Origin of the sequence: Rossellomorea vietnamensis (genome assembly GCF_008180615.1) — a bacterium.
GTDB classification, from domain to species: Bacteria; Bacillota; Bacilli; order Bacillales; family Bacillaceae_B; genus Rossellomorea; species Rossellomorea vietnamensis_D.
In genome coordinates this window covers 285,201-400,543 of sequence record NZ_VTEH01000001.1, presented here as the reverse complement: position 1 = coordinate 400,543, position 115,343 = coordinate 285,201, and the positions used below count along the sequence as shown (strand labels likewise).

The 115,343-nt window shown below is 43.2% G+C and carries 110 protein-coding genes and 1 riboswitch (2 of these 111 cut by a window edge); of the genes, 108 read left to right on the top strand and 2 right to left on the bottom strand.

Annotation, left to right across the window (positions count from 1 at the left end; translation table 11 throughout):
- From ileS to pyrE, 15 genes are all read left to right on the top strand, one after another.
- Positions 1–1,892: the 3' portion of an isoleucine--tRNA ligase gene (gene ileS / locus FZC79_RS01930; RefSeq protein WP_148945198.1), read on the top strand. Its footprint begins 871 nt before the window's first position; the window shows 1,892 of its 2,763 coding nt (coding positions 872–2,763); its start codon lies beyond the left edge, outside the window; it ends in the stop codon at positions 1,890–1,892.
- 795 nt (positions 1,893–2,687) lie between these two features.
- A complete protein-coding gene (locus FZC79_RS01925) occupies positions 2,688–2,945 on the top strand; it encodes a hypothetical protein (RefSeq protein ID WP_148945197.1) in 258 nt (85 codons plus the stop codon).
- Positions 2,946–3,244: 299 nt separating this feature from the next.
- Complete coding sequence (lspA, locus tag FZC79_RS01920; protein WP_148945196.1) at positions 3,245–3,739, top strand: signal peptidase II; 495 nt, start codon at positions 3,245–3,247, stop codon at positions 3,737–3,739.
- Positions 3,720–4,622, top strand: coding sequence for an RluA family pseudouridine synthase (locus FZC79_RS01915; RefSeq protein ID WP_435873892.1), 903 nt, complete (start codon positions 3,720–3,722; stop codon positions 4,620–4,622). The genes lspA and FZC79_RS01915 overlap by 20 nt, the downstream gene beginning before the upstream one ends.
- A gap of 216 nt (positions 4,623–4,838) precedes the next feature.
- Positions 4,839–5,387, top strand: coding sequence for a bifunctional pyr operon transcriptional regulator/uracil phosphoribosyltransferase PyrR (gene pyrR, locus FZC79_RS01910; protein ID WP_148945460.1), 549 nt, complete (start codon positions 4,839–4,841; stop codon positions 5,385–5,387).
- Between the two features lie 148 nt (positions 5,388–5,535).
- The gene (locus FZC79_RS01905; protein ID WP_148945194.1) at positions 5,536–6,852 is read left to right on the top strand and encodes a solute carrier family 23 protein; all 1,317 of its coding nucleotides are present in this window, start codon (positions 5,536–5,538) and stop codon (positions 6,850–6,852) included.
- Positions 6,853–6,900: 48 nt separating this feature from the next.
- Positions 6,901–7,056 (top strand): hypothetical protein, encoded by a 156-nt coding sequence (locus tag FZC79_RS22920; RefSeq protein WP_187442609.1) that lies wholly within the window; start codon positions 6,901–6,903, stop codon positions 7,054–7,056.
- Positions 7,031–7,927, top strand: coding sequence for an aspartate carbamoyltransferase catalytic subunit (locus FZC79_RS01900; protein WP_148945193.1), 897 nt, complete (start codon positions 7,031–7,033; stop codon positions 7,925–7,927). The genes FZC79_RS22920 and FZC79_RS01900 overlap by 26 nt, the downstream gene beginning before the upstream one ends.
- 3 nt (positions 7,928–7,930) lie before the next feature.
- Complete coding sequence (locus tag FZC79_RS01895; protein ID WP_148945192.1) at positions 7,931–9,211, top strand: dihydroorotase; 1,281 nt, start codon at positions 7,931–7,933, stop codon at positions 9,209–9,211.
- Complete coding sequence (locus FZC79_RS01890) at positions 9,211–10,302, top strand: carbamoyl phosphate synthase small subunit (protein ID WP_148945459.1); 1,092 nt, start codon at positions 9,211–9,213, stop codon at positions 10,300–10,302. Before FZC79_RS01895 ends, FZC79_RS01890 begins: the two co-directional genes overlap by 1 nt.
- A complete protein-coding gene (carB, locus tag FZC79_RS01885; protein ID WP_148945191.1) occupies positions 10,295–13,507 on the top strand; it encodes a carbamoyl-phosphate synthase large subunit in 3,213 nt (1,070 codons plus the stop codon). Before FZC79_RS01890 ends, carB begins: the two co-directional genes overlap by 8 nt.
- Positions 13,504–14,283 carry a dihydroorotate dehydrogenase electron transfer subunit gene (locus FZC79_RS01880; protein WP_148945190.1) on the top strand — a complete coding sequence of 260 codons (780 nt, stop codon included), beginning with the start codon at positions 13,504–13,506 and terminating at the stop codon, positions 14,281–14,283. Before carB ends, FZC79_RS01880 begins: the two co-directional genes overlap by 4 nt.
- Entirely contained in the window at positions 14,280–15,221 is a 942-nt protein-coding gene (locus FZC79_RS01875) for a dihydroorotate dehydrogenase (RefSeq protein ID WP_148945189.1), read from the top strand. The genes FZC79_RS01880 and FZC79_RS01875 overlap by 4 nt, the downstream gene beginning before the upstream one ends.
- Positions 15,193–15,903 (top strand): orotidine-5'-phosphate decarboxylase, encoded by a 711-nt coding sequence (gene pyrF / locus FZC79_RS01870; RefSeq protein ID WP_148945188.1) that lies wholly within the window; start codon positions 15,193–15,195, stop codon positions 15,901–15,903. Before FZC79_RS01875 ends, pyrF begins: the two co-directional genes overlap by 29 nt.
- On the top strand, positions 15,900–16,529 hold the full coding sequence (pyrE, locus tag FZC79_RS01865) for an orotate phosphoribosyltransferase (protein WP_148945187.1): 630 nt from the start codon (positions 15,900–15,902) through the stop codon (positions 16,527–16,529). The genes pyrF and pyrE overlap by 4 nt, the downstream gene beginning before the upstream one ends.
- Before the next feature lie 325 nt (positions 16,530–16,854).
- On the opposite strand, the gene FZC79_RS01860 is transcribed toward pyrE, so the two are convergent.
- Entirely contained in the window at positions 16,855–18,561 is a 1,707-nt protein-coding gene (locus FZC79_RS01860) for an Rqc2 family fibronectin-binding protein (protein ID WP_148945186.1), read from the bottom strand.
- A 751-nt stretch (positions 18,562–19,312) separates the two neighbouring features.
- Here FZC79_RS01860 and FZC79_RS01850 point away from each other — a divergent pair.
- The 16 genes from FZC79_RS01850 (at position 19,313) to spoVM (ending at position 36,842) form a co-directional block, all read left to right on the top strand.
- On the top strand, positions 19,313–21,991 hold the full coding sequence (locus FZC79_RS01850; RefSeq protein ID WP_148945185.1) for a calcium-translocating P-type ATPase, SERCA-type: 2,679 nt from the start codon (positions 19,313–19,315) through the stop codon (positions 21,989–21,991).
- A gap of 359 nt (positions 21,992–22,350) precedes the next feature.
- Positions 22,351–23,226, top strand: coding sequence for a YicC/YloC family endoribonuclease (locus FZC79_RS01845; RefSeq protein WP_148945184.1), 876 nt, complete (start codon positions 22,351–22,353; stop codon positions 23,224–23,226).
- A 55-nt stretch (positions 23,227–23,281) separates the two neighbouring features.
- The gene (gene remA / locus FZC79_RS01840; RefSeq protein ID WP_113929843.1) at positions 23,282–23,554 is read left to right on the top strand and encodes an extracellular matrix/biofilm regulator RemA; all 273 of its coding nucleotides are present in this window, start codon (positions 23,282–23,284) and stop codon (positions 23,552–23,554) included.
- The gene (gmk, locus tag FZC79_RS01835) at positions 23,554–24,168 is read left to right on the top strand and encodes a guanylate kinase (RefSeq protein WP_148945183.1); all 615 of its coding nucleotides are present in this window, start codon (positions 23,554–23,556) and stop codon (positions 24,166–24,168) included. Before remA ends, gmk begins: the two co-directional genes overlap by 1 nt.
- Positions 24,169–24,390 carry a DNA-directed RNA polymerase subunit omega gene (gene rpoZ, locus FZC79_RS01830; RefSeq protein WP_148940250.1) on the top strand — a complete coding sequence of 74 codons (222 nt, stop codon included), beginning with the start codon at positions 24,169–24,171 and terminating at the stop codon, positions 24,388–24,390. It begins immediately after the preceding gene.
- Positions 24,391–24,798: 408 nt separating this feature from the next.
- Positions 24,799–25,998, top strand: a complete 1,200-nt coding sequence (coaBC, locus tag FZC79_RS01825) for a bifunctional phosphopantothenoylcysteine decarboxylase/phosphopantothenate--cysteine ligase CoaBC (protein WP_148945182.1) — start codon at positions 24,799–24,801, stop codon at positions 25,996–25,998.
- 5 nt (positions 25,999–26,003) lie between these two features.
- The gene (gene priA / locus FZC79_RS01820; protein ID WP_148945181.1) at positions 26,004–28,421 is read left to right on the top strand and encodes a primosomal protein N'; all 2,418 of its coding nucleotides are present in this window, start codon (positions 26,004–26,006) and stop codon (positions 28,419–28,421) included.
- A gap of 17 nt (positions 28,422–28,438) precedes the next feature.
- Positions 28,439–28,924, top strand: a complete 486-nt coding sequence (gene def, locus FZC79_RS01815) for a peptide deformylase (protein ID WP_148945180.1) — start codon at positions 28,439–28,441, stop codon at positions 28,922–28,924.
- The gene (gene fmt, locus FZC79_RS01810) at positions 28,921–29,871 is read left to right on the top strand and encodes a methionyl-tRNA formyltransferase (RefSeq protein WP_148945179.1); all 951 of its coding nucleotides are present in this window, start codon (positions 28,921–28,923) and stop codon (positions 29,869–29,871) included. The genes def and fmt overlap by 4 nt, the downstream gene beginning before the upstream one ends.
- Complete coding sequence (gene rsmB, locus FZC79_RS01805; protein ID WP_148945178.1) at positions 29,864–31,201, top strand: 16S rRNA (cytosine(967)-C(5))-methyltransferase RsmB; 1,338 nt, start codon at positions 29,864–29,866, stop codon at positions 31,199–31,201. Before fmt ends, rsmB begins: the two co-directional genes overlap by 8 nt.
- 173 nt (positions 31,202–31,374) lie before the next feature.
- Entirely contained in the window at positions 31,375–32,124 is a 750-nt protein-coding gene (locus FZC79_RS01800) for a Stp1/IreP family PP2C-type Ser/Thr phosphatase (RefSeq protein ID WP_148945177.1), read from the top strand.
- Positions 32,125–32,129: 5 nt separating this feature from the next.
- Entirely contained in the window at positions 32,130–34,115 is a 1,986-nt protein-coding gene (gene pknB / locus FZC79_RS01795) for a Stk1 family PASTA domain-containing Ser/Thr kinase (protein WP_148945176.1), read from the top strand.
- An 18-nt stretch (positions 34,116–34,133) separates the two neighbouring features.
- Complete coding sequence (rsgA, locus tag FZC79_RS01790; protein ID WP_148945175.1) at positions 34,134–35,015, top strand: ribosome small subunit-dependent GTPase A; 882 nt, start codon at positions 34,134–34,136, stop codon at positions 35,013–35,015.
- A 1-nt stretch (position 35,016) separates the two neighbouring features.
- Complete coding sequence (rpe, locus tag FZC79_RS01785) at positions 35,017–35,673, top strand: ribulose-phosphate 3-epimerase (RefSeq protein ID WP_148945174.1); 657 nt, start codon at positions 35,017–35,019, stop codon at positions 35,671–35,673.
- Positions 35,674–35,999: 326 nt separating this feature from the next.
- The gene (locus FZC79_RS01780) at positions 36,000–36,650 is read left to right on the top strand and encodes a thiamine diphosphokinase (protein ID WP_148945173.1); all 651 of its coding nucleotides are present in this window, start codon (positions 36,000–36,002) and stop codon (positions 36,648–36,650) included.
- 111 nt (positions 36,651–36,761) lie between these two features.
- Complete coding sequence (spoVM, locus tag FZC79_RS01775; RefSeq protein WP_006837352.1) at positions 36,762–36,842, top strand: stage V sporulation protein SpoVM; 81 nt, start codon at positions 36,762–36,764, stop codon at positions 36,840–36,842.
- Between the two features lie 596 nt (positions 36,843–37,438).
- On the opposite strand, the gene rpmB is transcribed toward spoVM, so the two are convergent.
- Entirely contained in the window at positions 37,439–37,627 is a 189-nt protein-coding gene (gene rpmB / locus FZC79_RS01770; protein WP_113929855.1) for a 50S ribosomal protein L28, read from the bottom strand.
- A 988-nt stretch (positions 37,628–38,615) separates the two neighbouring features.
- Between rpmB and FZC79_RS01765 the strand changes: the two genes are divergently transcribed.
- From FZC79_RS01765 to FZC79_RS01375, 77 genes are all read left to right on the top strand, one after another.
- Positions 38,616–38,978, top strand: a complete 363-nt coding sequence (locus FZC79_RS01765) for an Asp23/Gls24 family envelope stress response protein (protein ID WP_113929856.1) — start codon at positions 38,616–38,618, stop codon at positions 38,976–38,978.
- A gap of 15 nt (positions 38,979–38,993) precedes the next feature.
- On the top strand, positions 38,994–40,670 hold the full coding sequence (locus tag FZC79_RS01760) for a DAK2 domain-containing protein (RefSeq protein WP_148945172.1): 1,677 nt from the start codon (positions 38,994–38,996) through the stop codon (positions 40,668–40,670).
- A 1,376-nt stretch (positions 40,671–42,046) separates the two neighbouring features.
- Positions 42,047–42,712 (top strand): L-serine ammonia-lyase, iron-sulfur-dependent subunit beta, encoded by a 666-nt coding sequence (gene sdaAB, locus FZC79_RS01745; RefSeq protein WP_148945169.1) that lies wholly within the window; start codon positions 42,047–42,049, stop codon positions 42,710–42,712.
- A 51-nt stretch (positions 42,713–42,763) separates the two neighbouring features.
- Positions 42,764–43,651 (top strand): L-serine ammonia-lyase, iron-sulfur-dependent, subunit alpha, encoded by an 888-nt coding sequence (gene sdaAA / locus FZC79_RS01740; RefSeq protein WP_148945168.1) that lies wholly within the window; start codon positions 42,764–42,766, stop codon positions 43,649–43,651.
- Complete coding sequence (gene recG / locus FZC79_RS01735) at positions 43,644–45,692, top strand: ATP-dependent DNA helicase RecG (protein WP_148945167.1); 2,049 nt, start codon at positions 43,644–43,646, stop codon at positions 45,690–45,692. Before sdaAA ends, recG begins: the two co-directional genes overlap by 8 nt.
- An 85-nt stretch (positions 45,693–45,777) precedes the next feature.
- Positions 45,778–46,368 (top strand): transcription factor FapR, encoded by a 591-nt coding sequence (gene fapR / locus FZC79_RS01730; protein ID WP_148945166.1) that lies wholly within the window; start codon positions 45,778–45,780, stop codon positions 46,366–46,368.
- Complete coding sequence (gene plsX, locus FZC79_RS01725) at positions 46,352–47,353, top strand: phosphate acyltransferase PlsX (protein ID WP_148945165.1); 1,002 nt, start codon at positions 46,352–46,354, stop codon at positions 47,351–47,353. The genes fapR and plsX overlap by 17 nt, the downstream gene beginning before the upstream one ends.
- Positions 47,354–47,368: 15 nt before the next feature.
- Positions 47,369–48,316 carry an ACP S-malonyltransferase gene (fabD, locus tag FZC79_RS01720; RefSeq protein WP_148945164.1) on the top strand — a complete coding sequence of 316 codons (948 nt, stop codon included), beginning with the start codon at positions 47,369–47,371 and terminating at the stop codon, positions 48,314–48,316.
- The gene (fabG, locus tag FZC79_RS01715; RefSeq protein WP_148945163.1) at positions 48,313–49,056 is read left to right on the top strand and encodes a 3-oxoacyl-[acyl-carrier-protein] reductase; all 744 of its coding nucleotides are present in this window, start codon (positions 48,313–48,315) and stop codon (positions 49,054–49,056) included. The genes fabD and fabG overlap by 4 nt, the downstream gene beginning before the upstream one ends.
- A 101-nt stretch (positions 49,057–49,157) precedes the next feature.
- The gene (gene acpP / locus FZC79_RS01710; RefSeq protein WP_006838176.1) at positions 49,158–49,391 is read left to right on the top strand and encodes an acyl carrier protein; all 234 of its coding nucleotides are present in this window, start codon (positions 49,158–49,160) and stop codon (positions 49,389–49,391) included.
- Between the two features lie 436 nt (positions 49,392–49,827).
- Entirely contained in the window at positions 49,828–50,577 is a 750-nt protein-coding gene (rnc, locus tag FZC79_RS01705; RefSeq protein ID WP_148945162.1) for a ribonuclease III, read from the top strand.
- A gap of 11 nt (positions 50,578–50,588) precedes the next feature.
- Positions 50,589–54,158 (top strand): chromosome segregation protein SMC, encoded by a 3,570-nt coding sequence (gene smc / locus FZC79_RS01700; protein ID WP_148945161.1) that lies wholly within the window; start codon positions 50,589–50,591, stop codon positions 54,156–54,158.
- A gap of 14 nt (positions 54,159–54,172) precedes the next feature.
- Positions 54,173–55,168, top strand: coding sequence for a signal recognition particle-docking protein FtsY (ftsY, locus tag FZC79_RS01695; protein WP_148945160.1), 996 nt, complete (start codon positions 54,173–54,175; stop codon positions 55,166–55,168).
- 701 nt (positions 55,169–55,869) lie between these two features.
- Positions 55,870–56,202 carry a putative DNA-binding protein gene (locus tag FZC79_RS01690; protein ID WP_148945159.1) on the top strand — a complete coding sequence of 111 codons (333 nt, stop codon included), beginning with the start codon at positions 55,870–55,872 and terminating at the stop codon, positions 56,200–56,202.
- 11 nt (positions 56,203–56,213) lie between these two features.
- Positions 56,214–57,557, top strand: coding sequence for a signal recognition particle protein (gene ffh, locus FZC79_RS01685; RefSeq protein ID WP_148945158.1), 1,344 nt, complete (start codon positions 56,214–56,216; stop codon positions 57,555–57,557).
- Positions 57,558–57,674: 117 nt separating this feature from the next.
- On the top strand, positions 57,675–57,947 hold the full coding sequence (gene rpsP / locus FZC79_RS01680; protein ID WP_148940209.1) for a 30S ribosomal protein S16: 273 nt from the start codon (positions 57,675–57,677) through the stop codon (positions 57,945–57,947).
- Between the two features lie 11 nt (positions 57,948–57,958).
- Positions 57,959–58,192: a KH domain-containing protein gene (locus FZC79_RS01675; protein ID WP_148945157.1), complete on the top strand. Its 234-nt coding sequence runs from the start codon at positions 57,959–57,961 to the stop codon at positions 58,190–58,192.
- 305 nt (positions 58,193–58,497) lie between these two features.
- Positions 58,498–58,884: a YlqD family protein gene (locus tag FZC79_RS01670; RefSeq protein WP_148945156.1), complete on the top strand. Its 387-nt coding sequence runs from the start codon at positions 58,498–58,500 to the stop codon at positions 58,882–58,884.
- Between the two features lie 11 nt (positions 58,885–58,895).
- Positions 58,896–59,414: a ribosome maturation factor RimM gene (gene rimM / locus FZC79_RS01665; protein WP_148945155.1), complete on the top strand. Its 519-nt coding sequence runs from the start codon at positions 58,896–58,898 to the stop codon at positions 59,412–59,414.
- Positions 59,411–60,145, top strand: a complete 735-nt coding sequence (gene trmD, locus FZC79_RS01660; RefSeq protein WP_148945154.1) for a tRNA (guanosine(37)-N1)-methyltransferase TrmD — start codon at positions 59,411–59,413, stop codon at positions 60,143–60,145. Before rimM ends, trmD begins: the two co-directional genes overlap by 4 nt.
- Before the next feature lie 144 nt (positions 60,146–60,289).
- On the top strand, positions 60,290–60,634 hold the full coding sequence (gene rplS, locus FZC79_RS01655; protein ID WP_113929873.1) for a 50S ribosomal protein L19: 345 nt from the start codon (positions 60,290–60,292) through the stop codon (positions 60,632–60,634).
- Between the two features lie 281 nt (positions 60,635–60,915).
- Entirely contained in the window at positions 60,916–61,467 is a 552-nt protein-coding gene (lepB, locus tag FZC79_RS01650; protein ID WP_148945153.1) for a signal peptidase I, read from the top strand.
- 33 nt (positions 61,468–61,500) lie between these two features.
- Complete coding sequence (ylqF, locus tag FZC79_RS01645) at positions 61,501–62,370, top strand: ribosome biogenesis GTPase YlqF (RefSeq protein WP_148945152.1); 870 nt, start codon at positions 61,501–61,503, stop codon at positions 62,368–62,370.
- Positions 62,371–62,479: 109 nt separating this feature from the next.
- Complete coding sequence (locus tag FZC79_RS01640; protein WP_148945151.1) at positions 62,480–63,256, top strand: ribonuclease HII; 777 nt, start codon at positions 62,480–62,482, stop codon at positions 63,254–63,256.
- 13 nt (positions 63,257–63,269) lie between these two features.
- Positions 63,270–65,099 (top strand): hypothetical protein, encoded by a 1,830-nt coding sequence (locus FZC79_RS01635; protein ID WP_148945150.1) that lies wholly within the window; start codon positions 63,270–63,272, stop codon positions 65,097–65,099.
- On the top strand, positions 65,096–65,377 hold the full coding sequence (locus tag FZC79_RS01630) for an EscU/YscU/HrcU family type III secretion system export apparatus switch protein (RefSeq protein WP_148945149.1): 282 nt from the start codon (positions 65,096–65,098) through the stop codon (positions 65,375–65,377). Before FZC79_RS01635 ends, FZC79_RS01630 begins: the two co-directional genes overlap by 4 nt.
- Positions 65,378–67,087: 1,710 nt before the next feature.
- Entirely contained in the window at positions 67,088–68,248 is a 1,161-nt protein-coding gene (sucC, locus tag FZC79_RS01625) for an ADP-forming succinate--CoA ligase subunit beta (RefSeq protein ID WP_148945148.1), read from the top strand.
- Positions 68,249–68,264: 16 nt separating this feature from the next.
- Positions 68,265–69,167 carry a succinate--CoA ligase subunit alpha gene (sucD, locus tag FZC79_RS01620; protein ID WP_148945147.1) on the top strand — a complete coding sequence of 301 codons (903 nt, stop codon included), beginning with the start codon at positions 68,265–68,267 and terminating at the stop codon, positions 69,165–69,167.
- Between the two features lie 89 nt (positions 69,168–69,256).
- The gene (gene dprA, locus FZC79_RS01615; RefSeq protein ID WP_148945146.1) at positions 69,257–70,150 is read left to right on the top strand and encodes a DNA-processing protein DprA; all 894 of its coding nucleotides are present in this window, start codon (positions 69,257–69,259) and stop codon (positions 70,148–70,150) included.
- Between the two features lie 600 nt (positions 70,151–70,750).
- Positions 70,751–72,826, top strand: coding sequence for a type I DNA topoisomerase (gene topA, locus FZC79_RS01610; protein ID WP_148945145.1), 2,076 nt, complete (start codon positions 70,751–70,753; stop codon positions 72,824–72,826).
- A gap of 309 nt (positions 72,827–73,135) precedes the next feature.
- Positions 73,136–74,035, top strand: a complete 900-nt coding sequence (gene xerC, locus FZC79_RS01605; RefSeq protein ID WP_148945144.1) for a tyrosine recombinase XerC — start codon at positions 73,136–73,138, stop codon at positions 74,033–74,035.
- A 21-nt stretch (positions 74,036–74,056) separates the two neighbouring features.
- Positions 74,057–74,599 (top strand): ATP-dependent protease subunit HslV, encoded by a 543-nt coding sequence (gene hslV, locus FZC79_RS01600; protein WP_148945143.1) that lies wholly within the window; start codon positions 74,057–74,059, stop codon positions 74,597–74,599.
- Between the two features lie 182 nt (positions 74,600–74,781).
- The gene (gene hslU, locus FZC79_RS01595) at positions 74,782–76,197 is read left to right on the top strand and encodes an HslU--HslV peptidase ATPase subunit (RefSeq protein WP_148945142.1); all 1,416 of its coding nucleotides are present in this window, start codon (positions 74,782–74,784) and stop codon (positions 76,195–76,197) included.
- 160 nt (positions 76,198–76,357) lie between these two features.
- Positions 76,358–77,137, top strand: coding sequence for a GTP-sensing pleiotropic transcriptional regulator CodY (gene codY / locus FZC79_RS01590; RefSeq protein WP_148945141.1), 780 nt, complete (start codon positions 76,358–76,360; stop codon positions 77,135–77,137).
- Between the two features lie 187 nt (positions 77,138–77,324).
- Positions 77,325–77,412, top strand: a riboswitch (cyclic di-GMP riboswitch).
- 424 nt (positions 77,413–77,836) lie between these two features.
- Positions 77,837–78,226: a flagellar basal body rod protein FlgB gene (gene flgB / locus FZC79_RS01585; protein WP_148945140.1), complete on the top strand. Its 390-nt coding sequence runs from the start codon at positions 77,837–77,839 to the stop codon at positions 78,224–78,226.
- Positions 78,227–78,228: 2 nt separating this feature from the next.
- On the top strand, positions 78,229–78,690 hold the full coding sequence (flgC, locus tag FZC79_RS01580) for a flagellar basal body rod protein FlgC (protein WP_148945139.1): 462 nt from the start codon (positions 78,229–78,231) through the stop codon (positions 78,688–78,690).
- Positions 78,691–78,701: 11 nt separating this feature from the next.
- Positions 78,702–79,007, top strand: a complete 306-nt coding sequence (fliE, locus tag FZC79_RS01575; RefSeq protein WP_148945138.1) for a flagellar hook-basal body complex protein FliE — start codon at positions 78,702–78,704, stop codon at positions 79,005–79,007.
- 50 nt (positions 79,008–79,057) lie between these two features.
- Positions 79,058–80,647 (top strand): flagellar basal-body MS-ring/collar protein FliF, encoded by a 1,590-nt coding sequence (gene fliF / locus FZC79_RS01570; protein ID WP_148945137.1) that lies wholly within the window; start codon positions 79,058–79,060, stop codon positions 80,645–80,647.
- Positions 80,648–80,658: 11 nt separating this feature from the next.
- Complete coding sequence (gene fliG / locus FZC79_RS01565; protein WP_148945136.1) at positions 80,659–81,675, top strand: flagellar motor switch protein FliG; 1,017 nt, start codon at positions 80,659–80,661, stop codon at positions 81,673–81,675.
- The gene (gene fliH, locus FZC79_RS01560; protein WP_187442608.1) at positions 81,668–82,447 is read left to right on the top strand and encodes a flagellar assembly protein FliH; all 780 of its coding nucleotides are present in this window, start codon (positions 81,668–81,670) and stop codon (positions 82,445–82,447) included. The genes fliG and fliH overlap by 8 nt, the downstream gene beginning before the upstream one ends.
- On the top strand, positions 82,444–83,766 hold the full coding sequence (gene fliI, locus FZC79_RS01555; protein WP_148945134.1) for a flagellar protein export ATPase FliI: 1,323 nt from the start codon (positions 82,444–82,446) through the stop codon (positions 83,764–83,766). Before fliH ends, fliI begins: the two co-directional genes overlap by 4 nt.
- The gene (fliJ, locus tag FZC79_RS01550; protein WP_148945133.1) at positions 83,763–84,206 is read left to right on the top strand and encodes a flagellar export protein FliJ; all 444 of its coding nucleotides are present in this window, start codon (positions 83,763–83,765) and stop codon (positions 84,204–84,206) included. The genes fliI and fliJ overlap by 4 nt, the downstream gene beginning before the upstream one ends.
- A gap of 8 nt (positions 84,207–84,214) precedes the next feature.
- Positions 84,215–84,820, top strand: coding sequence for a MotE family protein (locus tag FZC79_RS01545; protein WP_148945132.1), 606 nt, complete (start codon positions 84,215–84,217; stop codon positions 84,818–84,820).
- A 30-nt stretch (positions 84,821–84,850) separates the two neighbouring features.
- Entirely contained in the window at positions 84,851–86,197 is a 1,347-nt protein-coding gene (locus FZC79_RS01540) for a flagellar hook-length control protein FliK (RefSeq protein WP_148945131.1), read from the top strand.
- Between the two features lie 9 nt (positions 86,198–86,206).
- Positions 86,207–86,851, top strand: coding sequence for a flagellar hook assembly protein FlgD (flgD, locus tag FZC79_RS01535; protein ID WP_148945130.1), 645 nt, complete (start codon positions 86,207–86,209; stop codon positions 86,849–86,851).
- 16 nt (positions 86,852–86,867) lie between these two features.
- A complete protein-coding gene (locus FZC79_RS01530) occupies positions 86,868–87,254 on the top strand; it encodes a TIGR02530 family flagellar biosynthesis protein (protein WP_148945129.1) in 387 nt (128 codons plus the stop codon).
- A 76-nt stretch (positions 87,255–87,330) separates the two neighbouring features.
- The gene (gene flgF, locus FZC79_RS01525) at positions 87,331–88,533 is read left to right on the top strand and encodes a flagellar basal-body rod protein FlgF (RefSeq protein ID WP_187442607.1); all 1,203 of its coding nucleotides are present in this window, start codon (positions 87,331–87,333) and stop codon (positions 88,531–88,533) included.
- 58 nt (positions 88,534–88,591) lie between these two features.
- Positions 88,592–88,813 (top strand): flagellar FlbD family protein, encoded by a 222-nt coding sequence (locus FZC79_RS01520; protein WP_148945128.1) that lies wholly within the window; start codon positions 88,592–88,594, stop codon positions 88,811–88,813.
- A complete protein-coding gene (gene fliL / locus FZC79_RS01515) occupies positions 88,803–89,225 on the top strand; it encodes a flagellar basal body-associated protein FliL (RefSeq protein ID WP_148945127.1) in 423 nt (140 codons plus the stop codon). Before FZC79_RS01520 ends, fliL begins: the two co-directional genes overlap by 11 nt.
- Positions 89,226–89,255: 30 nt before the next feature.
- Positions 89,256–90,254 carry a flagellar motor switch protein FliM gene (gene fliM / locus FZC79_RS01510; RefSeq protein ID WP_148945126.1) on the top strand — a complete coding sequence of 333 codons (999 nt, stop codon included), beginning with the start codon at positions 89,256–89,258 and terminating at the stop codon, positions 90,252–90,254.
- Positions 90,244–91,440 carry a flagellar motor switch phosphatase FliY gene (gene fliY / locus FZC79_RS01505; RefSeq protein ID WP_148945125.1) on the top strand — a complete coding sequence of 399 codons (1,197 nt, stop codon included), beginning with the start codon at positions 90,244–90,246 and terminating at the stop codon, positions 91,438–91,440. The genes fliM and fliY overlap by 11 nt, the downstream gene beginning before the upstream one ends.
- A 16-nt stretch (positions 91,441–91,456) precedes the next feature.
- Positions 91,457–91,819 carry a response regulator gene (locus tag FZC79_RS01500; RefSeq protein ID WP_148940153.1) on the top strand — a complete coding sequence of 121 codons (363 nt, stop codon included), beginning with the start codon at positions 91,457–91,459 and terminating at the stop codon, positions 91,817–91,819.
- 76 nt (positions 91,820–91,895) lie between these two features.
- Positions 91,896–92,564: a flagellar biosynthetic protein FliO gene (locus FZC79_RS01495; protein WP_148945124.1), complete on the top strand. Its 669-nt coding sequence runs from the start codon at positions 91,896–91,898 to the stop codon at positions 92,562–92,564.
- Complete coding sequence (fliP, locus tag FZC79_RS01490) at positions 92,557–93,222, top strand: flagellar type III secretion system pore protein FliP (RefSeq protein WP_148945123.1); 666 nt, start codon at positions 92,557–92,559, stop codon at positions 93,220–93,222. Before FZC79_RS01495 ends, fliP begins: the two co-directional genes overlap by 8 nt.
- A gap of 13 nt (positions 93,223–93,235) precedes the next feature.
- The gene (gene fliQ / locus FZC79_RS01485; RefSeq protein ID WP_148940150.1) at positions 93,236–93,505 is read left to right on the top strand and encodes a flagellar biosynthesis protein FliQ; all 270 of its coding nucleotides are present in this window, start codon (positions 93,236–93,238) and stop codon (positions 93,503–93,505) included.
- Positions 93,506–93,510: 5 nt separating this feature from the next.
- A complete protein-coding gene (fliR, locus tag FZC79_RS01480) occupies positions 93,511–94,287 on the top strand; it encodes a flagellar biosynthetic protein FliR (RefSeq protein WP_148945122.1) in 777 nt (258 codons plus the stop codon).
- Position 94,288: 1 nt separating this feature from the next.
- On the top strand, positions 94,289–95,371 hold the full coding sequence (gene flhB, locus FZC79_RS01475; RefSeq protein ID WP_148945121.1) for a flagellar biosynthesis protein FlhB: 1,083 nt from the start codon (positions 94,289–94,291) through the stop codon (positions 95,369–95,371).
- Between the two features lie 25 nt (positions 95,372–95,396).
- A complete protein-coding gene (gene flhA, locus FZC79_RS01470) occupies positions 95,397–97,433 on the top strand; it encodes a flagellar biosynthesis protein FlhA (RefSeq protein WP_148945120.1) in 2,037 nt (678 codons plus the stop codon).
- The gene (gene flhF / locus FZC79_RS01465) at positions 97,430–98,578 is read left to right on the top strand and encodes a flagellar biosynthesis protein FlhF (protein ID WP_148945119.1); all 1,149 of its coding nucleotides are present in this window, start codon (positions 97,430–97,432) and stop codon (positions 98,576–98,578) included. Before flhA ends, flhF begins: the two co-directional genes overlap by 4 nt.
- Entirely contained in the window at positions 98,575–99,444 is an 870-nt protein-coding gene (locus FZC79_RS01460; RefSeq protein ID WP_148945118.1) for a MinD/ParA family protein, read from the top strand. The genes flhF and FZC79_RS01460 overlap by 4 nt, the downstream gene beginning before the upstream one ends.
- Positions 99,444–100,520 carry a protein-glutamate methylesterase/protein-glutamine glutaminase gene (locus tag FZC79_RS01455; protein WP_148945117.1) on the top strand — a complete coding sequence of 359 codons (1,077 nt, stop codon included), beginning with the start codon at positions 99,444–99,446 and terminating at the stop codon, positions 100,518–100,520. Before FZC79_RS01460 ends, FZC79_RS01455 begins: the two co-directional genes overlap by 1 nt.
- 15 nt (positions 100,521–100,535) lie before the next feature.
- On the top strand, positions 100,536–102,605 hold the full coding sequence (locus tag FZC79_RS01450; protein WP_148945116.1) for a chemotaxis protein CheA: 2,070 nt from the start codon (positions 100,536–100,538) through the stop codon (positions 102,603–102,605).
- A 16-nt stretch (positions 102,606–102,621) separates the two neighbouring features.
- Positions 102,622–103,062: a chemotaxis protein CheW gene (locus FZC79_RS01445; protein WP_148945115.1), complete on the top strand. Its 441-nt coding sequence runs from the start codon at positions 102,622–102,624 to the stop codon at positions 103,060–103,062.
- A gap of 109 nt (positions 103,063–103,171) precedes the next feature.
- The gene (locus tag FZC79_RS01440) at positions 103,172–103,807 is read left to right on the top strand and encodes a chemotaxis protein CheC (RefSeq protein ID WP_148945114.1); all 636 of its coding nucleotides are present in this window, start codon (positions 103,172–103,174) and stop codon (positions 103,805–103,807) included.
- The gene (locus FZC79_RS01435) at positions 103,804–104,301 is read left to right on the top strand and encodes a chemotaxis protein CheD (protein ID WP_148945113.1); all 498 of its coding nucleotides are present in this window, start codon (positions 103,804–103,806) and stop codon (positions 104,299–104,301) included. The genes FZC79_RS01440 and FZC79_RS01435 overlap by 4 nt, the downstream gene beginning before the upstream one ends.
- The gene (locus FZC79_RS01430) at positions 104,298–104,615 is read left to right on the top strand and encodes a hypothetical protein (protein ID WP_148945112.1); all 318 of its coding nucleotides are present in this window, start codon (positions 104,298–104,300) and stop codon (positions 104,613–104,615) included. The genes FZC79_RS01435 and FZC79_RS01430 overlap by 4 nt, the downstream gene beginning before the upstream one ends.
- Before the next feature lie 86 nt (positions 104,616–104,701).
- A complete protein-coding gene (locus FZC79_RS01425) occupies positions 104,702–105,457 on the top strand; it encodes a FliA/WhiG family RNA polymerase sigma factor (RefSeq protein ID WP_148945111.1) in 756 nt (251 codons plus the stop codon).
- Positions 105,458–105,512: 55 nt separating this feature from the next.
- Positions 105,513–106,088: a hypothetical protein gene (locus FZC79_RS01420; RefSeq protein ID WP_148945110.1), complete on the top strand. Its 576-nt coding sequence runs from the start codon at positions 105,513–105,515 to the stop codon at positions 106,086–106,088.
- Between the two features lie 149 nt (positions 106,089–106,237).
- On the top strand, positions 106,238–106,948 hold the full coding sequence (gene rpsB / locus FZC79_RS01415) for a 30S ribosomal protein S2 (RefSeq protein ID WP_148940137.1): 711 nt from the start codon (positions 106,238–106,240) through the stop codon (positions 106,946–106,948).
- Positions 106,949–107,147: 199 nt separating this feature from the next.
- Positions 107,148–108,032 (top strand): translation elongation factor Ts, encoded by an 885-nt coding sequence (tsf, locus tag FZC79_RS01410; RefSeq protein WP_148945109.1) that lies wholly within the window; start codon positions 107,148–107,150, stop codon positions 108,030–108,032.
- A 120-nt stretch (positions 108,033–108,152) separates the two neighbouring features.
- A complete protein-coding gene (gene pyrH / locus FZC79_RS01405; RefSeq protein WP_148945108.1) occupies positions 108,153–108,878 on the top strand; it encodes a UMP kinase in 726 nt (241 codons plus the stop codon).
- Positions 108,878–109,435 carry a ribosome recycling factor gene (gene frr, locus FZC79_RS01400; RefSeq protein ID WP_148945107.1) on the top strand — a complete coding sequence of 186 codons (558 nt, stop codon included), beginning with the start codon at positions 108,878–108,880 and terminating at the stop codon, positions 109,433–109,435. Before pyrH ends, frr begins: the two co-directional genes overlap by 1 nt.
- Before the next feature lie 828 nt (positions 109,436–110,263).
- Positions 110,264–111,058, top strand: a complete 795-nt coding sequence (locus FZC79_RS01395) for an isoprenyl transferase (protein WP_148945106.1) — start codon at positions 110,264–110,266, stop codon at positions 111,056–111,058.
- Complete coding sequence (locus tag FZC79_RS01390) at positions 111,055–111,849, top strand: phosphatidate cytidylyltransferase (protein WP_148945105.1); 795 nt, start codon at positions 111,055–111,057, stop codon at positions 111,847–111,849. Before FZC79_RS01395 ends, FZC79_RS01390 begins: the two co-directional genes overlap by 4 nt.
- Positions 111,850–111,900: 51 nt before the next feature.
- Positions 111,901–113,052 (top strand): 1-deoxy-D-xylulose-5-phosphate reductoisomerase, encoded by a 1,152-nt coding sequence (gene dxr, locus FZC79_RS01385; RefSeq protein ID WP_148945104.1) that lies wholly within the window; start codon positions 111,901–111,903, stop codon positions 113,050–113,052.
- 253 nt (positions 113,053–113,305) lie between these two features.
- Entirely contained in the window at positions 113,306–114,562 is a 1,257-nt protein-coding gene (rseP, locus tag FZC79_RS01380) for an RIP metalloprotease RseP (RefSeq protein WP_148945103.1), read from the top strand.
- A 395-nt stretch (positions 114,563–114,957) separates the two neighbouring features.
- On the top strand, positions 114,958–115,343 hold the start of the coding sequence (locus FZC79_RS01375) for a proline--tRNA ligase (protein WP_148945102.1). Its footprint extends 1,321 nt past the window's final position; only the first 386 of its 1,707 coding nucleotides appear in the window; its start codon is at positions 114,958–114,960; the stop codon falls past the right edge of the window.

Genomic DNA, 115,343 nt, shown 5'->3' with positions numbered 1-115,343 from the left:
TGGAATTAGTGAAAGCCCAGCATCCACTTTATGACAGGGAATCCCTGGTTATTCTTGGTGAGCATGTCACAACAGATTCAGGTACAGGATGCGTACACACGGCCCCTGGCCATGGTGAAGATGATTACCTTGTAGGGAAAAAATATGGTCTGGATGTGCTTTGCCCTGTCAACGATAAAGGTGTAATGACAGAAGAAGCTCCTGGATTCGAAGGTTTGTTCTATGATGCGGCAAACAAACCGATCACTGAAAAACTGCAAGAAGCAGGCGCGCTGCTGAAACTTGATTTTATCAAGCATTCCTATCCGCATGACTGGCGTACAAAAAAACCTGTCATTTTCCGTGCGACTCCGCAATGGTTTGCTTCCATCGATGCTTTCAGGGAAGATCTGCTGCAAGCAGTCAAGGATACAAAGTGGGTCCCGGCTTGGGGTGAAACAAGACTGTTCAACATGGTCCGTGACAGAGGCGACTGGTGTATTTCCAGGCAGCGTGCGTGGGGCGTACCAATTCCTGTTTTCTATGCTGAAAACGGTGAAGAAATCATCACTGAGGAAACGATCGCACATGTTTCTGAGCTGTTCCGCCAGCATGGGTCGAATATCTGGTTCGAAAAGAGCGCCAAGGAACTTCTTCCTGAAGGGTTTACCCATGAAGGAAGCCCTAATGGGGAATTCTCTAAAGAACAGGATATCATGGATGTCTGGTTCGACTCCGGATCTTCTCATCAATCCGTGCTTCATCAAAGAGAAGACCTTCAGCGTCCAGCTGATCTATATTTAGAAGGATCTGACCAATATCGCGGCTGGTTCAACTCTTCTCTGACAACCGGAGTGGCTGTAACAGGGAAAGCACCTTATAAAGGAGTATTAAGCCACGGGTTCGTGAATGACGGCGAAGGCCGCAAAATGAGTAAATCCATTGGCAATATTGTTACTCCAGACAAAGTGATCAAGCAAAGCGGTGCGGATATCCTCCGCCTCTGGGTGGCTTCCGTGGATTACCAGGCTGATGTGCGTTTCTCTGATGCCATTTTGAAACAGGTTTCCGAAGTGTACCGCAAAATCAGAAACACATACCGATTCCTGTTAGGTAACCTTGCAGACTTTAATCCTGCAAAAGATGCCGTATCCTATGAGAACTTAAGGGAAGTAGACCAATTCATGCTTGTAAAGCTGAACGAATTGATCAAAAATGTCCGTTCAGCATACGAAAGCTATGACTTCTCAAGCATCTACACAAGTGTCAATAACTTCTGTACGCTTGATTTGAGCTCTTTTTATCTGGACTTTGCCAAAGACGTGCTTTACATCGAGGCAGAGGATAATTATGAAAGACGTGCGATGCAAACGGTTCTTCATGAAAGTCTTGTTGCTTTGACAAAATTGATGTCTCCGATTCTTTCTCATACAGCTGACGAGGTCTGGACTCACATGCCTTCACAACAGGAAGAAAGTGTTCAACTGACGGATATGCCTGAATACAAGGAGATCCCTGACAGCAAGGAACTTCTTTCTAAATGGGAAGCCTTTCTAAATCTCCGTGATAATGTATTGAAAGCTCTTGAGGAAGCAAGAAACGAAAAGATTATCGGTAAATCATTAACAGCTAAAGTGACTCTTTACGTTAATGAAGAAACGAAGAATCTCCTTCAGTCTGTAAAAGAAGACCTGAAGCAGCTGTTCATTGTTTCTGCATTTGAGATTGGCGGAAGTCTGGAAGAGGCTCCGGAAAATGCATTGAAGCTTGAGAACAATGCCCTTGTTGTTGAAAAGGCAGAAGGTGAGACTTGTGAACGCTGCTGGACGGTTTCAACTGAAATCGGCCGTGACGCTGATCACCCAGGTCTCTGCCCGCGCTGTACAGATGTTGTGAAGAAACATTACTCTTAAAATCTTCGGAGACCCTGTGAGTATATCTTGCGGGGTCTTCTGCTGATTTAAGAACAGTTATTTCACCGGTTGTGTTGATGGCTTTGATGGCTGTCTAGGTGGTAAGGGTACTTTTAGCGCAAATCGTACCAATAAGTGAGCATGGAAAAAAGATAGTGGTACGATAAGCTGGAAAACGTGCCATTAAGTGAGCGTGGAAAAAAGATAGTGGTAGGATAAGCCGGAAAACGCGCCATTAAGTGAGCGTGGAGAAAAGATAGTGGTACGATAAGCCGGAAAACGTGCCATTAAGTGAGCGTGGAAAAAAGATAATCGTACGATAAGCCGGGAAACGTACCATTAGGTGAGCGTGGAAAAAAGATAATGGTACGATTAGCCTGAAAACACACCATTAGGTGAGCGTGGAAAAAAGATAAGGGTACGATAAGCCGGGAAACGTACCATTAGGTGAGCGTGGAAAAAAGATAGTGGTACGATAAGCCGGAAAACATACCATTAAGTGAGCAGCAAAAAAAAATAATGGTACGAATAACCTGAAAATGTACATTAAACAAGAAAAAATCAAAGTTAGCGATTAGATAAAAGTTTTCCCCAATATCTCTGAGATAAAAAAAGTTTAAGTTACCTTTCCAAAGCATTTGCTTCCTATAAAATTTGTTTTACACCAAACCCTTTTATAATTCCATTAGGCCTGTTTTTTTATAAAGTAAACAAGCAGTACTCTCCACTATTACTAATACTTACATATCAACATTTTCCGCGTTTGTACCATACTAAAAACACGGAGGGATGTACATGGAAGAACAACTACAGCAAACGATTAAGGAATTGGAAGTTTCTTTACAAGAGCTCGAAAATGCCCGCTCGGAAAATGTTTTAGTTCAACATTACATTCAAGAAGAAAAACGGGAAATACAATTTCTTTTGGAACAATACTATGCAAGGCAGTTCACAGACCCAGCATTTTGCAATGAACTGATATCATATTTTTGGATTGGCAGCGGGACTGATCACCGAAAATGGAATCCATATTCAAAGAAGTCACTTTTTTAAGAGGCCTTAAAAAGTCAGTTTAACTTCTAATCTGCATTGAAAGGAAGAAGGAAGAGACTGCAGAATAATTATTAGGTGAACTATCTGGAATGCGAGACCTCTGTTTTTTTATGTTTCTAAACGTAAGCTCTTACTTAACAATTCAAGCTCGCCCCTCAGAATTGGGGAAATGGAGTGGAAATCATCTGCTTATTATAAAGCCGTTTTAAAAAAGCCCAATTGAATAAGTATGTCTTTCTGCCCGTTATTATGCTAAAATGCTAAAGTAATCAATTTGATTGGAGACGGAGGCTTCCCGTATGTTTTATTATCTGATTGCTTTGGTTGTAGTGGCATTGGATCAGCTTTCAAAGTGGCTGATCGTGCGGAACATGACAGAAGGGCAGAGCATAACAGTCATTGAAAACTTGTTCTACATCACTTCCCACAGGAACCAGGGAGCGGCCTGGGGCATACTGCAAGGCCAAATGTGGTTCTTTTATATAATCACAATCGGAGTCATCATTGGAATCGTTTACTATCTTGAGAAACAAGCTAAAGGAAATAAACTGTTCAGCTTGAGCCTTGCTTTGCTGCTTGGCGGGGCGATTGGTAATTTTATTGACAGGCTATTTAGGAAAGAAGTTGTTGATTTTCTGAATACATATATTTTTCAATATGATTTTCCAATCTTCAATATAGCTGATGCTGCTCTTACTATCGGTGTAGTGATGATGATCATAACCATGCTGCTGGAAGAGCGAAGAGAAAAGAAGGAGAAATTATATGGAAACAATGGAACATATCGTTCGTGAAGAAGAAAAAAGCCTAAGATTGGATAAGATGCTGACCCAGCTTGAAGAAGAGTGGTCAAGATCACAGGTTCAGCAATGGATTAAAGAAGGAAATGTTAAAGTGAACGGAGCAGAAGCAAAGACTAATTATAAATGTGCCGTTGATGATAAAATCAGTATTTCAATTCCTGAACCAGAGGAACTGGATGTGGTTGCTGAGGAACTTGATCTGGATATCCGATATGAAGATAGTGACGTCATAGTTGTCAATAAACCGAGAGGGATGGTCGTCCACCCTGCACCAGGACACCCTTCAGGAACTTTGGTGAATGGCCTGATGGCACACTGTAAAGACCTTTCAGGAATAAATGGTGTATTGAGACCAGGTATCGTCCACCGGATAGACAAAGATACTTCCGGGCTTTTGATGATTGCAAAGAACGACCTCGCTCACGAAAAACTCGTGGAGCAGCTTGTCAATAAGACGGTAACCAGGAAATACAAAGCAATTGTTCATGGTATGATACCCCATGAGCAAGGAACCATTGATGCTCCTATTGGAAGGGATCCTAAGGACCGCCAGAGAATGGCTGTTGTTGACTCAGGCAGAGATGCCGTTACTCATTTTAATGTGCTGGAAAAGTTCGGAGCATTTACCTATGTTGAATGTAAACTAGAGACGGGAAGAACTCACCAAATCCGTGTTCATATGAAATATATCGGCTATCCTCTTGCAGGAGATCCCAAGTATGGTCCAAGGAAAACACTAGATCTTGATGGACAAGCCTTGCATGCGGCTGTTCTTGGGTTCGAGCATCCAAGGACTGGAGAATATCTTGAATTTGAAGCAGAGCCGCCGGAGGTTTTTCGACAAACTCTGCAGAAATTGCAAAATACCCGTTGACAATCGGCCTTTAAGGTCTTATGATTGATTTAACCGAATAAGGAAACCTTTAATACAGTCCCGTGAGGCTGAGAAGGAACTTTTCATGAATTACACTACAAGAGCGCAGTGTAATGATTTCTAACGATAAGTATGCCCTCTCACCATAGCGGTGGGAGGGATTTTTTGTTGAGAAGTGTTAATGAAACGTTTCCTGGCAATATTAAGGACGAGGTGATGACAGTGGCTCAAAAAACAGTCGTTCTTGATCAGCCTGCTATCAGAAGGGCGCTGACAAGAATCGCTCACGAGATTATTGAACGAAACAAAGGGATTGAAGACTGTGTCCTGGTTGGGATCAAGACCCGGGGGATTCACTTGGCGGAAAGACTGGCAAACCGCATAGAAGAAATAGAAGGTGCCAAAATTCCGGTAGGAGAAATAGACATCACATTATACCGTGACGATTTGACCGTAAAAACTCAAAATGATGAACCAGAAGTAAAAGGTTCGGATCTTCCAGTTGATGTCACGGATAAGAAAGTGATTCTGATTGATGATGTCCTTTTCACAGGGCGGACGGTAAGAGCGGCACTGGATGCATTGATGGACCTGGGAAGACCGAGCACTATCCAGTTGGCAGTCCTCGTAGACAGAGGGCACAGAGAGCTTCCAATCCGTGCCGACTTTGTCGGAAAGAACATACCGACTTCAAGTTCGGAAAAGATTGTCGTGGAACTCACAGAAGTGGACGATGAAGACCAGGTAACAATACATGATAATTAGATAGCTTTCCTTTTAAAGACAGTCCAGAGAGGCTGGCAAAGGAATCTCAATCGATTCAGCTTCACCACAGGTGGAACATGATTGAAGAGACCTCTTTGCACACTCTGGCAGAGAGGTTTTTTTTATGGGGAATAGAGGAGGAAACAACATGGCAGATAACAACGATATAGTATTAGACGTAAGAGACGTACCTAAGGCAGGACAGTGGCTTACACTGAGCTTGCAGCATTTATTCGCAATGTTCGGGGCGACCGTATTGGTACCCTACCTTGTGGACCTCAGTCCGGCAGTCGCGCTTGTATCCAGTGGACTTGGAACGCTTGCTTACCTTTTAATCACCAGAGGCAGAATACCTGCTTATCTGGGCTCATCATTCGCATTCATAGCGCCGATCATCTCGGCCCAGACGGTCGGAGGACCTGAAGCAGCCATGATGGGGAGTTTCTTGGCAGGATTGGTGTATGGAGTGGTTGCGCTGCTGATTTCACAGCTTGGCATTAGGTGGCTTCTAAAAATCCTGCCGCCGATCGTCGTCGGTCCGGTCATTATGGTCATTGGTCTTGGATTGGCAGGAACGGCGGTCAATATGGCTATGTATGAAAATCCAGGAGCAACTGAACTGGTTTATAGCACCACGCACTTGATGGTCGCACTGGCTACTCTTTCCATCACCGTGATCGGATCAATGTTCTTCCGTGGTTTTCTTGGGCTGATTCCGATTCTTGCCGGCATTGTCGGCGGATACACTATTGCTTTTTTTGCAGGGATTGTAGACCTGTCCGGGGTCAAAACAGCACCTTGGTTTCAAGTGCCTGACTTTATCATACCTTTTGTAAACTACACACCTTCGTTCTCATGGGAAGTTGCCGCCATCATGGTACCGGTGGCAATCGTTACTCTTGCAGAACACACAGGAGACCAGATGGTCCTGAGTAAAGTCGCTGGAAAGAACTTCTTGAAACAGCCCGGGCTTCACCGTTCAATCATGGGAGACGGGGTAGCAACCATCATCGCGTCTTTCCTGGGAGGGCCTCCAAACACTACTTACGGTGAGAACATCGGAGTCCTGGCCATCACGAGAGTATTCAGCGTGTTTGTTATCGGAGGTGCCGCGGTGATCGCTATCGCTTTCGGTTTCATCGGAAAAATCACAGCACTGATCGAGTCGATTCCTACAGCTGTAATGGGAGGCGTATCCATCCTTCTGTTCGGTATCATCGCATCAAGCGGCCTGCGCATGCTAATCGATAATAACATCGACTTGGGCAAAAAGCGGAACCTGATTATCTCTTCTGTCATCCTGGTAATCGGTGTCGGTGGTGCGTTTGTTGAAATCACTGACAGACTGTCACTCTCCGGAATGGCATTGGCAGCGATCGTCGGAGTTGTGCTGAACCTTGTACTTCCGGGACAGGATCCCGTAGTTGAAGAAGAAATTTTCAGCGAGAATGCAGAGAATAAATAATGCAGTAAACACCTTTTAATAGAGGTCCAGAGAGGCTTAGAAGGGTGTTTGGATGAAGCATGGGAACTTGTTTTGCCTGACGGCGGGACAGGTATGCCTTATGCCGACTCGAAACACCCTGATAAAAAGGTCAGGGTGTTTTTTTATTGCCCTCAGCCGATCAATAGGAGGTTAGAAGATGAAGCATTTGCTGACAATGTCTGAACTAAGTATCCATGAAATTGAAGAAATCCTCTCCCAGGCTGGAGAGTTTAAAAATGGCGGAGTCTGGAGTCCTGGCTCACCCAAGTACATAGCAAATCTGTTTTTCGAAAACAGCACCAGGACCAAATGCAGTTTCGAAATGGCAGAACGGAAGCTCGGATTGGAAGTCATTCCTTTCGAAACCGGAACATCAAGCGTCTCCAAAGGGGAAACACTCTATGACACCGTCAAGACCCTTGAAGCGATCGGTGTCGATGCCGTAGTCATCAGGCATGAGGAAGACCGCTACTTCGATGCTCTGAAAGATCACCTGTCCATACCCATTCTTAACGGAGGAGACGGCTGCGGAAATCACCCGACACAATGCTTATTGGACCTCATGACAATCCAAGAAGAGTTTGGAAGCTTCCAAGACTTGAAGATTAGTATTATCGGAGATATCTTACACAGCAGGGTCGCCCGGTCAAATGCAGAAGCATTGACAAAACTTGGTGCGCAGGTCTTCTTCTCAGGACCGCCTGAGTGGTTTCCGCAGAACCTTATAGATAACGGCATGTACCTCCCGATGGACGAGGCAGTCAGCACAGGTGATGCCGTTATGCTGCTCAGAGTTCAGCATGAAAGGCACAAGGACACTGCATCATTGTCAAAGAAACAGTACCATCAGCAATTCGGCTTAACGGTGGAAAGGGCAGAGATGATGAAAGACCATAGCATCATTCTTCATCCTGCACCAGTCAACCGGGATGTTGAAATTGCGGATGTTCTAGTTGAAAGTGAGAAATCCAGGATTTTCAAACAGATGGAAAACGGTGTTTATGTAAGAATGGCTGTTTTAAAGAGAGCATTAGAAAACCAAGGAGGAGAATAAATCATGGTGACGATCATTCAAAACGCAATGTGGTTAGAAGAGAACGGAAATATCACTGCCAAAGATATAAAGATAGCAGGGAAGAAGATTTCTGAGATCGGTGAAAATCTTCACGATGACACAGCCGAAGTACTGGATGCACAAGGGCTTTTAATCCTGCCTGGTTTTGTAGATCTCCATGTCCATCTCCGCGAGCCGGGCGGTGAAAAGAAGGAAACAATTGAAACCGGAACAAAAGCAGCTGCAAAGGGAGGATATACAACAATCGCAGCAATGCCCAACACAAGGCCTGTACCGGACAATGCAGAAACCCTTCAGTGGCTTAATGAAAGAATCAGTGAAACCGCAAAAGTGCGGGTCCTTCCGTATGCTTCAATAACAGAAAGGCAGACAGGAAAGAATTTGACAGACTTTTCCGCTCTTAAAGAAAATGGGGCTTTTGCCTTTACAGATGACGGAGTCGGGGTGCAGGAGGCAGGAAAGATGTATGAGGCAATGAAAGCTGCCGCTGCCATAGACAAAGCGATTGTTGCTCACTGTGAAGATAACTCCCTAATTTATGGAGGGGCGGTCCATGAAGGGCGCTTTTCAAAAGAAAATGGATTCAAAGGGATTCCTTCAATTTGTGAGTCGGTCCAGATTGCCAGAGATGTGCTTCTTGCTGAAGCAGCTGACTGCCATTACCACGTCTGCCATATCAGTACAAAGGAATCTGTCCGGGTGGTGAGGGACGCCAAAAAAGCCGGGATCAAAGTGACTGCTGAAGTCACCCCTCATCACTTGCTTCTGTCAGAGGATGATATCCCGGGAGATGATGCCAACTTCAAAATGAATCCTCCACTTAGAAGCAAGGAGGATCGTGAAGCGCTGATCGAGGGACTGCTTGATGGAACCATTGACTTCATCGCAACCGATCATGCTCCTCATACGGCTGAAGAAAAATCAGAAGGCATAGCACTTGCGCCGTTTGGGATTGTCGGCTTGGAAACAGCTTTCCCGCTTCTTTACACCCATTTTGTCAAAACAGAAGTATTTACACTTAACCAGCTGGTGAACTGGATGACAGCCAAGCCGGCAGAGACGTTTAAGCTGCCTTATGGAACTTTGGAGGCTGGAAGTTTAGCAGACATCACACTGGTGAACCTTGAAGATTCACAGGCAATCAGCCCTGAAACCTTTTTATCAAAGGGGAGAAATACACCTTTTGCCGGCTGGGAGTGCCAAGGCTGGCCAAAAGCAACATTTTCAGAAGGAACTTTAGTTTGGAAGGAAGGCGAAGAATGATGAAAAGACAGTTGATCCTTGATGATGGTACGGTTTTCATAGGAGAAGGCTTCGGAGCAGACACAGGTTCTGTGGGAGAGGTTGTTTTTAATACAGGGATGACGGGGTATCAGGAGATTTTGTCTGACCCTTCGTATTGCGGACAAATCATCACACTGACTTACCCTCTGATCGGGAATTATGGAATCAACCGTGACGATTTCGAATCGATCTCGCCGGCAATCAAAGGCTTTATCGTAAGAGAAGCGGCTGACTTTCCTTCTAACTGGAGAAGTGAAAATACACTGCATGATCTCCTGGAAGCTAAGGGGATCCCGGGACTTTCCGGTATTGATACCAGGATGCTGACAAGAAAGATCAGGGAACGCGGAACCATGAAAGGCATAATTTGCGGTGTCGAGGTGGATAAAGAGGAAATGCTCCACAAGCTTATGGCAACGGAATTGCCGACAAATCAGGTCAAACAGGTTTCGACCAAAACAGCCTATCCGAGCCCGGGCCGTGGATTCCGTGTGGTATTGGTTGATTTCGGTATGAAGCATGGCATTTTGAGAGAGCTCAATAAAAGAAATTGTGATGTGATTGTGGTCCCATATAACACTACTGCACAGGAAATCAAGGCTTTGAATCCTGATGGAATCATGCTTTCAAATGGTCCTGGAGATCCGAAAGATGTACCGGAAGCCATAACGATGATCAATGAGATCCTTGGTGAGATTCCGTTATTCGGTATCTGTCTTGGACATCAGCTTTTTGCCCTCGCAGGGGGAGCGGACACGTTCAAGATGAAGTTCGGTCACCGCGGATCCAACCATCCTGTGAAAGATCTGGCCACCGGTAAAATTGCTATAACTTCACAGAATCATGGTTACTCTGTCGATGCCGATTCTTTAAGGGAAACTCGCCTTGAAGCGACACATATCGGGTTGAATGATGGTACCATCGAGGGATTGAAGCACCTTGATCTGCCGGCATTCACAGTACAGTATCATCCGGAAGCTTCACCAGGCCCGGAAGATGCAAATGGATTGTTCGATCAATTTATGACAATGATGGAAACGGAAAAGAGAAAGGAGATTTCACATGCCTAAACGTACAGATATCAAAACCATATTGGTGATCGGAAGCGGTCCGATCGTCATCGGCCAGGCTGCAGAATTTGACTATGCGGGGACACAAGCCTGTATCGCATTGAAAGAAGAAGGCTACAAAGTCATCCTCGTAAACTCTAATCCGGCGACAATCATGACAGACAGTGAAATCGCAGATAAGGTTTACATCGAGCCTTTGACTCTGGAATTTGTCAGCAGAATCATCCGCAAAGAACGGCCGGATGCCCTTCTTCCGACTCTTGGGGGACAAACAGGCTTGAATATGGCAGTTGAATTGGCCAATGCGGGTGTCCTGGAAGAGTGCCATGTGGAAATCCTCGGAACAAAATTATCAGCAATCGAACAGGCTGAGGATCGTGATCTTTTCCGAAAGTTGATGAACGAGCTTAACGAACCTGTACCGCAGAGCGAAATCATCCACAACGTTGAAGAGGCTTTCCAATTTGTTGAAGAGGTTGGATATCCAGTCATCGTCCGTCCTGCATATACCCTCGGAGGGACAGGCGGAGGAATCTGCCATCATCGTGATGAATTGATCGAAATCGTCAGCAGCGGCCTGAAATACAGCCCTGTCACACAGTGTTTGCTGGAAAAAAGCATCGCCGGCTTCAAAGAGATTGAATATGAGGTTATGCGGGACAGCAATGACAGTGCCATCGTAGTCTGCAATATGGAGAACTTTGACCCTGTCGGAATACACACAGGAGATTCCATTGTTGTCGCTCCAAGCCAGACACTGAGCGACCGTGAATATCAAATGCTGAGAAACTGCTCATTGAAAATTATCCGCGCCCTGGGAATAGAAGGAGGCTGTAACGTACAGCTCGCTCTGGATCCCAACAGCTTTCAGTACTACATCATAGAAGTGAATCCGCGTGTAAGCCGCTCATCCGCACTTGCTTCCAAAGCGACGGGCTATCCGATTGCAAAATTGGCTGCGAAAATAGCGGTTGGCTTGAACCTGGATGAAATGATGAACCCTGTTACAGGTAAAACCTATGCAAGCTTTGAACCGGCATTAGACTATATTGTATCGAAAATCCCGCGCTGGCCTTTCGATAAGTTTGAATCTGCGAAAAGAAACCTTGGAACACAGATGAAGGCAACTGGAGAAGTTATGGCGATCGGCCGGACATTCGAAGAGTCTATTCTGAAAGCTGTCCGATCCTTGGAAAGCAACGTGTATCATCTTGAACTTGAAGACGCTGACAGCTTCGATGATGCGCTGATTGAAAAACGCATAAGAAACGCCGGGGATGAAAGGCTTTTCTATATAGGAGAAGCACTGCGCCGCGGAGTGACAATCGAAACCATCCATGGATGGAGCAAAATCGACCTGTTCTTCCTTCATAAATTGAAGAAAATTGTCGACTTTGAATCTGAAATATCTGCCTCTCCTTTTAACTTGGATCTTGCAGAAAAAGCAAAGAGAATGGGCTTTGCCGACATTACCCTTGCAAAGTTGTGGAGTGTGACAGAAAGAGAAGTATATGACTGGAGAAAAGAGCAGGAACTGATTCCAGTTTATAAAATGGTGGATACATGTGCAGCTGAATTTGAATCTGAAACTCCATACTTTTATGGAACATATGAAAGAGAAAATGAATCAGTCGTTTCTGACAAGAAAAGTGTAGTGGTCCTTGGTTCCGGTCCTATCCGAATTGGGCAGGGAGTCGAGTTCGACTATGCTACGGTACACTCTGTCTGGGCTATCAAAGAAGCAGGCTATGAAGCTATCATCGTGAATAACAACCCGGAAACTGTTTCAACAGACTTCAGCATCTCTGACAAGCTTTACTTTGAACCGTTAACGATTGAGGATGTCATGCATATCATCGACCTCGAAAAGCCGGAAGGTGTTGTGGTGCAGTTCGGCGGTCAGACAGCGATCAATCTGGCTGCCCAGCTGGTAGAAAGAGGTGTGAAGATTCTCGGAACATCATTAGAGGATCTGGATCGTGCTGAAAACCGGGATAAATTTGAGTATACCTTGGGGACCCTCGGCATCCCTCAGCCTGAAGGAAAAACAGCCGTTACAGTTGAAGGGGCTGTAAAAATAGCTGACAACATCGGATACCCTGTCTTGGTCCGCCCATCCTATGTTCTCGGCGGAAGAGCAATGGAAATTGTTTATGGAAAAGAAGAACTTCTTCAGTACATGAAGAATGCTGTGAAAATCAACCCGGAACACCCTGTATTGATTGACCGCTATTTAATCGGAAAAGAAATAGAAGTCGACGCCATCTCGGACGGTACAGATGTCGTCATCCCAGGGATTATGGAGCATATTGAGAGAGCCGGTGTCCATTCAGGAGATTCCATCGCTGTCTATCCTCCTCAGCAGCTGACTCAGGAACAGAAAGATAGAATCATTGAATATACAACCAAGCTTGCAAAAGGATTGAATATTATCGGTCTGTTGAACATCCAGTATGTCATCAGCAAGAATGAAGTCTATGTCCTGGAGGTTAATCCGCGTTCAAGCCGCACCGTGCCATTCTTAAGCAAAATCACGAATGTACCGATGGCAAACCTTGCGACCAAGGTCATATTGGGAAGAACGCTGAAAGAAATGGGATATCAGTCCGGACTTGTGCCTGAGAAAAAGGGTGTCTATGTAAAGGTTCCAGTATTCTCTTTTGCCAAACTGAGAAGAGTGGACATTACATTAGGGCCTGAGATGAAATCCACAGGAGAAGTCATGGGAAAAGATTCAACACTGGAAAAAGCTTTGTATAAAGGAATTGTGGCGGCAGGAATGCAGATGAAGGAGTACGGTTCGGTTCTTCTGACAGTCGCTGATAAAGATAAAGAAGAAGCACTCGGACTGGCGAAGCGTTTTGTGAATATCGGTTATCAGATCCTGGCAACCAAAGGAACGGCGGATGTCCTGAGATCAGAAGGAATCCCTGTCAAAGAAGTCGATAAAATCGGTTCTGATGGGCCCACACTGCTGGATGTTATCCAAAGCGGTGAAACACAGCTTGTCATTAACACATTGACAAAAGGCAAGCAGCCGCAGAGGGACGGATTCAGGATCAGACGGGAATCAGTTGAGAATGGCATCCCTTGTCTTACTTCCCTTGATACGGCGGAAGCCATCCTCAAAGTGTTCGAATCTATGACATTCTCCGCAGAAGCCATGGAGGGTGCAGGCGAAAAGCAAGAGGCGGTACTTCTATGATCAAAAAAGATCTTATGAAAATACTATCTAATGAAGAAATCGCAGAAAATATCTTCAAAATGGTTGTATCAGGGGACCTTGTCTCCCAACTGAATGATCCGGGGCAGTTTCTCCATTTTAAAACAGGCACAGGGGCGGAACCGCTCCTGCGCCGTCCTATCAGTATTGCAGAGATAGATAAAGAGAATAACAGTCTGACAGTCATCTACCGCGCAGAAGGCAGGGGGACAAAATTACTCTCTGCGGAAAGCACGGGATCATTTGCAGATGTACTTGGACCTCTCGGTAATGGATTTCCTATCCATGAAGAAGATGAGGGGAAGACGGCCTTGCTTGTAGGAGGCGGAATCGGGGTACCGCCGCTCTATGAATTGTCAAAGCAGCTGGTGAAAAGAGACTTTAAGGTTCTGCATGTACTAGGATTTCAGAATCGCAATGCAGCCTTTTATGAAGAAGAGTTTGCCCGGCTGGGCCCAACTTATATCGCCACAGTGGACGGGTCACTTGGAACGAAAGGCTTCGTCACGGATGTTATTAAAGAGGAGGGGCTTCAATTTGACCTCTTCTATTCCTGCGGCCCCAAAGCCATGCTGGCAGCACTCAGCAGCACATATGGAGACAGCAAAGGGTATATTTCCTTAGAAGAACGGATGGGCTGCGGAATCGGTGCCTGTTTTGCATGCGTATGTGAGAAAGCTGTTAACGACGGTGATAAAAACTATGTCAAGATCTGTAGTGACGGCCCGGTATTTCCAGTAGGGATGGTGAAGTTATGAATAAGCTGAAGATAGAACTTCCAGGGTTGAACTTAAAGAATCCTGTCATGCCGGCTTCAGGATGTTTTGGGTTTGGCAAAGAATTTGCCGGACTTTATGATTTGAGCCAGCTTGGTGCCATCATGATCAAGGCAACCACCCTTGATACAAGGTTTGGAAACCCGACACCGCGTGTTGCTGAAACCTCTTCAGGAATGCTTAACGCTATCGGGCTGCAAAATCCAGGGCTGCAAAAGGTTATGACAGAGGAACTGCCTTGGCTGGAGAAGTATGATGTTCCGATTATTGCTAATGTAGCCGGTTCGCAGACAGAGGACTATGTGGAGGTTGCCGAGACGATTTCTACCGCACCTAACGTAAAGGCGCTGGAGCTCAACATCTCCTGCCCGAATGTCAAAACAGGGGGAATCGCCTTCGGAACCGTGCCTGAAATTGCAAAAGAACTGACTAAAAAAGTGAAGGCAGTTTCCTCTGTTCCTGTATATGTGAAACTTTCCCCAAATGTAGCGAATATCGTTGAAATGGCGAAAGCGGTAGAAGAAGGCGGAGCAGATGGTCTTACGATGATCAATACATTGATCGGCATGAGAATTGATACAAGAACAGGCAAGCCGGTCATCGCCAATGGAACAGGCGGATTATCAGGCCCTGCCATCAAACCTGTCAGCATCCGCATGGTGTATGAGGTCAGCCAGCAGGTCAGCATTCCGGTTATTGGGATGGGCGGCATCCAGACAGTTGACGATATTATTGAATTTTTTTATGCAGGAGCAAGTGCCGTGGCAGTCGGTACCGCCAATTTCGTCGATCCGTTCATCTGCCCAGAGTTGATTAATGGACTGGAAGTAAGGCTGGAAGAAATGGGTGTGGATCACATTTCTGAACTGATAGGAAGGAGCTGGAAAACCAATGGAACGGGAGCCTATAGTCGCGCTTGATTTTCCGACATGGGAAATCAGCAGAACATTTTTAGAGAAAATGGATACATCCCTTTTTGTTAAAGTCGGAATGGAGCTCTATTTACAAAATGGTCCGGCGGTCATAGAAGAGTTGAAAAAAATGAACCACCGGATATTCCTTGATCTCAAGCTTCATGATATCCCCAATACGGTTGGACGTACGATGAAGGGTCTTGCTCAATTGGAAATCGACCTGATTAATGTCCATGCAGCAGGCGGGGTGAAAATGATGGAGCATGCACTGAATGGATTAGTTCAGGGAACTCCTTCAGGAAAAGAGAGGCCAAAACTGATTTCTGTCACTCAGCTGACTTCCACCTCAGAAGAACAAATGATGAAGGAACAGCTGATTGAAAAGCCTTTGATCGAATCAGTCCTTCATTATGCGGAAATCTCCAGAGAAGCAGGCCTCGACGGAGTGGTTTGTTCTCCACATGAGGCAGCGGCTATCAGAGAGATCTGCGGTGAGGACTTCCTGCGTGTTACTCCGGGAATTCGCCTAAAGGGTGATGCCTCACAGGACCAGCAGCGGATAGCCTCACCATCACAAGCACGTGAGCTTGGGGCATCTGCCATTGTAGTCGGAAGAAGTATCACAGGGGCGGATGAACCAGCGAAAGCGTATCAACAAGTGAAATCAGAATGGGAGAGACGAGTATGAAAAAAGAAATCGCTCAGCAGTTACTGAATATAGAGGCTGTATTTTTAAAACCAAACGATCCATTTACATGGTCTTCCGGACTGAAGTCTCCAATCTATTGTGATAACCGGTTGACAATCTCTTATCCCGAAGTGCGAAGAATGATCGCCCAAGGAATCGCTGAAAATATCAAAAATCACTTTCCCGATGCTGACATGATCGCGGGTACGGCTACAGCGGGGATTCCCCATGCCGCCTGGGTCAGTGAAATTCTGGATCTTCCAATGTGTTATGTGCGCTCTAAACCGAAGGGGCACGGCAAAGGAAGCCAGATTGAAGGAAAAGTATCTAAGGGCCAGAAGGTTGTTGTGGTAGAAGACCTTATCTCAACAGGAGGAAGCTGCATCTCTGCAGTTAATGCTCTTAGAGAGGAAGGCTGTGAAGTGCTGGGGGTAGCCGCGATTTTTACATACGAACTTCAAAGCGGTATCTCCAAACTGGCAGAAGCTGATATTAAAGCAGTATCCCTCTCCGACTATACCTCTCTTCTGGAAGCTGCTCATGAAAATAACTATATTGAAGAGCGGGACCTGGAAGCGCTGATTAGCTGGAAAGAAAGCCCTGAGGAATGGGGAAAGAATTTATAGGTTTTAAGAAGAGTGCATTAAGTGATACCCGCTGCAGTTTGCAGACCAAATCCCAATTGGGTTCTGGTCTGCAAACTTTTTTTGTTGATAGCCTGGAAAATCCCTGGTAATGCCGGGGATCCAGAGAGCATATAACCTGTTATAACACCTTACCTCAAATCATGAGAGAGTAAAGTAGGTTTCGAGACCGCTTCATGGCATCTATAATCCAACCTCCTGCGCACAGCAGCTCCATTGAAATGAAAAAGGACGAAATCCCGGGAGATTTCGTCCTTTTCGTTAGGTTAGGGAATCCTCGTAAAGTAGAGGTGGTTCCGTAATCAAATTAATCTTTTTTCATAGATCGAACTGTGTCAAGACTAGGTGTTGTATAGACCGTTTGCTGGCCATCATATGTGACGAAACCAGGTTTAGCGCCATTCGGTTTCTTCACATTTCTTACAGCTGTGAAGTCAACAGGCACTGAACTGGATTCCCGGGCTTTGCTGAAGTAGGCTGCCAGTACGGCGGCTTCCTTGATTGTCTCTTCAGAAGGAGCCTTGCTTCTTATGACAACGTGGGATCCCGGGATATCCTTTGTATGCAGCCAGATTTCTTCTTTGCCTGCCAGTTTATTGGTGAGATAATCATTCTGTTTATTATTTTTGCCGACGAGTATGGTCGTCCCGTCGCTTGATAAATAAGATTCCAGCGACGGTTTTTCATTGGTTTTCTTTTTCTTCTTTTCTTTCTTGGCTTTGATATAGCCTTCTTCACCCAGTTCCTCTCGGATTTCCAGGATATCTTTGGGAGAAGCTGATTCAAGCTGCTGAAGCAGTTGATCTAAATATTGAATTTCTTCTTTCGCTTTTTCAATCTGCTCTTTTACAATCCTTATCGCTGTCTTTGCTTTCGAGTACCTGGAGAAGTAATGCTGTGCATTCTCGGAAGGAGATTTCCTCGTGTCCAATTGAATAACAACAGTTCCGCCTTCTTCGTCATAGTAATTCATTACTTCGATCTCACTCATGCCTCTTTCTACCGCGTACAGATTAGCTGTCAATAGTTCGCCATAAAGCTGATAGGTATCTGCATTTTCAGCGTCTTTTAGGGTCTTTTCGAGTTTCACGATTTTGCTTAGGTTTTTATCGCGTTCATTCTTGAGCAGTCTCTCCAGGTCGTTTCCCTGCTGTTTGACTCGATCTCTTTCAGCTTTTTGATGAAAATACCGGTCAAGCAGGCCGCTCAGCGTAGGAAAAGAAGTATGTTCACCTTCTAAATGCTGCAGGTCAAGGAAGTAAAAGGTTTCTTTATCTCCTCTGACAAGTGTTGGCTGATACATTCTCTCTTTGACAGGGTTCAGCAGTTGAAGCATCGCATTTGGCAGACTATTTCTGGTCGCAAGTCCTGCCCGGTGCAGCACCTCTTTGGCAAGCAAGGGGGATATGCCGGAAAAAGAACCGACGATTTGCTTGTCAAGTTTACCGCTGTTAAAGTCGATGCTTCTTAAAATATCCTCGGAATCTGCTTCGAGAGGATTTTTTTTATCCTGCGGCGGCGGGAAAATATACTCGTTCCCCGGCAGTACGGTTCTATAGCTATTTATGGAAGGGGGGATATGCTTAATAGAATCAAGAATCATGTTCCTGCTCTTGTCAACAACGACTATATTGCTGTGCCGGCCCATGATTTCGATAATCAACTGCTTATAGGAAATATCCCCGATTTCGCTTCGTCCTTTTATTTCAAAGATGATGATCCTGTCGACCTCTTTTTGATAAACATCTTCAATGATATAGCCTTCAAGGTGTTTTCTCAGCAGCATACAGAACATGGGAGGGGCTGCCGGGTTTTCATAGCTTTGAGAAGTCAGCTGCGCACGGGCATAGCTTGGGTGGGCGGACAACAGCAATTTATGATTTTTCCCTTGAGACCGCACTACTAAAATGATTTCGTTTTTATAAGGCTGGTGAATCTTGTTGATGCGCCCGCCTTTTAATGTATCGCCGAGCTCTTCGCTCATGGCCTTTGTAAATAATCCATCGAATGACATCTTCTACATCCTCTTCTATAGATAATTAGAATTAATAATTTTAGCTTTTGTACTTAGAGTCTTTTGCTTTAGTATAGTCACCGTTTTTCGAAGTATTGATAGTTACATACAACTTGAGCAGATTGGTTTTCTGAATTTTTAGTTGGGTTCCTTAAAGGATAACAATCCATACTTTAAAAGGTAGCAACATACAGAGGGAAGGAAAGCATTTTATAAAATCCTTGGATTCACATTTGCTAAGCTTAATAATATGGCAGAAAAAATTATATAGAAAGAAAAATCCTTTTTTTAAAATGTGACCTTGGTGAACTCTCTTTGTTATTCATCGTAGATTGTAGCGGAAGGTGTGCGACCTCCTGCGGGACTAGCGGACGTCTAGTTCTAGCACCTAGCCCCTCGGGGTCAAATAACCTCAAGAGAATAAAAGGAAAAATCGCCTTTTTTTCTCTTGAGAACATTTGCCTGTCGGGCCTGACCAGGGCGCATCCACTTTTTATAGAGGCGTAGCTGAGGAGGCTCATCGCCCGCCCCGCGGAGTCGTACACCTGTAGCGGAAATTAACTACACTTTGTGAAAAAGCATAACCTTATTTTTTTGCTTTTTTATCCATCATCTTTTTTATATTTTTGAAGTAAATCATCATTTATTCTTCCGTCTATAAGAATCATATCATTTTTTGGGACGAGTCTGAATAATAATGCAATGAGCAGGAGAACTTTTCGGAGAATAAATGGGAGAGTGAGTTGGTTGAATGAGATACCATGAGATGCGGCAGGAAGATATAGAAAAAACAATCAATACTGATTTTACTAACGGCCTTGGTGAAGAAGAAGTAGAGAAAAAACGAAAGCAGTTTGGTTTCAATGAATTGCAGGAAGCTGAGAAACAGTCAGCTTTATTATTGTTTTTTAATCAATTCAAAGATTTTATGGTCATCGTATTATTAGCTGCAACCCTTATCTCGGGACTGCTTGGAGAATATATAGATGCGATAGCCATTATAGCAATTATCCTGATCAACGGCTTTCTTGGTTTTTTTCAAGAGAGAAAAGCTGAAAAGTCATTGAATGCTTTGAAGGAACTCTCGGCTCCTCAAGTGAATGTACTGCGGAATGGAGGATGGACGAAAGTTCCTTCTAAAGAAATAGTACCAGGGGACATTATCAAATTCTCCAGTGGTGACCGGATCGGAGCAGATGTAAGGTTAATTACTGTAAACAATCTTGAGATAGAAGAGTCTGCTTTGACAGGTGAATCCGTTCCTGTTGCGAAAAGGACCGGGGAAATTCAAGGAGAGAATGTTAATCTCGGTGATTTAGAGAATATGGCTTTCATGGGCACGATGGTGACAAGAGGAAATGGAATTGGGGTTGTCACAGCCACCGGAATGGGAACGGCAATGGGGAAAATTGCAGATATGATCCAAACAGCTGAGACGATGGTGACTCCGCTTCAAAGAAGGCTGGAGCAGCTGGGAAAAATACTAATCACAGTGGCATTGGTGCTCACGGCTCTTGTCGTCGGAATTGGAGTCATTCAGGGACATGATATGTATACAATGTTCCTTGCCGGAGTTTCATTAGCTGTCGCGGCTATCCCGGAAGGACTTCCTGCAATCGTAACAGTGGCTTTGTCCCTGGGCGTACAACGGATGATCAGGAGAAATGCCATCGTCCGAAAACTTCCAGCAGTAGAAACACTGGGATGCGCTTCTGTCATATGCTCAGATAAAACAGGGACGCTGACGCAAAACAAGATGACTGTGACTCACCTGTGGAGCGGGGGAAACACTTGGACCGTCAGTGGAACAGGTTATGACCCTGAGGGAAGCTTCTATCATCGTGAAGAAAGAGTAAGTCCAGCCTCGGCAAAATCATTGAACCAGCTGCTGACATTCGGGCTGCTTTGCAATAATGCAAAGATTCGTGTGAAGGATGAAGAATATGTCCTGGATGGAGATCCGACTGAAGGCGCGCTGCTTGTTGCTGCTTTGAAAGCGGGTATGCAAAGAGAGGCGCTGCTTGGTAAGTTCACGATTGAGAAGGAGTTTCCGTTTGATTCGACTAGAAAGATGATGAGTATAGTGGTTAAAGACAGCGAAGGCAAACGGTTCATCGTTACAAAGGGAGCACCTGATGTTCTGGTGGATATCAGTGAATCGATTCTCTGGAATGAAAAGCTTCAATACCGGACTAAAGAATTCACCGAAAAAGTGCAGGAAGCCATTCATGATCTGGCGTCCAATGCCTTGAGGACAATTGCTATCGCTTATGCTCCCTGGACTTCGTCTGTACTTCCTAAGAATGAGGAGGAAGCGGAAAAGGGGCTGACTCTCATTGGGCTGCAGGGGATGATCGACCCGCCGAGGCCAGAGGTGAAGCAAGCTGTCAAAGAGTGCAGGCAGGCAGGCATCAAGACCGTAATGATAACAGGGGACCATGTTGTGACAGCGAAAGCCATCGCAAGGGACCTTGGCATTTTACGAACTCAAGATAAGGTACTTGAGGGGTCAGCCTTGAACAGCATGGAAGTTTCTGATTTGGAAGAAGTAGTTGAAAGTGTTTCGGTGTTTGCACGAGTATCTCCTGAACACAAGCTGAAAATTGTAAAAGCTCTTCAAAACCGCGGCCATGTTGTTGCGATGACAGGTGATGGTGTAAATGATGCTCCTGCCATCAAAGCTGCCGACATCGGGGTTGCTATGGGAATAACTGGAACAGATGTAGCGAAGGAGGCTTCCTCCCTTGTGCTATTGGATGATAACTTTGCCACTATAAAGTCGGCTATTAATGAAGGCAGAAATATCTATGAGAACATTCGCAAGTTCATTCGCTATCTGCTGGCGTCAAATGTCGGCGAGATATTGGTCATGCTTTTTGCGATGATCCTTGCACTGCCGCTGCCGCTTGTACCGATCCAGATTTTATGGGTCAACCTTGTCACAGACGGGTTGCCGGCAATGGCACTCGGACTCGACAAGCCTGAAGAAGATGTGATGAAGCGGAATCCGAGACATCCGAAAGAAGGGGTCTTTGCAAGAGGGCTGGGATGGAAAGTTGTTTCCAGGGGCTTTCTAATTGGCCTCTCGACTCTTGCTGCCTTTATTCTGGCTTATAAGCAGCATCCAGATCATTTGGCATATGCACAGACTGTGGCATTCGCTACGCTGGTCATGGCTCAATTGATTCACGTCTTTGACTGCAGAAGCGAGAAGTCGGTATTTGCGCGGAACCCTTTTGGGAATATGTACCTTGTCTGGGCGGTCATATCATCCCTGCTTTTGATGGTCCTCGTCATCTATCTGCCTGGACTGCAGCCTATATTCCATACCGTTCCAATCGAGCTTAAAGATTGGCTGTTGATTGCCGGAATGAGTTCAGTTCCAACGTTTTTACTTGCCGGATCATTTTTTGCAGGAAAAAAACGTTAAGATATGATATAATCCTTAAGGTAGTAGAGTGCATACTCTATTACCTTTTTTATTGATTCCTTTTATAATAGCTGACAGTTTTTACAGCGGGTAAACCCATCTGCCTTTCTCATCATATAAGGCAGTTGTCATTTTCACAGGCTATCGCAGGATTTCTTCCCGAAATGCTCATATAAAAGGCAGTTATTCTACACGCTATTTAACTCTGCTATTTCAATATAATGGGTGGAGCGGAGGTTGTTCCAGCTTCTGCGGGGCAGCGTGCAATCCGGTTCCAATCAAATGGATAAGCAGTATCATATATACAAAACAGCATAAATTAAAGGGTAAAACGACTGATGGATTGGATGTGACTGTTAATGGTTGTAAGCATGACCGGCTTTGGCAGTGCCAGAGTGGAGTCGGGACAACATGTGGTTACGGTCGAGATAAAATCGGTGAATCACCGTTTTTGTGAGTTGAATATCCGCACACCTAAGCAATTGGTTAAAATAGAGGATAAGTTAAAGAAAAAAATGACCGGTTACATAAAGCGCGGAAAAGTGGATGCCTTCATCACCATCACAGGAGAAGGGCTGGTCCACCGGAGACTTAAGGTCGATTGGCAGCTTGCCGATGATTATTTTCAAATCATACATACTTTAAAAGAAAAATATTCCCTGGAAGACAATGTTCTGCTGCAGGATATTTTACAGAGGGATGAACTTATTTCAATTGAAGAAACAGAAGAAGAGAATAAAGAACTGGAACATACCGTCGAACGAGCTCTAGTGAAGTCTCTTGAAGATTTGACAGCAATGCGGAGGGCCGAGGGGGAAAAGCTTCAGGAAGATCTTCTGCTGCATATCAGCACATTCAGGGAAACCTTACTTTCGATCAATAAACATGTCCCTGAGGTTATTACCCAATACAGAACCAGGATTGAAAGGAAAATCAAGGAACTTACAGATGACCGGGTGGATGAGTCAAGAATCCTGACTGAAATTGCTGTTTTTGCAGATAAAAGCGATATATCCGAAGAGATTACCAGGCTGGAAAGCCACTTGACTCAATTCACATCAGCCCTCAGGCAGGATATCCCGATTGGCCGCAAGCTGGATTTCATTATCCAGGAAATGAACAGGGAAGTGAACACGATTGGTTCCAAAGCAAACGATGCACTGATTGCGGCATTTGTTGTGGAAATGAAAACCTGCCTGGAGAAATTAAGGGAACAAGTACAGAATGTGGAATGAATTGATTAATTTTTGTTGGAGAAGGTCAAAATAGACTATTGATTGGAGGAGCATTATGTCTATAAAGCTCATTAATATAGGATTTGGCAATATTGTATCTGCGAATCGCATCATCTCCATTGTCAGTCCTGAATCGGCACCGATCAAAAGGCTGATACAGGATGCAAGGGACCGGGGAACACTTGTTGATGCAACGTATGGAAGAAGGACAAGGGCGGTAATCATCACTGACAGTGATCATGTAATTCTATCAGCAGTCCAGCCGGAAACGGTTGCGGCACGCTTAACAGATAAAGATGATATTTCTGAAGAAGGGCAGGGTAAATAATGAAAGAAAAAGGACTGCTTATTGTGCTTTCAGGTCCTTCGGGAGTAGGAAAAGGCACAGTACGTAAAGAAATATTCTCCCAGGAAGATACTCGTTTTGAGTATTCCATTTCCATGACGACCCGTCTTCCGAGAGAAGGAGAAGTAGACGGCGTTGACTACTTCTTCAAATCACGTGAAGAATTTGAGGGCCTCATCGAAAAAGGAAAGCTTTTGGAGTACGCTGAGTTTGTCGGCAATTATTATGGAACTCCTGAAGACTATGTGAGGGAGACAATCAACAACGGGAAAGATGTTTTTCTCGAAATCGAGGTTCAAGGCGCTAAGCAGATCAGGGAAAAATTCCCGGAAGGCCTCTTTATCTTCCTTGCTCCCCCAAGTCTGTCGGAGCTTCAGAACAGAATTACGACAAGGGGAACAGAGACAGAGGATTTGATCCTTAACAGGATGACCACTGCGAGAAAAGAAATAGAAATGATGGACTTATACGATTATGTAGTGGAAAATGATAAAGTGGAAAATGCTACAGAAAAAATCAAGTCAATCGTACAGGCGGAACATTGCCGGATAGAGCGTGTGAAACAGCGTTACCAAAAAATGTTGGAGGTAGATTGAATGTTAAACCCATCCATTGATTCATTAATGAAAAAGATTGATTCCAAGTACTCTCTTGTCAGCATTGCTGCTAAGCGTGCAAGATCCCTGCAGGAAGTGGAAGATTTCATGCTTAACAAGTATGTTTCAGAAAAGTATGTAGGAAAAGCACTAGAAGAAATCGAAGCGGGCAAATTGTCTATGAAGGAAAGAGAAGCTGGAGCCGTTTATTCAGACGAATAATGATTTAAAAGGGCTATCAAACGCATTTTAATGAGGGACTGACACCGAGGGTTCAATTTATACCTTGAGGGTCAGCCCCTTATTTTCTTTTTACAGCGAAATCCTTCATAATATAGTAAGGAATCTAACTCTAAAAGGCTGTTACATATATAATGATGCTATTTTAAGGGTAGTTGATTTACCCTCATGAGTGTTAAATAGAAGCAGCCTGCTAAATTGAGGGAAGGCAGATGCCTTCTGCCAATTATCGATGAGATTATTTGGTGACAACGGTTACTAACGGTTAATTGTTATTTTTTCTGTCATCCCCTTTCCTTTTTACAATGGGAGATTATAGCTCAATAACATTTTTACTGTTTTCTACAACTGCTTTTCATAGAGAGAATCCAATGAAATGAGGGGATTGTAATGAAAGGGAAAAAAATCCTGCTTTGTGTAACAGGGGGGATAGCTGTCTATAAAGCAGCTGCACTTACGAGCAAGCTTGTACAGGCTGGAGCTGACGTAAAAGTAATTATGAGTTCGTCTGCGAGGCAGTTCGTCACCCCGCTGACATTTCAAGCTTTATCCCGCAACGAAGTGTTTACCGATACATTCGATGAAAAGAACCCTGAAGTAATTGCCCACATAGATCTCGCTGACTGGGCCGACCTTGTGCTGGTAGCACCGGCTACTGCCAATGTGATCGGAAAGCTTGCCCATGGAATCGGTGATGATATGGTGACCACCACGCTTCTGGCTGTGACGGCACCTGTCTGGATTGCTCCTGCCATGAATGTACATATGTATGGGCACCCGGCTGTCCAAAAAAATATCCGGGAGCTTTATTCCTATGGCTATCGTTTTATTGAACCGAGTGAGGGCTATCTTGCCTGCGGCTATGTAGGGAAAGGAAGACTGGAAGAACCGGAAAGAATCGTCGGGCATATAGAGGATTTCTTTTCGAATCAGGAGCCTATCCTCAAAGGGAAAAAGCTTGTCATCACAGCAGGTCCAACCCGGGAAAAAATCGATCCTGTGCGTTTTTTCAGCAATCGATCTTCAGGAAAGATGGGATTTGCCCTTGCAGAGGAAGCGGCCAAGTTAGGAGCCGAAGTGACCTTGGTTTCAGGCCCGGTTTCTCTTGAAGCACCTCAAGGCGTAAATATCATCTCAATAGAAAGTGCAGAAGACATGTACAATGAAGTGCTTAAAGCCTTCGATACTGCGGATATCGTCATTAAGAGCGCTGCGGTAGCCGACTACAAGCCCAAAATAACTTCTGATACGAAGATGAAAAAGCAGGACGGAGACCTTTCAATTGAATTCGAAAGGACAAAAGATATCCTTAGAACCCTGGGAGAAAAGAAAGACGGCCAGCTGCTTATCGGATTTGCCGCAGAAACAAATAACGTGGAGCAGTATGCTGCAGAGAAGCTTAGAAAGAAAAATGCTGATATGATTGTTGCAAACAATATTACGGTGGAAGGTGCCGGTTTCGCCGGGGATACCAATATAGTCACTGTGTTCAGGAAAGACGGCACTCAGAGGGAACTTCCGTTATTAACGAAAGCGGATACCGCTAAAGAGATACTTTATGAAATCAAGAACTTGATGGATAAAGGTTGATAAGAATGAAGATTGCAAGTGTAATTGTCGATGTTCCCACTATGCAGACGGACAGGGTGTTTGACTATTCAATCCCTGCAATTTGGCAGGGGAAGATCTTTCCTGGAATGAGGGTCATTGTTCCATTCGGTCCACGAAAAATTCAAGGTTTTGTGACCGGTCTTAAAGATAAATCAAGTGCTGCCAAGCTCAAGGATCTCGTTCAGCCAATGGATCTTACTCCTGTCCTGAATGAAGATCTGCTGAATGTGGCCGACTGGCTGACCAGGCAGACTTTATGCTTTAAAATATCAGCACTTCAAGTTATGCTGCCAGCTGCCATGAAAGCAAAATATGAGAAGAAGATTCTGGTGAATCCAGATAAAAGAGACCTTTTGTCCCCGGAAGCTGCCGAACTTTTCTTGAATAAAGATGAAGTACCATGGAAATACGCAGAAGAGGCAGGGGTCCTTCCCTTGCTGCAAAAAGAAATCAAAACTGGAAGTCTTGATGTGTTTTACAGTGTGAAATCTAAAGGCAAGAAGAAAACGGTCCAGATGGTTTCACCAGCATTGCCAAAAGAAAAAATGATGAAGGAAATCGAAGCGCTTCCCTCTAATGCAGAAAAACAAAAAGCTGTACTGGTACACGTTCTCTCTTCCGAAAGCAGTGAAGGAGTTTCAGCAAAAGAGGCAGCAGAAGCTGCAGGAGCTTCCTCCGCAACTGTCAAAGCGCTTGTGGATAAAGGACTGCTGATCAAGAAACATCGGGAAGTGTACCGTAATCCTTTCGCCCACAAGAATTTCAAAAAAACCAGTCCTCTGCCACTTACCGAGCAGCAGGAAAAGGCGATAACCCCCATCCTCCATGCGGTAGAACATGAGCAGCATGAAACCTTTCTGTTATACGGTGTGACAGGAAGCGGGAAAACGGAAGTCTATCTCCAGTCGATCCAGGAAGTTTATGAAAAAGGAAAAGAAGCAATCGTACTCGTCCCTGAAATTTCCCTGACACCACAAATGGTCGATCGATTTAAAGGAAGGTTCGGGAATGATGTCGCTGTTTTGCACAGCGGATTATCCATTGGCGAAAAGTATGACGAATGGAGAAAGATTCAAAGAAAAGAAGTGAAAGTGGTTGTGGGTGCCCGCTCGGCTGTTTTCGCCCCGTTTGAGAACCTTGGTATCATCATCATTGATGAAGAGCATGAAACCAGCTACAAGCAGGAAGAAAATCCGAGGTATCATGCCAGGGATGTCGCTATTTACAGAGCTGGACAGTACAGCTGTCCTGTTATCCTCGGCAGTGCAACACCTGCCATGGAAACATTTGCACGCGCCCAAAAAGGGGTTTATACGCTGCTGACTCTATCAAAGAGAATGAATTCAGGAGAGCTTCCGTCTGTCTCCATTGTTGATATGAGAGAAGAATTAAGAGGCGGAAACCGGTCCATGTTTTCAGAGGAACTGTTTGAAAAGCTGCAGGACAGGCTCCAAAAAGGAGAGCAGACGGTGCTTTTCCTGAACAAGCGAGGCCATTCGTCCTTCATTATGTGCAGAGATTGCGGATATGTTGGGCAATGTCCGCATTGTGATATCTCTTTGACCTACCACCGGTTCTCGGATAATATGAAATGCCATTACTGCGGATACGAAACAGGGGTCCCTCAAACATGTCCGGAGTGTGATAGCGAACATATACGCTATTTTGGAACAGGTACCCAGAAGGTCGAAGAGGAACTGGCCAAGCTCCTTCCTGAGGCGAGAGTGATCCGGATGGACGTTGATACGACGAGCAGGAAGGGAGCTCATGAACGGCTTCTGGACAGCTTCGGGGAAGGCCATGCCGATATTCTGCTGGGCACTCAGATGATTGCCAAGGGACTGGACTTTCCGAATATAACTCTTGTCGGCGTCTTGACTGCCGACACGATGCTTCATCTGCCCGATTTCCGTTCGGCGGAAAAGACCTTTCAGCTGCTCACCCAGGTAAGCGGAAGGGCAGGAAGGCATAAGCTTCCTGGAGAAGTGGTGATTCAGACCTACACACCTGAACATTACAGCATTGAGCTTGCAGGCACACAAAACTATGACTCTTTTTATCATAAAGAAATGATGATGAGGAAAATGGGAAGTTATCCTCCTTTTTATTATTTATCCTTAATCACTATCAGTCATGAGGATCTGCTGAAGGTGGTAGCCTCTGCGGAAAAGGTTACGAAGTTTCTGCAGTCCAGATTATCGCCGCAGTCGATTGTGCTGGGCCCGGCCGCTTCTCCGATACCGAGGATCAACAATAGATATAGATATCAATGTTTGATAAAATACAAACGGGAGCCAGAACTGCCTTCCATATTAAAGACGATACTCGAACATTCACAACAACAAAAGGCATCAGAAGGGTTAACAATTTCAATAGATGTCAATCCTTATATGATGATGTAAGAAAGAGGGATTAATCTTTGGCTATACTACCGATTGTCACCTATCCTAATGAAATTCTAGAGGTAGAGTGCAGAAAAGTGACGATTTTTGATAAAAAATTAAAAAAGTTCCTGGATGATATGTATGAGACGATGATTGCCGCTGACGGCGTGGGACTTGCTGCACCGCAGGTCGGTAAGGAGACCTCCATCGCCATCGTCGATATCGGTGATGAAACAGGGACGATTGAATTAATCAACCCAGAAGTATTAGAAGTGAAAGGTGAACAAACAGATCTTGAAGGATGCCTCTCTTTTCCTGGTCTTTACGGCGAAGTATCAAGGCCGGAATTTGTGAAAGTGTCCTTTCAAGACCGAAAAGGCCGGAACCTTCTAGTGGAAGCCGAGGGATTCCTGGCAAGGGCGATTCTGCATGAAATTGATCATTTACATGGAATATTATTCACTTCAAAGGTGACCAGATATATAGAAGAAGATGAACTTGAAAGGTATGAAAACGAATGACCAAAATTGTCTTTATGGGAACACCCCAATTTTCAGTCTCGGTACTGCAAAATCTGATAACAAATGATTATGACATCATAGCTGTTGTTACACAGCCTGATCGTCCAGTAGGAAGAAAAAGAGTAATGACACCGCCTCCGGTAAAGGTTGAGGCTGAGAAACACGGTATTCCAGTCTACCAGCCTGAAAAAATCAGAGAGAAAGAAGAGCTGGAAAAGATTCTCGCCCTTAAGCCTGACCTGATTGTGACGGCAGCTTTCGGACAGATTCTTCCGAAAGAATTATTGGAAGCTCCTCAATTCGGATGCATCAATGTCCATGCTTCCCTGCTTCCTGAACTCCGCGGGGGAGCGCCGATTCATTACTCTATTATTCAAGGGAAAAAATCAACCGGTGTTACCATTATGTATATGGTGGAAAAGCTGGATGCAGGTGACATGATAAGCTCTGTTGAAGTGGAAATTGATGAAAGAGATCACGTGGGGACATTGCATGATAAGTTAAGCACAGCCGGAGCTGATCTTTTAATTGAGACGCTTCCGCAGCTTTTAAATGGGGAAATTTCACCTGAGAAACAGGATGAAAGCAAGGTGACATTTGCCTGGAATATTAAGCGTGAGCAGGAGAAGATCGATTGGACGAAAACCGGTGAAGAAATATACAACCATGTACGCGGGATGCACCCTTGGCCTGTGGCGTATACCGAGCTTGACGGGTCTGTCCTGAAGGTATGGTGGAGTGAGAAAGTAAAATCGCCAAAGGGGAGCCCAGGAGAGATTGTCTCTGTTGAAGAAGACGGTATTGTTGTTGCAACTGGCAGCGATACATCAATTAAAATCACGGATCTTCAGCCTTCAGGCAAAAAGCGTATGAGCGCAAAAGAATATTTAAGAGGTGCCGGTTCATTCATTGAAAAAGGCATGAAGCTTGGTGAAAGAAATGAGTAAGGGCAAGAAGACTGTCCGCGAAGCTGCTCTGGATGTACTTGAATCCGTCGAAAAAAATCAATCATACAGTAACCTGTTACTGAATCACGCCATTGAAAAACATGGAATTAAAGGCCCCGATACTGGATTGTTGACTGAATTGACTTATGGAACGATCCAGAGGAGGATGACCCTGGACTTTTATTTGGAGCCGTTTATCAACAAAAAATTAGAGAGCTGGGTGCGTCAGCTGTTAAGGCTCTCTCTCTATCAAATGATCTACCTGGATAAGATTCCAGACCGTGCTGTTTTATTTGAAGCAGTCGAAATTGGAAAGAGAAGGGGACATAAAGGGATTGCCAGTATGGTAAATGGCATTCTGAGATCGGTTCAGAGAAAAGGCATCCCTTCTACTGATACGATTCAAGACCCTGTCGAAAGGATTTCCATTGAAACCAGCCATCCTCAATGGCTTGTGAAAAGATGGGTCGATCAATTCGGGATCGAAAAAACTAGAGAAATGTGTGAGACGAATATTACCGCTCCGCTGCAGACAGCAAGGGTCAATACCTTGAGAACCAATGCGGATGAAGTGATCTCCGCCCTTACAGAAGAAGGGTTGTCTGTCCAGAAAAGCAGTATCGTCCCCGATGCGATTGTCTCCCTGAAAGGGAACCTTGCCAAGACGGATGCTTTTAGAAAAGGTCTGATGACCATACAGGATGAAAGTTCCATGCTTGTGGGGCACAGCCTCGATGTTAAGGAAGACTTACGTGTACTCGATGCATGTGCAGCACCAGGAGGAAAATCAACACATATCGCTGAATTAATGAAGGGAGAAGGAAAGGTATTTTCTCTTGACCTTCATAAACATAAAATCAAATTGATTAGTGAGAATGCGGCCCGTCTGGGTCTCCCTAATATTGAAACGAAAGCTCAGGACAGCCGGCAAGCAGGCGAGATTTTTGAGCCTGAAACCTTTGACCGGATCCTAGTCGATGCCCCGTGTTCCGGCTTAGGTGTTTTAAGAAGAAAACCGGATATCAAGTATAGCAAGCAGGAGAGCGACTTGAATTCTCTTCAAAAAATCCAGCTGGAAATTCTTAAAGCAGTTTCTCCACTGCTGAAAAAAGGAGGACTTCTTGTATACAGTACATGTACTGTTGACAGAATTGAGAACGAAGGGACAGTTGAGCGATTCTTGAGAGAAAATCCAGAATTGCGGCCATACCCTCTGTCTCATTTGCCTGAAACCGTCATGCCGTTTATCGATGGTCATATGCTGCAGATCTTCCCTCAGGATTTTGGCGGGGATGGATTCTTCATTTCTTGTTTTAAAAAGGATTCTTGAGTCCCTGTTATCATTCCTCTTCCAATAGTATGGAAAAGGTGGAATTACAAGCAGGAGAAACAGACATAAAAGTCGTAAATGTAAATAATGCCGGTGAAAAAAGTCGAAGCGGGTCAATTCCTCATGAAATGCCCGCTTTCTGATGATGGCAATGAAGGAAAGAGGTGGCCGTAATGAAATCTGTGCACTATACAGATAAAGGGAAAGTCAGACAGCATAATGAAGATAGTGTAGGTGTCTTCAGCAATAAGGATGGTGACTGCCTGGCGGTGGTTGCTGACGGGATGGGCGGTCATCGTGCTGGAGATGTCGCCAGCTCATTGACGATCAATAAATTCGAAGAGTTATGGAAGTCACAAGAAAAATTCACCACTGCAGATCAGGCTGAAAGCTGGCTGAGGAAAAATATCAGTGAGATAAACCGGGAAGTTTATGAGCACTCTCAATCGAATATCGAGTGCGAGGGGATGGGAACCACGGTAGTGGCGGCAATTTGCACCGAAAATTTTGCCACTGTGGTCAACATCGGGGACAGCAGAGGATACATCTTGAATGAAAGCGGTTTTAGCCAGCTGACTGAAGACCATTCTCTAGTCAATGAACTGGTGAGAAGCGGACAAATTTCAAAAGAAGATGCTGAACATCACCCTCGAAAAAATGTTCTTTTAAGAGCCCTTGGGACGGAAGAAAAGGTTGAAATGGACACCAGGACAATCATCTTTGAAGAAGATGATATCCTCCTGCTCTGCTCTGACGGGTTATCCAATAAGGTTTCACAGGAAGAAATGAAAGAGATCCTTTCAGGCGGCGTGGACCTGGATGAGATTGGCAAACAGTTCATTTCGTTGGCGAATGAAAACGGCGGAGAAGACAATATTACATTGGCAATCGTCAAGTATCCGTCTGAAAGCGGAAACGGGTGAACTTTATGTTTAACGGCAAGAGAATCAGCGGCAGATACAAGATAATAGAGGTGATTGGCGGCGGAGGTATGGCCAATGTATACCTGGCAAAGGACATGATCCTTGACCGCGAAGTAGCCATTAAAATGCTTCGTCTTGATTTTGCCAATGAAGAAGAGTTCATCAAAAGGTTTCAGCGGGAGGCACAATCTGCCACAAGCCTTGCCCACCCTAACATAGTAAGCATATTTGATGTAGGAGAAGAGGATGATATCTACTATATCGTAATGGAATATGTAAACGGAATGACTTTAAAACAATACATACAGAAGCATTCCCCTATCTCCATCGATAAAGCCATTGATATTATGAGCCAGTTAACATCCGCTATTTCCCATGCCCACCAGAATCATATAGTGCATCGGGACATCAAGCCGCAAAACATTTTGATCGATCATGACGGAACTGTAAAAATTACTGATTTCGGCATAGCCATGGCACTGAGCGCGACATCCATCACACAGACTAATTCTGTTCTTGGATCCGTTCATTACCTGTCTCCGGAACAGGCGCGGGGCGGGATGGCGACAAGAAAATCGGATATTTATTCGCTCGGGATTGTTATGTTTGAACTGCTTTCAGGCAGGCTGCCTTTTTCGGGGGAATCGGCCGTGTCGATTGCTCTGAAACACCTGCAGTCTGAAACACCTTCTCTCAGGAGATGGAACCAGGATATCCCGCAAAGTGTGGAAAATATCGTTTTGAAATCAACAGCCAAAGATCCGTTTCAGCGCTATGATTCAGTGGAAGAAATTGAAGAAGAACTCCGGACGGCGCTAGAGCCTGGCCGATTGGATGAGCCTAAGTTTTCCATTGAAGAGGATATGGATGCAACAAAGGCGATTCCGGTCATTACCGATGAGCGTCCTTATTCCAATATTGAACACACTATTGTGCATGATAAAAATGAAACTGATGCTGCAGCCGCTGTTCCTGGTGAAGCAGGAAATGATGTTAAGCCGCCGAAAAAGAACAAGAAGAAGTGGCCGGCAATCATTATCGGTGTGTTTTTCCTTTTGGCACTCCTGGGTATTCTGGCTGTAACGGTCCTTCCTGGTATGCTTGGACCGAAAGAGGTGGAGCTTCCCGATGTAGCTGGGGAGACGCAGGAAGAGGCTGTGGAGATCCTGGTGAGGGAAGGCTTTCTTATCGGAGACTCATTGGAACAAGCCAATGAAGAAGTGCCTGCTAATAATGTGATAAAAACAGATCCGCCTGCAGGCAGGATGGTGAATGAGCAGAGTGAAATCAACCTGTATATCAGCACGGGGAAAAAGCGGGTAGAATTCAAGGATTACACTGATGAAGCCTACGAAGATGCGGCTAATGAACTAAGTGAACTTGGATTCACGGATATAGTGAAGAACGAAGAGTTCAGTGAATCAGCCCCTGGAACCATTCTAAGGCAGGATCCTCCTGAAGGGAATGAAGTAATACCAGATGAAACGACCGTTACTTTTACTGTCAGCGCAGGGCTTGAAACTTTCACTTTGACTGAATTAAAGGGCTACACGGAAACAAGCCTGAAAGATTATGAGGAGTATCGTGGAATCAATATTAATATAACCAGAGAATTTTCTGAAGAGGTGCCTGAAGGAATGGTGATTTCCCAGGAACCGCCGGCAGAAACTGAATTGGTCAAGGGAGATACTGTAGATGTTGTTCTTTCCAAAGGAAAAGAGCCGCAGCCGCCTAGAAAGGTAAAAGAAGAGCTTACTATTCCTTATGAACCTGAAGAGGAAGGAAAACCTGTATCTGTAGAAATATATATTGAGGATCAGACACGTAATCTGGACGAGGCTGAGACAGTGTTTGGTATTACAGAAGACTGGACAGGCAGTATCGAGCTCACCATTGAAGAGGGGAAAACAGGGAAATACAAAGTCTTACTAAATGGAAATGTTTTTATTGATGAAACAACAGTTCCATATCCCGAAAATGAGGAAGAGTAGAATTCAAGGAGGCTAGTTATGCCAGAAGGCAAAATCATAAAAGCGCTCAGCGGATTTTATTACGTTATGAGCGAGGATAAAGTTACCCAATGCCGCGGCAGGGGGATCTTTCGAAAAAATAAAATAAACCCGCTTGTCGGTGATCATGTCAGTTTTCAGTCTGAAAATGATTTAGAAGGCTACATTCTTGAGGTTTTTACCAGGAAAAATGAATTAGTAAGACCGCCAATTGCCAATGTCGATCAGGCTATCCTGGTATTTTCCGCTGTAGAACCTGATTTCAGTACAGCACTTCTTGACAGGTTTTTAGTACTGATAGAAAGCAAGGACATCGAACCTTTGATCTGCGTTACGAAAATGGATTTAGTAAAGGACGAGGAACGAGGCACAATTGAAGAGTATGTTGAGAAGTACCGCTCTTTTGGGTATGAGGTCATTGTTACTTCTTCAAAAACAGAGGAAGGCCTTTCTCTGCTGAAGCCTCACCTTGCTGATAAAATTTCTGTTTTTGCAGGACAATCCGGTGTCGGCAAGTCTTCACTCCTGAATGCCATACGACCAGAGCTGGAGCTGAAGACAGATGACATATCATCCCACCTTGGCCGAGGCAAGCATACTACAAGGCATGTAGAGCTGATTGGGGTGGAGAATGGCCTTGTTGCAGACACACCGGGCTTCAGCTCTTTGGAATTCAATGAAATGGAGCTGGAAGAGCTTCCTGTCTGTTTTCCTGAAATGGCCGAAATAGCAGATAACTGCAAATTTCGCGGCTGTTTTCATATGAATGAACCCAAATGTGCTGTTAAAAAGGCAGTGGAAGAAGGAGAAATCCCGAAATTCCGCTATGAGCACTATGAACAATTTTATAATGAAATAAAAGAAAGAAAGCCGAGGTATTAAAATGGTTAAAATTGCACCATCGATTCTATCAGCAGACTTTGCAAATCTTGCCAATGAAATAAAAGATGTTGAAGCAGGCGGAGCGGACTACATTCATGTCGATGTAATGGATGGACATTTTGTTCCGAATATCACTTTGGGGCCCATGATTGTCGATGCGATCCGTCCGGTTACCACGCTTCCTTTGGATGTGCACTTAATGATTGACAATCCTGATCAATATATCGAAGCTTTTGCTGATGCCGGATCAGATTACATCACGGTTCATGCTGAGACAACACCGCATCTTCACAGGACCATTCAATTAATCAGGTCTAAAGGAATAAAGGCCGGGGCTGTATTGAATCCCGGAACACCGGTGGAGATGATCAAGCATGTGATCGCTGATCTTGATATGGTTCTTCTGATGACAGTCAATCCTGGATTCGGCGGCCAAAGCTTCATTCAGTCAGTTGTTCCAAAAATCCGTGAGGTCCGGGCACTTGCAGAGAGATTCAACCCTTCATTGGAAATTGAAGTGGACGGAGGAATCAATACCGAGACGGCCAAGTTGTGTGCAGATGCGGGAGCGGACGTATTTGTTGCAGGATCTTCAATCTATAAGCAGCAGGATCGAAAGAGCGCGATCATGGCGTTAAGGAAAGCTGCCCAACAATAATGTAATCCTCACCGGTAGAAAGGATCCCTCTTTTTACCGGTTTTTTTTGTTCACTTTTTCTTTTGGAGATTAAGGGAACACCTGCATGGGAAAGCATGATTAATAAAGGGTGTTTTCTCATAGATTGGTGCTTTCGAATAAATCCTATGAGCCGCAATTTCCCCGTATACTAAGAGTTTTATCTCTTATCAAGGGAGAGTAGCTCTTTTCTTTTCTTTCTGGTGTTACCAGTTTTTACCACTCGTAATATGGTTATTTTTAAGAATTAGTATCTAATAGCAACAAGTTTACGAAAAGAACTTAATAAAAGAATTCGAGGTGGAATTATGAATATAAATATTTTAGGCGGGGGACCTGAAGAGTTCATTCCCGATTTAAAAAAGCATCAAGAAGGTGAAGGAGACGTCTGGATTGGAGTCGATCACGGAGTCTTCCGCTTGCTCCGCAGGGGAATAACCCCTGATATGGCTTTCGGTGATTTTGACTCAGTCAATAAAGAAGAGTGGAAGCTGATTGAAGAAAAAGTAAAACAAATCAACCGGTTCATGCCGGAGAAGAATGAGACCGATATGGAACTCGCCTTGAATTGGGCGATAGGAAAATCACCGGAAACTATCCGGATATTTGGTGCAACTGGTGGAAGAATCGATCATTTCCTGGCAAACATCCAGCTGCTTGGAAAAAAAGAAAATCTTCATCCAGACATCGAGATCGAAATCATTGATATACAAAATCATGTTCAAATCGTTCCCCCTGGTGAATATACATTAGCAGAAAAGAAAAAAAGCAAGTATGTATCCTTTCTTCCTCTTTCTGCAGGTGTTGAAGGATTGACGCTGCAAGGGTTCAAGTACCCTCTTGAGAACAAGAATATTACATTGGGATCCACACTATGTATAAGTAACGAACTTATTCAGCCAACCGGTACTTTTTCATTCTTAAGCGGCATATTAATGGTGATAAGAAGTCATGATTAGGCACTTTTAACTTTTAACCATGAAGGATGCGTACTTAAATTCATCGTTTGAATATACTATAACCGATTCAAGCGAGACGACAGGTTCAAGATTGACGGGGAGGGACTATTGATGAAATTCTATACGATTAAACTGCCTAAGTTCTTGGGTGGACTGGTGAAAGCAATGCTGGGGACATTTAAAAAAGAGTAAGACAGCAGTAAGACACCCTGAGAGCCAGGGTGTTTTTTTACGGATAGGCTGCGTTAAAGACTATTGTTGTTTTTAATGGGTATGTTGACTTCCATTCCAGGTGTACGACTCCGCGGGGCGGGCGGTGAGCCTCCTCGGCTTCGCCTGCGGGGTCTCACCTGTCCCGCTACTCCCGCAGGAGGTCGTACACCTTCCACTCCAGTCAATATATGGGGAGGAACTGAGAATCCAATATAAACTGGCATATCAACTTTTCATATTAAATTTGGTTATAAACTCACGCTAGAATTAAAAGGAAAAGCAAGTCGATTAACCAGCATTTTTCAAGTTTCTTAATTGGATGATGCCTTCTTACTGGCACTTGAACCCAAAATATTTTATAACAACAATATTAACTAACAGAGCCTACGGATAAAATAACATTCAAAAGCAACAATCTTTAAGAAAGGCTCTTTTTTAAAGAACAATAGAAATTATCTATACAGATATCAATGTTGTTACCATCCTTAAACTATAATATTTTCCTGACCGCCGGCAGCAATAAAAGCAGACACAACGAAAAGAGACTCCCTCGAAAGGGAGTCTCTTAATGAACATTATACACGTTCAACTTTACCGGATTTTAAAGCTCTTGCAGAAACCCAAACACGTTTTGGTTTTCCATCTACAAGAATGCGAACTTTTTGTAAGTTAGCGCCCCATGTACGCTTGTTAGCGTTCATCGCGTGAGAGCGAGCGTTGCCCGAACGAGCTTTACGGCCAGTTACTACGCATTGTTTTGGCATGGTATTCCCTCCTCATAAAAGAAGCTGAAACAATATCAGTTGTTTCACATTTCAACATAGTCATAAAAGATACTTTAATAATTTATCATACAACCACTAACAATGCAACACTTCTGCAAAAAGATATCAAGAAAAAATACTTGACGCATTGAAGTGTGGAGCCGGCTCGTTCAACTCCGACAAGCGCTGGCGGAAAAACTTGAAAAATCCCGAACCTGGATTTTTAAGTTTTTTTGCAGCGACTCGAGGAGTTAGCCGGCGGAACCGGACAAGAGAAAAGCGGAAGGTGCTCGCCCTGGCCCGACAGGCACTGGGGGAAAAAACAGAGAAATCCCGAACTTGGATTCTTCTGTAAGTTTCACAGTGACCCGAGGGCCAAGCGCCTGGAGCTGGAGCTGGACAGAGAAGTGTGGAGCCGGCGGAACCGGACAAAAGAAAAGTGAAAAACACCGTAGGGCGCAACATGGAACCAGTGAAACCATAATCCTGCTGCAGCCATCTTCAATTGAGAGGGCTGTTTTCGCATATATTGCTGTTTTCAGAAAAATCCCAAGAGCTGAGTTTCCCCCGGATACTAAGGGGTTTTTCTATAATCGGGGAAGAGAAGCTCTTATCTATTCGTTATTACTAAATTATTCGTTCGTAATATGGTTATTAGTCGGAATTAGGAAAGTATAGCAACAAATTTTACGAAGAGCTTTTGCGAAAGAGCAAGCCAAACAGTCCTTGCTTCCGCTTAGAAGGATCAGTTGTCTATAAGGGAAAGCTGTAAAATGGAGATAATTTGAAAAGCCAGGGTTAAATATCCTCTACCATGTATAATCCTTGCAAGAAAAGGGTTAATACTTATAGAAAGGTCAATAATAAGGACGGGGAAAAATCGTATAATTTATACTTAATAGGCTTCTGTCATTACTTTAGCTTTTAAAAATATTATAGTTATAGTAAAATGTCTTTAGCCAAGCATGTATTAGAAGGGGGAACAATCATGTCCATCGAAATGAAAACGAAGTTCGGGCAAATTGATATAACTAATGATGTTGTCGCAATGATCGCAGGCGGAGCTGCTATCGATTGCTATGGTATCGTCGGAATGGCTTCTAAGAATCAAATCAAAGACGGTTTGACAGATATTTTGCGCAAAGAGAACTTCACTCGGGGTGTTATCGTTCGCCAGGAAGAGGAAGAAGTACATATTGATATGTATATTATCGTGAGTTACGGAACGAAAATTTCTGAAATCGCTCACAATGTACAATCAAAAGTCAAGTATACTCTTAACAAAACCGTCGGCTTGGCGGTCGATTCAGTAAATATTTTTGTTCAGGGAGTTCGTGTAACGAACCCGTAGTGAGGAGGAAGATTCGTGTCAATTACATCTTTGGAAGGAAAGCGTTTTGCGGAAATGGTCATTCAGGGTGCCAATAATCTGGCAGCCAACGCAAATATGGTTGACGCACTAAACGTGTTTCCGGTTCCTGATGGTGATACTGGAACAAATATGAACTTATCAATGACTTCCGGTGCCAAGGAAGTTCAGAATAATGTGCAAGAACATATTGGCAAAGTGGCTGGAGCTTTATCTAAAGGCCTCCTAATGGGAGCCAGGGGTAACTCAGGTGTCATTCTGTCCCAATTGTTCAGAGGGTTTGGAAAAGCGATTGAAAATAAGCCCGCGTTAAACAGTAAAGAATTCGCAGATGCACTGCAGACAGGTGTGGAAACTGCTTATAAAGCGGTAATGAAGCCTGTTGAAGGAACAATCCTTACAGTTGCCAAAGATGCAGCTAAAAAGGCTGTCATCACTGCAAAGACCGCAAGTGATATTGTCACCTTGATGGAGGAAACTGTGAAAGAAGCGAGAGCCTCTCTCAATAGGACGCCTGATCTTCTGCCTGTGTTAAAGGAAGTAGGAGTAGTGGACAGCGGCGGACAAGGCTTACTGCTTGTGTATGAAGGGTTTCTTGCCGAATTAAAAGGAGAGCAGGTTTCTGACTATGCTTCTCTTCCTTCAATGACGGACCTTGTAAGTGCCGAGCACCATAAGAATGTTCAGGGGTTCATGAATACGGAAGATATCGAATTCGGATATTGTACAGAATTCATGGTCCGCTTTGAAGATGGCAAAGAAACGTTCTCCGAGGAAAACTTCCGGAATGATCTGAGTGCATTCGGAGATTCATTGCTTGTTATCAGCGATGAGGAACTTGCCAAGGTACATATCCATTCAGAGCAGCCTGGTGAAGTATTAAGCTACGGGCAAAAATACGGCAGCTTGATTTCAATGAAGATTGAAAACATGCGCCAGCAGCACAGCTCGCTCATGAATGAAACTTCACATCATTTGAACGAAGATGCTGCCAAAACACAAGAATCAAAGGAAAAGAAAGAATATGGCATTGTAACGGTTTCAATGGGTGCAGGAATTGCAGAACTGTTCCGCAGTATTGGTGCAACCTATGTAATTGAAGGCGGACAGACGATGAATCCAAGCACGGAAGATATCGTTAAAGCTGTCGAAGAAGTGAATGCAGAAAAAGTCATCATTCTTCCTAACAATAAAAACATCATTATGGCGGCTAATCAGGCTGCTGAGGTTGTAGAAGGTGATGTCGTAGTCGTTCCGACCAAGACGGTCCCTCAAGGAATGGCCGCACTGCTGGCATTCAATCCGTCGGTGGGAACTGCCGAGAACCAGGACTCCATGTCAGAGGCTTCAAGCTATGTAAAAACAGGACAGGTCACTTTTGCTGTCAGGGATACAAGCATAGACGGCTTGAGCATCCAAAAAGATGATTTCATGGGTATAGCGGAAGGGAAAATTGTTGTAACGGGCAAAGAGCGCCTGGAAACAGCAAAGAATCTGCTTGGTGAAATGCTGGACGCAGAGGCTGAAATCCTTACGATCCTTTATGGAGAAGATGCATCTCAGGAAGATGTAGATGCACTGGCTGAGTTTGTTGAAGAAAAATTTGAAGATGTGGAAGTAGAGGTTCATAACGGCAAGCAGCCTTTATACTCCTTTATCTTCTCAATAGAATAGTACTAAAAGAAATAGAAGGGGGAGCCCTTCTATTTCTTTTTTTGTAAGTCTGTTTCCGCATATATTGTTGCTTTCGGGAAAATCCCAAGAGCCGGATCTTTCTCCGGATACTATGGGTTCTCTCTCTAATCGGGTAAAGCAGCTCTGTTCTTTTCATGCTAACTAGGTTTTCCCGGTATATTAAGGTCGTTTTTTTGAAACGAGTAACAAATAGCATCAAAGTTTACGAAAAGGGCCTTTTTTAAAGATTGTTGCTTTGGGATGATATATACGTTTCTTCCCCTTTCACGTGGGAATTGGAGTGGAAATCCATTACTTTTCAACCGCCACATTTCTAGTGAAAGGCTTTTCTATGAAATTGCTGCATTTGATTACTATCTTACCTTCCTTAACCTAGGGTAGTGAACGGAAGGCATGCGACCAAGACGCTTCCACTTTTGGTGCCGTCTAGTTCCAGCGCCTAGCCCCTCGGGGTCAAATAACCTCAAGAGAAGAAAAGGAAAGAGCGCCTTTTATTCTCTTGAGAACATTTGCCTGTCGGGGCTGACCAAGGCGCTTCCACTTTTGGTGCCGTCTAGTTCCAGCGCCTAGCCCCTCGGGGTCAAATAACCTCAAGAGAAGAAAAGGAAAGACCGCCTTTTTTTCTCTGAGGAACATTTGCCTGTCGGGGCTGATCAAGACGCTTCCGCTTTTGGTGCCGTCTAGTTCCAGCGCCTAGCCCCTCGGGGTCAAATAACCTCAAGAGAAGAAAAGGAAAGAGCGCCTTTTATTCTCTTGAGAACATTTGCCTGTCGGGGCTGACCAAGGCGCTTCCACTTTTGGTGCCGTCTAGTTCCAGCGCCTAGCCCCTCGGGGTCAAATAACCTCAAGAGAAGAAAAGGAAAGAGCGCCTTTTATTCTCTTGAGAACATTTGCCTGTCGGGGCTGACCAAGGCGCTTCCACTTTTGGTGCCGTCTAGTTCCAGCGCCTAGCCCCTCGGGGTCAAATAACCTCAAGAGAAGAAAAGGAAAAAGCGCCTTTTTTCTCTTGAGAACATTTGCCTGTCGGGGCTGACCAAGACGCTTCCACTTTTGGTGCCGTCTAGTTCCAGCGCCTAGCCCCTCGGGGTCAAATAACCTCAAGAGAAGAAAAGGAAAGGGCGCCTTTTATTCTCTTGAGAACATTTGCCTGTCGGGGCTGACCAAGGCGCTTCCACTTTTTAAACAATTGTTACAGATGTAAGTATGCACAAGTCATGTTATTATAAATACTGAACGTGTCCGCTGAATTGGACGTTTTACAAATCGGGCTATCCCTAACGGCGGGGAAGCTTTTAAGTAAGTCTTATCTTTTAGCATATTTTTTATATAGAATTAAAGGGGAAAGGGAGACGGCTATGAAATATAAAAGTGTTTTTGATATTATAGGCCCGGTCATGATCGGACCTTCAAGTTCCCATACTGCAGGGGCGGCTAGAATCGGAAGGGTAGCAAGGAATCTTTTTGGACGGGATCCACAGTGGGCTGAAATATCCTTTTACGGTTCGTTTGCCAAGACTTATAAAGGACATGGTACAGATGTCGCCATTGTCGGCGGCCTGATGGATTATGATACATTCGATGAGAGAATAAAAGATTCATTGAATATAGCTAAACAAAAAGGCATGAGAATAAAGTTCCGTGAAGAAGATGCAGTTACAGATCATCCGAACACAGCCAGAATCCGTCTTGGTGATGATCAAAGTGATATGGAATTGGTTGGGATTTCAATTGGCGGCGGGAAAATAGAGGTAACAGAGCTTAACGGCTTTGAACTCAAGCTTACAGGTTTTCACCCGGCGATCCTTGTTGTCCATGAAGACCGATTCGGTGCAATTGCAGCCGTATCACAAATTTTAGCCAAGCACGAAATCAATATTGGTTCCATGGATGTATCGCGCAAGGAAAAAGGAAAGATGGCTTTAATGACTATTGAAATTGACCAAAACAATATTGAGGATAAAGTGATAGAAGAGCTAAAGCGACTAGCCAATGTAACCCAGGTTACGATGATCGCTGATTAATAATTTTTAGTGGTGACAGCGCTTACAAAACACTCGGAAGGGAGTATGGATATGTTTCGCAATGTAGCAGAATTAGTAGAATTGGCAGAAAGCAATAACAAGAAAATATCCGACATTATGATTGAACAGGAGATGGAGTACAAAAATAAGACATGGGATGAAATCTTTTCAATGATGGAAAGAAACCTTGTAGTTATGGAGGAAGCTATTGAGAAGGGACTTAAAGGTGTCCGTTCTCATTCAGGATTGACTGGCGGAGATGCGGTCCTTCTTCAGAAATACATTGAAAAAGGTAATTACCTTTCCGGAGAATTTTTATTAGATGCAGTCAGCAAAGCTGTAGCCACCAATGAAGTGAACGCGGCTATGGGAACAATCTGTGCTACTCCGACTGCAGGGTCTGCAGGTGTGGTGCCCGGTACTCTTTTTGCCGTAAAGGAAAAACTTAACCCTACAAGGGAAGAAATGGTCCGATTCCTGTTCGTCTCAGGAGCTTTTGGATTTGTCGTTGCAAATAATGCGTCCATTTCTGGTGCAGCTGGCGGCTGCCAGGCGGAAGTCGGTTCTGCAAGCGGAATGGCGGCAGCAGCGATTGTCGAGCTTGCCGGCGGTACTCCGAGTCAAAGTGCGGAGGCGATGGCCATTACTCTTAAGAATATGTTAGGGCTGGTCTGTGATCCTGTAGCAGGGTTAGTAGAAGTTCCGTGTGTGAAAAGGAATGCGATGGGAGCAGCAAATGCTATGGTTGCCGCTGATATGGCCCTTGCAGGTATCACAAGCAGAATTCCTTGTGATGAAGTAATCGATGCCATGTTCAAGATTGGTCAAACCATGCCGGTCGCGCTAAGGGAGACAGCGCAGGGCGGACTTGCGGCAACGCCAACCGGCCGGGAGTTGGAAGCGAAAATTTTTGGAGTATCCTTGAATAAAGGTGACTGATTTATTTCAAATACCCGTGACGGAAATAAAAGGAGTCGGTGAGGAAACCTCCTTGCAGCTTGCCGCCATGGGTATTGAAACCGTCGGCGGTTTAATTGATTATGTCCCGTATCGGTATGAGGATTTCCGGTTGAAGGACCTTGCTGAAGTGGAACATGATGAACGGGTGACAGTGGAAGGGAAAGTCCACTCTGCACCCTCCTTGATGTTCTATGGAAAGAAGAAATCCCGCCTGAATGTAAGACTTCTTGCAGGAAGCTATCTGATCCAGGCTACTTTCTTCAATCAGCCTTATCTAAAAAAAAAGCTGAACCTTCAGGATACAATTACGGTAACAGGCAAATGGGATAAAAATCGGCAGATCATCACTGTCTCGCAATATTCACTTGGTCCTCATACCTCAAAAGGGGATTTTGAGCCTGTATACTCCCTGAAAGGCTCAATCAAAAATCAATCTCTCCGCAAATTCATCAAATCGGCTTTCGATCATTTTGGGGCTGAGATACATGAGAATCTTCCGGAATCACTTCGGGTGCCTTACAAGCTTATTAACCGGCATGAAGCGCTCTTCAATCTTCATTTCCCGGCTGACCCCAATAGTTTGAAGCAGGCAAGGCGGAGAATGGTGTATGAGGAATTCCTTCTGTTTCAATTGAAAATGCAAGCACTAAGGAAATTCGAGCGGGAACACTCTAACGGTATCTCTCAAAATTATGATTTAGACAAGATCAAAGAATTCATCAACGGACTGCCATTCCCGCTGACTGATGCCCAAAAAAGGGTCGTAAATGAGATCTCGGCTGATATGAAATCTCCATATCGAATGAACAGGCTCCTTCAAGGAGATGTTGGGTCAGGTAAAACTGTGGTTGCGGCTATTGCTTTATACTCCAGTATCACTGCCGGCTACCAGGGAGCACTTATGGTCCCGACGGAAATCCTCGCTGAACAGCATGCGGAATCACTCAGCGCGATGCTTGGTCCTGCCGGGTTGAATACTGCACTTCTGACAAGCTCGGTTAAAGGGAAACGAAGAAAACTTCTGCTCCAGAAATTGGAGGACGGAGAGATTGATGTGTTGATTGGCACACACGCCCTTATACAGGAAGAAGTCAATTTCAATAACCTTGGTTTGGTCATCACGGACGAACAGCATCGGTTCGGTGTCCAGCAAAGGCGTGTACTGCGTGAAAAAGGGGAAAGTCCTGATGTACTCTTCATGACAGCCACCCCCATCCCGCGAACTCTTGCCATCACTGTTTTCGGTGAAATGGATGTTTCGATAATCGATGAAATGCCAGCTGGCAGAAAGATAATCGAAACCTATTGGGCAAAACAGGATAAACTCGAACGGGTTCTTGATTTCATGGAGAAGGAACTTAAGCAAGGCAGGCAGGCATATGTGATTTGTCCATTGATTGAGGAATCTGACAAACTGGATGTCCAAAATGCGATTGATGTTCATGCCCAGCTGCAGTTTTATTTTGGGGAGCGGTATGAAGTGGGGCTGATGCATGGAAGGCTGCATTCAGACGAAAAGGACGAAGTGATGAAGGCGTTCAGCAAAAATGAAATACAGGTTCTTGTGTCAACAACCGTAGTTGAAGTAGGGGTTAATGTTCCTAATGCAACAATGATGGTTATTTATGATGCGGAAAGATTTGGCCTTTCTCAGCTTCATCAGTTAAGGGGGCGCGTGGGAAGAGGAAGTGATCAATCCTATTGTATCCTGCTGGCCGATCCGAAAACTGATGTGGGGAAAGAACGGATGAAGATCATGGCTGAAACGAATGATGGATTCGAACTCAGTGAAAAAGACCTGGAATTAAGAGGACCCGGTGACTTCTTTGGGAAGAAACAAAGCGGCCTTCCAGAATTTAAGGTAGCGGATATGATCCATGATTACAGGGCGCTTGAAGTTGCCAGAAATGATGCGCAAAAGCTGATACAGAGCAAAGATTTTTGGAATGCGGCTGAGTACGAAGGATTAAGGAACTATCTTGAAAGTACAGGAGTGCTGCAAGGGGAAAAATTGGACTGAAAAACAGATTGCAGATGCTTGCAATCTGTTTTTTTAAATTATATACTACTATTAGTACCTAGTACTAGTAGTGGACGGTGTTAAAATGAGACCAACTAAAAAACAACGGCAATTAGAATTGTCGGATACGATAAAAGAAAATCCTTTTATAACAGATGAAGAACTCGCTGAAAGATTTAGCGTGAGTGTCCAGACGATTCGTCTCGACCGTATGGAACTTTCCATTCCTGAGCTGAGGGAAAGGATCAAGCATGTGGCCGTAAAGACATTTGGTGACGAAGTGAAATCCCTGCCGATAGAGGAAGTGATCGGGGAAATCATCGATATTGAACTTGATCAGAATGCGATCTCCATTTTTGATGTTAAGACGGAGCATGTTTTCAAGCGGAACCGGATTGCCCGAGGACATCATTTGTTTGCGCAGGCTAATTCCTTGGCAGTTGCTGTGATCAATGATGAATTGGCATTAACCGCAAAATCCCAAATCCGTTTTACTCGTCCTGTTAAAGAAGGAGAAAGGATCATCGCCAAAGCAAAGGTTATTGATATACATAAAGAGCGTACCATAGTGGAAGTACATAGTTATGTCGGCGGCGAAAAAGTATTTACCGGGGAATTCGAAATGTATCGTTCCAATGATACTGAAAAGGATGATGAACATGAAGATAGCCATTGATGCAATGGGCGGGGACAATGCTCCGAAAGAGATTGTACGTGGAGCTGAAAGGGCTGTAAAAGAGTTTGGAGATGTTGAAATCATTCTTTACGGTGATGAAGACAAAATCAAAGCAGAAATTGCTGAACATGAAAGAATTGAAATCGTACATACAACAGAAGTCATTCTGGGAACAGACGAGCCCGTAAGAGCAGTCAGGCGAAAGAAAAATGCTTCGATGGTGTTAATGGCCCAGGCGGTTGCCGATGGGAAAGCGGATGCCTGTATATCTGCGGGCAATACAGGAGCGCTTATGACGGCCGGGCTGTTCATTGTTGGCAGGATTAAAGGAATAGAGCGGCCGGCCCTTGCACCTACACTGCCGACCCTTGACGGAAAAGGCTTTTTAATGCTCGACCTTGGTGCCAATGTAGATGCAAAGCCAGAACATCTTTTGCAATATGCAATCATGGGAAGCATATACGCTGAAAATGTTAGAGGAATAGAAAATCCGAAAATCGGCCTGTTAAATATCGGCACAGAAGAGAAAAAGGGAAATGAGCTCACGAAAGCTGCTTTTTCTCTGCTTAGGGATGCTGATATTAACTTTATCGGAAACGTCGAATCCAGGGACCTGCTGAGCGGTGCAGCTGATGTCGTAGTGACGGATGGTTTTACAGGTAATATGGTATTGAAGACGATTGAAGGAACAGCATTATCCATCTTTTCAATGCTGAAAACGACTTTAACTGCTTCTTTCAAAAATAAGCTAGCAGCAGGGCTTGTGAAAAATGATTTAAGAGAATTGAAGAGTATGCTGGATTATACGGAGTATGGAGGAGCAGGATTGTTCGGGTTGAATGCCCCGGTGATCAAAGCACACGGATCATCCAATGCCAATGCACTTTTTAATGCGGTGCGCCAGGCCAGGCAGATGGTCAGCCACTCTGTCCCGGATACCATAAAACAGGCTGTAGCCAGGGAAGAGAAAGAAGAATCAAAATAGGGGAGTGGGGATAACATGGGTAAGATAGCATTTGTATTTCCAGGACAGGGATCACAAAAAGCCGGGATGGGGAAAGAGCTTGCTGGTAATTTCCCTGAAGTGGAAGAATACTTCAATAGTGCGGACCGAAGACTGGGAATGGACCTTTCAACTCTTATTTTTGAAGGACCCCAAGACAAACTGACGCTGACCGAAAACGCACAGCCTGCCTTGTTGACCACAAGCATAGCTTTCCTGCAGCTGCTGAAATCAGAAGGAATTGAGCCGGATTTCACTGCAGGTCACAGCTTAGGGGAATATTCAGCGCTGGTGGCTGCTGGTGCTATTGCTTTTGAAGATGGAGTGTATGCTGTCCGAAAGCGTGGAGAATATATGGAAGAAGCTGTTCCGGCAGGAGAAGGGACAATGGCGGCTGTACTCGGCATGGACCGCAGCAAGCTTGTCGGTATCACAGATAGGATATCTCAAGAGGGAAATCATGTAGGCTTGGCTAACTTAAATTGTCCTGGACAAATTGTCATTTCAGGGTCATTCAGAGGAGTGGAACTGGCTTCGGACATGGCTAAAGAAGAAGGGGCAAAACGTGTACTGCCGCTGCAGGTGAGCGGACCGTTTCACTCTCAACTGATGAAACCCGCAGCTGAAAAATTTTCAGGAGTACTGGATGAGATTACGATTGCAGATGCCGCGGTTCCGGTCATCGCCAATGTGGATGCCAAGCCGATGAGACAGGCTCACGAAATCAAAGAGAGATTGATTCAGCAATTATATTCACCAGTACTTTGGGAAGATACTGTTTCGTCCCTCTTGGAGCAAGGTGTGGACACATTTATCGAAATCGGCCCTGGGAAAGTCCTTTCCGGATTGATTAAGAAGGTCAATCGCAGGGTCAATACCTTCTCAATCAGTGATGAAGAAAGTTTCAGAGAGACTGTTGAGAAGCTAAAGGAGGCTGCACAATGAATCTTGAAGGAAAAACAGCATTAGTAACAGGTGCTTCCCGCGGAATCGGCAGGGAAATAGCCCTTGAACTTGCACGCCAGGGAGCTAACGTGGCGGTCAACTATGCAGGAAGCGAAGCGAAGGCCAATGAAGTAACCGAGGAAATTAAAGCCATGGGCAGAGACGCCTTTGCCATTCAATGCAATGTAGCAAATGGAGAATCAGTTCAGACAATGGTCAAAGAAACTATCTCCCGTTTTGGTTCTCTTGATATCCTGGTCAATAATGCTGGAATTACAAGAGACAACTTATTGATGAGAATGAAAGAAAGTGAATGGGATGAAGTTATTGATACGAACTTAAAAGGTGTATTCCTTTGCACTAAAGCGGTCAGCCGCCAAATGATGAAGCAAAGAAGCGGAAGGATCATCAATATTTCTTCCATCGTTGGTGTCAGCGGGAATCCAGGACAGGCTAACTATGTCGCAGCCAAGTCTGGTGTCATCGGGTTGACGAAGACAGCTGCCAGGGAACTGGCGCCTAGAGGCATCACAGTGAATGCGGTAGCGCCTGGGTTCATTTCGACTGACATGACAGATGAACTCAGCGAAGAAGTGAAATCTGAAATGTTAAAAGGCATTCCATTAAGCCGGTTTGGGAATGCGAAAGATATCGCCAAAGTAGCAGGGTTCCTGGCATCCGAGGATTCTTCCTACATGACTGGCCAGACGCTGCATGTGGACGGCGGAATGGTTATGTGACCGGATTGTCTTCCGATTTAATGTCCTATTAAAGAAAAAAACAAACGGTTCTTGATTATTCATAGGAATCTACTATAATTACTTGAGGGGAGGTGACAAGAATGGCAGAAGTATTAGATCGCGTAACAAAAATTATCGTTGACCGTCTTGGAGTTGACGAATCCCAAGTAACTCTTGAAGCTTCTTTCAAAGAAGACCTAGGAGCGGATTCACTAGATGTAGTAGAATTGGTTATGGAACTTGAAGATGAGTTCGATATGGAGATTTCTGACGATGATGCAGAAAAAATCGCTACAGTCGGTGACGCTGTTAACTACATAAATAACAAAGGCTAATCGATGTATTCCTGGAGCTCCGCTGGTCAGCGGAGCCCTTCTTCCTTTAAAGAGGCTGTTTTTGAAGAGTTTTGGCACAATGAAGGCGGACTTTCGGTAAACGAATGTCAGTCAATTCCTTCATACTGTGTCTGCCTCTTCAAGGACATCCTCTTCTTTTTATCAGGCTCTTTTTGTAAACTCTGCTGCTATTTAATACTAATTTCAATAAAACCAATGTCCGAAGGGGTAATCTGGTAATGACAAAATTCTTGAAGCACGGAAAACAGAGCTGAAATTGAATGTTTTTAAATAGCTGCAATCTTTGCGAAAACAGATTATCGAATAAAAGGGGAAGCCTGCCGTAACTAAAGAATTTTTGCGATTTTAGCGTTTTTATCATAAACTTGAGTAGTGTAAAAATTATTGTAATTATATATAGCAAGGTGGAGGCCCAATGCGGAAACAAGTAAGAAACAGGGACAAACAATCAATGTTGTTAGTTGATGAGAAATTTAAAGAGTTCCAAAGGAAACATGAAATCCAATTTACTAATGAAAAATTGCTCAGACAAGCTTTCACTCATTCATCCTATGTGAATGAGCATCGGAAAAAACCATATGAAGATAATGAACGTCTCGAATTTCTTGGTGATGCTGTCCTTGAATTGACAGTTTCACAATTTCTTTATAAAAAATACCCAACAATGAGTGAAGGAGAATTGACCAAGCTGCGTGCAGCAATTGTCTGTGAACCATCATTGGTCACCTTTGCGAATGAATTGAAATTCGGGGAACTGGTCCTTTTAGGAAAAGGAGAGGAACTGACAGGCGGAAGAGAAAGGCCTGCCCTCTTAGCGGATGTGTTCGAAGCCTTTATCGGCGCCCTCTATTTGGACCAGGGACTCCAAACAGTCCTGGTGATATTGGAGAAGAATGTTTTTCCAAAAATCAATTCCGGTGCTTTTTCTCATGTGATGGATTTTAAAAGTCAGCTGCAGGAGCTTGTTCAGAGAGACAGTGCGGGTACGATTGAATATGGAATTCTTCATGAGAAAGGGCCTGCCCATAACCGCGAATTCGTCTCAAGGGTATGCCTGAACGGGGAAGAACTGGGCATAGGTACCGGAAGATCTAAAAAAGAAGCCGAACAGCATGCGGCTCAAATGGCGTTAGAAAAATTGAAGCATAAGCTTGAAGAAAACTAAGGAGGAAGACTATGTTCCTCAAACAACTAGATGTCATAGGATTCAAATCATTCGCAGAAAGAATTTCTGTTGATTTTGTTCCAGGTGTAACAGCAGTAGTCGGCCCAAATGGAAGCGGAAAGAGCAATATAATCGATGCCATACGATGGGTGCTCGGAGAACAATCAGCCAAATCCCTGCGGGGAGCAAAGATGGAGGATGTCATATTCGGGGGAAGCGACTCCAGAAAACCATTGAACTTTGCTGAAGTGACTCTTACTCTGGATAACAGGGATGGAGCACTTCCGATTGAATATAGCGAAGTCAGTGTAACTCGGAGGGTGTTCAGGTCCGGGGACAGCGAGTACCTGCTGAATAAACAGCCTTGCCGGCTGAAGGACATCATTGAACTGTTCATGGACTCCGGTCTCGGCAAGGAAGCCTTTTCAATCATCAGTCAAGGGAAAGTCGAAGAAATCCTGAACAGCAAGCCTGAAGAAAGGCGGACAATCTTCGAAGATGCAGCGGGTGTCCTGAAATATAAAAACAGAAAAAAGAAAGCTGAAGCAAAGCTGTTCGAAACCCAGGAAAACCTCAATCGTGTAAATGATATCATTTCAGAATTGGAAGGCCAGGTAGAGCCTTTAAAGATTCAGGCTTCCATGGCAAAAGATTACCTGGAGAAAAAAGAGGAACTGGAAAAGGTTGAAGTCGGTGTGACGGTCTTTGAAATTGAAGACCTTCACAATCAATGGCAGGATCTGAGCAGTTCTTTTGAATCTCATGGGAAAGATGAATTGAGATTATCCTCAGAAATTCAAAAGAGGGAAGCCCAGCTCGAAAAACTCAGGGACAATACAGCAGCTCTTGACGAGTCAATCTCACAGCTGCAGGAGGTGCTTCTTGCGGCCTCTGAAGAACTTGAAAAGCTGCAGGGAAGAAAACAGGTTCTTCACGAAAGAAAGAAAAATGCTTCCAATAATAGAGAACAATTAGAAAGAAATATTGATGAAGCTACAACTAGAATTGAAAAGCTGACGGTTGAGAAACAGCAGACAGAAAAAGAATTTAAAGAGGTTAAAACAGAAACAGAAAACCTTAAGGGGCAGCTCTCAGAGAAACAAAAACGTTTCCAGTATTTTAATGACGACATCGAAACGATGATCGATACCCTGAAAGGCGACTATATTGAAAAGCTGAATCGCCAGGCTGCGGCCAAAAATGAAATTCAGTACCTGCAGACCCAGCTCGACCAACAAACAGGCCGAAGCAAGCGGCTGGATGAGGATAATGAAAAATTTCTGGCCCAGCGTGAGGAGATCAAATCAGCTCAGATCGAAAACGAACAGCAGCTCAGCGTATTGAAAGAAGCGATAGATGATCAAGTCACTTCCTACAGGAAAGAAAAAAATGATCTGGATACATTGAAAAGCAAGTATCAAAAATTGGAGACGACGCTTTATCAAGCTTACCAGTTCCTTCAGCAGGCGAAATCCAGGAAAGAAATGCTCGAGGAGATGGAAGAAGACTATTCAGGTTTCTTTCAAGGTGTGAAAGAAGTCCTTAAAGCAAGGAACAGTACTCTGAAGGGAATCGAAGGTGCAGTGGCCGAAATTGTTTCTGTACCGAAGCAGTATGATAAAGCAATCGAAACCGCCCTTGGCGCAGCAATGCAGCATGTGGTCGTCGAAAGCGAGTTGCATGGACGCGAAGCGATTTCATTCCTGAAGAGAAATCAATATGGAAGAGCGACGTTCCTGCCTATGAATGTTATCAAAGGAAAGTCGATTCCCTCAGTACAGCTGTCTTTATTGAAAAGTCAAGCTTCATTTGTAGGAGTGGCTTCCGACCTTTTGGACTATGATCAAAGGTATCAATCCATTATTTCGAATCTGTTAGGAAATGTCATTATTACAGAGGATTTAAAGGGAGCAAATGCCCTTGCGAAAACTACCGGTTACCGATACCGTTTTGTCACTCTTGAGGGAGATATAGTCAATCCTGGGGGATCAATGTCCGGAGGAGCGACCAAGCAGAAAAAATCTTCACTGCTCAGCAGAAAAAGCGAACTGGAAGAGTTAATCGTCAAACTTCAGCAGATGGAAGAAAAAACGGGCAGTCTTGAAGAACAGATCAAACAATACAAATCCGACATTTCTTTTAATGAAAAAAAGCTGGAAGATATGCGGCTTAAAGGCGAGCAGCTGAGATATGAAGAACAGGAACAGAAGTCCAGACAGAGAGAATTGGAATTATCTCAAAAAAACATGGATGAAAGACTCTCTTTGTACGACCTTGAAAAAGGAGAATTTTCTGATCAGAAAACCAAGAATATTAAAAGAATTGATGAGCTGAAAGAAGAACTAGGTATAATTTCCGGTGAACTTCAGACAATGGAAAAGGAAATTGATGAGTTGACCCATCAGAAACATACCGACAGAACATCAAAAGAAGAAATTTCCGGCGAGATAAGTGAAATGAAGGCCCAGCTTGCTGCCCGCTATGAACAGCTCAATTCAAGCAAAAGTGTTTTGGGGCGCATTAGTGAAGAGCTGCAGCAGGCGGAGAAGAAGAAGAAAGATTACGAAGAAGATCTTCAATGGCTGGCCAACGAGATGGATAACGACTTCTCGGGAGAAGCCAAGCTCCAAGAAGATGCAGTGGCAAGGGCACGTGAAAAGCAGGAAACAGCAAGTCTTATCAGCAGCCGGCGGGATGAAAGGATGAAACTTCAAACTGCGGTGGAAGATGATGAACTTCATCTGAAAGAGCTGAAGAGGCAGCATAAGGGATTGCTTGGTGCGCTCAAAGACGAGGAAGTGAAAATCAACCGGCTCGATGTTGAGCTGGAAAACCGCCTTGCTCACTTGAGGGAAGAATACCTGCTGAGCTTTGAAGCAGCTAAAGAAGATTACCCGCTCTTGATGGATATAGCCGATGCAAGGAAAAAAGTAAAACTGATTAAACTTGCTCTTGAAGAATTGGGAACAGTCAATCTTGGTGCCATTGATGAATATGAGCGGGTTTCCGAGCGTTATCAATTTCTCCTTGAACAGCAGGCTGACCTGCAGGAGGCGAAGGACACCCTGCATGAAGTCATCAAAGAAATGGACGCGGAGATGGTGAAGCGTTTTGATTACACCTTCCATGCCATCAAAGCCGAATTTGAAGGTGTGTTTTCTGCCCTCTTTGGAGGCGGCAGAGCTGAATTAAAACTCACCACGCCGGATGATCTGTTGAATACAGGGGTGGATATTGTTGCACAGCCCCCTGGAAAAAAACTGCAAAATCTTGGCCTTTTGTCAGGCGGAGAACGGGCATTAACCGCTATCGCCTTATTATTTTCCATACTGAAAGTCCGTCCTGTTCCCTTCTGTATTCTTGATGAAGTCGAAGCGGCTCTTGATGAAGCCAACGTTCAAAGATTCAGTAAATATCTGAAAAAATTCAGCCAGGAAACGCAATTCATCGTAATCACCCATAGAAAAGGAACTATGGAGGAAGCCCATGTCCTATATGGAGTGACCATGCAGGAATCAGGGGTGTCCATGCTTGTGTCAGTAAGGCTGGAAGAAACGAAAGAATTTGTTCAAGTTAAATAAGGCAGGTGCATAAAGTGAGCTTTTTTAAGAAATTAAAAGAAAAATTTACAACATCATCAGATTCAGTAACCAATAAATTTAAAGATGGACTTTCAAAAACGCGAAATAATTTTTCTTCAAAAGTGAATGACCTTGTAGCGAGATATCGTAAAGTCGACGAAGAGTTCTTTGAAGAACTGGAAGAGATCCTTATTGGGGCGGATGTCGGGTTTGATACTGTCATGGAGCTGGTCGACCAATTAAGGTACGAAGCTAAACGCCGTAATATCCAGGAAACCAGTGAGCTTCAAAGTGTCATCTCGGAAAAGCTTGTTGAAATCTATGAAGGAGATGCTGGTGCTTCCAACGAACTCAACATCCAGGAAGATACACTGACAGTCATCCTGTTTGTCGGTGTCAATGGTGTAGGGAAAACGACTACAATCGGGAAGATGGCTCATATGTTTAAAGAGCAGGGCAAGAGTGTTCTGCTTGCTGCCGGAGATACATTCCGTGCTGGTGCCATCGATCAATTAGAAGTTTGGGGGCAAAGAGCAGAAGTGCCGGTCATCAAGCATTCAGAAGGGTCAGACCCCGCTGCGGTCATCTATGATGCAGTTCAATCCGCGAAAGCAAAAAACGCGGATATCCTTCTTTGTGACACTGCAGGAAGATTGCAGAACAAAGTAAACCTGATGAATGAGCTTCAAAAGGTAAAAAGAGTCATTGATCGTGAAATTCCGGGCGCTCCTCATGAAGTTCTGCTGGTTTTGGATGCAACAACTGGCCAGAACGCCCTGCTGCAAGCCAAAACATTCAAGGAAGCAACAGATGTATCAGGGATCGTCTTGACGAAGCTGGACGGAACTGCAAAAGGCGGTATTGTCATCGGAATTAAAAATGAACTGCAAATCCCGGTCAAGTTCGTCGGACTTGGTGAGAAAGTCGATGACCTTCAACCGTTCGATCCTGAGAAGTATGTGTACGGCTTATTCTCCAATGTGGTCGATGAAGAGGAAATGGAAGAGTAAGATGCAGAACCGCGATAAGCCTTTGGCTTGCCGCGGTTTTTTGATTTCCAGAGAGCTTATACCGTGGTATAAAGAAACTCACATCAAAATAAGATAAAATTGGTTTTTCGAGCATTCCGTTCTTTCATAGAAGGCGGTTTTCCTTGTGAAGGATTTGAGCCATTGAGTCGCCAGTTAAATCTAAAATAAGCGGAATTTATCCGGTTAAGCACAGGAAAATGAATCATTTTTGACTGCGATTTTAGCTTCATACCCCTTAACGGAGGAGGATTGGAGCGGAAGGCGTACGATCTCCTGCGGGACTAGCGGGACAGGTGAGACCCCACAGGCGAATCTAGCTTCAGCGGCCAGCGACTAGCAGATTTCGGTCTCTCTCCTTGCGATAAGTCATCATCGAATCGCTGTCGCTCTTCGTGATTCCTTTATCTCATGCGAGAACCCTAAAATCTGTACGTCGCTGAACGGCCGCTTCCGCTTTTTATGAAGCCGAGGAGGCTCACCGCCCGCCCCGCGGAGTCGTCCGCCTGGAGCGGAAATCCATTACTTCTCAATAGCCAAAATCTTTGCGAAAAGAGCCTTGTGAAAACAGCTCAAAAACACACAGTAATCCCATACTTCCGCATAGACCTTGACATTTTCCCTAAAACTATGTATCCTTCTTATGTAAAGGTTTTTCACTTAACACATGAGGGAGTGAGGAAATGCTTGAGAAAACGACGAGAATGAATTATCTGTATGATTTCTATCAGTCGCTATTAACTCCCAAGCAAAGCAGCTACATGTCCCTCTACTACTTGGACGACTTCTCGCTTGGCGAAATCGCCGAGGAATATGAGATCAGCCGTCAAGCAGTTTATGATAATATCAAGCGTACAGAAGCAATGCTTGAAGAATATGAAGAGAAGCTTTTATTATTTCAGAAGTTTCAAGAGCGCAGCAAGCTTTTGCGGGAAATCAAACAGTTACTTAATAAACAAGACAATAAAACGTCGGGATTAGAAGAGCTGTTCGAAAAGCTCGAGAAATTGGATTAGGAGGCGGCATTATGGCATTTGAAGGATTAGCCGACCGACTGCAAGGCACAATTCAGAAGATCCGCGGAAAAGGAAAAGTCAATGAAGCGGATGTAAAAGAAATGATGCGTGAAGTCCGTCTTGCATTGCTTGAAGCAGACGTAAACTTCAAAGTAGTAAAAACTTTCGTCAAAAAGGTAAGTGAACGGGCTGTAGGCCAGGAAGTCATGCAAAGTTTGACGCCGGGCCAGCAGGTCATCAAAGTGGTTAAAGAAGAACTTACCGATTTAATGGGAGGAGAGCAAAGCCAGATCGCTGTCGCCAAGCGTGCGCCTACCGTCATAATGATGGTCGGTCTTCAGGGTGCAGGTAAAACAACGACCACTGGTAAGCTCGCCAATCTTCTGAGAAAGAAATATAACCGCAAACCTTTGCTGGTGGCGGCAGATATTTACCGTCCTGCAGCGATCAAACAGCTGGAAACACTTGGAAAACAATTGAGCATGCCTGTATTCTCATTGGGGGACCAGGTAAGTCCTGTGGAAATTGCAAAGCAGGCAATCGAGAAAGCGAAGGAAGAGCACCATGATTATGTTCTGATAGATACAGCCGGACGCCTTCATATTGATGAGAAGCTGATGGGTGAATTGGAGGATATCAAGGAGCTCACAAATCCAGACGAAATCTTTCTTGTTGTCGATGCAATGACCGGACAGGATGCGGTGAATGTTGCCCAAAGCTTTAATGATTCATTAGGGATTTCAGGAGTTGTCCTGACAAAACTGGACGGAGATACTCGAGGCGGTGCTGCTCTATCCATCCGATCTGTTACGGAGAAACCGATTAAATTTGTCGGGATGGGCGAAAAGCTGGATGCACTTGAAGCTTTCCATCCTGAGCGAATGGCTTCCCGTATCCTTGGTATGGGTGATGTTCTGTCGCTGATCGAGAAAGCCCAGGCTAATGTCGATGAAGAGAAAGCCAAAGAGCTTGAAAAGAAAATGAGGACTATGTCCTTTACTTTTGAAGACTTCCTTGAGCAGCTTGGACAAGTCAAACAAATGGGTCCTCTTGATGAATTAATCAAGATGATGCCTGGCGCTAACAAGATGAAGGGCCTGGATAAACTGCAAGTGGATGAAAAACAGCTGAGCCACGTCGAAGCAATCATTCAATCCATGACAAAAGAAGAGAAGCAGCATCCAGAAACCATCAATGCAGGCAGAAAAAAACGGATTGCAAGGGGAAGTGGAAGAAATATCCAGGAAGTCAACCGCTTGCTTAAGCAGTTTGAAGATATGAAAAAAATGATGAAACAAATGAGCGGAATGCAGGGAAAAGCTAAGAAAAAAGGTATGAAATTCCCGTTCATGTAGGCTTTTGATCTTAACTGTTAAAAAGAAAATTCAACTGTTAAGAAAAAACACTTTACAAACAAAATACACACTGATATTATATCTACTTGTGTAAAACTATTCGGAGGTGCTTTAAACATGGCAGTAAAAATTCGTTTAAAACGTATGGGAGCTAAAAAGTCCCCTTTCTATCGTATTGTAGTAGCAGATTCTCGTTCACCGCGTGATGGACGTCAAATTGAAACAGTTGGAACTTACAACCCGGTTGCAGAGCCAGCTGTTGTAGATATCAATGAAGAGCTTGCTCTTAAATGGATGCAAAATGGTGCGAAACCATCTGACACAGTCCGCAACCTTTTCTCTAAACAAGGTATCATGGAAAAATTCCACAACGCTAAATACAGCAAGTAATTGTGGAACGAATGAAAGATTTGATCTTAACGATTGTGGCTCCCCTTGTAGATCGGCCTGAGCATTTAGAAGTAGATGCTGAGGAGAATGATGATTCTGTCACTTATAAGCTTATTCTTCATCCCGAAGACATGGGAAAAGTGATCGGAAAGCAGGGACGGGTCGCAAAGTCGATTCGGACAGTAGTTTATGCTGCAGCAGGATCACATGAAAAAAAGAGAGTCTTTCTGGAAATCGCAGAGTGAACAACAAGAGCCGGACATAGCGGCTGCTTCCCTTCATGGTAATCATCAGGATGGGGGTTCCGCTTAAGCCGGCATATATAAGACAGTTGCCAAAAGGGAGGAGAAAAAACCTCCCTTTTTATATACCATTTTATAGGTCTGAATGCAGCCTTCATCCATTTTTAAGAGAGCAGACCCGGATGCTTTGAATCAGATAACCAGACGTTACGCCCCTTTTAGGAAGGGGGTTTACCTAATTACATTCCCTGCCCCTGCATGTCCAGGTGGAAGCGGGTAAAATGAACACATTCACAGGAGGCGGATTAATGAAGATTCTCCAGAATGTCACAGTGAATCAGGTGCTGACGGAATCGAGCAAGAAAGCATTGCTGGATGAATACCTCGGGAAAAAGTTCCAACTTAATAAAGAATGTGATCAGCTGAGATTTGAAATGAAGAAGATGGAAAAAACGAAAAAGTATTCCTCGCAAAGCTTAAAATCTCATTTTGAAAAAGAGATAGAGGCAAGAATGGAGAAAATCAAACTGACAGACTTCCAGATTGACCAGCTTGATATACTTCCTCTTGGTAGTGAGTTGAAGGACAAAGAGATTCAGGGGATTGTCGAAGTGCAAGTGGGGGATAATTGGGAAGAAAAGAATCTTTCCAGGACGATTGTGGTGAAAGACGGGTACATATGTGAAATACGATAGAGGTGATACTAATGGATAAATGGTTTAACGTCGGCAAGGTTGTTAATACACATGGAGTAAAAGGTGAAGTCAGGGTAATTTCAAGGACGGATTTCCCGGAAGAAAGATACAAGAAGGGCAATACACTCTATTTTTTTTCTGAAAAAGGAAAAGACCCTCTGGAATTGACGGTTGAAACTCACCGGAAACATAAGAATTTTGACTTGCTCACTTTTGTTGATTACACAGACATCAGCAAAGTGGAGCCTTTCAAAAATGGAATCCTGAAAATCAATGAAACACAGCTTGGTCACCTTGAAGAAGGAGAATTCTACTTCCATGAAATTATCGGCTGTACAGTCAAAACATCTGCGGGTGAGGAAGTTGGTTCAATCACTGAAATTTTGACACCGGGAGCAAATGATGTATGGGTAGTCAAAGGTGCTAAAGGGAAGGAAATTCTGATTCCTTATATTGATGAGGTTGTTAAAGAAATAGATATAGATAATAAGTTGATTCTTATTGATCCAATGGAAGGGCTTCTGTCATGAAAAGAATAGATGTACTTTCTCTATTTCCATCAATGTTCAGTGGAGTATTCGGTGAGTCCATTTTAAAAAAAGCAGAAGAAAAAGGTGCCGTTCAGTATAATGTAGTGAATTTCAGGGAGTATGCCGATAACAAACATGGACAAGTCGATGATTATCCATACGGAGGCGGTGCTGGAATGGTGTTGAAGCCACAGCCCATTTTCGACGCGGTAGAAGCCCTCTCAATCCCGTCCCAGCAGAAAAAGCCAAGAGTCATACTGCTTTGTCCGCAGGGGGAAAGATATTCCCAGAAGAAAGCAGAAGAACTGGCGCAGGAAGACCATTTGATTTTTGTCTGCGGCCATTATGAGGGATACGATGAAAGAATCCGGGAGCATGTGGTGACAGATGAAATTTCGATAGGTGACTTTGTCCTCACGGGCGGGGAACTCGGAGCAATGGTCATCATCGACAGTGTAGTAAGGCTTCTTCCGGGAGTGCTGGGGAATGAAGATTCACCTGTACAGGACTCCTTCTCATCAGGATATCTAGAACACCCCCATTATACAAGGCCGTCTGACTTTAGAGGGATGAAGGTGCCTCAGGAACTGATTTCCGGTAACCATAAACTCATTGAGGAATGGAGAGAAAGGGAATCACTCAGAAGGACGTTTGAAAGAAGACCCGATCTGCTGGATAGCAAAGAATTGAATGAACGCCAAAAAAAATGGCTTGAAGAATGGGAAAAATGATAGAAACTAGTTGATTCAATCGTATCAATATGGTATTATTACCTTTGTGACTTGATCAGATAATTTCTATCGGGTCATCGATTAGGATGTTCCGCTGCAATAAATCGTTTTTGTAAGAGCATCTGGTGGAAGGAGATGAAATAGATGCACAAATTGATCGAAGAAATTACAAAAGAACAACTTCGTTCTGATTTACCATCTTTCCGTCCTGGTGATACAGTTCGCGTACACGTTAACATTGTTGAGGGTACTCGCGAGCGTATTCAGGTATTCGAAGGTGTAGTAATCGGCCGTCGTGGCGGCGGAATCAGCGAAACGTTCACAGTTCGTAAAATTTCTTATGGTGTTGGTGTTGAGCGTACATTCCCTGTACACACACCAAAAATCGCGAAGCTTGAAGTTATTCGCCGCGGTAAAGTACGCCGTGCGAAACTTTACTACTTGCGCAACCTGCGCGGTAAAGCTGCACGTATCAAAGAAATTCGATAATTTTAAGATGGAAAGGAGCTTGGAGACAAGCTCCTTTTTCAGTTTATTAAACAGATTTTCAGTTAATATGCCGTTAGCAAAGGTGTACAGATGTGATCATTATAAAGCGTCCAGCCAGGCGGATTTCATGTTTTCAGCAGGAACTATTGAAAGCTCTTTTCTTAAATTAATAAAACAATACATACTATAATAATCATTTTAAAGTATATCAGATGTAAACCGTGTCTGCTTTTTGTAGAATATGACTATGGGAAAAATTTGAGGCACAGGAGGGGAACCTGGTGGCAAAGCAGAAGAATGAACTGTGGGAATGGACCAAGGCATTATTGATTGCTGTCGGACTGGCTGCACTCATCCGTTACTTTTTATTTACGCCGATCGTGGTTGACGGTTTATCAATGATGCCGACATTACATAATGGTGACAGGATGATTGTTAATAAGTTAAGTTATAGCGTTGGAGAACCGGATCGTTTTGATATAATTGTGTTTCATGCCCCGGAACAAAAAGATTATATCAAGCGTGTAATCGGGCTTCCTGGAGACACCGTTAAATATATAGACGATGTACTTTATGTTAACGGAGAAGCATATGACGAACCTTATTTGGAAGAATATAAGGAACAGATCGATGATGGCCTGCTGACTGAAGACTTTACGTTAGCAGAAAAAATCGGGCGGGAAACAGTTCCGGAAAACACCCTCTTTGTTATGGGGGATAACCGCCGTTTCAGTAAGGACAGCCGCCATATAGGCGTAGTGGAAGTGGATGAAGTCATTGGCAGTACTAATGTCATCTATTGGCCGATCAAAGACATAGAAGTTATAAAGTAAGAAGATAGAAACAGAATTTATGGAGGTGATAATATGACCATTCAATGGTTTCCGGGACACATGGCGAAGGCAAGGAGACAGGTAACCGAAAAGTTGAAGCTCGTTGATATCATCATCGAACTTGTCGATGCCCGCATCCCGATTTCTTCCAGGAATCCGATGATTGACGAAGTGGTACAGCATAAGCCCCGTCTTGTCCTTTTAAACAAAGCGGACATGGCAGATAGGGCACTTACAGATCAGTGGATAAGATATTTTGCTGACAGGAACATCAAGGCACTGGCAGTAAATGCCCAAGGCGGAACTGGTTTAGGAGATATCGTAAGAGCTTCTAAAGAAATTTTGAGAGAAAAATTCGACCGGATGAAATCAAGAGGAATGAAGCCGAGAGCGATCAGAGCGATGATCGTAGGTATACCTAATGTCGGAAAATCCACATTAATCAACAGGCTGGCTAAGAAGAATATCGCCAAGACTGGAAATACACCAGGTGTAACGAAAGCACAGCAGTGGATAAAGGTCGGCAAGGAAATGGAGCTTCTTGATACACCAGGTATACTATGGCCAAAGTTTGAAGATCAGGAAGTAGGCTACAAGCTGGCTTTAACCGGTGCAATCAAAGACACAATTCTCAACTTGCAGGATATTGCTGTATATGGATTGCGCTATTTGGAAAAGCATTATCCAAACAGATTGGAAGAGCGCTATGGCATTGAAGTATTTCCAGAGGAAATTGTGGAAGTGTTTGATAAAATCGGTGTCCAGAGAGGGTGCTTGATTGCTGGAGGCGGAGTGGACTACGACAAGACTTCTGATCTGATTGTCCGTGATATCAGAAGTGAACGCCTGGGTAAGATTACATTTGACATCCCGGGGGATTTTACCGAAGCAGAACAAGAATAGAGAAAAAGCTGATTCAATAGGCGTACTTCGCCCTTATAGAGTCAGCTTTATTTTTAGGTAAATCTGCCGATAAAAAGAAAGAACATACATAGTAAATAGGAGAGCGCTTATGCCCAAACAGTATACAATTTCTGAAGCAGCTAGAATCATCAAGGATATTAAAGAAGAGAAGGATGAGCTTTTTCAAACCTTTAAAAAGGATGAAAGAAAAGGAATCCAGAAACTCATTTCAAAATGGTACAGCCAACAGGAACAAGAGACAGCTTTACGAGAGGAATTCGACCGGATGAGCTCATTTGAAAACGAATTAAAGCATCAGGGTTTCCGGTTTATCGCGGGGATAGATGAGGTAGGAAGAGGGCCATTGGCCGGACCGGTTGTGGCGGCTGCTGTCATCCTGCCTCAGGATTTTTGCCTGCTCGGCATCAATGACTCAAAAAAACTGTCAGAAAAACAGAGAGAGTCATTCTATGAGCTTATTACAGATAAAGCGGTTGCCTGGGGGACAGGGATTATTTCTGCAGAGGAGATTGACAGGTTGAATATCTATCAAGCTTCTAAGAAAGCCATGATCACAGCCGTCAATGGACTTGGTGTATACCCTGACCATTTGTTAATTGATGCGATGGAATTGGGGACACCCTTTCCTGAAATCTCTTTGATTAAAGGAGACGCCCGGAGTATTTCAATTGCCGCTGCCTCTATTGTCGCTAAAGTGACGAGAGACAGGCTGATGGAAGAGTATGCCCAGGACTACCCGGGATATGGGTTTCAGAAAAATATGGGTTATGGAACTAAGGAGCACTTGGAAGGTTTGAAGCAGTATGGTCCATGTCCGATTCATCGCAGCTCCTTTGCGCCGGTAAAAGAACTTATGTTGAAATAAAGAAGGTGTGTTCATGCTTGAACGCAGTATACAAAGTGCTACATTTCAAAGATTGAATAAATCTCCTTATCCCTCCAAATTGACTGATGGACAGGTTCTTTATGCCAAAGTCAATAAGCTGCTGCCAGAAGGGATGGCGGAAGTCAATTACAAGGGGCAGAAAACCATTGCTAAATTGGAAGCCCCCCTGATTGCGGGAAATCATTATTTCTTTCAAGCAGAGATTGCGGATGAAGGAATTCTTAAATTAAGGGTAATATCATCTCTCCAGAGTAAAGGTAAGGGCTCATTTTCAGATGTTGTCGAGAAGTTCATGAGCGATCTTCAGCTTCCTAAAGGAGGGAATATTAAGGAATTAGTTGCCCTCATGGTTAGGAATTCTATGCCTTTCACAAAAGGAGAGCTGCTCAGGATGGGTGAGATACTCACCGATACGCCAGACAAGCAGGAGGGTATCCAAACTCTTTTGAGGCTGAAGGATGCAAATTTGACCATTACTAGGCCGCTATATTTTTCTTACCTGTATGGACGTAACATGGAACCGGTAACTGATCTGTTGGACAGGCTGGAAACCGGTTTACAGAAAAGCACTTCTTTATCAATGGGAAATAAAGGGATTTTAAAAATTCTTGGAGAGGTCAAAGAATCCGAAACCAATCACCTTTTTCAAAAAGTTGTCAACTACGCCTCGGGTTTAGCGGTGGATAATGCTGGAGAGCCAAGCCGTCGTGCATCAGCGCAGAACCTCCTTCAATTGATGGGGATTGAGCCTTCAGAAAGTTCTTTGGGAGAAATAAGATCTTTTATCGGAAATAATGGAACAGCCTTGATGAAAGATAAGATGACCGTTTTGGCTGAACTTCTAGCAAAAGTGGAGATATCCGCTGAAAAGGCACATCTCCTTCTCAAAGATGTCCAATCTGCCTTGAGAATCATGGAATCAGGTGAAGCTTCGTCCCAGGAAGTACTCAAGTGGGGAGCAGAATTAATAAGGCGGGCAGAATCATTGCTTTCCCATCCAGAAACAATCCCTCAATTGACAAAAACAGATAAATTCAACCTGATGTATGGTATCCATTCAAGAAAAGAACAGCAAGCACTGACCAGCTTCTCCAGAATGATGGGCAGCCTGAGTGATATTCGCGGACCGGAGCAGCAAGCGTTGAGACTGCTTCAAGAGATGGTTGATTTTGATGAAGGCAATGCTGCTAAGGTACATAAAGAAAACCTGCCTGATATTATCAAGGATCTTATTTCAAAGCTGGGACTGAATCAAGAGGCAAAGCTTGCGGGAGGAGCTCCTGTAGACCGGTCCATGCATGACTCTCTAAAATCGTCATTGATAGCCCTTTTAAAGGAGCTTCCTCATGGGGAGATGAGAGAATCTGCTGAAAGGCTCCTATACAAGCTGAATGGCCACGCTGCATTGTCTGGGGAAAGCGGACCGCTTCAGCACGTCGTTTACCAGCTTCCGCTGTCATGGATGAACCAAAGAACAGACTTGACTATGCAGTGGACTGGAAGGAAAACGGAAAGCGGGAAAATCGATTCAGAATATTGTCGTGTATTATTCTATCTTGAACTGGAAAGCATCAAAGAAGTCATTGTCGATATGACTGTCCAGAACAGGGTCATTGCCTTGAACATATACAATGATACTCCCAGGTTAAAAGAATTATCGGCTCCTTTTTCAATGAATATGAAGGAGGGCCTTGAAAAGCTCGGTTACAAGTTGTCATCCGTCCATTTTAAGGATGCTGGTACTGCTGCTGTACCAGCGAAGGAAAAATATCGCGGGCTGGCGGGGGAAGTTCCTTATGCGGGGGTGGATTTAAAAGTATGAAAAAGAATGAGAATAAGAGAAAGCAGGCTGTGGCGCTTCAATACGAAGCAGACAGGCAGCAAGCTCCCAAAGTCATTGCGAAGGGAAAAGGATTGATAGCGGATAATATCCTTGAAAGGGCGAGGCAGCATGACATACCAGTGCAGGAGGACCCTGCTCTTGTAGAATTGCTCGGCAGCCTGGATATCAATGAATCGATACCTGAGGAACTCTATCAGGCAGTGGCAGAAGTGTTTGCCTTTTTGTACAGAGTCGATAAGGAAGCGGGAAGAAGCTGAAGCGGAAGGGGGCTTCAGCTTTTATATGATGGTTTTGAAAACCCCTAGCTATGCCGGGGGTTCCAGAGAACCTATAGTGTGGTATAGAACACCCTCTTTCTATAGAAAAAGCCGGTTCCTTATCACTACATGCCATTCCAGCAGGAGGGGAGGTATCCTTGCCGATTGGCATTACAAAAAAAGCCTAAAATAAGCGGAGTTTTTCCGGTTAAGCTAAAGAATTGAATGTGATTTAGGGTATATAAGCGGATATTTTCCGCTTAAGCACAGCAAAATGAACTATTTTCGAATCTTTTTTACAAATAAGCGGAATTTCTTCGCTTATTATAGCTGTTTTTTCACGCGATGACTTTAATAAGCGGAATTTTTCCACTTATTTCTCCACGTTTTTCAGCCGGATAAAAAGCCAGAGAAAATAATTGATTGGGCCTTTTAGGCAGAGGCTGGTAAGGAAGACTTTTGATTTATGAACCTATTAAAAAGGCAGCAATATAGCGTGTGCGAATGGCTGCCCTCAAAAACTTTGCGGCTATTCCAGATGAACTACTAAGCCTTGTGAAAAGGGTTTGTAAAAGTAACGGGTTCTGTTTTCGAGTACAAAATTAACAATTACACATCAAAAGGAGTGTTAAATCGCATTGATTTTGACACTCCTTTTTGGTTGGTTTAGCGGTATTCTTACTGGTAAATCTGTTCTGTTGGTTAAGCAAAATGCAACCTAAATAGCAAATGACAGAACTTTTTGTTTTTCAAAATTTGTGACACAAATTCATACACACGTTCAATCCTAATATTAGTATGAAGGAGAGTTGTTAATTATAGTTAATTATAGAGATTCTAGCGATTGGAACGGAAGGTGCGTGACCTCCTGCGGGACTAGCGTGACAGGTGAGACCCCACAGGCGAATCTAGCTTCAGCGGCCAGCGACTAGCAGATTTCGGTCTCTCTCCTTGCGATAAGTCATCATCGAGTCGCTTACGCTCTTCGTGATTCCTTTATCTCATACGAGAGCCCTAAAATCTGTACGTCGCTGAACGGCCGCTTCCGCTTTTTATGAAGCCGAGGAGGCTCACCGCACGCCCCGCGGAGTCACGCATCTGGAGTGGAAATCACTCAACCATTTCTTTGGCTAATTAGAAGTTTGTACTTCAAAAAAGAACCCGTTATTGTAAAAGGCTCTTTTCGAAAACTTTCCTGCTGTTTAATATGAATTTCATAAGATAACACCATAATTCACCTATATTATCCTTATTATGGTAAGCAAGAAAGAAGAGAGCTGCTCCTTCAGGTGAGAGAGAAAACGTTAGTATCCCGAGAAAAATCCGGCCCTTGGGATTTTTCTGAAAGCAGCAATTTATGTGAGTGCAGCCTTGTAAAAAAAGCAAGAAGATTTCAGTAAAGCATTTGTATGTTTTTCTTTTCACATTACTATGTTTTAAGGAGAGAATTGGCCAGGGAGTTACCAGCTCAGATCTATACGAAAAAAGGGTCATAGATTGATAGTGTACCGGGGAAATCCCCCCATATTGTTTTTTTAAGATAACGTTTTCATTCCACAAAAACGAAAAACAGTACCCTTTTTCTCTCTTTATATTTCTGAATTTTAAAATTAATATAATATTTTGTGCATATATGTAGACATCTAATCTTTCATTTTATACAATGAAAGCGCAGTCTATTTTTGAAAGAGTTTGATAGGAGGATGGAAAATGAATATCCATGAATATCAAGGTAAAGAAATCCTCAGAAATAATGGGGTACCCGTACCTAATGGTCAAGTGGCTTTTACTCCGGATGAAGCGGTGGAAGCAGCAAAAACATTGAATTCAAGCGTTTATGTTGTGAAAGCGCAAATTCATGCAGGCGGCCGTGGAAAAGCGGGCGGAGTTAAAATCGCAAAGAGTATTGACGAAGTACGTACATACGCAGAAGAACTGCTGGGAAAAACGTTGGTAACCCACCAAACAGGCCCGGAAGGCAAGGAAGTTAAGCGCTTACTTGTAGAGGAAGGCTGCGACATCAAGAAGGAGTATTATGTCGGTCTTGTACTGGACAGAGCAACTTCCCAAGTGGTCTTGATGGCTTCTGAAGAAGGAGGCACAGAAATCGAAGAAGTGGCTGAAGCTACTCCTGAGAAGATCTTCAAAGAATATATTGATCCTGTAGTCGGCCTGACTGGATTCCAGGCACGCCGGATCGCATTCAATATCAATATCCCGAAAGAGCTTGTCAATAAAGCGGCTAAGTTCATGCTGGGCCTATATAATGTTTATATCCAAAAAGATGCTTCTATCGTTGAAATCAATCCTTTGGTTGTAACGGGTGATGGCAATGTAATGGCATTGGATGCAAAGTTCAACTTTGATGCTAATGCACTGTACCGCCAGAAAAGCGTCCTGGAACTTCGTGACCTTGAAGAAGAAGATCAAAAAGAAATCGAAGCTTCCAAATATGATTTGAGCTACATTTCCCTTGACGGAAATATTGGCTGCATGGTTAATGGTGCAGGCTTGGCGATGGCAACTATGGATATCGTTAAGCATTACGGCGGAGATCCCGCGAACTTCCTTGATGTTGGGGGCGGAGCAACAGCTGAAAAAGTTACTGAAGCATTTAAGATCATCCTTTCCGATGAAAATGTAAAAGGCATATTCGTTAATATCTTCGGTGGAATCATGAAGTGTGACATTATTGCCGAGGGTGTTGTTGAAGCGGCTAAACAAGTTGAGCTTAAAGTTCCGTTGGTTGTACGTCTTGAAGGAACGAACGTTGATCTAGGAAAGAAAATCCTGAGTGAGTCAGGTCTTAATATCATTGCCGCGCAATCCATGGCGGACGGCGCACAAAAAATTGTTGAGCAAGTAGGATAAGAAAGGCGGAGGACTAATGAGCGTATTTATTAATAAAGATACAAAAGTTATTGTTCAAGGTATTACTGGTTCGACTGCTCTTTTCCATACAAAGCAAATGCTTGAATACGGTACGCAGATCGTTGCTGGTGTGACTCCAGGAAAAGGCGGAACCGAAGTTGAAGGAGTTCCTGTATACAATACAGTCGAGGAAGCAACAAGAGAAACTGGCGCAAATGCTTCAGTTATCTATGTTCCGGCTCCATTCGCAGCTGATGCGATCCTGGAAGCTGTTGATGCTGAATTGGACCTTGCCATCTGTATTACAGAGCACATCCCTGTGCTGGATATGGTGAAAGTGAAACGCTACATGGAAGGCAAAAAGACACGTCTAGTCGGTCCTAACTGTCCTGGCGTCATCACTCCTGATGAATGCAAGATCGGAATCATGCCTGGCTACATCCATACAAAAGGGCATGTAGGGGTTGTTTCCCGTTCTGGTACATTAACGTATGAAGCTGTACACCAACTGTCACAGGAAGGGATAGGACAGTCTACAGCAGTAGGTATCGGCGGTGATCCTGTAAACGGCACAGATTTCATCGATGTGTTGAAAGCTTTTAATGAAGATGAAGACACATATGCTGTCATCATGATTGGTGAGATTGGCGGTACTGCAGAGGAAGAAGCAGCCGAGTGGGTTAAAGCCAATATGACAAAACCGGTAGTCGGCTTTATCGGCGGGCGTACGGCACCTCCAGGAAAGCGCATGGGCCATGCGGGTGCCATCATTTCAGGCGGTAAAGGTACGGCAGATGAAAAAATCCGTGTTATGAATGAGTGTGGAATCGAAGTAGCTCCGACACCGTCCGACATGGGTGAGACACTTATCAAAGTCCTTAGGGATAAAGGCATTTACGATAAATGTAAAACACATTAATATAGTAGAAACTCGACTGAACAGGATGCATAAAACCATCCTGTTCAGTCCTTTTTAAAATTTTGAAAAATTATATTCAGGAGGTTTAAATGAACATTGACAGAAACATTCTTTTTACCCTTCAGCATTGTGAGAGTATAGGCTGGAAGTCAATATCCCTTCTTATGAAGGCTGTTCCTTCTCCAAATGAAATCAACATGCTGACACCAGCTGATCTGCGTAATATCCTCCCTATTTCCGCAAGTAAAGTCAACGCTTTCTATAAGCAATTTCACTCATTCGACCCTTTACCCAAAATGAAAGAATATGAAGACCGTAATATTAGCTTCATGACTGTTTTTGATCATAAATATCCTCCCCTGCTGAAGAATATTTACGATCCGCCCTGGGTATTATTCTTTTCAGGAAAAGCCGGCTTGTTGGAGAGAGAGAAAAAGATTGCCATTGTTGGTTCCAGGAAAGCCGATGAATATTCTTCTGCTTCTTTAAATTTTCTTCTGCCCCAGTTAGTGAAAGAAAACTTTGTGATTGTCAGCGGACTGGCTGCAGGAGCAGACGAGATGGCGCATCGGAAAACCATAGAATTAAAAGGCGAAACTATAGCAGTAATAGGAGGCGGGCTGAATCACATCTATCCTGCTGCCAACCGAAGACTGGCAGAATGGATGAAAACCAATCAGCTGATCCTTTCAGAGTATCCACCGGATACCCGGCCTCAGCGCTGGCATTTTCCTTTGAGGAATAGAATTATAAGCGGCATGACTCAAGCAGTCCTTGTTACCCAGGCAAGCAGAAAGAGCGGTTCCTTGATTACGGCAGAATACAGCTTGAATGAAGGAAGAGATGTCTTTGCGCTTCCTGGCAGAATGGATTCATCTCTTTCGGAGGGAAGCAACTTACTGATTCAACAAGGGGCGAAACTTATTACATCGTCTGAAGACATTGTTTCAGAATTCGCGTATAATTCTTATAAAAACATATAAACTTTAGAAAAGCAGACAGTTCTTTACATAACGGTCTGCCTGACTTAGAATAATGCAGCGTGCTTATAAAGCAAGAAAAAGGATAAAAGAATAGTATATAATCAGCTGATTTTTTTGAAAAATCCCTCTTAATATGTATAAAATGTATAAAAAGGTTGCATTTCTTCTCAATCTGTTATACATTTTGCAACAGATATAATACCAATAAACAGTTTCTTTTTGATTGAGCTGTTGGAACCGTTTCCTTGGCTCTATCAATGATTCATAATAATTTCCCGAATTAAAAGCTGTTGGATCATAAGCGTTCCAGTGAAAAAATTAACACTTTTCGTAAACTTTGCTGCTATTTGATATCACGAACGTATGATAACGCCATGATTACGAAATATCGTGGTAAGCAAGAAGAAAAGAGCTGCTCTTCCTTTTTAAGAAAGATAGATTGGAAAGCAAGCAAGAGCGCCCAGCCTGCAGATGTTTTTACTGAATCGCCTCTTCCGCTCCGCAAGGATTACTGCTGGAGCTGAAAGTATATCATATAGCAAAGATATGGATGATTAGAACGAAAAAATAAACGATTTCCCTCTTTAAGGAGGCAATTTAATGTCAGATTATCTAGTGATTGTTGAGTCGCCCGCAAAGGCAAAGACAATCGAGAAATATTTAGGAAAGAAATATAAGGTCCGTGCTTCGATGGGCCATGTACGAGATCTCCCTAAAAGTCAGATGGGTGTTGATGTAGAAGACGGATTCAATCCAAAATACATTACAATCCGTGGTAAGGGACCCGTTTTAAAAGAATTAAAAACAGCTGCCAAAAAAGCGAAAAAGATTTATCTTGCGGCTGACCCCGACAGAGAAGGAGAAGCAATTGCCTGGCATCTTGCCCACAGCCTGGACATGGATGTCCACTCTGAGTGCAGGGTCGTGTTTAATGAAATCACGAAGGATGCCATCAAGGAATCTTTCAAGCATCCTCGTGCCATAAATATGGATCTGGTTGACGCCCAGCAGGCAAGAAGGATCTTGGACAGGCTCGTCGGCTATAATATCAGCCCCCTCCTTTGGAAGAAAGTAAAGAAGGGTCTTAGTGCCGGGAGGGTTCAATCGGTTGCAGTAAGGTTGATCATTGACCGCGAAAAAGAAATAAAAGAGTTCATACCCGAAGAATATTGGACGATTCATGCACAATTTAAAAAGGGCAAGAGCTCATTCGAGGGAGCCTTCTATGGGCTGGACGGAAACAAACTTGACCTGAAAACTGAACAAGAGGTAAAGGATGTTCTGAAAAAGATTAAAGGTGATTCTTTCGAAATCAAGAAAGTAACCAAGAAGGAAAGAAAAAGGAATCCTGCTGCACCGTTTACTACTTCATCTTTACAGCAGGAGGCAGCCAGGAAGCTGAACTTCAGGGCGAAGAAAACGATGATGCTTGCTCAGCAGTTATACGAAGGGATTGAAATCGGAAAAGAAGGAACTGTCGGTCTCATAACGTATATGAGAACAGACTCTACCCGTATTTCAGAAGTAGCCCAAAAAGAAGCATCAGACTATATCACTGAGAAATATGGCTCGGAATTTATAAAAAGCCAGGAACGAAAAGAGAAAAAGGGGCAAAAAGCACAAGATGCCCATGAAGCTGTCCGGCCAACCTCAACCTTGAGAGACCCTGCTGCAATGAAGGAGTATCTGTCGAGAGATCAATTGAGGCTGTATAAGCTTATATGGGAACGTTTTGTCGCAAGCCAGATGGCTTCAGCAGTCATGGATACGATGAGTTTTGATGTAGTAAATGGTGACGTGTTCTTCCGTGCCAACGGATCTAAAGTTAAATTCCCTGGTTTCATGAAAGTGTACGTAGAAGGAACAGATGACGGGAAAGAAGAGAAGGAGAATATGCTTCCGGCCCTAGAAGAAGGGGACATTGTCAGCTACGAGGATATCGATCCCAAGCAGCATTTCACACAGCCGCCGCCCCGATATACAGAGGCAAGGCTGGTCAGGACACTGGAAGAGCTGGGTATAGGGAGGCCGTCCACATACGCCCCGACTTTGGATACAATACAAAGGAGAGGGTATGTAAGCCTTGACAACAAACGGTTTATCCCGACAGAGCTCGGAGGGATTGTTTCCGAACTTGTTTCAGAGTTCTTCCCTGAAATAATAGATGTCGAATTTACTGCCAATATGGAACGTGATCTTGATTACGTTGAAGATGGTAAAGAAAAATGGGTCAACATTATCGATCAGTTCTACAGAGGATTCGAAAAACATCTTGAAAAAGCCGAGGAAGAAATGGAGAAGGTAGAGATTAAAGATGAACCTGCTGGTGAGGACTGCGAAAACTGCGGACACCCTATGGTATTCAAAATGGGACGCTATGGAAAGTTCATGGCATGCAGCAACTTCCCGGACTGCCGCAACACCAAGGCAATCGTGAAGGAAATCGGTGTTAAGTGCCCTGATTGTGCAGAGGGTAATATCATCGAAAGAAAGAGTAAGAAGAAACGCATTTTCTACGGGTGTGACCAATATCCGAAGTGCGAATTCCTTTCTTGGGACAAACCGATTGACAGGAAATGTCCTAAGTGTGAACATCTCTTAGTGGAGAAGAAGCTGAAAAAAGGTGTTCAAGTACAATGTTCGAACTGTGATTATAAAGAAGAAACACAGCAATAAAGGAATGGATGGTGAGCTGACAGGGCTCACTTTTTCCTTTTGTAAAAATATATGGTATCTTTAAGGTTGATGGGTGCATAAAGAGCTGCCCGGATAAATAAATGAAGCTTATTGAGCACTAATGAAGGACTTTTGCAAAACTGGCTTCCTTCAAAAAAGCAGCGAAACCTTATAAAAGGAATAAGCGTGAGATGGTAAAAATGGAATATAATTAGAAACAATTCAGAACTTTGTGAAATATTTGTAAACTCCATTGCACCGGCTACTAAATTATGTTACTATTTAGTAGCCTTTTATGAGGTGATTACTATGTTGGAAAATGCAAACCAATATCTGAATAACTTTATTACATATTTACAGATTGAAAAGAACTATTCAGAGTATACCGTTACTTTTTATAAGGATGATATCAGGGAATTTTTCCTTTTTATGAATGAACAGAACCTGCACTCTTTACAGGCAATAGAATACTTTGATGCCCGATTATTCTTGACAGGCCTGCATGAAAGGGAATTTGCCAGAGCATCAATCTCAAGGAAAATCTCAAGTTTGAGAAGCTTTTTCCGGTTTTTGAACCGGGAGGGGGAGATTACTGAGAATCCTTTTGCTTTGGTAAGCAGTCCTAAAGCTGAAAAGAGGCTTCCGCAATTCTTTTATGAAGAGGAGATGCAGACCCTTTTGCAGGCGTGTGAGGGTGAAGAGCCACTGCAGCTCCGCAACAGAGCGATGTTCGAGTTGTTTTACGCTACAGGGATCAGGGTAAGTGAATGTGCAGGACTGCGTATAAAAGATATAGATTTCTCCTTGTCTACTATCCTTGTGAAGGGAAAGGGAAACAAGGAAAGATATGTGCCATTTGGAACTTACGCGCATGAAGAACTGGAAAAATACATAAATATATCTCGCGGACAGTTGATGAAAGATGGGGAACATGAATATGTCTTTGTGAATTACAAAGGAGGCCCTTTAACTGCAAGGGGAATCAGGCATGTGCTGAACGGGATCATTAAGAAAGCATCCCTGACTGCGAAAATCCATCCTCATATGCTCAGGCATACGTTTGCAACCCATTTGTTGAATAATGGTGCAGACATGCGTACAGTGCAAGAACTGCTTGGGCACGAGAATTTATCATCAACTCAAATTTATACGCATGTAACGAAAGATCATCTTAGAAAGACTTACTTGAATCACCATCCTCGTGCTTAGTTTAAAAGGAGGTACTTTATATTGGGTAATTTTCATGCAACCACGATATTTGCTGTAAGGCATAAAGGGGAATGTGCCATGTCGGGGGACGGACAGGTTACATTTGGAAATGCGGTAGTAATGAAACATACGGCCAAGAAGGTCAGAAAGTTATTTAATGGAAAAGTGGTAGCTGGATTCGCAGGGTCAGTTGCTGATGCTTTTACGTTATTTGAGATGTTTGAAGGAAAATTACAGGAGTTCAATGGAAACCTGCAAAGGGCTGCAGTAGAGCTTGCAAAGCAGTGGCGAAGCGATAAAGTGCTTCGCAAACTTGAAGCCATGCTGATTGTCATGAATGAAGAAGACTTGCTTTTGATATCAGGAACCGGGGAAGTGATAGAACCGGATGATGGCATTTTGGCAATTGGTTCCGGGGGGAATTATGCACTTGCGGCCGGTCGTGCGTTGAAGAATATGAGCGGTGAACAGTTGAACGCAGAACAGATAGCAAAGGCAGCATTGGAAACTGCTGCAGAAATATGCGTTTATACCAACCATAATATTATTGTGGAAAAGCTTTAAGAGCAAGAAGCCACAGCAGAGGACGGATCCTATTTTCGCCTGTCTGAAAATGTGATGGTAGAATGGATACGTTGGTTGAAGTGCCATTATGATGGAAAGCAAACCGCCAAGGCCTTAGATAGTCAATTACTTTTGCGGGGACTGATGAATAGCGGACCCTATCCGACAAAGGAGTGTTTCTCTTGAAAAAACAAGCTAATCAATTAACGCCAAGACAGATTGTCGATCGACTTGATCAATATATAGTAGGGCAAAGTGACGCTAAAAAGGCGGTAGCTGTTGCCTTGAGAAACCGATATAGAAGAAGTCTGCTTGCTGACGGAATCAGGGATGAAGTTGTGCCCAAGAATATTTTAATGATGGGACCTACAGGCGTGGGGAAAACAGAGATTGCCCGGAGGATGGCCAAACTCGTTGGGGCTCCATTCCTGAAGATAGAAGCTACAAAGTTTACCGAAGTCGGTTACGTCGGCAGGGATGTAGAGTCGATGGTAAGAGATTTGGTAGAAACTTCAGTCAGGCTGGTTAAGGAAGAGAAAATCGCTGATGTCAAAGAAGCTGCAGAAGAGAATGCAAATCGCCGTCTGGTGGAACTGCTTGTTCCTTCGAAGAAGAAAAACAACAATTACAAAAATCCTTTTGAAATGATTTTCGGAGGGAACCAGGGCGGACCGCAGCAGCAAGAGGACGAAGAGCAGAAAGAAGAATCCTCTATTCACGAAAAGCGCAGGGTAATTGCAGATAAATTGGCGTCAGGCGACCTTGAGGAAGAAGTCATAACGGTGGAACTCGAAGAGCAGCAGGCTTCCATGTTCGACATGCTGCAAGGCTCAGGTATGGAACAGATGGGCATGAATATGCAAGATGCACTTGGCGGACTTATGCCTAAGAAGAAAAAGAAGCGAAAGCTGAAGGTTAAAGAGGCCAGGCCCGTGCTGATCAATGAAGAAGCCCAGAAACTGATCGATTTGGATGAGGTAACGCAGGAAGGAATCGTAAGAGCTGAACAGACAGGAATCATCTTCATTGATGAAATTGATAAGATTGCGAGCAAAAGCTCAAGCCAATCTTCAGGAGAGGTTTCGAGAGAAGGTGTCCAGCGGGATATCCTTCCGATAGTGGAAGGATCCACGGTTGTTACAAAGCACGGTTCAGTCAAGACTGATTATATGCTGTTCATTGCCGCAGGTGCTTTCCATACTGTCAAGCCTTCAGATTTGATTCCTGAATTGCAGGGACGTTTCCCGATCAGGGTCGAATTGAAAAAATTATCTGTCGAGGACTTTGTGAGAATATTGGTTGAGCCGGATAACGCTATCGTTAAGCAATATATAGCTCTTTTGGAAACAGAAGGTATACAAATTGAATTTTCTGACGAAGCTATTCGTAGGATGGCTGAAATCGCCTTTTCCGTTAACCAGAATACCGATAATATTGGTGCAAGAAGGCTCCATACAATCATGGAAAAACTGCTTGAGGACTTATCATTTGAAGCTCCCGACATTACGATGGAGAAAATCACCATTACCCCTTCCTATGTCGAGGATAAACTAGGGGCGATTTCTCAGGATAAAGACCTGAGCCAGTTCATCTTATAAGTTTGCGAAATAAGTGCAAAGGGTAAAACGTTATAGGCAAGGAAATGAAGACACCGGCCCTGTTTAGGGATATCCTTTTTTGTACCAGTGATTATACTAATCAAACATGGATTTAATTATATAAATATAGAAACTATTAGTTGCACTAGGAGGAAATGAAATGAATTTATTAAGCAAAACAAGAACAATCAATGCAATGCTGCAAAAAGCAGCAGGAAAACCGGTTAATTTTAAAGAAATGGCAGAAACATTGAGTTCTGTCATCATTGCAAATGTATTCGTGGTAAGCCGCCGCGGAAAGCTTTTGGGCTTTGCGGTTAATCAGAAGATCGAAAATGAAAGAATGAAGAAAATGCTTGAAGACCGCCAGTTTCCTGAAGAGTATACAAACAGCCTGTTCAACATTCAAGAAACTTCATCTAATCTGGATATTGACAGCCAGTATACAGCATTCCCTGTGGAGAATAGAGAGCTGTTTAAAAATGGGCTGACTACAATCGTGCCGATTATCGGTGGAGGAGAGCGCCTTGGTACATTGATTCTGGCCCGTCTAGAGGACAGTTTTGATGATGATGACTTGATCCTGGGTGAGTATGGAGCGACAGTAGTCGGTATGGAAATCCTTAGAGAGAAATCGGAAGAGATTGAGGTTGAAGCAAGAAGTAAAGCAGTCGTTCAGATGGCAATCAGTTCTTTATCCTATAGTGAACTTGAAGCCATTGAACATATTTTTGAAGAATTAGATGGCAATGAAGGTCTTCTTGTAGCTTCAAAAATTGCTGACAGAGTTGGAATCACCAGATCGGTAATCGTTAACGCACTTCGTAAACTTGAAAGTGCAGGTGTAATCGAATCACGTTCTCTTGGAATGAAAGGTACCTACATCAAAGTCTTGAATGATAAGTTCCTGATCGAGCTGGATAAACTAAAAACAAATTAATTAAAAAACCGCTGGTCCATTTGGACCGGCGGTTTTTTAATTAATGAAAGATATTAGGAGATAATTACGACATTCAAGGAAAAAGGGGTCTAAAGACCTAATAATTATATAGTTGAAAGGGTTGTTTTTACCCTGTGACATAGTAAAATGATAGTACAAACAGTTTACGACATAATTCTACAATTTCACATAGAAAAGGCAAACTTCACTGAAAAGGAAGGACGCAAAGCCACGGGCCTAACGACTATCAAGTATATGGCAGCCGGGTTACCTAAGAGAGCAATTGTCAATTTTATTAATGAAGCGATCTCTTTAGGGGTCGCTTTCTTTATAGCTGATTGAATTGGATGTATTTTCCTTTGTGAAATTGTGGGATAATCCGTTTGTTTTTAAAGTTTGTAATGATATTGTAACAATTGGATCGCGTATTTTCTTGGATTTCACATGTAATGAATGGAAATTACGAGGGTATATCGTAACGGTAATTAAGTAAATCTGAGCCTATATGTCGAAGGTTGTCTACTATTTCACTGTTTTTGTGCTAAAAGTCCCTGTTAAAAATGAACAGGAAGTAGCAAAAAAATTAACCTAATATTCATAGACACTCATTTTGCTTAATATTACAATAGGAAGTATGATTCCGTAAAAAATGTCAAAATCCATTAATTTTTGACAAAATCCTGGTTAGAGGTGTAAAAAATGAATTTGTTTTCCAGCACCATTCAATCACTTGAAAATGGTTTGAATTATTCTTCTGTTAAACAGAAGATGATTACTCAAAATATTGCTAATGTAGATACTCCAAATTACAAATCAAAATCTGTGAGCTTTAAAGATCAGTTAAATGACTCCATATCTGCCATGGAAGCCATTAAAACAAATCCCCGCCACTTTGAATTCTCAGGAAGGTCAGCAGCTGGGTTCCGTATTAATGACAAGCCCTTCCAATATAACCACAATGGCAATGGTGTCGATATTGATAAAGAAATGTCGGAAATGGCCAATAATCAAATCTATTTTAATGCATTGTCAGACCGCTTAAATGGTAAATTTAATTCTATGAAGTCTGTCATTTCAGGAGGTAAATAAACATGTCGATATTTCATGGAATGAATACTACTGCTTCTGCCCTTAGCGCCCAAAGGCTGAGGATGGATGTCATTTCCTCGAATATGGCCAATGCAGATTCGACAAGAGGAAAACTGGTTGATGGTGAGTGGCAGCCTTACAGAAGGAAATCGGTTGTCCTGCAGCCGGATACCGGCAGCTTTTCTACACTATTGAGTAAAGCTATGAATGTGAAAAGCTCACAGTCTCTTGGAAATGGTGTAAGGGTTGCAGAGATTAAAGAGGATGGAGATACTCCATTTAACCTTGTGTATGACCCTGAACATCCTGATGCCAATCAAGAGGGATATGTTCAGATGCCGAATGTTGATCCTCTCAGGGAAATGATTGACCTGATTTCAGCTACTAGGTCGTATGAAGCAAATGTAACTGCTTTTAATGCAAATAAATCAATGATGATGAAATCTCTTGAAATAGGTAAATAAGGAGGAGACCAATGGCTGTACATAATATATATTCTGCTGCACAGAGCAGGATAAGTCCGTCGTTCGATAAAAATATTGCAAAGCCAATCCAAAACCAGCAAAATTTCGCTGATTTTCTGAAAAAATCTATTGAAGAAGTGAATGTGAGCCAAAAAGAATCGGATATGATGACCGATAAATTAGTGCGCGGTGAAAATGTAGACTTGCACCAGGTGATGATTGCATCACAAAAAGCCAGCATAACAATGCAGACAACTATGGAAGTGCGAAATAAGGTAGTTGAAGCATATCAGGAAATCATGAGAATGCCTATGTAATGACGGTTATTATTGCCGGGTAAATTAGACAAAGTAACCGGGGGATTATAATGAATGACAACGTAAAAAAATATAAAGAACAATTGAATACGTTTTGGTCGACCAGAACAAAAAAACAAAAAGGTATGTATGGAGCGGTTGTGTTAGTGGTCGTGCTTGCTATCGCGATTACCGGATTTCTTTCCACTAGGACCAGCCTTGTGCCGCTATACAGCAACCTGGCTCCCTCGGAAACAGGTGCTATTAAGGAAAATCTCGATGGCAGGGGAGTTGCTTCAGAAATCAGCGATGGCGGTTCTACCATTTTGGTTCCAGGTGAGATGGTCGATACCTTAAAAGTCGAGCTTGCTGCGGAAGGAATTCCAAATTCAGGCAGTATCGATTACTCTTTCTTTAGTCAAAATGCCGGGTTTGGAATGACAGACAATGAGTTCAATGTCATGAAGCTTGATGCCATGCAGACAGAACTTTCCAACCTGATGAAAGGGATTGAAGGCGTCCAGGATGCTAATGTGATGATAACCCTGCCTGAAAAAGGAGTCTTCATCAGCGACGAAACAGAGCAGGCTTCAGCATCTATTGTTCTGAACACAAAACCGGGATTTAATTTTGATCAAAAACAGATCAAGTCCCTTCATCATCTAGTTTCTAAGAGTGTTCCTAATCTGCCTACAAGTAATATCGTCATCATGAATCAATTTTTTGAGTACTTTGAGTTAGAAAATGAAAATTCTTCCTTTGGAGGAAGTGTTGTCCAGCAAATGGACGTTAAAGACAGGGTGGAAAAGGACATTCAAAAGCAAGTACAAAGCATGCTTGGAACTTTGATAGGCTTCGATAAAGTGGTTGTCTCTGTAACTACTGATATAGACTTTACCCAGGAAAACAGGGAAGTAAACGAAGTAACGCCAGTTGATGAAGAAAATATGGAAGGAATCGCTGTTAGTGTCCAGAGAATCACTGAAATTTTTACTGGTAATGGAGCAGCTGCCGGGGGTGTTCCTGCTGCTGAAGATGCTGGTGATGATTTGGGGACATATGTAGAGGGCGAGAATTCTGATGGAGATTATGAACGGATTGAAGAGACTATTAATAACGAGGTTAATAGAATCCGAAGAGAGATTGTTGAAAGCCCATATAAAATTCGTGATATCGGTATCCAGGTGATGGTCGAACCGCCGGATCCTGAAGATCCAAACTCCTTTCCTCAGGATAGACAGGAAGATATATCCCAGATATTGTCGACGATTGTCAGAACTTCAATTGACAAAGAATCCGGTACGGAGCTGACACCAGAAGCCATTGAAGACAAAATAGTTGTATCAGTTCAGCCCTTTAATGGGAAGGTGGAATTCGGCCAGGAATCAGAAACTGCTTTGCCGTGGTGGACATATGTCATAGGTGGAATACTGCTCGCTGTAATCCTTTTACTGATTATCTTAATGGTAAGAAGGAAGAAAACCATTGTGGAGGAAGAGGCAGCTTACCAAGAGGAAGTCATGCAGCCGATCAATATCCCTGACATTGGCACGGAGCAAGAGACTGAAGGATCTGCCAGAAGAAAACAACTTGAAAAAATGGCCAGGGAAAAACCTGAAGAATTTGCGAAGCTGCTAAGGTCTTGGCTGGCTGATGAATAGGAGGAAGCAACATGGCTAAGCAACGCGAAAAAGAATTAACGGGCAAACAGAAAGCGGCCGTTCTCCTTATCTCACTGGGCCCGGATGTGTCGGCGTCTGTTTATAAACATTTATCAGAAGAGGAAATTGAAAAGCTGACGTTGGAAATTTCCGGTGTGAAAAAGGTTGAATCCACAGCAAAGGAAGAAGTGCTTGAGGAATTTCACACGATTGCCCTTGCCCAAGATTATATTACACAGGGCGGTATCGGCTATGCCAAAACAGTGCTGGAGAAAGCATTGGGCAATGAGCAGGCGTCGGCCATCATTAATAGATTAACTTCATCTCTGCAAGTGAAGCCATTTGATTTTGCGAGAAGAGCAGATGCATCCCAGATATTGAATTTCATTCAAAATGAGCATCCTCAAACGATTGCCCTGATCCTCTCATACTTGAATCCTCAGCAGGCTGGGCAGATCCTTTCTGAACTGTCACAGGAGGTACAGGCCGACATCGCCAGGCGTATAGCCCTTATGGACGGCACGTCGCCTGAAGTGATAAGTGAAGTGGAAGCTATTCTGGAAAGGAAGCTCTCGACAACTGTTACCCAGGATTACTCCCAGACAGGTGGAGTAGAGGCGGTTGTTGAGGTGCTGAATGGAGTAGACCGGTCTACCGAAAAGACAATCCTTGATGCTTTGGAAATCCAAGACCCTGAATTGGCAGAAGAAATCAAGAAGAGGATGTTTGTGTTTGAAGACATTGTCACTCTCGATAACCGATCCATCCAGAGGGTCATCCGTGACAGCGAAAATGAAGATTTACTCTTGTCTCTCAAAGTATCAAGTGACGAAGTCAAAGATATTGTTTTCAGGAATATGTCAACCAGAATGGTGGACTCATTTAAAGAAGAAATGGAATTCATGGGCCCTGTCAGGCTTCGGGATGTAGAAGAGGCACAGTCCAGGATAGTAAGTGTGATCAGAAGGCTGGAAGATGCTGGTGAAATCATTATAGCCCGTGGCGGAGGAGACGATATCATTGTCTAAAGTCATCAAGTATGCGGGTGTAACTGATTCTCAGTCACGAAAAGCGAAGGTTATTTCTGTAAGGAATATTCTCGGAACGCACACTGAAGAATTCGACGGGGATATTCAGGAGAAACAAATTGGGCTGCTGGAAAGAGAAAAACTTATAGAGGCTGCAAATGGAGAAGCTCAACTTATATTGAAATCAGCAAGAGATGAAGCGAAAAGAATGGAAGAGGAAGTGTCTTCTTTAAGATCCCATTGGGAACAGGAGAAGGAACTGTTGCAGCAAGAGGCGTATGAGCAAGCCTTTTTGCAAGGGTTGGATGAAGGAAGGCAAAATGGATTGCAGGAGTTCAAGCATCAGATCAGCGAAGCTCGAGGTGTAATCACGAATGCTAAAGATGATTACTACCTTCATATTGCCAAAGCTGAAAGGGTCATTTTAGAGCTGGGGATGAAAACAGCAGAAAGAGTTATTGGAAGGAAGTTGGAAGAAGACCCGGAAATCTTTTTGGATATCGTAAAACGCGGCATCAAAGAGGTGCGGGATTTGCCTGAAGTACAGGTGCATGTCCATCCTTCAAATTATAAGCTGCTGAGCGGCAATCAAGAAGAAATCGAGTCGTTGTTCCCTGTTCTTCGCAAGCTCCTTTTGTATCCGGATGATGAACTCAGCCAACATGAATGCTTCATAGAAACCGGTGAAGGCAGAGTGATTGTCAGTGTGGACAGCCAGCTGCGGGAAATCAAAAATAAACTAGTTGAGATTTTAGAGGGTGAAAGTGAATGAAAGCTGCTGAACTATTAGAACATATTCCTTCATTACACTCCTTTAAGAAGTTCGGGAAAGTAAAAAGAGTTGTAGGGTTAATGATTGAATCCCAAGGTCCTAAAAGTTCAATTGGGGATATGTGTTTTATACATATTGCTGAATCTACAAGAACAATTCAGGCTGAAGTAGTGGGATTCAAAGAAGAGACCGTCATATTGATGCCTTATTCCGGCATTAACGAAATTTCGCCAGGCAGTCTTGTAGAAGCGACTTCCAACCCCCTCACAATAAAGGTTGGCCATTCCCTTATAGGCAAGGTTGTTGATTCGCTGGGACATCCCTTGGATGGAGAGCCTCTCCCTAAAGGGCTGACCCGCACTTTTACAGAACAAGATCCCCCAAGCCCGCTTAGCCGCCCGCCCATCAATGAAAAAATTGAAGTAGGCGTGAGAGCCATTGACAGCATGCTGACTGTAGGGAAAGGACAAAGGGTCGGGATTTTTGCAGGGAGCGGTGTAGGAAAGAGCACCCTCCTCGGAATGATCGCAAGGAATACCACGGCCGATTTAAACGTCATTGCCCTTATAGGAGAGCGGGGCCGAGAGGTGAGGGAATTCATTGAAAGAGATCTCGGAGAAGAAGGGCTGAAGCGTTCGATAGTAGTGGCAGCTACCTCTGACCAGCCTGCCCTGATGAGAATTAAGGGAGCCTTCACAGCGACCGCCATCGCCGAATATTTCCGCGATAAGGGAATGAATGTCATGCTGATGATGGATTCGGTTACACGTGTGGCAATGGCACAAAGGGAGATCGGCCTTGCTGTCGGAGAGCCTCCTGCGACTAAAGGATATACACCTTCAGTTTTTGCCATCTTGCCTAAGCTATTGGAGAGGACTGGGACAAACCAGAATGGAACCATCACTGCTTTTTACACAGTATTGGTCGATGGAGATGACATGAACGAACCGATTGCCGATACAACAAGAGGTATTCTTGACGGCCATATCATTCTTGATCGTAACATCGCCAACAAAGGTCAGTTTCCAGCGATCAATGTCCTGAAAAGTGTCAGCAGGCTGATGAACCACTTGGCACCCCAGCAACACTTAAAGGCGGCTGAAAAAGTCAGGGGACTGATGAGTACATATAGTAATTCTGAAGATCTCATTAACATAGGTGCTTATAAGAGGGGAACTTCACAGGAGATCGATATGGCCATCGCTTATCAACCGCAGATCCTTTCATTTCTGAAGCAGGGAACGGGGGAAAGAGTGACAATGGATGAAAGTGTCAACTCCCTCATCGATCTTGCTGAAAAAGGAGAGTGGAATGGATGACCTACACGTTTAAATTCGAAAAAATCCTCAATCTGAAAGAAAGAGAAAAAGAGGAAGTCAGAGAATCTTACCGGGCAGCAGTGGAAAAGTTCGAAGATATCGCTCAAAAGCTTTATGAATTGCTCAAGAAAAAAGAAGATCTTGAGAATTTCCAGACCGAAAAGCTGGTAAGCGGTCTGTCAGTACAAGATATACGCCATAATCAAAATTTCATTACAAATATTGAAAAAACGATAGAATATTACCAAGGCCTTGTCATCCAGGCAAGGAACAGGATGAATTGGCATGAACAAAAACTTTCAGAAATGAACGTTGAAGTGAAGAAATATGAAAAGATCAGAGAGAACGATTTTAATAGGTATAAAGAATTCCTGCACTCTACAGAGAGCAAAGTACTTGATGAGCTGGCAGTCATGCAGTTTACGAATAAGAGAAATTAGGTGATAACATGGGGAAGAAAGCAGGGAAGAATAGAAATGAAAAAACAAACAGTCCCTTTCAGTGGGTGTTGTTTGCAGGTATTATTCCTCTTCTGTTTGCTGTGGTAATAGCCTTGCTTATCATGACGGTATTAGGCATCAATGTGTTTGAAAAAGCCAAAGAGGCAGGAGAAAACATCCCCATTGTATCGTCAGTCATACCGACAGATGCTAAAGAAGAAGCGGCCAAGCTGGAAGAGAGAGTGCTTTCTCTTCAGTCAGAGATAGAAAATAAAGATTCTGAGATCACCAGCCTTAAAAGCAAAATTGATTCTCAGGAGAGCGAAAAAGACCGCCTGTTGGCTGAGCAAGATCAACTTCAAGCGGAAATCGAGGAATTAGAGCAGATACGCGAGGAAAATAAGCGTGCTTTTAAAGAGGTGATATCTACCTTTGAATCCATGTCAGCCAAAAGCTCTGCACCTGTCATACTGAATATGGAAAATGAAGAAGCCGTGAAAATTCTATCGAACATCAAGCCTGATACACTTGCTAAAATTCTCGAGAAAATGCCTCCTGAAGATGCGGCAAAGTATACAGAATTGCTTTCGGCAAAAATTGATCAAGAATATTAAGAGGATTCAGTTTTGAAGGGAGGTGAAAAAATGAATGTTGGTGCTATTGTCTCCATGCAGAATTTAGGACAGCTTTCCAATCGTGAAAAATCTCCTGGTCTTCAAGATGGAGATAATGATTCTCTCTTCAGCCAATTATATTTCAATGAGCTGGCTGCCAATGGAAGTGAAGAAAATGTAGACACGGGAATGATTCAGCTCCTGGAACTTCTGGATATTCTTCAGGTGGAAGTGATTGCCCCGGTTGAGAAAAAGGGACTTTCTGAAGTAAATATGAAAGAAATGCTCTCTGAAGCAGGATTCACTGAGGAGAATTTTCTTGTGGCCGTACAATCGTTGACGAAGGGGATTGTTAAAGAAATCCCTCAGCTTGAAGAATTAGTTTCAACAATGAAAGGCGAAGAAGGAGAAGCGGTTTTAGTTCAATTATTGGAAATGATCAGCTTATTATCTGTCGACACCTTAAAGAAGTTAGATCACTCTTCCCTGCAACTTTTACTGAAAGCGTCTAAGATCTTTGAACAAGGGCTAAGGCAAGCAGATTCCAACAATGATCACGCAGAAAAGGCTGAAAGCTTACAACATAACTTGAAAACCATCAGCCAGAAGTTGGAACAGCTGTTCATTGTCTCGGATAATAAGAGTGCAAAGTGGAATGGGATTTTAAAACAGGCGTACGAAGCAAATCCTATAATCAGAAATTTCGAAACTGGTCCTAAAAACGGAACACAACTTTCGCACGCAGTGAATAAAACCCAAGGAGAAAAGATCACTAACCTGGTTCACCCAAATTTATTAATCTTTCAGTCCCAGTCCGATGATTCTAAAGGAGAAAGCTCAATAGAGGTTGACAAGGTAAAGGGAAATGGTGGACCTCTATCAATGTTTATTGGACAGAATCAAACCACTAAAGTAGAGCAATTCTCTCTTTTCGTGAATAAAAACCAAAATGGACCAACTTACGAACAGTTTGTTAAAGAGTTTGGAAATATCCTGGCCAGATCTCAAATGCTGCACACCCCCAATATGAGCAAGCTGCTGATCAAACTTTACCCAGAGCGGCTGGGATCGCTGCGAATCGAAATTTTGCAGCAAAATGGAGTCATGACTGCAAGGATCCTGGCAAGCACAAATGCAGCCAAGGATATTCTCGATTCTCAACTGACCGGCTTAAGACAAGCCTTATCGAGCCAGAATCTCCAAGTGGAAAAAATAGAAGTAGCCCATACATTGACAGATTCGACCCGTCAGGAAAGGCAGACTTCACAACAACAGCAAAACGGACAGCAGCAAAGGGAGCAATCGACTCCGCAGCACAATGAAAATGACCATCCGGAAACAGGATTCAAAGAATTATTAATGAACAGTGAAGAATAGGTGATAAAAATGTCCAATACGATCAACTCAAATTTACTACTATCTTCAATGCAGCAAAAGAAAGAAAGAGAAGGCGGAAAAGATGTCCTGGGAAAAGATGATTTCATGAAGATCCTGATGACCCAGCTTCAGAACCAAGATCCCCTTAACCCTATGCAGGATAAAGATTTTATCGCGCAAATGGCGACTTTCTCCACATTGGAGCAGATCACAAACTTAGGTGAATCTATGGAAAAATTCATTGAAGCAGAAGGCCAGAATAATTTAATTTCTTATAACCAATTCGTCGGAAAAGAAATTACTTGGCACAAACTTGAATCTTCAAACAGTGAAGACAGTAAAACAGATATAAAAGAAGGAAAGGGAATCATCAATTCTGTAAGATTCAAGGATAATGAAGTCCAGTTTATTTTAGAAGATGGAACCACTCTCGCACCGGGGAACGTATCGCAAGTTAATCAGTATGCCAATACCTCTGGCGGCAATTCTTTAGTTACTGCAAGCGGCCTTATTGGAAGAACGGTACATTGGAAAGCTGGAGAAACAGAATTACATAGTGCTGTGACCTCTGTATCTACAAAGGAAGGCAGTCTGTGGTTTCATTTAGAAAATGGAAGCCGGATAAATGAAGGACAAATCTTGAAAATTGAATAATAAAGGAAGTGGTTGAATGCAAAGCAAGCTTATCAATCGTTTGCCATCTCAACCCATTACGTCACATTTTCCTCTAAAAGCTATTAGTCAGAAATCCATCCCTGCCAAGTCTTTCGCTGAAACCTTACAGGAATCGGTTAAAGGAGAAGGGCTTACCATAAGCAAGCATGCTGATACCCGTCTAAAGCAGAGAGGGATTGAGATACCTGGGGATACATGGAAGGAAGTTGAAAGCAAGGTTGCCCAAGCCAAAAAGAAGGGTGTAAAGGAATCGCTGGTTCTTCTAAAGAATGCAGCATTGATAGTGAGTGCTAAAAATTCCACCGTCATTACTGCCATGGACAGGAAAGAAGCGGGATCGCAGATTTTTACCAAAATAGATGGAACTATTATTATAGATTAATTGGCTGGACCTTTAAAAGGAAGCCTGTCACTGCTGACCGAAAGATGCAGTGAATTATGAAAGGGGAAAATTACACATGCTACGCTCAATGTATTCAGGAATCAGCGGAATGAAAAATTTCCAAACCAAGCTTGACGTAATCGGTAATAATATTGCAAACGTGAACACTTACGGATTTAAAAAAGGCCGTGTCACTTTCAAGGATACTATGAATCAAACAATTTCAGGGGCTTCAGCAGCACAGGAAAATCGCGGAGGGAAAAATCCTATGCAGGTAGGATTGGGATCAACACTTTCCACGATTGATACCATCCATACTCAATCGAGTCTGCAGTCAACCGGCCGTCCGCTTGATCTGGCAATCAATGGCGATGGCTACTTTGTAGTAAAGCAGGGAGATGCTCAATTCTACTCAAGAGCCGGTAACTTCTACCTTGATGATAGCGGAACTCTCGTAAATGGAGACGGATTGAAGGTTCAGTCTTATGAAAATGGAGTTTTGCAGGATATAAAAGTGAATGTCAATGCTCAGCTTCCTGCAACTATAACTGAAACCATCAACATGTTTGGCAATCTCTCAAGCGATGCAGTAGGAAGTGAACCGTTCGTTCAGCAAATCAATGTGGTGGATGATACTGGGGAGCAAGTTACTTTGGATATGAAGTTGACGCCGCAGAATCCTTCTAACAAATGGGACCTCCAATTCGTCAATCAAAACGGAGAAAATCCGTTAACATCAGATTCTTATACTATTGACTTTTCACAAGATCCTATGGATGCTCCTCCGTTCGTTAACCTGCCGATCAGTGATACAAATGAAGATGGCACGGCAGATACCCTATTAAATGTCGAAATGGATTATGAACAGTTGACAAACCTTGGTGGCGACCTCTCAGCTTCTGCTGATCCTGATGGAAACACTGCCGGGTCACTTGAAAGCTTTAACATCGGTTCGATGGGTGAGATTAACGGAGTATATTCAAATGGTGAAATTACGACAATCGGTTACCTTGCGCTGGCCAAGTTCAGCAACCCTTCTGGATTGACGAAGGCAGGGGGGAACTCCTTTCAGCAGTCGGTAAATTCAGGGCCGGCAAATGTAAACATAGCTGGTGAAGGAAGAGGATCCATTGTTTCTGGGTCATTAGAAATGTCCAACGTCGACCTGTCTGAAGAGTTCACTGAAATGATTACCGCTCAACGTGGTTTCCAGGCGAACACTAAAATCATCACGACATCGGACGAAATCCTTCAAGAACTTGTGAACTTGAAACGATAATAGATGGCAAGGGAGGTACAGGACTGGATGATGAAAATCATGCCGGTCCTGAATAAATTTGATAAAGCTGACCAAATTGAATGGCAAGACGTTTTCACTTAATTGTATATACATAGAAAGTGCGGAAGCATTTCCTGACACAACCCTCACTCTGACCAATGGCAAGAAGATTGTTGTGAAAGAGACAGTAGAAGACGTGGAAAATAAGACAGTTTCTTTCTACCGAAAGATCAATATATTGGGACTACGTAATGCTGCGGGGGTTCAAGATGAAGAATAAATTGCTTACGATAACTCTGATTTTGTTAGTGACAATCACCTTGGTAGGTGTTCTGGCTCTTGTCGTTTTATTGAAATTCAATGATGACGAAACTAAGGAACCGACCATTGATGAAGTGATTGAAGCATCGGTCGATGTACCGGAACTTACTACTAACCTGCTCAGCGGGGATTACATCAGAATTTCCTTCAAGGTCCAGACCGACGGCAAAAAAGCGAAGGAAGAGTTTGAGAAAAGAGACTTTCAAGTGAAGAATATCATCATTGAAGAACTTTCCGAATTGAAATCGGATGAACTTCAGGGCAAAGAAGGAAAACAGCAGCTGGAAACGACCATTAAAGAAAAAGCTAACAGCCTTATGCTAGAGGGAAAAGTACAAAGAGTATATATCACCTCTTATATAATTCAATAAGAATGCTGAAGCAGGAAGCGGGGTGAGGAAATGTCCAGTGAGGTGCTCTCGCAAAATGAGATAGATGCATTATTATCGGCACTCTCTACAGGTGAAATGAGTGCAGAGGATTTTAAAAAAGATGAAGAAGAGAAAAAAGTAAAAGTTTACGATTTTAAGAGAGCTCTAAGATTCTCAAAAGATCAAATCAGAAGTTTGACCAGGATACACGAAAACTTTGCAAGAATCCTGACTACCTATTTTTCAGCACAGCTGAGAACCTATGTACAGATATCCGTGGTGTCAGCCGATCAGGTTCCGTTTGAAGAGTTTGTCAGGTCAGTCCCCAAAATGACTATATTGAATATCTTTGACGTCCCACCTCTGGACGGCCATATATTAATGGAAGTTAATCCTAATATAGGATATGCCATGATGGACCGGGTAATGGGCGGCAAGGGAATTGGGATGAATAAGATCGAAAACCTGACTGAAATCGAAACCAAAATCATGTCCAACCTTTTTGAAAGGGCATTTGATAACCTCCGTGATGCTTGGAGCAATATAGCCGAAATAGATCCGATGCTTGCAGAATTCGAAGTCAATCCTCAATTTCTGCAAATGGTCTCTCCTAACGAAACCGTTGTAGTCATTTCGATGAATACCACAATCGGAGAAACCAGCGGAATGATCAATATTTGTATACCGCATGTCGTCCTGGAGCCGATCATTCCTAAATTATCGGTCAGCTACTGGATGCAGACGAAAGCAAAGGAAAATGATCCTCTGGAATCAGAAAAACTGGAGAAACGAATTAAAACAGCCCAAGTGCCGGTCGTGGCTGAATTGGGCAGCTCAGATATTACAATCGATGATTTCCTAATGCTGGATATTGGCGATGTTATACAGTTGAACAAACGAATAGATGCGCCTTTGACTGTAAAGGTGGGGGAAATTCCGAAATTTACTGCCCAGCCAGGTGAGCAGAACAAAAAACTTGCTGTACAGATACTAGATTCTTTGAAGGGGGGAGAAGAGGATGATGAGTGATGATATGTTATCACAAGACGAAATAGATGCCCTGTTGAGAGGCACAGCCAGCGAAGAAAAAGAACCAGCTTCTTCTCAAAAATTAAGTGTGGAAGAGTACTTGAGTGATTTCGAGCAGGACACCCTGGGAGAGATCGGTAATATATCTTTTGGCAGTTCAGCAACAGCTCTTTCAACTCTATTGAACCAAAAGGTGGAAATTACCACACCGAAGGTATCCATTCTGGAAAGAAGCAGGTTGGAAGATGACTTTCCACATCCTTATGTGGCTATCCAGGTCCAATATACAGAAGGATTTTCTGGTGTCAATCTACTGGTCATAAAGCAGGAAGATGCAGCCATTATAGCTGACTTGATGCTGGGAGGAGATGGGTTAAGTCCTTCAGCAGACCTTGGAGAAATACAAGTAAGTGCCGTTCAGGAAGCAATGAACCAGATGATGGGATCAGCGGCAACTTCGATGTCGACAGTATTCAATAAAAGGGTGGATATTTCCCCTCCAACAGTTGATATGATGTATCTCCCTAAAGGAGAAGGTGCCGAAAACATACCGGAACAAGATTTGCTGACAAAGATTTCTTTCACATTAAAGGTGGGAAATCTGATTGATTCCAACATTATGCAATTGCTGCCTTTGCCATTTGCCAAACAGCTTGTCGAAGAATTAACAAATAATAGCGACACTTCTTCGACAAATTCCGATATAATGGAACAGGGAGTCGCCGAGCAGAATAACAGTAACCGGAATGCTGAAATAGTACCGCCTTATCGTCAGCCTGATCCATACAAAGAGACACCAGTTTATCAGGCACCTGAAAGGACGCAGCCTCAGCACTTTGGAGGAAGTCAGATGAATGAACAGCCTGTAGATGTACAGTCCGCATCATTCTCAAGCTTTGATCAGACACCTGTTCAGAAGTCAGAAAGCAAAAACCTGGACATGCTCCTTGATATTCCATTGAATGTGACAGTGGAGCTTGGCAGGACGAATCGTTCCGTTAAAGATATTCTTGAGTTATCTTCAGGCTCGATTATTGAACTCGATAAGCTTGCCGGCGAACCGGTCGATGTCCTGGTAAACAGCAGACTCATAGCTAAAGGCGAAGTGGTCGTTATAGATGAAAACTTTGGAGTAAGAATTACAGATATTGTCAGTCAAACTGACAGATTAAAAAAATTGAAGTAAAACGGGGGAAAAGAAAATGGCAAATAGAATTTTAATAGTTGACGATGCAGCATTTATGAGAATGATGATCAAGGATATTCTTTCCAAGAACGGCTTTGAGGTTGTAGGAGAAGCGGCGGACGGCAATCAGGCCGTAGAGAAATTTAAAGAGTTGAACCCTGATTTGGTTACGATGGATATTACAATGCCTGAAAAAGATGGAATTGCTGCTCTCAAAGAAATAAAAGCAATAGATGGGAATGCCAAAATCATCATGTGTTCTGCAATGGGTCAGCAGGCGATGGTCATCGATGCCATCCAGGCCGGTGCCAAGGACTTCATCGTTAAGCCGTTTCAAGCGGACCGTGTCATTGAAGCTATTCAAAAAGCGTTAAGTTAAACAAAATAAGAAGATTGATAGAAGATGTCCTATTACAATCAACTCAAGCAAGAGAATTAAAGAGAAGGTGCTTTTTTTGAGAAACATATCTAGGAAGCTTTTTTTCATTATTGCTTTAATAACTGCTCTGCATATGACTGGAAATTTTCCAGTATATGCAGGGGTTGATGGAACTGTGAAAGACTACTTGGAACAGTCCGATGAGCGAAATGAAGAAGAACAGCCTGCAGAAGAACAAAATACCATCAGCAATCCCCAGCCAACCACAGGTGTAACAGCCATGGACTATATGAAAATGATCTTTGCGCTTGTATTTGTAATTGCATTAATTTATTTTTTACTCAAATTTATCAATCAAAGGAGCAAATCATTTCAGCAGACCAAATTGATCCACAACCTTGGCGGTACAACGCTGGGGGGGAACCGCTCTGTTCAGCTTGTGAAAGTAGGAGAAAGAATCCTGATTCTTGGTGTGGGGGAAGACATTCAATTATTAAAGGAAATTGACGGGTCAGAAGAAAAGGAAGAGATACTTCATTACTATGAAGACAAAACTCAAGGGCTACAGCAGCAGAAGGATCTTATAACTCAATGGCTGGGCAAGAAGACCGGTATTTCTTCTGAAAATCCTAAAGAAGAGCAGTCATTTCAAGCATTGCTGAAATCGCAGATAGATGATGTAAGAAAAGGCAGAAAAAAAATGCTTAAAGATCTTAACAACAGGGAGAAGGATAACAATGAATGAGTTCATGGAGTTTTTTAATGCGACTTCTTCCGATTCTGTTTCAACATCTGTAAAGCTTCTGCTTCTCTTCACTGTCCTTTCCATTGCGCCCGGAATCCTGATCTTAATGACTTCTTTTACCAGGATTGTCATCGTGCTGTCATTTGTCAGAACCTCATTAGCCACACAACAAATGCCCCCCAATCAGGTACTGATGGGATTAGCGCTGTTCTTGACATTTTTCATCATGGCACCGACTTTTCAAGAAGTGAATGACACGGCATTGACTCCCTTATTCAATGATGAAATAAACCTCGAGCAGGCATACGAGAATGCAGCCGTGCCGTTTAAGGATTTTATGAGTAAACATACGAGGCAGAAAGACCTGGAACTATTCCTGAATTATTCTGGTGCAGAACGCCCTGACTCCATTGAGGATATTCCCTTGACTGCTCTCGTGCCGGCTTTTGCTCTAAGTGAAATTAAGACGGCTTTCCAGATTGGGTTTATGATTTTTATTCCCTTTCTTGTAATTGATATGGTCGTTGCCAGTGTACTAATGTCCATGGGGATGATGATGCTTCCTCCGGTCATGATATCTTTGCCGTTCAAAATCTTGCTTTTCGTCTTGGTAGACGGCTGGTACCTGGTCGTTAAATCTCTGCTGCAAAGCTTTTAAGTAGGTGATAAACATGAATGTAGAATCGGTAATTGCTTTAGCTGAAAGAGGAGTCTATACAACATTGGTGATTTGCGGCCCTTTGCTTTTGCTTGCCTTGGTCGTCGGTCTCGTTGTTAGTATTTTTCAGGCAACCACTCAAATTCAGGAGCAGACTTTGGCCTTTATTCCAAAGATTGTCGCAGTCCTTGTTGGTGTTGTCTTTTTTGGACCGTGGATGCTTACTAAAATGGTCACATACACATCTGAAATCTTCTCAAATCTAAACAGGTTTGTAGGATAACTGAAATGGAAGAATTGATTCCAAATCTGTCTATCTTTCTATTAGTTTTTACAAGGGTGTCTGCATTCTTTGTGACCCTTCCGCTATTTTCATATAGATCCATTCCGGCACAGCACCGAATCGGTTTCTCCGGTGTAATTGCCTGGATTATGTACTATTCTATTGATGCATCTCCAATGGTAATTGACGCGGCATATATTCTTTTGATTATGAAAGAAGCCTTGATTGGCCTTTTGATTGGATTCACAGCTTACATGATCATAGCGGCCATACAGGTTGCGGGCAGCTTCATCGATTTTCAAATGGGGTTTGCCATAGCCAATGTAATTGACCCGCAAACAGGGGCTCAATCGCCGCTGGTCGGGCAGTATCTATACACTTTTGCCCTTCTGCTTTTGCTGGCTCTCGATGGGCATCACCTCCTTCTAGATGGTGTTTTTTACAGTTATCAATTTATCCCTATAGATCAGCCTTGGATTCCTTTAGGAGATGAGAACTTGACAGAATATGTAGTGAAAACCTTTAACTCTGTGTTTATCATTGCTTTTCAAATGTCGATTCCGGTGGTAGCTACACTCTTTCTGGTTGACGTCGCGTTAGGGATTGTGGCAAGGACTGTCCCGCAGCTTAACATCTTCGTAGTTGGGTTTCCTATTAAAATTGCAGTCAGCTTCCTGGTTCTATTCATTGTGCTTGGTGCCATGATGACTGTTATGCAGCAGATGTTTGAATTGATGGTTTACACCATGAGAGATCTTATGAAAATTATCGGAGGCGCTTGAATTGAAATTGCTTTCCCTTGATCTGCAGTATTTTGCAGGTGAAAAAACAGAAAAAGCTACACCCAAAAAACGCCAGGATTCAAGGAAGAAAGGGCAAACAGCAAAAAGCCAGGATGTGAATACAGCTGTTATATTACTTGCTGTATTTTTATTTTTGACTTTTAGTGCTTCCTATATAGGCAATATTGTTTTTGATTTATTCCGTACTTCTTTTCAGGATTATATGATGATGGACCTTACTCAAGATTCCTTTATGTTGATTGTGATGGAAGTTTTGCAGCAGGTTGCCATATTGCTCGGACCTATTATGTTAGTCGCATTGCTTGCAGGCGTTTTCTCTAATTATGTTCAAGTCGGTGTCATGTTCACTGGAGAACCCTTGCAGCCAAAGCTTGAAAAAATTGATCCGATCAAAGGGGCAAAACGGATATTCTCTCTAAGAGCAATAGTCGAATTGTTGAAGTCGATATTGAAAATCGGATTTGTTGGTGCCATAACGTTTGTCATTTTATGGTTGAATATTGATGAAGTATTGCTGCTCTCATTTAAATCCGCCCATGACTCGTTAGCAACAATGGCGTCCCTGACAGTACAAATGGGTATTGCTGCTTCATTGGCACTTCTGTTTTTATCCGTTTTTGACTATCTATATCAAAAATATGATTTTGAAAAAAATATCCGGATGTCCAAACAGGATATCAAAGATGAACACAAAAACAGTGAGGGAGATCCCCTCATCAAATCCAAGATAAAGCAAAGGCAGAGGGAAATGGCAATGAGGCGGATGATGCAGGAAGTTCCTGAAGCAGATGTCGTCATTACCAATCCTACCCACTTTGCCATCGCATTAAAGTATGATGAAAGCAAATCCGATGCTCCTTATGTCGTAGCAAAAGGCGTCGATTATTTAGCCCAAAAAATTAAATTCATTGCCAGTGAAAATGATGTCATTATGGTCGAAAACAGGCCGCTGGCACGATCACTTTATGACAGTGCTGAAATAGGTGATGCAATACCAGAGGAGTTCTTTAAGGCTGTGGCAGAAATTTTGGCCTATGTCTACAGGATGAAAAATCAGCTGTAACAGCTTAAGTTAGGAGGGAATGCAGATGTCAGTAAGAGATTTATCCGTTTTATCCAGTGTCATTCTTATAGTAGCTATGCTTATCATTCCTTTTCCGCCTTGGCTGTTAAGTGTACTAATCATAATTAATATTTCCTTGGCGCTCCTGGTTCTTCTGATTTCAATGAATATGAATGAGCCGCTGCAATTTGCCATATTTCCCTCATTACTGCTGCTATTGACACTGTTCAGGCTGGGACTGAATGTGTCAACAACCCGTTCCATTCTCAGTAACGGGGAAGCGGGAGATGTCGTAGAAACCTTCGGAACTTTTGTAGTCGGGGGAAATGTCCTGGTAGGTCTTGTAGTATTCATTATTTTAATCATTATCCAATTTGTTGTTATTACCAAAGGTTCTGAGCGGGTTTCCGAGGTCGCGGCAAGATTCACTCTTGATGCCATGCCGGGTAAACAGATGAGTATAGATGCAGACCTGAACGCCGGGATCATTTCCGAACATGATGCCAGGGCGCGCAGGGAAAAAGTAAGCAGTGAAGCAGATTTCTATGGAGCGATGGATGGTGCTTCCAAGTTTGTCAAAGGGGATGCGATTGCCGGAATCATTATCGTTATGATGAACTTGATTTTTGGAATCATCATAGGGATGACCCAGCAGGGACTGCCGATAGGAGAGGCGGCCACACGCTATTCATTATTGACAGTGGGAGATGGAATCGTCAGCCAGATTCCAGCCCTTTTGATTTCAACCGCAACCGGTATTGTTGTGACCAGGGCAGCCTCCGATGGAAACCTCGGACAGGATATCATGAATCAGCTTTTGGCTTTTCCGCCGATGCTGTATGTATCGGGAGCCACCATTTTCCTTCTGGGATTATTTACTCCAATTAATGATATTCTGACCATACCAGTAGCTGCTGCTCTTGGAATTGGCGGATATATGCTGTCCCGGGCACCAAAAGAAGATGAAGAAGACCTCATTGAAATGGAAGAAGAGAGAGAACAGGATGAAATGAAAAGCCCTGAGAGCGTGGTCAGCTTGTTGAATGTGGATCCGATTGAGTTTGAATTCGGTTACGGTCTAATACCGTTAGCCGATGCCAACCAAGGAGGCGATCTCCTTGACCGGGTTGTCATGATCCGTAGACAGCTGGCGATAGAACTAGGATTGGTTATTCCTGTCGTACGCATAAGGGATAATATCCAATTACAGCCTAATGAATACAGGCTGAAAATTAAAGGGAACGAAATGGCAAGGGGGGAACTGCTGCTGGACCACTATTTAGCCATGAGCCCTGGAGTGGAAGATGAGTCTATAGAAGGTATCGATACAGTTGAACCTTCCTTTGGTCTTCCGGCAAAGTGGATTGGCGAAGATATGAAAGAGCAGGCCGAGATATTCGGTTACACAGTGGTAGATCCACCTTCAGTTGTTTCCACGCATATCACTGAAGTAATTAAGAATAATGCGCATGAATTACTCGGAAGACAGGAAACGAAGCAGCTCATCGATCACCTTCAGGAATCCTATCCAATTCTTGTGGAAGAAGTTACTCCGAATCCTTTGTCAGTTGGCGAAGTTCAAAAAGTTCTTGCGAAACTATTAAAGGAGAATGTTTCTATCAGAAACCTTCCCATCATCTTTGAAACCCTGGCTGACTATGGAAAAATGAGCTCTGATACAGATTTATTGGCAGAGTATGTCAGGCAGGCACTGGCAAGGCAGATCACTGCACAATATGTAGATCAGGGAGGCAGCCTTAAAGTGGTCACCCTGTCTGGAAGAATCGAGAAACTTATTGCTGATGCTGTTCAACAGACTGAACATGGCAACTATTTATCGATGGATCCTAACGATTCCCAGAGAGTACTTGAGGCCCTTGCTTCACAAGTGGAGCAGTTGTCTCTTATGGAAGAATCACCCATCATTTTGTGTTCCCCTGCCATCAGGATGTATGTAAGGCAGCTGATTGAAAGGTACTTCCCTCAAGTACCGACGCTCTCTTACAATGAATTAGAGGCGAATGTTGAAGTCCAGAGTTTAGGGTTGGTGAATATAGAATGAAAGTTAAAAAAATTATAGCACCTACCATGCCGGAAGCTATGAAAAACATCCGGGCGGAATTGGGTGAAGGTGCTGTCATATTAAATTCCAAGATCATTTACACAGGAGGTTTCCTGGGGTTATTCAAAAAGAAGAATATCGAAGTGATTGCAGCAATTGACCCTAATTCAAACCAAACGGCAAGGGAAAAACGACCGCAGTATAGTCCTAAAGAGATCCAAGAACAGCCCTTGCCTTCCGTAAGAAAAGCATCTCCTGAAGCAAAGACAGGAAATGGTGCGCAGGAGCTGAAAAAGGAAATCACAGAGCTTCAAAGTATCGTAAGACAATTTAAAACAAAGGAAGAATTTGGACATTATCCCGAAAACATCCGCACCCTTCTCTTGTATCTGAAAGATCAGGATGTTAACGAAAGGTATATTTTCGAAGCAGCAGAGCATTTAGCAGCTCTAAATGAAGATAAACAAGCTTCTAACAGTGAACTGAACACAGCTCTTTCTGAATTTCTACAAGGGAAGTTGCACGGCTTCGACTTCGGAGGCATAAGTTACCGCAAAAAATATGTTAATGTCATCGGACCGACTGGAGTCGGCAAGACAACCACTCTTGCCAAAATGGCGTCTGAAGCCGTTCTTGAAAAAAGGAAAAAAATCGCATTCATCACTACTGATACTTACAGAATTGCTGCCATAGAACAATTAAAGACGTATGCCCAATTATTGAATGTTCCGCTGGAAGTAGTTTACAAGCTGGAAGACTTTCAGAAGGCGATAGATAAATTCGCCGATTATGATGTTGTATTCATTGATACTGCCGGCCGGAATTTCAGAGAAGAGAAGTACGTTAAAGATCTGGAAAAAATCATAGATTTCAAAAAAGATATGGAAACATTCCTAGTTTTATCCCTGACAGCAAAAGAAAAAGACTTACGTGACATTATAAAAAATTTCTCCACTGTACCAGTTGAAAAGTTCATTTTTTCCAAGGCAGATGAAACTTCCAGTTATGGAACCATGTACAATCTTATAAGAAACGAAGAGAAGGGCGCGGCTTATTTAACTGCCGGCCAAAGTGTCCCGGAAGATATATCAGAGGCATCTTCTAAACAAATCATCGATTTAGTGATGGAAGGTGCCCCTCGATGAAAGATCAAGCACAAAGTCTACGGCTTAAGATACTGGAAGCACAATCAAGGAACGCCAAAACTATTGCAATAGTCAGCGGCAAAGGAGGCGTAGGGAAAACGAACTTTGCGGTGAATTTTTCACTTGCGCTTCAGAAAGAAGGTAAAAAAGTACTTCTTTTCGATCTTGATATCGGAATGGGCAATATTCATATCATACTGGGAAGGCAGCCGGATAAAACAATTGCTGATTTCATCAACGATCCTTTTTCCAAAATAGAAGATATTATCTACTGTGATGAAGAGGGAGCTTCCTATATAAGCGGAGGAAACGGGCTGCAGAATATTATGGAGTGGGATGAAGAGGATGTTGAAAGGCTTTTAAATGCCCTATCAGAACTCACTCATTCCTATGATTATATTGTTTTTGATATGGGTGCCGGTGCTGCTCAGCATACGATGGAGATCCTTATGGCAGTGGAAGATATCTTTGTGGTAACAACACCTGAGCCGACTGCTGTGACGGATGCCTATTCTATGATGAAATTTATTTATTTAAAAGACAGCAGCAAGCAGTTTTACCTGATATGCAACAGAGCGGAAACTGAAAAAGAGGGAACAGAGACTTTGAACAGGCTGAAGCAGGCTATGTCAAAATTTCTGAATACAGAAGTACACCTATTCGGGGTGCTGCCGGAAGATGCTGCAGTAAGGAAAGCGGTCACAAGGCAGGTCCCATTGCTGAATTCTTATCCTCAGTCGTCAATTGTCCTGTCATTGAACCGGCTGCTGAGACAGTATCTTGCAGGAATCAAGACATTTACACCTGCCGAAAAAAAAGGTTTTGTTTCTAATTTGAAACGGCTTCTGTTCAGGAGGAACGGCTGATGATTCGTAAAAAAGTTCTGGTTGTTGATGATTCGGCCTTTATGAGGAAGTTAATAACGGATTTTCTCTCCAGCTCATCCAGCTTGGAAGTCGTCGGAACTGCCAGAAATGGCAGGGATGCTTTGAATAAAATCGAAAAGCTGAACCCAGATGTGGTTACTATGGATGTTGAAATGCCGGAGATGAATGGCATTCAGGCTTTGCAAGCCATCATGGACAAGCATCCACTCCCTGTTATCATGCTCTCCTCCACAACCAGAGAAGGAACAGAGAATACTATTACCGCAATGAATAATGGCGCTATTGATTTTGTGGCAAAACCTTCGGGAGCTATTTCACTGGATCTTCATAAAATTAAGGAAGAGTTGGTTTCAAAAGTGTTAAATGCCGGTGAGGTATCTCTTCACCGCTTAAAGACCGTGAATGAGAAAACTCATGTAAGTCCCATTCAGCGTAAATTGAATACAGTCAGTAATAGTAAAGAAGATTGGAGCAGGGGAGCTAAGAAATTGGTTCTCATAGGAACTTCTACAGGGGGACCGCGGGCGCTGCAGCAAGTTGTGACTTCGCTTCCTTCTAAGATTGGAGCACCGGTCCTGATTGTTCAGCATATGCCGCCAGGGTTTACAAAATCTCTGGCCAATCGGCTGAATACATTATCTGCGATCACGGTTAAAGAGGCAGAGGATGGAGAGTTGTTGAAAAATGATACAGCCTATATTGCACCAGGCGGCTTTCATTTGAAGGTTAAGCAGGATAGAGCCGGGTTGAAGGCGGTGCTTGATGATTTAGAACCACCACGAAACAGCCACCGTCCGTCAGTGGATGTAATGTTTGAATCTGCCAGTAAAATAGCAGGATATGACAAAATAGCTATTATTATGACAGGAATGGGTTCAGATGGGTCTAAAGGTCTGGTAAAATTGAAGGGTAATGGTAAGGTGAAGGCAGTTGCCGAAACAGAGGATTCCTGTATTGTTTATGGAATGCCAAAGGCTGCCATCTCTACAAATCTAGTAGATGACATCGAACCCTTAGAAAATATCGCTGGCTGCATTATGAAGTATATGTCCTAGAGAGGTGTGGAGAACATGGAATTGAATCAATATTTAGAGGTTTTTATTGAAGAAAGTAAAGAACATTTACAAACATGCAATGTCCAGCTGCTCGAGCTGGAGAAAAAACCGGACGACCTTTCTATTGTAAATGAAATTTTCAGATCCGCTCATACGCTGAAAGGCATGGCTGCAACCATGGGATATGAAGACCTCGCCAATTTGACTCATCAAATGGAGAATGTCCTTGATGCTATTCGAAATAATAAACTCAAAGTATCTTCACAAATTTTAGATGTTGTATTCATGGCAGTTGATGACCTTGAAGCAATGGTCATGTCTATTGCTGAAGGCGGTGACGGAAAACGGGAAGTAACTGAAATCGTCAAAAAACTCGCACTTCTTGAAAAAGGCGAATCTATCGATAGCATGAAAGCCCAGGAAGAGGCTGCTGCTGCGGTTATGGAAATAGAATCACCCAGATCTCAGGCAGCTGAGTATGATCAGTTTGAGCAAACCGTTATTCAACAGTCAAAGGAGCAGGGTTACAGCTGCTTTGAAATTTCGGTATCTTTAAGGGAAGACTGTCTGTTAAAAGCAGCGAGAGTCTTTATGGTCTTCGAGGTATTGGAGAAGTGCGGAGAAGTCATTAAATCAGTTCCTGCAGTGGAGGTTCTAGAAGAAGAAAACTTTGACCATGACTTCTTGGTAAGTATCGTGACAAAAGAACCTCAGGAAGACATCAAGAAAAAAGTTTTAAAAGTTTCAGAGGTTGCCAATGTTGATGTCCATCTTGTTGAACTACATAAATCACTAGAAGGACCGCTTCCTGAGGAGGATGAATCTGTACCAGCCCGCATGGATTCGACTGAAGAAAACGCGGAAAAAGTATCGAGTGTATCATCTCAGGCAGCAGAGACAGTTAAGAAGGAGGGATCTCCTTCCAAACAAGTTAATGCCGGCAATAAAACGATCAGGGTGAACATTGAACGTCTGGATATATTAATGAACCTTTTTGAGGAGCTGGTCATTGACCGGGGACGACTCGAACAGATTTCAAAAGAACTTGGTCATCCGGAATTGAATGAAACAGTTGAAAGGATGTCCAGGATTTCCGGAGATCTTCAAAATATCATTCTAAATATGAGAATGGTGCCTGTGGAAACCGTGTTTAACCGTTTCCCTCGAATGATAAGGCAGCTTGCAAGAGATTTAAATAAGAAGATTGAACTTGAAATCATTGGGGCAGAAACAGAGCTGGACCGCACTGTGATTGATGAGATAGGTGACCCGTTAGTCCATCTGCTGAGAAATGCCATTGACCATGGAATCGAAACGCCTGAAATCCGCAGACAGAATGGAAAGCCGGATGAAGGAAAGGTAACTCTAAAAGCCTATCACAGCGGCAACCATGTTTTCATCGAAATCTCAGACAATGGCGGCGGAATCAGCCGGGAGAAAGTGTTGAAAAAAGCTATCTCTCAAGGTGTAGTATCGGAAGAAGCCGCTTCTGCATTAACGGACAGGCAAGTATACGAATTGATTTTGGCATCTGGATTTTCCACAGCAGAAACCATTTCAGATATATCCGGAAGAGGGGTAGGTCTCGATGTCGTTAAAGCTACGATTGAATCTCTTGGGGGTTCAATTACAATCGACTCGGTATTAGGTGAAGGAAGTACTTTTTCCATACAGCTTCCTCTTACATTATCTATAATTTCTGTGATGCTGGTTGAAGTAGAAAAAGAAAAATATGCCATTCCATTGTCTTCCATCATTGAAACAGCCATTATCAAAAGGGAGGACATCTTAAATGCCCATAATCAACAAGTGATTGATTTCAGAGGCAAGGTTGTTCCGCTGCTGTTCTTGGAGGAGGTATTCCAAGTTGCCCAACGCGGGGAAGATGAGTTCTATTCTGTCGTGATTGTACGCAAAGGAGATAGAATGGCAGGACTTGTTGTCGATTCATTCATTGGCCAGCAGGAGGTAGTGCTTAAATCTCTTGGGAACTATCTAACAGATGTATTTGCCATTTCCGGTGCAACCATCCTTGGGGATGGCCAAGTCGCTCTGATAGTGGATTGTAATGCGTTGATCAAATAAGGGGAGGCGGAAGATAATGAGTGAAAATGCAGTAATAGCTGAAAATGTAAAAGTAATTGTCTTTCAATTAATGGGAAAAGAATATGCAATACCAGTCAGCCAGGTACGCTCAATTGAAAAAGTCCAGCATATTACACGTGTGCCCAAAGCTGCTTCTTTCGTTAAAGGTGTCATCAACCTGCGAGGTGTGGTTACTCCTGTCATTGATTTAAGGATCAGGTTTTCACTTCCCGAAGAAGTCCATTCAGAAGATACGCGGGTAATTATTGCCGGTGTGAACGACAAGGAAGTGGGTCTTGTCGTAGATGCAGCCAATGATGTACTGGACATTCCTTCTGAAGCGATCGAATCCCAGCCTGAAGTCGTTGGTGCAGTGGAAGCTGATTATATCAGCGGGGTGGCAAAGCTGGAAAAAAGGCTTCTTGTTCTATTAAACCTTGAAGAAGTTCTAAATTAGCCGCAAGCTGAGATTGAATGGTGATTCCGGTGATCCTTTGGATTCATTTCATGACCAATCAATATAATTGTTAATTGTTCCAAAAACTATCAAACTGGGGTTACTAATTATGGGATTTGAAGAACGGATTACGAGCCTGCAATTGGATATCCTGAAAGAGATCGGGAATATCGGGGCAGGACATGCTGCAACAGCTTTATCCACTTTATTAAACAAAAAGATTGATATGAAAGTCCCGCAGGTTAGAGTCGCGTCCTTCGATGAAATGATGGAAATGGCAGGGGGGCCTGATAATGTAGTGGTAAGCGTTTTTCTTCGCATTGAAGGGGAAGCGCCGGGGAGCATGTTTTTTGTTCTGCCATTATCTCAAGGAGCCCGCTTCATTCAACAGATGACAGGCGAGAAAGATTTTTCATTTGAAGAGCCTCCTTATTCTGAACTCGGTCTTTCTGCCATGCAGGAGCTGGGCAATATTCTTTCAGGGTCTTACCTCTCTTCTTTGAGTGACTTCACTAACCTGAATTTATACCCTTCTGTTCCGGCTTTATCAGTGGATATGGCCGGGGCGATTATAAGCTTCGGACTGCTGGAAGTTTCTCAAAAGAGTGACACGGCGATTGTGATCGATACTGCTCTTAAGGAAGATGAAATACCAGAAACAGAAAGTGTCAGGGGGCATTTCTTCTTGCTTCCTGACCCTGATTCCTTCGAAACAATTTTTAAAGCTCTGGGTGTGGAGTTATGAGTACTGTGAAAGAAGTAGTAAAAGTTGGTATCGCGGATATGAAAATTGCCACAAGGGGCCAATCCATCCGAACATCTGGATTGGGCTCTTGTGTAGGGGTCGTCCTCTATGATGAAATGATACACTTAGCAGGCATGGTCCATGTGATGCTTCCTTCCTCGAGCCTTGCCAATGGCGGCAGCTTCAAACTTGCCAAATTCGCTGATACAGGAGTCAGGGAATTAGCAAACCTCCTATCGAAACAAGGCGGCAGGATAAGTCGAATGAAAGCCAAAATCGCCGGGGGGGCCCAAATGTTTCAGTTTACCTCAGGAAGCGATTTGATGCGGATCGGACCAAGAAATGTGGAAGCTGTAACACAAGCTTTGGACAGCCTGGGCATTCCTTTAATATCGGAGGATGTAGGAGGCAGCAACGGCAGGACGATTGAGTTCCACCTTGATTCTTTCTTATTGAATGTCAGGACAGTTAATATGGGTGTAAAAGACATATGACGGGAAACCTTCTCTGGAATTTCTGGTTTGCCATCTTTGGATTCAGCTTATATTTTTTTGTGGCATTTTCAAACGGCGCACCAACCAAAGTTCTCTGGGGGTCAATTCTTACTGCTGCTTCATTTTTTGGACTGATGTACCTTATAAGAATGCTGCTGAGAATCGGGATGGATGAGGGTGCTCCCAAAGTCGGAATCGTAAAAGGCGAGATTTTGGAAGAGCAAATAACTCAGGAGGCTGTTACTGCTGAAAGGACAGAGTATGACGATCAGGAGATTGCTGCTGTAATTCAAACGTTCTTAAAAGAAGAATAAGTCATTTGCCCATGCAGATATTATACTTTGGTGACAATCTGCAAGTGAAAATCAGCCTATATTGAAAAGCCGGGAGGAGGAGTATCATGTCTCAGCCCTCTACAATGGATGAACAAAAGTATTGGGATCTTTGGAAAAAATCAAAAGACCCGCATGCTGGAGATATGCTGGTCAAAAAGTACTTGCCGCTTGTTTCTTACCATGTTCAAAGGGTTTCAGTGGGATTGCCGAAAAACGTTTCCCGGGAAGACTTGAAGAGCCTTGGTCTTATGGGGTTACTCGATGCTTTGGAAAAGTTCGACCCTTCCAGGGATTTGAAATTTGACACCTATGCTTCTTTCAGGGTGCGTGGTTCCATTATTGACGGCCTTAGAAAAGAAGATTGGCTCCCCCGTTCCACAAGGGAGAGGGCCAAGAGAATCGAGGCAAAGATTGAATCAATGGAACAAAAAATGCTTCGCCATGTATCGCCTGAAGAAATAGCTGAAGAACTGCAGATGGAAGAGGGAGAAGTATATCAGACTATGAATGAATACTTCCTTGCCAATGTACTTTCCATTGATGAGCAGCTCTCAGATGAAGAAAACGACGGACAGCATTCTTTTTCTATTAAAGATGATCAAACCATCCTGCCGGAAGCCCAATTGCTTAAAAGTGAAAATATAGAAGAACTAACAGAAACCATCCGGTCATTATCAGAGAAAGAACAGACGGTCCTCAGTTTGTTTTACTACGAGGAACTGACTCTTACAGAAATTGGAGAGGTGATGAGCCTCTCAACTTCCAGGATTTCGCAGATTCACTCCAAAGCAATCTTTAAACTTCGCAACTTACTTGGATAAAAAACCTGGATGTTTAACAGGCTTTAACTATTGAAAAAGAAATTACGGTGAACAGATGCAGACATTTTTAATCCTTATTTCCTTTATCTTGAACATAGCAGCCCTTTTAGCTATCGTTTTACTATATACTAGGCAGAACAGACTCCTCGAGGTCGAGAAAAGGCAGGAAAAAACCGTAAAAGAGATGGAAGATGTAATTTCCTCCTACCTTCTCGAGATGAAGGAGGACAATGACCGGTTTATCCAGCAATTTCAGGAAGTCAACGAGGGACAACCTGATCTGAGTAAGGCTAAAGTCGAAAAAATTAAAAAAGCGGCTGAATCTGCCTTTCAGAACGAGTCTGAGTCCCCTTCCAATGAATTAGATAATAAGAAATTTAATAGTCAGTCATATAAGCGCCAAAGCGCAGCTCGAGCATATAAGCAGGATTTCAAGCCTGAACCCCAGCCTTTGCAAGGAATGGGCGGTTCCCCGCAGGAAGCTGAAAATTCTTCAACAGAAGATCCTTTCTATCTCAGAATAAAAAGACTGCAAGAGAAAGAGTATACACTTGAGGAGATCGCCAGGGAATTAGGAAAAGGTGTAACCGAAATTGAGCTGGCATTGAAATTTCGACAGAAACTAGAATAAATTTCTTGATTGCTGTAGATGATTGTGCTATATTAGTTAACGGTGTGATTACACACGCTGTGGGATTCGGCAGAAGGTGCTTGAAAAAGTTTCTGTCTGGAGATGATCATAAGCGGAGGAATATAAAAACCTATTAGGAGGAAACACACATGTCAGTAATTTCTATGAAACAATTGCTTGAAGCTGGTGTTCATTTCGGTCACCAGACTCGCCGTTGGAACCCTAAGATGAAGAAATATATCTTCACAGAGCGTAACGGCATCTACATCATCGACCTTCAAAAAACAGTCAAAAAGGTTGAAGAAGCTTACAACTTCGTTAAGGAACTAGCTGGAAACGGCGGAAAAGTCCTTTTCGTTGGAACTAAGAAACAAGCACAGGAGTCTGTTAAAGAAGAAGCAGAACGTGCTGGAATGTACTTCATTAACCAACGCTGGTTGGGTGGTACTTTAACAAACTTCGAAACAATCCAAAAGCGTATCTCCCGTCTTAAGCAAATCGAAAAGATGGAAGAAGACGGAACTTTTGAAGTTCTTCCGAAGAAAGAAGTAGTACAATTGAAAAAAGAGCATGAGCGTTTAGTTAAATTCCTAGGCGGAATTAAAGATATGCAAACACTTCCAGATGCATTATTCATCATCGATCCTCGTAAAGAGCGTATCGCTGTTGCAGAAGCTCGCAAATTGAACATCCCTATCGTAGGTATCGTTGATACAAACTGTGATCCGGATGAAATCGATGTAGTTATCCCTGCAAATGATGATGCAATCCGTGCGGTGAAACTTCTTACTTCAAAAATGGCGGATGCTATCCTTGAAGCTAAGCAAGGCGAAGAAGCTGCTGTAACTGCGGCTGAGTAATTAAAGGTTGCGGCCGGATGATATGTAAGACAGACTATCTGCACCTTGCATAAGCAGAAACTGCTGTGGATCATACTCCGTTCAGTTGATCTGAAAAAGGTGATGAGAGGATACCCCTTATCACCTTTTTTAAAAAAATGAAAAACTAGAGTACAAGCTTTTCAAGCTTACATAATATACTTTAAGGAGGAATATCATTATGGCAATTACTGCGCAAATGGTAAAAGAACTTCGTGAAAAAACTGGCGCCGGAATGATGGATTGTAAAAAGGCTTTACAGGAAACAGACGGCGACATGGACAAAGCAATCGACTTTCTTCGTGAAAAAGGGATCGCAAAGGCAGCTAAAAAAGCTGATCGTATCGCAGCTGAAGGTACTACTTTCATCCAAAGTGAAGGAAATACTGCAGTTATCCTTGAAGTTAACGCTGAAACTGATTTCGTTGCCAAAAACGAAAACTTTCAAAGTGTTGTAAAAGAGCTTTCTCAACACTTGCTGACTAACCAGCCTGCAAATGTAGAAGAAGCTCTTGACCAGACTATGGCTAATGGAAGCACTGTCAGCGAATTCATCAACTCTGCAATTGCTAAAATCGGTGAGAAGATTACTCTTCGCCGTTTTGAAATCCGCACTAAAACGGACAATGGCGCATTTGGTGAATACCTGCATATGGGCGGAAGAATTGCCGTGCTGAGTGTAGTTGAAGGAACGACTGATGCTGATACAGCTAAAGACGTGGCAATGCACGCAGCTGCGCTGAACCCTAAATATGTATCTCGTGACCAAGTGTCTGAAGAAGAAGTTGAGCGTGAGCGTGAACTTCTTACTCAGCAGGCACTTAACGAAGGCAAGCCTGAAAACATCGTAGCAAAAATGGTGGAAGGCCGCCTTGGCAAATTCTTTGAAGATGTATGTATCCTTGATCAGCCATTTGTTAAGAATCCTGATCAAAAAGTACGTCAATTCCTTGAAGCTAACGGAGAGGAATTGAAAGATTTCACTCGCTATGAAGTTGGAGAAGGAATCGAGAAACGCCAGGAAAACTTCGCTGATGAAGTAATGAGCCAAGTAAATAAGAAGTAAGCCCAAAGGGTATGCTTTACTCAGAAAAGGGAACACACTGTGTGTTCCCTCTTTTTCAAAAAGTGATTACAGGAACCTTGCAAGTTTGAATAAAAAAATCAACTACATATGGAGGTTCAAATGAGCATTCCAAAATACAAACGAGTAGTATTAAAACTAAGTGGTGAAGCGCTGGCAGGCGAACAAGGATTCGGCCTCAGCCCTTCCATCATTAAAAATGTAGCAGAAGATGTAAAAGAAATTGCAGAACTGGGTGTTGAAGTCGCAGTTGTTGTAGGCGGCGGAAACATCTGGCGCGGTAAAGTAGGCAGCGAAATGGGGATGGACCGAGCGTCTGCAGATTATATGGGGATGCTTGCGACAGTTATGAATTCATTAGCTCTTCAGGACAGCCTGGAACAGCTAGGAGTTGAAACGCGGGTTCAGACTTCAATTGACATGCGTCAGGTAGCAGAACCATATATCCGCAGAAGAGCGATCCGCCACCTTGAGAAAAAAAGAGTCGTGATTTTCGCAGCAGGTACAGGCAATCCCTACTTCTCAACTGATACGACTGCTGCATTGAGAGCTGCAGAAATTGAAGCTGAAGTCATCCTCATGGCAAAGAATAATGTCGATGGTGTTTATACAGCCGATCCAAAAACGGATGCAAATGCCGTGAAATATGATGAACTTTCATACTTGGAAGTGATCAAGGAAGGGCTGGCGGTCATGGATTCCACTGCTTCATCTCTATGTATGGATAATGATATTCCACTCATCGTCTTCTCTATATCAGAAGACGGCAACATCAAACGTGCCGTTATGGGCGAATCAATCGGAACTATGGTTAGGGGGAAAGTATAATGCCAAGCAAAACTATGTCCAACACAAAAGAAAGAATGAGTAAAGCAATTCAGACTTTTACAAGGGAACTGGCTTCTATCCGTGCAGGAAGAGCAAATGCATCTTTACTGGACAAGATTACCGTCGATTATTACGGAGCTCCTACTCCTGTAAACCAATTAGCGGGTATTTCTGTACCTGAGGCAAGAATGCTGGTCATTCAGCCTTATGATAAAACAGCATTGGGTGATATTGAAAAGGCGATTATGAAATCAGATTTAGGAATTACACCGACAAGTGATGGAAACATTATTCGTATTGTGATTCCACAATTGACAGAAGAACGCCGTAAAGACCTTGTGAAACTGGTCAAAAAAGAAGCAGAAGATGCTAAAGTGGCGATTCGGAACATCCGTCGTGACGCTAATGATGACTTGAAGAAATTAGAAAAAAATGGCGAAATCACAGAAGATGATCTTCGTGGATATTCTGATGATATTCAAAAGATGACAGATGACCATATCACTCAAATTGATTCTATAGCGAAAGATAAGGAAAAAGAGATCCTCGAAGTCTGAGTCAAAATCTATAATGCATTTCAAACCCTCTATTCAGGGGGTTTTTTTCATCTGTGTAAATATACAAAGTCTATACATGCAGTGGAGTAATAATGAATTTTTTAATAAGGCTTTTTGTATGAAAAAGGTTTATTGAGGCTTGGCAAAACTATTAGCTTATCCACTTTGAATTCTACTTATACGATGAGACGATATAATAATCATTTTTATGATAGATTGTGGCGGTGGTGTCCCGTCATGGGAGTTTTTCGTAAACTTGGTTGTTGTTTAATGAATTTCAAAGAGTATCACCAAAGTTCACGAGGAAAAATCTAGTAAGCATGAATGAAAAGAGCTCTTCTCGCCGTTTAGAAAGAAAACTTATGTATCCAGGAGAACAAACGAATCTTAGGGTTCTTATGTAAGCAGCAAATTAAACAGTCTTCAATTCACATAACTGCAGGCAAGAAAGGCAGGCATGGTGAAAAGAACGTTATGAAAAGAGCTGTTAATACATACTAAATATACATAAAGCGAAGCGATTTCTGTTTTTTAAAGATTAATATACATATTTTTGATATGATAGTAGGGAAAAAAGTTTTCCTATCCGATTTTAGTTTCTATGGAGAATCCTTGTTTATAAATTATGTTATTATTACTGCAGCGTGAAAAGTCCTATTAGGGGATTGAAAGGCAGCATGCTGCGAAGCTTCACAATTCATTTATAATGTGAGATTCTAATCCGCGTTGCAGGTGAGTATGGCCTGTGCACGGATCATAAAGGCAATATCAATGTCTTTGCCGGCATTCAAACTAAAATTGATACTATAGTCTTGTGGAGGATCATTTATGTTAAATAGAATGAAGTTATGGAAAAGTCAAAAGGATAAATCCGAGGTTGACGAAAAATTTCATGACGTGTTAAAGTACCAGATTCCCGGCCACATCGCTATCATAATGGACGGTAATGGAAGATGGGCCAAAAAGAGGGCCCTCCCTAGAATAGCCGGCCACCATGAGGGGATGAAAGTGGTTCGCAAAATTACTAAAATGGCTAATGAACTAGGAGTCAAAACATTAACACTGTATGCCTTTTCGACAGAAAATTGGAAGAGGCCTAAAATGGAAGTGGACTATCTTATGAAACTTCCTGAAGAGTTCCTTGGTACTTTTCTGCCAGAATTGATTGAGGAAAACGTAAGGGTAACAATGATGGGTTATGAGGATAAACTTCCGTCCCATACAGCTAATGCAATCAAGAAGGCAATGAAAGAAACGGAACATAATGATGGGCTTGTATTAAACTTTGCCCTGAACTATGGTAGCCGATTTGAAATCATTGAGGCTGTAAAGGATGTCTTAAATGATGTCAGCAATGGTATAATAGATAAAAATGAAATTAACGAAGAAACCTTCTCTAATTATTTGTTGACAAAGGATCTTCCCGATCCGGATCTTTTAATCCGTACCAGTGGTGAAATCAGGCTCAGTAATTTTATGCTTTGGCAGTTGGCGTATACTGAATTTTGGTTTACTCCAGTTCTATGGCCGGATTTTAAGGAAGAACACTTAATTGAAGCAATAGAAGTGTATCAAGGAAGATCAAGAAGGTTCGGCGGTATACAAAGTGAGGAATTGGAATGAAACAAAGAATACTAACTGGAGTTATAGCAGCGGCAGTATTTCTGCCAATAGTATTGTTCGGCGGTACGCCGTTTTTAATTTTAACTTATCTGATTGCAACGGTAGGCCTTTATGAAGCTCTAAAAATGAGGAATTTGCACCTGCTATCGATACCTGGAATAATTTCTATCGCACTTTTATGGATTTTTTTACTTCCGGATCAATATATTGGTGTTATAGAGGGATTGGGTTACAGTAAGATTGAGCTTGCATTGCTTGCTGTTTTGCTGTTCCTTACTTATACAGTAGCCGCAAAGAACAGATTCTCTTTTGATGATGTTGCTTTCTCCATCTTGGCGACACTTTATGTCGGGATTGGATTTTATTACTTCATTGAAACCAGGAATGCTGATGCAGGAATACAGTTTGTTTTTTATTCGCTGTTTTTAATCTGGTCAACTGATTCAGGAGCTTATTTTATCGGACGGGCTTTCGGGAAAAAGAAACTCTGGCCGGATATCAGTCCTAATAAGACAATTGAAGGCTCTGTAGGCGGAGTCATTTGTGCAATGGCAGTGGCAGTCATTTTCACTTTGTTTACAGATTTGGCCATATCCCTTCCAAAGCTGTTAATTGTTTCTGCCATATTGTCTGTATTCGGGCAAATTGGCGATTTGGTCGAATCAGCTTTGAAACGACACTATAATGTGAAAGATTCTGGTCAGCTGCTGCCTGGACATGGCGGAATTTTGGACCGCTTTGATAGTCTTTTATTCGTGCTGCCTTTGCTGCATTTTTTGAATGTTCTATAAGTCATAAAGCAATAGCTGAAAAACTTGGTCTTAATGTAGGAGTGAATGTTTTTGAGGAAAATCAGTCTTATGGGGGCAACCGGATCAATTGGAATGCAAACCCTTGATGTAATACGAGAGAATAAGGAACAATTTGAACTTACAGCCATCTCTGCAGGGAGAAATATAGCCGAAACCCGCAAGATCATTCAAGAGTTTAATCCACGGCTTGTTTCTGTCCAATTGAAAGAGGATGCAGAGATTTTGAAAAACGAGGTACCTCATGGAACAAAAGTGCTTTGGGGGGAGGAAGGACTCCTTGAAACTGCCTGTCATGAGGATACAGATGTTCTGGTGAATGCAGTGCTAGGAAGCGTTGGCCTATTCCCTACACTGAGGGCAATAGAGGCTGGAAAAACGATTGCCATTGCGAACAAGGAAACCCTGGTGACTGCTGGTCATATTGTCATGGAAGCTGCCGCTAGAAATCAGGTCTCTCTCTTGCCGGTTGACAGTGAGCATTCTGCCATTTTTCAAAGCCTTCAAGGTGAAAATACGAAGAATATCGAATCCCTGATCATTACAGCTTCAGGAGGCAGCTTCCGTGACCGAACAAGAACCGAGCTGGAAGGGGTGACTGTAGATGAAGCGCTCAATCATCCCAATTGGGCTATGGGTGCGAAAATCACGATAGATTCTGCAACGATGATGAATAAAGGTCTGGAAGTCATAGAGGCTCATTGGCTGTTTGGCATTCCTTATGAAAATATAAAAGTTTTGTTACATAGAGAAAGCATCATCCATTCTATGGTGGAATTCCATGATAGTTCAGTTATGGCTCAGCTTGGAACACCTGACATGAGAGTGCCGATTCAATATGCACTGACATACCCGGATCGTTTTGCCAGACCGAGGGGAGGCAGACTGAACCTTGCTGAAATCGGAAAGCTGCATTTTGAGGAAATGGATTTTGAACGTTTCCGCTGTCTGGAATATTGTTTTGAGGCAGGAAAGGCTGGCGGATCTATGCCGGCAGTCCTGAATGCTGCCAATGAAGCAGCGGTGGCACGCTTCCTGAATGGGGATATTTCTTTCCTGGATATTGAGACCCTCATAGAAAAATCCCTTACAAGGCATGAATTGATTAAACAGCCTGATCTGGAGGCCATAAGGGAGATCGATTCTGAAACGCGCCGATTTGTAAATGAGTTGAAACTTGGTTGATGATAGTTTCTGAACTTAGATCATTTACAGGTTCAGGTTGATCCTTCTTTATGCGGGATGTTTGCTTGAAAGGCTGGCCGCTCTTACCGAAGCAAGGGAGAGGTTGAATGCGGCCTCCCGCTGCTATTGTTCTTAAAAACACGAAATTGGTAATGTTCCTTGTTTTCGTTGAAGGGTATAACTGCAGAATGCAGCTTTTTAACAGTACAATTTGAATTTCATTTACACATACTCTATAAAGGTGGTTTTCTATTTGCAGACAGTGATAGCCTTTATTATCATTTTTGGCGCACTTGTTTTCTTCCATGAATTGGGACATTTAATTTTTGCCAAAAGAGCGGGGATCATGTGCCGGGAGTTTGCTATTGGCTTTGGCCCAAAAGTGTTCTCCTACAAGAAATCAGAAACAACTTATACGATAAGGCTGCTGCCGCTTGGAGGCTTTGTCCGAATGGCAGGAGAAGATCCGGAAATGGTGGATCTGAAGCCGGGTTACAGAATAGGATTGGTTCTTGATAAAAACGAAACAATTCAAAAAATCATAATTAACAATAAAGACAGATACCCGGATATCCGGGTCGTAGAAGTAGAAGAAAGTGATTTGGAACACAAGTTATTCATCCGTGGATATGAAGATGGAGAAGAAGAATTGAAGACTTTCTCTATCGGAAGAGAAGCGGTCATTATTGAAGATGGTATGGAAACACAAGTGGCACCTTGGGACCGGCAGTTTGCTTCCAAAACTCTATCCCAGAGAGCAATGGCTATCTTTGCAGGTCCTTTATTTAACTTCATCTTGGCGTTTTTTATCTTTTTAATCGTAGGTTTGCTGCAGGGAGTACCCGTAGATGAACCTGTACTTGGAAAGCTTACCGAAGATGGTGCAGCGAGAGAAGCTGGTCTTCAACAGGGTGACGAAGTATTAAGTGTGGATGGCAACGAGATTTCCACATGGGAAGATATTGTCAGCATCATTCAGAAGCACCCTGGCGATCAACTCCTATTCACTATTGACCGTAATGGTGTTACTGAAGAGATTGCTGTTACTCCAAAACCGCAAGTGATTGAAGATCAGGAGATAGGTATAATCGGGGCATATAACCCTGTAGAAAAGTCTCCATTAAAAGTGGTCGGTAATGGTTTTACACAAACCTATGAATGGACAAAGCTGATTTTTGTCATGCTTGGAAAGCTCATAACCGGGCAGTTCTCCATAGATGCCCTGTCAGGTCCTGTCGGGATCTATCAGTCAACTGATATCGTTGCAAAATCTGGTATCTACAATTTAATGAATTGGGGAGCCATCCTCAGTATCAACCTGGGTATTATGAACCTACTTCCTATTCCTGCACTGGATGGCGGAAGATTGATGTTCTTCCTCGTAGAAGCGGTAAGAGGCAAACCTGTAGACCGCCACAAAGAAGGTATGGTCCACTTTATCGGTTTTGCTTTATTGATGGTATTAATGCTTGTGGTTACCTGGAACGATATTCAGCGTTTCTTCTTGTAAGATTCACCGGGGAAAGAGAATGAACTTGTTCGTTCTCTTTTCTTTTCATGATTATCAGGTTCTTCCGGTGAATAAGGAATTTTTGAGAATTAGTATTAAATCGCCACAAAGTTTGCGAAAAGAGCCTTTAGAAAAAACGACTCTTCTGAAGCTTGCAGTAATTGCATCATTCGTCCATTATTAAATAATATAAATCTTGTTACCGAAAGATAATTCAGTAGAATTTTTTTTAGCAACAGGCGCACTTTTTGTGAATCATCCTTTTGTAAAAAAAGTGTTATATAAGTTGCTAAAGTCTGGAGCGGCAGTCATGCGGCTGAGCCGGAAATCCGCCGCTTTTCAGAAGAGTAAATATAAAAAAGTTATCAATCTTATTTTAGTCGAGGTGGAACACAATGAAACAAAGTATGACGCTAATTCCAACGCTGAGGGAAACACCAGCAGATGCAGAAGTGAAAAGTCACCAGCAGTTACTGAGAGCAGGTTATATCAGGCAAAATGCCAGTGGTATTTATAGTTTTCTTCCTTTGGGACGTAAAGTTCTTCAAAAAGTGGAAGAAATCATTCGAGAGGAAATGATTAACGCAGGCGGAGTGGAACTATTGATGCCGGCGCTGCAGCAGGCAGAACTATGGCAGGAATCGGGAAGGTGGAATACATACGGCCCCGAATTAATGCGAATGGAGGACAGGCACAAGCGCAGTTTTGCTTTGGGTGCCACCCATGAAGAGGTCATCACTTCCCTTGTAAGAGATGAAATCAAGTCTTATAAGAAACTGCC

Coding starts and splice junctions, on each gene's coding strand:
- FZC79_RS01925 (WP_148945197.1), top strand. CDS start 2,688: ATGGAAGAACAACTACAGCAAACGATTAAGGAATTGGAAGTTTCTTTA.
- lspA (WP_148945196.1), top strand. CDS start 3,245: ATGTTTTATTATCTGATTGCTTTGGTTGTAGTGGCATTGGATCAGCTT.
- FZC79_RS01915 (WP_435873892.1), top strand. CDS start 3,720: ATGGAACATATCGTTCGTGAAGAAGAAAAAAGCCTAAGATTGGATAAG.
- pyrR (WP_148945460.1), top strand. CDS start 4,839: ATGACAGTGGCTCAAAAAACAGTCGTTCTTGATCAGCCTGCTATCAGA.
- FZC79_RS01905 (WP_148945194.1), top strand. CDS start 5,536: ATGGCAGATAACAACGATATAGTATTAGACGTAAGAGACGTACCTAAG.
- FZC79_RS01900 (WP_148945193.1), top strand. CDS start 7,031: ATGAAGCATTTGCTGACAATGTCTGAACTAAGTATCCATGAAATTGAA.
- FZC79_RS01895 (WP_148945192.1), top strand. CDS start 7,931: ATGGTGACGATCATTCAAAACGCAATGTGGTTAGAAGAGAACGGAAAT.
- FZC79_RS01890 (WP_148945459.1), top strand. CDS start 9,211: ATGAAAAGACAGTTGATCCTTGATGATGGTACGGTTTTCATAGGAGAA.
- carB (WP_148945191.1), top strand. CDS start 10,295: ATGCCTAAACGTACAGATATCAAAACCATATTGGTGATCGGAAGCGGT.
- FZC79_RS01880 (WP_148945190.1), top strand. CDS start 13,504: ATGATCAAAAAAGATCTTATGAAAATACTATCTAATGAAGAAATCGCA.
- FZC79_RS01875 (WP_148945189.1), top strand. CDS start 14,280: ATGAATAAGCTGAAGATAGAACTTCCAGGGTTGAACTTAAAGAATCCT.
- pyrF (WP_148945188.1), top strand. CDS start 15,193: ATGGAACGGGAGCCTATAGTCGCGCTTGATTTTCCGACATGGGAAATC.
- pyrE (WP_148945187.1), top strand. CDS start 15,900: ATGAAAAAAGAAATCGCTCAGCAGTTACTGAATATAGAGGCTGTATTT.
- FZC79_RS01860 (WP_148945186.1), bottom strand. CDS start 18,561: ATGTCATTCGATGGATTATTTACAAAGGCCATGAGCGAAGAGCTCGGC.
- FZC79_RS01850 (WP_148945185.1), top strand. CDS start 19,313: ATGAGATACCATGAGATGCGGCAGGAAGATATAGAAAAAACAATCAAT.
- FZC79_RS01845 (WP_148945184.1), top strand. CDS start 22,351: ATGGTTGTAAGCATGACCGGCTTTGGCAGTGCCAGAGTGGAGTCGGGA.
- remA (WP_113929843.1), top strand. CDS start 23,282: ATGTCTATAAAGCTCATTAATATAGGATTTGGCAATATTGTATCTGCG.
- gmk (WP_148945183.1), top strand. CDS start 23,554: ATGAAAGAAAAAGGACTGCTTATTGTGCTTTCAGGTCCTTCGGGAGTA.
- rpoZ (WP_148940250.1), top strand. CDS start 24,169: ATGTTAAACCCATCCATTGATTCATTAATGAAAAAGATTGATTCCAAG.
- coaBC (WP_148945182.1), top strand. CDS start 24,799: ATGAAAGGGAAAAAAATCCTGCTTTGTGTAACAGGGGGGATAGCTGTC.
- priA (WP_148945181.1), top strand. CDS start 26,004: ATGAAGATTGCAAGTGTAATTGTCGATGTTCCCACTATGCAGACGGAC.
- fmt (WP_148945179.1), top strand. CDS start 28,921: ATGACCAAAATTGTCTTTATGGGAACACCCCAATTTTCAGTCTCGGTA.
- rsmB (WP_148945178.1), top strand. CDS start 29,864: ATGAGTAAGGGCAAGAAGACTGTCCGCGAAGCTGCTCTGGATGTACTT.
- FZC79_RS01800 (WP_148945177.1), top strand. CDS start 31,375: ATGAAATCTGTGCACTATACAGATAAAGGGAAAGTCAGACAGCATAAT.
- pknB (WP_148945176.1), top strand. CDS start 32,130: ATGTTTAACGGCAAGAGAATCAGCGGCAGATACAAGATAATAGAGGTG.
- rsgA (WP_148945175.1), top strand. CDS start 34,134: ATGCCAGAAGGCAAAATCATAAAAGCGCTCAGCGGATTTTATTACGTT.
- rpe (WP_148945174.1), top strand. CDS start 35,017: ATGGTTAAAATTGCACCATCGATTCTATCAGCAGACTTTGCAAATCTT.
- FZC79_RS01780 (WP_148945173.1), top strand. CDS start 36,000: ATGAATATAAATATTTTAGGCGGGGGACCTGAAGAGTTCATTCCCGAT.
- spoVM (WP_006837352.1), top strand. CDS start 36,762: ATGAAATTCTATACGATTAAACTGCCTAAGTTCTTGGGTGGACTGGTG.
- rpmB (WP_113929855.1), bottom strand. CDS start 37,627: ATGCCAAAACAATGCGTAGTAACTGGCCGTAAAGCTCGTTCGGGCAAC.
- FZC79_RS01765 (WP_113929856.1), top strand. CDS start 38,616: ATGTCCATCGAAATGAAAACGAAGTTCGGGCAAATTGATATAACTAAT.
- sdaAB (WP_148945169.1), top strand. CDS start 42,047: ATGAAATATAAAAGTGTTTTTGATATTATAGGCCCGGTCATGATCGGA.
- sdaAA (WP_148945168.1), top strand. CDS start 42,764: ATGTTTCGCAATGTAGCAGAATTAGTAGAATTGGCAGAAAGCAATAAC.
- fapR (WP_148945166.1), top strand. CDS start 45,778: ATGAGACCAACTAAAAAACAACGGCAATTAGAATTGTCGGATACGATA.
- plsX (WP_148945165.1), top strand. CDS start 46,352: ATGAAGATAGCCATTGATGCAATGGGCGGGGACAATGCTCCGAAAGAG.
- fabD (WP_148945164.1), top strand. CDS start 47,369: ATGGGTAAGATAGCATTTGTATTTCCAGGACAGGGATCACAAAAAGCC.
- fabG (WP_148945163.1), top strand. CDS start 48,313: ATGAATCTTGAAGGAAAAACAGCATTAGTAACAGGTGCTTCCCGCGGA.
- acpP (WP_006838176.1), top strand. CDS start 49,158: ATGGCAGAAGTATTAGATCGCGTAACAAAAATTATCGTTGACCGTCTT.
- rnc (WP_148945162.1), top strand. CDS start 49,828: ATGCGGAAACAAGTAAGAAACAGGGACAAACAATCAATGTTGTTAGTT.
- smc (WP_148945161.1), top strand. CDS start 50,589: ATGTTCCTCAAACAACTAGATGTCATAGGATTCAAATCATTCGCAGAA.
- FZC79_RS01690 (WP_148945159.1), top strand. CDS start 55,870: ATGCTTGAGAAAACGACGAGAATGAATTATCTGTATGATTTCTATCAG.
- ffh (WP_148945158.1), top strand. CDS start 56,214: ATGGCATTTGAAGGATTAGCCGACCGACTGCAAGGCACAATTCAGAAG.
- rpsP (WP_148940209.1), top strand. CDS start 57,675: ATGGCAGTAAAAATTCGTTTAAAACGTATGGGAGCTAAAAAGTCCCCT.
- FZC79_RS01675 (WP_148945157.1), top strand. CDS start 57,959: ATGAAAGATTTGATCTTAACGATTGTGGCTCCCCTTGTAGATCGGCCT.
- FZC79_RS01670 (WP_148945156.1), top strand. CDS start 58,498: ATGAAGATTCTCCAGAATGTCACAGTGAATCAGGTGCTGACGGAATCG.
- rimM (WP_148945155.1), top strand. CDS start 58,896: ATGGATAAATGGTTTAACGTCGGCAAGGTTGTTAATACACATGGAGTA.
- trmD (WP_148945154.1), top strand. CDS start 59,411: ATGAAAAGAATAGATGTACTTTCTCTATTTCCATCAATGTTCAGTGGA.
- rplS (WP_113929873.1), top strand. CDS start 60,290: ATGCACAAATTGATCGAAGAAATTACAAAAGAACAACTTCGTTCTGAT.
- ylqF (WP_148945152.1), top strand. CDS start 61,501: ATGACCATTCAATGGTTTCCGGGACACATGGCGAAGGCAAGGAGACAG.
- FZC79_RS01640 (WP_148945151.1), top strand. CDS start 62,480: ATGCCCAAACAGTATACAATTTCTGAAGCAGCTAGAATCATCAAGGAT.
- FZC79_RS01635 (WP_148945150.1), top strand. CDS start 63,270: ATGCTTGAACGCAGTATACAAAGTGCTACATTTCAAAGATTGAATAAA.
- FZC79_RS01630 (WP_148945149.1), top strand. CDS start 65,096: ATGAAAAAGAATGAGAATAAGAGAAAGCAGGCTGTGGCGCTTCAATAC.
- sucC (WP_148945148.1), top strand. CDS start 67,088: ATGAATATCCATGAATATCAAGGTAAAGAAATCCTCAGAAATAATGGG.
- sucD (WP_148945147.1), top strand. CDS start 68,265: ATGAGCGTATTTATTAATAAAGATACAAAAGTTATTGTTCAAGGTATT.
- dprA (WP_148945146.1), top strand. CDS start 69,257: ATGAACATTGACAGAAACATTCTTTTTACCCTTCAGCATTGTGAGAGT.
- topA (WP_148945145.1), top strand. CDS start 70,751: ATGTCAGATTATCTAGTGATTGTTGAGTCGCCCGCAAAGGCAAAGACA.
- xerC (WP_148945144.1), top strand. CDS start 73,136: ATGTTGGAAAATGCAAACCAATATCTGAATAACTTTATTACATATTTA.
- codY (WP_148945141.1), top strand. CDS start 76,358: ATGAATTTATTAAGCAAAACAAGAACAATCAATGCAATGCTGCAAAAA.
- flgB (WP_148945140.1), top strand. CDS start 77,837: ATGAATTTGTTTTCCAGCACCATTCAATCACTTGAAAATGGTTTGAAT.
- flgC (WP_148945139.1), top strand. CDS start 78,229: ATGTCGATATTTCATGGAATGAATACTACTGCTTCTGCCCTTAGCGCC.
- fliE (WP_148945138.1), top strand. CDS start 78,702: ATGGCTGTACATAATATATATTCTGCTGCACAGAGCAGGATAAGTCCG.
- fliF (WP_148945137.1), top strand. CDS start 79,058: ATGAATGACAACGTAAAAAAATATAAAGAACAATTGAATACGTTTTGG.
- fliG (WP_148945136.1), top strand. CDS start 80,659: ATGGCTAAGCAACGCGAAAAAGAATTAACGGGCAAACAGAAAGCGGCC.
- fliI (WP_148945134.1), top strand. CDS start 82,444: ATGAAAGCTGCTGAACTATTAGAACATATTCCTTCATTACACTCCTTT.
- fliJ (WP_148945133.1), top strand. CDS start 83,763: ATGACCTACACGTTTAAATTCGAAAAAATCCTCAATCTGAAAGAAAGA.
- FZC79_RS01545 (WP_148945132.1), top strand. CDS start 84,215: ATGGGGAAGAAAGCAGGGAAGAATAGAAATGAAAAAACAAACAGTCCC.
- FZC79_RS01540 (WP_148945131.1), top strand. CDS start 84,851: ATGAATGTTGGTGCTATTGTCTCCATGCAGAATTTAGGACAGCTTTCC.
- flgD (WP_148945130.1), top strand. CDS start 86,207: ATGTCCAATACGATCAACTCAAATTTACTACTATCTTCAATGCAGCAA.
- FZC79_RS01530 (WP_148945129.1), top strand. CDS start 86,868: ATGCAAAGCAAGCTTATCAATCGTTTGCCATCTCAACCCATTACGTCA.
- flgF (WP_187442607.1), top strand. CDS start 87,331: ATGCTACGCTCAATGTATTCAGGAATCAGCGGAATGAAAAATTTCCAA.
- fliL (WP_148945127.1), top strand. CDS start 88,803: ATGAAGAATAAATTGCTTACGATAACTCTGATTTTGTTAGTGACAATC.
- fliM (WP_148945126.1), top strand. CDS start 89,256: ATGTCCAGTGAGGTGCTCTCGCAAAATGAGATAGATGCATTATTATCG.
- fliY (WP_148945125.1), top strand. CDS start 90,244: ATGATGAGTGATGATATGTTATCACAAGACGAAATAGATGCCCTGTTG.
- FZC79_RS01500 (WP_148940153.1), top strand. CDS start 91,457: ATGGCAAATAGAATTTTAATAGTTGACGATGCAGCATTTATGAGAATG.
- fliP (WP_148945123.1), top strand. CDS start 92,557: ATGAATGAGTTCATGGAGTTTTTTAATGCGACTTCTTCCGATTCTGTT.
- fliQ (WP_148940150.1), top strand. CDS start 93,236: ATGAATGTAGAATCGGTAATTGCTTTAGCTGAAAGAGGAGTCTATACA.
- fliR (WP_148945122.1), top strand. CDS start 93,511: ATGGAAGAATTGATTCCAAATCTGTCTATCTTTCTATTAGTTTTTACA.
- flhA (WP_148945120.1), top strand. CDS start 95,397: ATGTCAGTAAGAGATTTATCCGTTTTATCCAGTGTCATTCTTATAGTA.
- flhF (WP_148945119.1), top strand. CDS start 97,430: ATGAAAGTTAAAAAAATTATAGCACCTACCATGCCGGAAGCTATGAAA.
- FZC79_RS01460 (WP_148945118.1), top strand. CDS start 98,575: ATGAAAGATCAAGCACAAAGTCTACGGCTTAAGATACTGGAAGCACAA.
- FZC79_RS01455 (WP_148945117.1), top strand. CDS start 99,444: ATGATTCGTAAAAAAGTTCTGGTTGTTGATGATTCGGCCTTTATGAGG.
- FZC79_RS01450 (WP_148945116.1), top strand. CDS start 100,536: ATGGAATTGAATCAATATTTAGAGGTTTTTATTGAAGAAAGTAAAGAA.
- FZC79_RS01445 (WP_148945115.1), top strand. CDS start 102,622: ATGAGTGAAAATGCAGTAATAGCTGAAAATGTAAAAGTAATTGTCTTT.
- FZC79_RS01440 (WP_148945114.1), top strand. CDS start 103,172: ATGGGATTTGAAGAACGGATTACGAGCCTGCAATTGGATATCCTGAAA.
- FZC79_RS01435 (WP_148945113.1), top strand. CDS start 103,804: ATGAGTACTGTGAAAGAAGTAGTAAAAGTTGGTATCGCGGATATGAAA.
- FZC79_RS01430 (WP_148945112.1), top strand. CDS start 104,298: ATGACGGGAAACCTTCTCTGGAATTTCTGGTTTGCCATCTTTGGATTC.
- FZC79_RS01425 (WP_148945111.1), top strand. CDS start 104,702: ATGTCTCAGCCCTCTACAATGGATGAACAAAAGTATTGGGATCTTTGG.
- FZC79_RS01420 (WP_148945110.1), top strand. CDS start 105,513: ATGCAGACATTTTTAATCCTTATTTCCTTTATCTTGAACATAGCAGCC.
- rpsB (WP_148940137.1), top strand. CDS start 106,238: ATGTCAGTAATTTCTATGAAACAATTGCTTGAAGCTGGTGTTCATTTC.
- tsf (WP_148945109.1), top strand. CDS start 107,148: ATGGCAATTACTGCGCAAATGGTAAAAGAACTTCGTGAAAAAACTGGC.
- pyrH (WP_148945108.1), top strand. CDS start 108,153: ATGAGCATTCCAAAATACAAACGAGTAGTATTAAAACTAAGTGGTGAA.
- frr (WP_148945107.1), top strand. CDS start 108,878: ATGCCAAGCAAAACTATGTCCAACACAAAAGAAAGAATGAGTAAAGCA.
- FZC79_RS01395 (WP_148945106.1), top strand. CDS start 110,264: ATGTTAAATAGAATGAAGTTATGGAAAAGTCAAAAGGATAAATCCGAG.
- FZC79_RS01390 (WP_148945105.1), top strand. CDS start 111,055: ATGAAACAAAGAATACTAACTGGAGTTATAGCAGCGGCAGTATTTCTG.